The 115,343-nt window shown below is 45.2% G+C and carries 98 protein-coding genes and 2 tRNA genes (2 of these 100 running past the window's edge); 54 read left to right on the forward strand and 46 right to left on the reverse strand.

All coding sequences use genetic code 11. The features are described 5' to 3' along the window. A protein-coding gene (gene rarD, locus MD588_RS07175) for an EamA family transporter RarD (protein WP_265696360.1) crosses the window boundary here: on the reverse strand, positions 1-753 show its 5' portion. Its footprint begins 159 nt before the window's first position; the window shows 753 of its 912 coding nt (coding positions 1-753); it begins with the start codon at positions 751-753; the stop codon falls past the left edge of the window. 178 nt (positions 754-931) lie between these two features. Further along, positions 932-1,528, reverse strand: coding sequence for a class I SAM-dependent methyltransferase (locus MD588_RS07180; RefSeq protein ID WP_265696361.1), 597 nt, complete (start codon positions 1,526-1,528; stop codon positions 932-934). Positions 1,529-1,764: 236 nt separating this feature from the next. Between MD588_RS07180 and MD588_RS07185 the strand changes: the two genes are divergently transcribed. The 4 genes from MD588_RS07185 (at position 1,765) to MD588_RS07200 (ending at position 4,538) form a co-directional block, all read left to right on the forward strand. Then, positions 1,765-2,118, forward strand: coding sequence for a DUF2750 domain-containing protein (locus MD588_RS07185; RefSeq protein ID WP_265696363.1), 354 nt, complete (start codon positions 1,765-1,767; stop codon positions 2,116-2,118). Positions 2,119-2,464: 346 nt separating this feature from the next. Next, positions 2,465-2,713: a hypothetical protein gene (locus MD588_RS07190; RefSeq protein ID WP_265696366.1), complete on the forward strand. Its 249-nt coding sequence runs from the start codon at positions 2,465-2,467 to the stop codon at positions 2,711-2,713. Between the two features lie 130 nt (positions 2,714-2,843). Beyond that, a complete protein-coding gene (locus MD588_RS07195) occupies positions 2,844-3,434 on the forward strand; it encodes a TetR/AcrR family transcriptional regulator (protein ID WP_265696368.1) in 591 nt (196 codons plus the stop codon). Between the two features lie 255 nt (positions 3,435-3,689). Then, positions 3,690-4,538 carry an alpha/beta hydrolase gene (locus MD588_RS07200; RefSeq protein WP_265696370.1) on the forward strand — a complete coding sequence of 283 codons (849 nt, stop codon included), beginning with the start codon at positions 3,690-3,692 and terminating at the stop codon, positions 4,536-4,538. 63 nt (positions 4,539-4,601) lie between these two features. On the opposite strand, the gene MD588_RS07205 is transcribed toward MD588_RS07200, so the two are convergent. Next, positions 4,602-5,357 carry a 1-acylglycerol-3-phosphate O-acyltransferase gene (locus MD588_RS07205; protein WP_265696372.1) on the reverse strand — a complete coding sequence of 252 codons (756 nt, stop codon included), beginning with the start codon at positions 5,355-5,357 and terminating at the stop codon, positions 4,602-4,604. 572 nt (positions 5,358-5,929) lie between these two features. Then, positions 5,930-6,418 (reverse strand): GNAT family N-acetyltransferase, encoded by a 489-nt coding sequence (locus MD588_RS07210; protein WP_265696373.1) that lies wholly within the window; start codon positions 6,416-6,418, stop codon positions 5,930-5,932. 250 nt (positions 6,419-6,668) lie between these two features. On the opposite strand from MD588_RS07210, the gene MD588_RS07215 reads away from it, so the two are divergent. Together MD588_RS07215 and MD588_RS07220 are read left to right on the forward strand one after the other, a co-directional pair. Continuing rightward, positions 6,669-7,196 (forward strand): NlpC/P60 family protein, encoded by a 528-nt coding sequence (locus tag MD588_RS07215; protein ID WP_407676554.1) that lies wholly within the window; start codon positions 6,669-6,671, stop codon positions 7,194-7,196. A 105-nt stretch (positions 7,197-7,301) separates the two neighbouring features. Then, on the forward strand, positions 7,302-7,823 hold the full coding sequence (locus tag MD588_RS07220; RefSeq protein ID WP_265696375.1) for an aminoacyl-tRNA deacylase: 522 nt from the start codon (positions 7,302-7,304) through the stop codon (positions 7,821-7,823). Positions 7,824-7,919: 96 nt separating this feature from the next. Here the strand turns inward: MD588_RS07220 and MD588_RS07225 are convergent, their stop codons facing one another. From MD588_RS07225 to maoP, 6 genes are all read right to left on the reverse strand, one after another. Further along, on the reverse strand, positions 7,920-8,468 hold the full coding sequence (locus MD588_RS07225) for a protein disulfide oxidoreductase (RefSeq protein WP_265696376.1): 549 nt from the start codon (positions 8,466-8,468) through the stop codon (positions 7,920-7,922). 3 nt (positions 8,469-8,471) lie between these two features. Then, on the reverse strand, positions 8,472-10,574 hold the full coding sequence (locus MD588_RS07230; RefSeq protein WP_265696377.1) for a protein-disulfide reductase DsbD family protein: 2,103 nt from the start codon (positions 10,572-10,574) through the stop codon (positions 8,472-8,474). Between the two features lie 69 nt (positions 10,575-10,643). After that, complete coding sequence (locus MD588_RS07235; protein ID WP_265696380.1) at positions 10,644-11,030, reverse strand: hypothetical protein; 387 nt, start codon at positions 11,028-11,030, stop codon at positions 10,644-10,646. Between the two features lie 172 nt (positions 11,031-11,202). Beyond that, positions 11,203-13,185 (reverse strand): flavohemoglobin expression-modulating QEGLA motif protein, encoded by a 1,983-nt coding sequence (locus MD588_RS07240; protein WP_265696381.1) that lies wholly within the window; start codon positions 13,183-13,185, stop codon positions 11,203-11,205. Then, entirely contained in the window at positions 13,169-14,197 is a 1,029-nt protein-coding gene (gene gshB / locus MD588_RS07245; RefSeq protein WP_265696383.1) for a glutathione synthase, read from the reverse strand. The genes MD588_RS07240 and gshB overlap by 17 nt, the downstream gene beginning before the upstream one ends. A 125-nt stretch (positions 14,198-14,322) precedes the next feature. Next, entirely contained in the window at positions 14,323-14,673 is a 351-nt protein-coding gene (gene maoP / locus MD588_RS07250) for a DUF413 domain-containing protein (protein WP_265696384.1), read from the reverse strand. Between the two features lie 161 nt (positions 14,674-14,834). On the opposite strand from maoP, the gene hdfR reads away from it, so the two are divergent. The 3 genes from hdfR to MD588_RS07265 all read left to right on the forward strand — a co-directional run bounded on the left by hdfR (position 14,835) and on the right by MD588_RS07265 (position 16,656). Beyond that, entirely contained in the window at positions 14,835-15,695 is an 861-nt protein-coding gene (gene hdfR, locus MD588_RS07255; protein ID WP_265696386.1) for an HTH-type transcriptional regulator HdfR, read from the forward strand. Between the two features lie 299 nt (positions 15,696-15,994). Further along, positions 15,995-16,156: a hypothetical protein gene (locus MD588_RS07260; protein ID WP_265696388.1), complete on the forward strand. Its 162-nt coding sequence runs from the start codon at positions 15,995-15,997 to the stop codon at positions 16,154-16,156. A gap of 317 nt (positions 16,157-16,473) precedes the next feature. Continuing rightward, positions 16,474-16,656 carry a restriction endonuclease subunit S domain-containing protein gene (locus tag MD588_RS07265; protein ID WP_265696389.1) on the forward strand — a complete coding sequence of 61 codons (183 nt, stop codon included), beginning with the start codon at positions 16,474-16,476 and terminating at the stop codon, positions 16,654-16,656. 615 nt (positions 16,657-17,271) lie between these two features. Here MD588_RS07265 and brnQ read toward each other — a convergent pair. Together brnQ and yjjG are read right to left on the reverse strand one after the other, a co-directional pair. Further along, positions 17,272-18,570 carry a branched-chain amino acid transport system II carrier protein gene (brnQ, locus tag MD588_RS07270; RefSeq protein ID WP_265696390.1) on the reverse strand — a complete coding sequence of 433 codons (1,299 nt, stop codon included), beginning with the start codon at positions 18,568-18,570 and terminating at the stop codon, positions 17,272-17,274. 423 nt (positions 18,571-18,993) lie between these two features. Then, positions 18,994-19,674 carry a pyrimidine 5'-nucleotidase gene (gene yjjG / locus MD588_RS07275; RefSeq protein WP_265696391.1) on the reverse strand — a complete coding sequence of 227 codons (681 nt, stop codon included), beginning with the start codon at positions 19,672-19,674 and terminating at the stop codon, positions 18,994-18,996. A gap of 291 nt (positions 19,675-19,965) precedes the next feature. On the opposite strand from yjjG, the gene ribA reads away from it, so the two are divergent. Then, positions 19,966-21,018 (forward strand): GTP cyclohydrolase II, encoded by a 1,053-nt coding sequence (ribA, locus tag MD588_RS07280; protein WP_265696393.1) that lies wholly within the window; start codon positions 19,966-19,968, stop codon positions 21,016-21,018. 64 nt (positions 21,019-21,082) lie between these two features. Here ribA and MD588_RS07285 read toward each other — a convergent pair whose 3' ends face one another. Then, positions 21,083-21,841 (reverse strand): substrate-binding periplasmic protein, encoded by a 759-nt coding sequence (locus tag MD588_RS07285; protein ID WP_265696394.1) that lies wholly within the window; start codon positions 21,839-21,841, stop codon positions 21,083-21,085. 79 nt (positions 21,842-21,920) lie between these two features. Between MD588_RS07285 and MD588_RS07290 the strand changes: the two genes are divergently transcribed. Then, positions 21,921-24,344 (forward strand): response regulator, encoded by a 2,424-nt coding sequence (locus tag MD588_RS07290; RefSeq protein ID WP_265696395.1) that lies wholly within the window; start codon positions 21,921-21,923, stop codon positions 24,342-24,344. A 60-nt stretch (positions 24,345-24,404) separates the two neighbouring features. Here MD588_RS07290 and MD588_RS07295 read toward each other — a convergent pair whose 3' ends face one another. The 3 genes from MD588_RS07295 to MD588_RS07305 are packed head-to-tail and all read right to left on the reverse strand — an operon-like array spanning position 24,405 to position 26,839. Continuing rightward, positions 24,405-24,818 (reverse strand): hypothetical protein, encoded by a 414-nt coding sequence (locus MD588_RS07295; protein WP_265696396.1) that lies wholly within the window; start codon positions 24,816-24,818, stop codon positions 24,405-24,407. Next, a complete protein-coding gene (locus MD588_RS07300; RefSeq protein ID WP_265696397.1) occupies positions 24,802-26,283 on the reverse strand; it encodes an FMN-binding glutamate synthase family protein in 1,482 nt (493 codons plus the stop codon). Before MD588_RS07300 ends, MD588_RS07295 begins: the two co-directional genes overlap by 17 nt. 19 nt (positions 26,284-26,302) lie before the next feature. Beyond that, positions 26,303-26,839 (reverse strand): Spy/CpxP family protein refolding chaperone, encoded by a 537-nt coding sequence (locus tag MD588_RS07305; RefSeq protein ID WP_265696398.1) that lies wholly within the window; start codon positions 26,837-26,839, stop codon positions 26,303-26,305. A gap of 290 nt (positions 26,840-27,129) precedes the next feature. Between MD588_RS07305 and MD588_RS07310 the strand changes: the two genes are divergently transcribed. Together MD588_RS07310 and MD588_RS07315 are read left to right on the forward strand one after the other, a co-directional pair. Then, positions 27,130-28,635: a thymidine phosphorylase family protein gene (locus tag MD588_RS07310; RefSeq protein WP_265696399.1), complete on the forward strand. Its 1,506-nt coding sequence runs from the start codon at positions 27,130-27,132 to the stop codon at positions 28,633-28,635. Between the two features lie 2 nt (positions 28,636-28,637). Further along, positions 28,638-29,576, forward strand: a complete 939-nt coding sequence (locus tag MD588_RS07315; RefSeq protein ID WP_265696400.1) for a ribose-phosphate diphosphokinase — start codon at positions 28,638-28,640, stop codon at positions 29,574-29,576. 147 nt (positions 29,577-29,723) lie between these two features. Here MD588_RS07315 and MD588_RS07320 read toward each other — a convergent pair whose 3' ends face one another. Continuing rightward, positions 29,724-30,623 carry a chemotaxis protein gene (locus tag MD588_RS07320; protein ID WP_265696401.1) on the reverse strand — a complete coding sequence of 300 codons (900 nt, stop codon included), beginning with the start codon at positions 30,621-30,623 and terminating at the stop codon, positions 29,724-29,726. Between the two features lie 565 nt (positions 30,624-31,188). Here MD588_RS07320 and MD588_RS07325 point away from each other — a divergent pair. The 4 genes from MD588_RS07325 (at position 31,189) to MD588_RS07340 (ending at position 34,886) form a co-directional block, all read left to right on the forward strand. Beyond that, complete coding sequence (locus MD588_RS07325; protein ID WP_265696402.1) at positions 31,189-33,537, forward strand: glycosyl hydrolase family 18 protein; 2,349 nt, start codon at positions 31,189-31,191, stop codon at positions 33,535-33,537. A 219-nt stretch (positions 33,538-33,756) separates the two neighbouring features. Then, a complete protein-coding gene (locus tag MD588_RS07330; RefSeq protein WP_265696403.1) occupies positions 33,757-33,948 on the forward strand; it encodes a hypothetical protein in 192 nt (63 codons plus the stop codon). Positions 33,949-34,172: 224 nt separating this feature from the next. After that, positions 34,173-34,247: transfer RNA gene (locus MD588_RS07335), tRNA-Gly, on the forward strand. A gap of 189 nt (positions 34,248-34,436) precedes the next feature. Further along, positions 34,437-34,886, forward strand: coding sequence for a dCMP deaminase family protein (locus MD588_RS07340; RefSeq protein ID WP_265696404.1), 450 nt, complete (start codon positions 34,437-34,439; stop codon positions 34,884-34,886). Positions 34,887-34,947: 61 nt separating this feature from the next. Here MD588_RS07340 and MD588_RS07345 read toward each other — a convergent pair whose 3' ends face one another. The 4 genes from MD588_RS07345 to MD588_RS07360 form a co-directional block, all read right to left on the reverse strand. Then, the gene (locus MD588_RS07345) at positions 34,948-35,661 is read right to left on the reverse strand and encodes a DUF2076 domain-containing protein (RefSeq protein ID WP_265696405.1); all 714 of its coding nucleotides are present in this window, start codon (positions 35,659-35,661) and stop codon (positions 34,948-34,950) included. Positions 35,662-35,854: 193 nt separating this feature from the next. Next, complete coding sequence (locus tag MD588_RS07350; protein ID WP_265696406.1) at positions 35,855-36,424, reverse strand: YceI family protein; 570 nt, start codon at positions 36,422-36,424, stop codon at positions 35,855-35,857. Positions 36,425-36,426: 2 nt separating this feature from the next. Continuing rightward, complete coding sequence (locus MD588_RS07355) at positions 36,427-36,963, reverse strand: cytochrome b (RefSeq protein ID WP_265696407.1); 537 nt, start codon at positions 36,961-36,963, stop codon at positions 36,427-36,429. Between the two features lie 301 nt (positions 36,964-37,264). Further along, a complete protein-coding gene (locus MD588_RS07360) occupies positions 37,265-37,903 on the reverse strand; it encodes an HAD-IA family hydrolase (protein WP_265696408.1) in 639 nt (212 codons plus the stop codon). Positions 37,904-38,039: 136 nt separating this feature from the next. On the opposite strand from MD588_RS07360, the gene MD588_RS07365 reads away from it, so the two are divergent. Further along, the gene (locus tag MD588_RS07365) at positions 38,040-38,795 is read left to right on the forward strand and encodes a DeoR/GlpR family DNA-binding transcription regulator (protein WP_265696409.1); all 756 of its coding nucleotides are present in this window, start codon (positions 38,040-38,042) and stop codon (positions 38,793-38,795) included. A gap of 130 nt (positions 38,796-38,925) precedes the next feature. On the opposite strand, the gene MD588_RS07370 is transcribed toward MD588_RS07365, so the two are convergent. Further along, a complete protein-coding gene (locus MD588_RS07370) occupies positions 38,926-39,630 on the reverse strand; it encodes an HAD family hydrolase (RefSeq protein WP_265696410.1) in 705 nt (234 codons plus the stop codon). 516 nt (positions 39,631-40,146) lie between these two features. Between MD588_RS07370 and MD588_RS07375 the strand changes: the two genes are divergently transcribed. Then, positions 40,147-40,854, forward strand: coding sequence for an EAL domain-containing protein (locus MD588_RS07375; protein WP_265696411.1), 708 nt, complete (start codon positions 40,147-40,149; stop codon positions 40,852-40,854). Between the two features lie 104 nt (positions 40,855-40,958). Here the strand turns inward: MD588_RS07375 and MD588_RS07380 are convergent, their stop codons facing one another. Both MD588_RS07380 and MD588_RS07385 read right to left on the reverse strand, forming a co-directional pair. After that, positions 40,959-42,344, reverse strand: coding sequence for a class II fumarate hydratase (locus tag MD588_RS07380; protein ID WP_265696412.1), 1,386 nt, complete (start codon positions 42,342-42,344; stop codon positions 40,959-40,961). Between the two features lie 11 nt (positions 42,345-42,355). Further along, positions 42,356-42,739 carry a hypothetical protein gene (locus MD588_RS07385; protein WP_265696413.1) on the reverse strand — a complete coding sequence of 128 codons (384 nt, stop codon included), beginning with the start codon at positions 42,737-42,739 and terminating at the stop codon, positions 42,356-42,358. A 385-nt stretch (positions 42,740-43,124) separates the two neighbouring features. Between MD588_RS07385 and MD588_RS07390 the strand changes: the two genes are divergently transcribed. Then, positions 43,125-43,406 carry a PepSY domain-containing protein gene (locus MD588_RS07390; RefSeq protein WP_265696414.1) on the forward strand — a complete coding sequence of 94 codons (282 nt, stop codon included), beginning with the start codon at positions 43,125-43,127 and terminating at the stop codon, positions 43,404-43,406. Positions 43,407-43,503: 97 nt separating this feature from the next. Here MD588_RS07390 and MD588_RS07395 read toward each other — a convergent pair whose 3' ends face one another. Further along, positions 43,504-44,910 (reverse strand): alpha-amylase family glycosyl hydrolase, encoded by a 1,407-nt coding sequence (locus MD588_RS07395; protein ID WP_265696416.1) that lies wholly within the window; start codon positions 44,908-44,910, stop codon positions 43,504-43,506. Positions 44,911-45,277: 367 nt separating this feature from the next. On the opposite strand from MD588_RS07395, the gene glgC reads away from it, so the two are divergent. From glgC to MD588_RS07410, 3 genes are all read left to right on the forward strand, one after another. Continuing rightward, on the forward strand, positions 45,278-46,495 hold the full coding sequence (gene glgC, locus MD588_RS07400) for a glucose-1-phosphate adenylyltransferase (protein ID WP_265696417.1): 1,218 nt from the start codon (positions 45,278-45,280) through the stop codon (positions 46,493-46,495). Beyond that, positions 46,440-48,011 (forward strand): glycogen synthase GlgA, encoded by a 1,572-nt coding sequence (gene glgA / locus MD588_RS07405; protein WP_407676555.1) that lies wholly within the window; start codon positions 46,440-46,442, stop codon positions 48,009-48,011. Before glgC ends, glgA begins: the two co-directional genes overlap by 56 nt. A 323-nt stretch (positions 48,012-48,334) precedes the next feature. After that, on the forward strand, positions 48,335-50,221 hold the full coding sequence (locus tag MD588_RS07410; protein WP_265696419.1) for a methyl-accepting chemotaxis protein: 1,887 nt from the start codon (positions 48,335-48,337) through the stop codon (positions 50,219-50,221). A 117-nt stretch (positions 50,222-50,338) separates the two neighbouring features. Here MD588_RS07410 and MD588_RS07415 read toward each other — a convergent pair whose 3' ends face one another. Next, positions 50,339-51,292, reverse strand: a complete 954-nt coding sequence (locus tag MD588_RS07415) for a LysR family transcriptional regulator (RefSeq protein WP_265696420.1) — start codon at positions 51,290-51,292, stop codon at positions 50,339-50,341. A 197-nt stretch (positions 51,293-51,489) separates the two neighbouring features. On the opposite strand from MD588_RS07415, the gene MD588_RS07420 reads away from it, so the two are divergent. Beyond that, positions 51,490-53,121 carry a glycoside hydrolase family 13 protein gene (locus tag MD588_RS07420; RefSeq protein WP_265696551.1) on the forward strand — a complete coding sequence of 544 codons (1,632 nt, stop codon included), beginning with the start codon at positions 51,490-51,492 and terminating at the stop codon, positions 53,119-53,121. 104 nt (positions 53,122-53,225) lie between these two features. Continuing rightward, the gene (locus MD588_RS07425; RefSeq protein WP_265696421.1) at positions 53,226-54,323 is read left to right on the forward strand and encodes a tyrosine-protein phosphatase; all 1,098 of its coding nucleotides are present in this window, start codon (positions 53,226-53,228) and stop codon (positions 54,321-54,323) included. A gap of 57 nt (positions 54,324-54,380) precedes the next feature. On the opposite strand, the gene glgX is transcribed toward MD588_RS07425, so the two are convergent. Further along, a complete protein-coding gene (gene glgX, locus MD588_RS07430) occupies positions 54,381-56,330 on the reverse strand; it encodes a glycogen debranching protein GlgX (RefSeq protein ID WP_265696423.1) in 1,950 nt (649 codons plus the stop codon). 369 nt (positions 56,331-56,699) lie between these two features. Between glgX and MD588_RS07435 the strand changes: the two genes are divergently transcribed. The 3 genes from MD588_RS07435 (at position 56,700) to MD588_RS07445 (ending at position 60,955) form a co-directional block, all read left to right on the forward strand. Further along, positions 56,700-57,992, forward strand: coding sequence for a carbohydrate porin (locus MD588_RS07435; RefSeq protein ID WP_265696424.1), 1,293 nt, complete (start codon positions 56,700-56,702; stop codon positions 57,990-57,992). 129 nt (positions 57,993-58,121) lie between these two features. Beyond that, the gene (locus MD588_RS07440) at positions 58,122-59,024 is read left to right on the forward strand and encodes a MalM family protein (RefSeq protein ID WP_265696425.1); all 903 of its coding nucleotides are present in this window, start codon (positions 58,122-58,124) and stop codon (positions 59,022-59,024) included. 131 nt (positions 59,025-59,155) lie between these two features. After that, complete coding sequence (locus MD588_RS07445; RefSeq protein ID WP_265696426.1) at positions 59,156-60,955, forward strand: alpha-amylase family protein; 1,800 nt, start codon at positions 59,156-59,158, stop codon at positions 60,953-60,955. A gap of 118 nt (positions 60,956-61,073) precedes the next feature. On the opposite strand, the gene MD588_RS07450 is transcribed toward MD588_RS07445, so the two are convergent. Beyond that, entirely contained in the window at positions 61,074-61,220 is a 147-nt protein-coding gene (locus MD588_RS07450) for a hypothetical protein (RefSeq protein ID WP_265696427.1), read from the reverse strand. 472 nt (positions 61,221-61,692) lie between these two features. Here MD588_RS07450 and MD588_RS07455 point away from each other — a divergent pair, with 472 nt between their 5' ends. The 3 genes from MD588_RS07455 to MD588_RS07465 all read left to right on the forward strand — a co-directional run bounded on the left by MD588_RS07455 (position 61,693) and on the right by MD588_RS07465 (position 67,201). Next, a complete protein-coding gene (locus MD588_RS07455) occupies positions 61,693-62,883 on the forward strand; it encodes a potassium/proton antiporter (protein WP_265696428.1) in 1,191 nt (396 codons plus the stop codon). Positions 62,884-63,090: 207 nt separating this feature from the next. After that, positions 63,091-64,275, forward strand: a complete 1,185-nt coding sequence (gene malE / locus MD588_RS07460) for a maltose/maltodextrin ABC transporter substrate-binding protein MalE (RefSeq protein WP_265696429.1) — start codon at positions 63,091-63,093, stop codon at positions 64,273-64,275. 130 nt (positions 64,276-64,405) lie between these two features. Then, the gene (locus MD588_RS07465; RefSeq protein ID WP_265696430.1) at positions 64,406-67,201 is read left to right on the forward strand and encodes an amylo-alpha-1,6-glucosidase; all 2,796 of its coding nucleotides are present in this window, start codon (positions 64,406-64,408) and stop codon (positions 67,199-67,201) included. A 150-nt stretch (positions 67,202-67,351) separates the two neighbouring features. On the opposite strand, the gene MD588_RS07470 is transcribed toward MD588_RS07465, so the two are convergent. The 3 genes from MD588_RS07470 to malK form a co-directional block, all read right to left on the reverse strand. Then, complete coding sequence (locus tag MD588_RS07470; RefSeq protein WP_265696432.1) at positions 67,352-67,531, reverse strand: hypothetical protein; 180 nt, start codon at positions 67,529-67,531, stop codon at positions 67,352-67,354. A 287-nt stretch (positions 67,532-67,818) separates the two neighbouring features. Then, positions 67,819-68,688, reverse strand: coding sequence for an alpha/beta hydrolase (locus MD588_RS07475; RefSeq protein ID WP_265696433.1), 870 nt, complete (start codon positions 68,686-68,688; stop codon positions 67,819-67,821). A gap of 107 nt (positions 68,689-68,795) precedes the next feature. Beyond that, positions 68,796-69,905, reverse strand: coding sequence for a maltose/maltodextrin ABC transporter ATP-binding protein MalK (gene malK / locus MD588_RS07480; protein ID WP_265696434.1), 1,110 nt, complete (start codon positions 69,903-69,905; stop codon positions 68,796-68,798). A 630-nt stretch (positions 69,906-70,535) separates the two neighbouring features. Here malK and malE (MD588_RS07485) point away from each other — a divergent pair. The 3 genes from malE (MD588_RS07485) to malG all read left to right on the forward strand — a co-directional run bounded on the left by malE (MD588_RS07485) (position 70,536) and on the right by malG (position 74,266). Then, the gene (gene malE / locus MD588_RS07485) at positions 70,536-71,717 is read left to right on the forward strand and encodes a maltose/maltodextrin ABC transporter substrate-binding protein MalE (protein WP_265696435.1); all 1,182 of its coding nucleotides are present in this window, start codon (positions 70,536-70,538) and stop codon (positions 71,715-71,717) included. Between the two features lie 66 nt (positions 71,718-71,783). Next, complete coding sequence (gene malF, locus MD588_RS07490) at positions 71,784-73,364, forward strand: maltose ABC transporter permease MalF (RefSeq protein ID WP_265696436.1); 1,581 nt, start codon at positions 71,784-71,786, stop codon at positions 73,362-73,364. Positions 73,365-73,375: 11 nt separating this feature from the next. Continuing rightward, positions 73,376-74,266: a maltose ABC transporter permease MalG gene (gene malG, locus MD588_RS07495; RefSeq protein ID WP_265696437.1), complete on the forward strand. Its 891-nt coding sequence runs from the start codon at positions 73,376-73,378 to the stop codon at positions 74,264-74,266. Between the two features lie 659 nt (positions 74,267-74,925). On the opposite strand, the gene MD588_RS07500 is transcribed toward malG, so the two are convergent. From MD588_RS07500 to MD588_RS07510, 3 genes are all read right to left on the reverse strand, one after another. Further along, entirely contained in the window at positions 74,926-76,167 is a 1,242-nt protein-coding gene (locus MD588_RS07500; protein WP_265696438.1) for a GGDEF domain-containing protein, read from the reverse strand. A gap of 166 nt (positions 76,168-76,333) precedes the next feature. After that, positions 76,334-76,891, reverse strand: a complete 558-nt coding sequence (locus MD588_RS07505) for a DUF1415 domain-containing protein (RefSeq protein WP_265696439.1) — start codon at positions 76,889-76,891, stop codon at positions 76,334-76,336. A 252-nt stretch (positions 76,892-77,143) separates the two neighbouring features. Continuing rightward, positions 77,144-79,168 (reverse strand): exoribonuclease II, encoded by a 2,025-nt coding sequence (locus tag MD588_RS07510; protein WP_265696440.1) that lies wholly within the window; start codon positions 79,166-79,168, stop codon positions 77,144-77,146. A gap of 430 nt (positions 79,169-79,598) precedes the next feature. Between MD588_RS07510 and MD588_RS07515 the strand changes: the two genes are divergently transcribed. The 3 genes from MD588_RS07515 to MD588_RS07525 all read left to right on the forward strand — a co-directional run bounded on the left by MD588_RS07515 (position 79,599) and on the right by MD588_RS07525 (position 85,730). Further along, complete coding sequence (locus MD588_RS07515; RefSeq protein ID WP_265696441.1) at positions 79,599-81,278, forward strand: sensor domain-containing diguanylate cyclase; 1,680 nt, start codon at positions 79,599-79,601, stop codon at positions 81,276-81,278. A gap of 230 nt (positions 81,279-81,508) precedes the next feature. Then, positions 81,509-83,404: a DEAD/DEAH box helicase gene (locus MD588_RS07520; protein ID WP_265696442.1), complete on the forward strand. Its 1,896-nt coding sequence runs from the start codon at positions 81,509-81,511 to the stop codon at positions 83,402-83,404. A 697-nt stretch (positions 83,405-84,101) separates the two neighbouring features. Beyond that, positions 84,102-85,730: a methyl-accepting chemotaxis protein gene (locus MD588_RS07525; protein ID WP_265696443.1), complete on the forward strand. Its 1,629-nt coding sequence runs from the start codon at positions 84,102-84,104 to the stop codon at positions 85,728-85,730. Positions 85,731-85,822: 92 nt separating this feature from the next. On the opposite strand, the gene MD588_RS07530 is transcribed toward MD588_RS07525, so the two are convergent. Both MD588_RS07530 and MD588_RS07535 read right to left on the reverse strand, forming a co-directional pair. Then, a complete protein-coding gene (locus MD588_RS07530) occupies positions 85,823-86,761 on the reverse strand; it encodes an alpha/beta hydrolase (protein ID WP_265696444.1) in 939 nt (312 codons plus the stop codon). Continuing rightward, positions 86,715-87,683 carry a LysR family transcriptional regulator gene (locus MD588_RS07535; protein WP_265696445.1) on the reverse strand — a complete coding sequence of 323 codons (969 nt, stop codon included), beginning with the start codon at positions 87,681-87,683 and terminating at the stop codon, positions 86,715-86,717. Before MD588_RS07535 ends, MD588_RS07530 begins: the two co-directional genes overlap by 47 nt. Positions 87,684-87,949: 266 nt before the next feature. On the opposite strand from MD588_RS07535, the gene MD588_RS07540 reads away from it, so the two are divergent. The 3 genes from MD588_RS07540 (at position 87,950) to cspE (ending at position 90,424) form a co-directional block, all read left to right on the forward strand. Beyond that, the gene (locus MD588_RS07540; protein WP_265696446.1) at positions 87,950-88,684 is read left to right on the forward strand and encodes a beta-ketoacyl-ACP reductase; all 735 of its coding nucleotides are present in this window, start codon (positions 87,950-87,952) and stop codon (positions 88,682-88,684) included. Positions 88,685-89,403: 719 nt separating this feature from the next. Continuing rightward, complete coding sequence (locus MD588_RS07545) at positions 89,404-89,874, forward strand: GNAT family N-acetyltransferase (protein WP_265696447.1); 471 nt, start codon at positions 89,404-89,406, stop codon at positions 89,872-89,874. A 340-nt stretch (positions 89,875-90,214) separates the two neighbouring features. Next, the gene (cspE, locus tag MD588_RS07550) at positions 90,215-90,424 is read left to right on the forward strand and encodes a transcription antiterminator/RNA stability regulator CspE (protein WP_265696448.1); all 210 of its coding nucleotides are present in this window, start codon (positions 90,215-90,217) and stop codon (positions 90,422-90,424) included. Between the two features lie 483 nt (positions 90,425-90,907). On the opposite strand, the gene MD588_RS07555 is transcribed toward cspE, so the two are convergent. From MD588_RS07555 to rbsD, 6 genes are all read right to left on the reverse strand, one after another. After that, on the reverse strand, positions 90,908-91,912 hold the full coding sequence (locus tag MD588_RS07555) for a substrate-binding domain-containing protein (RefSeq protein WP_265696450.1): 1,005 nt from the start codon (positions 91,910-91,912) through the stop codon (positions 90,908-90,910). Positions 91,913-92,015: 103 nt separating this feature from the next. Beyond that, on the reverse strand, positions 92,016-92,936 hold the full coding sequence (gene rbsK / locus MD588_RS07560) for a ribokinase (protein WP_265696452.1): 921 nt from the start codon (positions 92,934-92,936) through the stop codon (positions 92,016-92,018). A gap of 156 nt (positions 92,937-93,092) precedes the next feature. Beyond that, positions 93,093-93,971 (reverse strand): ribose ABC transporter substrate-binding protein RbsB, encoded by an 879-nt coding sequence (gene rbsB / locus MD588_RS07565; RefSeq protein WP_265696454.1) that lies wholly within the window; start codon positions 93,969-93,971, stop codon positions 93,093-93,095. An 84-nt stretch (positions 93,972-94,055) separates the two neighbouring features. Continuing rightward, positions 94,056-95,039, reverse strand: a complete 984-nt coding sequence (gene rbsC / locus MD588_RS07570) for a ribose ABC transporter permease (protein WP_265696455.1) — start codon at positions 95,037-95,039, stop codon at positions 94,056-94,058. Next, complete coding sequence (gene rbsA, locus MD588_RS07575) at positions 95,036-96,541, reverse strand: ribose ABC transporter ATP-binding protein RbsA (protein ID WP_265696456.1); 1,506 nt, start codon at positions 96,539-96,541, stop codon at positions 95,036-95,038. The genes rbsC and rbsA overlap by 4 nt, the downstream gene beginning before the upstream one ends. A 36-nt stretch (positions 96,542-96,577) precedes the next feature. Then, positions 96,578-96,997: a D-ribose pyranase gene (gene rbsD, locus MD588_RS07580; RefSeq protein WP_265696457.1), complete on the reverse strand. Its 420-nt coding sequence runs from the start codon at positions 96,995-96,997 to the stop codon at positions 96,578-96,580. 402 nt (positions 96,998-97,399) lie between these two features. Here rbsD and MD588_RS07585 point away from each other — a divergent pair, with 402 nt between their 5' ends. Beyond that, positions 97,400-97,648: a hypothetical protein gene (locus tag MD588_RS07585; protein ID WP_265696458.1), complete on the forward strand. Its 249-nt coding sequence runs from the start codon at positions 97,400-97,402 to the stop codon at positions 97,646-97,648. A gap of 9 nt (positions 97,649-97,657) precedes the next feature. Here the strand turns inward: MD588_RS07585 and MD588_RS07590 are convergent, their stop codons facing one another. Beyond that, on the reverse strand, positions 97,658-98,446 hold the full coding sequence (locus tag MD588_RS07590) for a TOBE domain-containing protein (protein WP_265696459.1): 789 nt from the start codon (positions 98,444-98,446) through the stop codon (positions 97,658-97,660). 172 nt (positions 98,447-98,618) lie between these two features. On the opposite strand from MD588_RS07590, the gene MD588_RS07595 reads away from it, so the two are divergent. Continuing rightward, positions 98,619-98,990 (forward strand): DsrE/DsrF/TusD sulfur relay family protein, encoded by a 372-nt coding sequence (locus MD588_RS07595; RefSeq protein ID WP_265696460.1) that lies wholly within the window; start codon positions 98,619-98,621, stop codon positions 98,988-98,990. A gap of 75 nt (positions 98,991-99,065) precedes the next feature. Here MD588_RS07595 and MD588_RS07600 read toward each other — a convergent pair whose 3' ends face one another. After that, positions 99,066-100,538, reverse strand: a complete 1,473-nt coding sequence (locus tag MD588_RS07600) for an oligopeptide:H+ symporter (RefSeq protein ID WP_265696461.1) — start codon at positions 100,536-100,538, stop codon at positions 99,066-99,068. Positions 100,539-100,565: 27 nt separating this feature from the next. Further along, complete coding sequence (locus MD588_RS07605; RefSeq protein ID WP_265696462.1) at positions 100,566-101,963, reverse strand: aminopeptidase; 1,398 nt, start codon at positions 101,961-101,963, stop codon at positions 100,566-100,568. Positions 101,964-102,921: 958 nt separating this feature from the next. On the opposite strand from MD588_RS07605, the gene trxB reads away from it, so the two are divergent. From trxB to grdB, 9 genes are all read left to right on the forward strand, one after another. Further along, positions 102,922-104,133, forward strand: coding sequence for a thioredoxin-disulfide reductase (gene trxB, locus MD588_RS07610; protein WP_265696463.1), 1,212 nt, complete (start codon positions 102,922-102,924; stop codon positions 104,131-104,133). 10 nt (positions 104,134-104,143) lie between these two features. Then, positions 104,144-104,470, forward strand: a complete 327-nt coding sequence (gene trxA, locus MD588_RS07615) for a thioredoxin TrxA (protein WP_265696465.1) — start codon at positions 104,144-104,146, stop codon at positions 104,468-104,470. Positions 104,471-104,627: 157 nt separating this feature from the next. Further along, the gene (gene grdA, locus MD588_RS07620) at positions 104,628-105,095 is read left to right on the forward strand and encodes a glycine/sarcosine/betaine reductase complex selenoprotein A (protein ID WP_083651932.1); all 468 of its coding nucleotides are present in this window, start codon (positions 104,628-104,630) and stop codon (positions 105,093-105,095) included. Between the two features lie 14 nt (positions 105,096-105,109). Then, positions 105,110-105,574: a glycine/sarcosine/betaine reductase complex selenoprotein A gene (gene grdA, locus MD588_RS07625; protein ID WP_265696466.1), complete on the forward strand. Its 465-nt coding sequence runs from the start codon at positions 105,110-105,112 to the stop codon at positions 105,572-105,574. A gap of 79 nt (positions 105,575-105,653) precedes the next feature. After that, positions 105,654-107,186 carry a glycine/sarcosine/betaine reductase complex component C subunit beta gene (gene grdC, locus MD588_RS07630; RefSeq protein ID WP_265696468.1) on the forward strand — a complete coding sequence of 511 codons (1,533 nt, stop codon included), beginning with the start codon at positions 105,654-105,656 and terminating at the stop codon, positions 107,184-107,186. A gap of 12 nt (positions 107,187-107,198) precedes the next feature. Next, positions 107,199-108,362, forward strand: coding sequence for a glycine/sarcosine/betaine reductase complex component C subunit alpha (gene grdD / locus MD588_RS07635; protein ID WP_265696469.1), 1,164 nt, complete (start codon positions 107,199-107,201; stop codon positions 108,360-108,362). Between the two features lie 180 nt (positions 108,363-108,542). Further along, on the forward strand, positions 108,543-109,589 hold the full coding sequence (selD, locus tag MD588_RS07640; protein WP_265696470.1) for a selenide, water dikinase SelD: 1,047 nt from the start codon (positions 108,543-108,545) through the stop codon (positions 109,587-109,589). Positions 109,590-109,670: 81 nt separating this feature from the next. Then, positions 109,671-110,963 carry a glycine/sarcosine/betaine reductase component B subunit gene (locus MD588_RS07645; protein ID WP_265696471.1) on the forward strand — a complete coding sequence of 431 codons (1,293 nt, stop codon included), beginning with the start codon at positions 109,671-109,673 and terminating at the stop codon, positions 110,961-110,963. 14 nt (positions 110,964-110,977) lie between these two features. Next, the gene (grdB, locus tag MD588_RS07650; RefSeq protein WP_265696472.1) at positions 110,978-112,276 is read left to right on the forward strand and encodes a glycine reductase complex selenoprotein B; all 1,299 of its coding nucleotides are present in this window, start codon (positions 110,978-110,980) and stop codon (positions 112,274-112,276) included. A 435-nt stretch (positions 112,277-112,711) separates the two neighbouring features. On the opposite strand, the gene MD588_RS07655 is transcribed toward grdB, so the two are convergent. After that, positions 112,712-113,137: a GrdX family protein gene (locus MD588_RS07655; RefSeq protein WP_265696473.1), complete on the reverse strand. Its 426-nt coding sequence runs from the start codon at positions 113,135-113,137 to the stop codon at positions 112,712-112,714. Between the two features lie 380 nt (positions 113,138-113,517). Between MD588_RS07655 and MD588_RS07660 the strand changes: the two genes are divergently transcribed. From MD588_RS07660 to selB, 3 genes are all read left to right on the forward strand, one after another. Further along, a tRNA-Sec gene (locus tag MD588_RS07660) sits at positions 113,518-113,609 on the forward strand. Positions 113,610-113,894: 285 nt separating this feature from the next. Next, a complete protein-coding gene (gene selA / locus MD588_RS07665) occupies positions 113,895-115,262 on the forward strand; it encodes an L-seryl-tRNA(Sec) selenium transferase (RefSeq protein ID WP_265696474.1) in 1,368 nt (455 codons plus the stop codon). Beyond that, positions 115,259-115,343, forward strand: the 5' end (the start) of a protein-coding gene (selB, locus tag MD588_RS07670) for a selenocysteine-specific translation elongation factor (RefSeq protein WP_265696475.1). 1,721 nt of this gene lie beyond the right edge of the window; 85 of the gene's 1,806 nt are visible here — the first part of the coding sequence; its start codon is at positions 115,259-115,261; its stop codon lies off the right edge, out of view. The genes selA and selB overlap by 4 nt, the downstream gene beginning before the upstream one ends.

Here is a 115,343-nt window from a genome sequence, read left to right on the forward strand (position 1 = left end):
CAGCGTGGGTTCAATATACTGCATTAACCCGACCATTGTCAGGCTTGTACGACTGATAGCTAGGGCAAAGAATATTAACGGAGCCAGTGTAACAGGGGCTGAACCGATATATAGCAGCAGGGTAGTGAGATCTGATGATAGAGCTACGCTGTTTCCTGATAACCCTTGAACGGCGATGAAGGCTATCGCTACAGGGGCCAGAATAGCAGCCTCAAGCGTAACAGAAGTCAGGGCGTCATAACGAATAAATTTTTTGCATAGGCCATAAATGGCGAAAAAACTACCCATAATCAGCGAGATCCATGGTAGCTCACCATAGTGCCATACTTGGTAGCCGATACCGGCAATGGCAAGTACTACCGCAATAGATTGAGCTCGTGACAGCCGCTCTTTGAGGAAAATAACACCCAGCGCGATAGCAAATAAAGGATTGATGAAAAAACCAAGGCTTGCCGCTAACACTTGATCATGGGTGATCGCCCAAGTAAATGCATACCACGAGACGCACATGATCAATCCCGCGAGAGCCGTGAACATCAGTGAGCGTTTATCTGCCCATATAGCCCTTATTGAAGGGAAAGGCCGACGCAAAGCCCATATTGCAATGAGCATAAATGGAACCGAGAAAATAATCCGTGACGCCAAAAGCTCATTGATATCGGCCTGAGGCAGAAATTGGTAATACAGTGGCAAAATGCCCCAGAGTACGAATGAAAAAGCAGCCAAAGCATTTCCGGCACGATGAGATTGCATACGGGTGATCCAAGCTATAACGGTGGAAGAAAAGTGTATATACCCAAGCTTGAGGTGTTGCTGGATATAAAGGTATTTTGTCACTTTAAAGCGGCTGGATAAAGATATTTATATGACAAATAGGTAGGCTAAATATAATAAAGGATTTTGAGTGGTTGGAGTGATACGCAACAGTTTTTTATTTTTTCATCGCAATAATAGTGTGTACCATCCATGCCTTTTTTTGGCCTGTTATCTGTGCCGAAAGTTCCTGTTTCTCTTTCCATGACACAATGTAGTACGATGAAAAAAGTTGTTCGAGTTCACTTTTCGAGTGTGTTAACACCGGGAGGGGTTCATTATCGGCTATGTCGATTCGGCCGATGAAATGACCGCAGAAGATCCCTCCGCTGAACAAGCTTTGTTCTATTCCTGCCCAGAGTTGACGAAATTCATCATGCTCACAGAAGAACAAACAGGCACTGGCGTTGATGAGGTTGGCACGAGGAAAGCAATAGTCAGCAAAACTGCTAACCTGTACATCCAGATTGGGGTTGGAAGCGGCAAGAGGGTGTCCAGCTAGCATTTCAAGGCTCTTAATATCAATATCAAACGCATAGACTTGATACTCTTTTTCAAGAAGGTAAAGAGTATCTCGGCCTGCACCACAGCCACAGTCAACCGCTATACGACCTTTGGTCATGTTGCCCAAAAATTGATGTGCTTCGATGATATGAGCGCGTGGAAGTAATTGCTTAGGGTTACTCAGGTAATTCAGCCAATCAACAATTGCCATGTCGGTGTCCTCTTTACCTCTGATTGCGCTTAGTATAACGATAGTGAAGTGTCATAATTAATCAATTATTAAGTGTTTTGGCTTTAGCGCCCTGTATGTGCGGTCTGGATAAGATTTAAATCACGATTGAAGCCAGAAGTTTGGTATTATTAATTAACATCAGGTGGTTAACCTTTTGATAGGTTATGCACTTGTTGCGACTGAAAGCCGTTAGGCAAATGATAAGAGAGAATAGAATGACTAAGCTAACTGCAGATATTCAAGCGAACTGTGACCTGTTTGTTACCGAAACAAAAGAAACCCAAGTTGTATGGGGGCTATGTAACGAAGAGGGAGACTGGCTATCTGTTGCATCTAGTGAGTTTGAAGACTCTGAAGTAATGCCTTTTTGGTCGAACGAGCAGGATGCAAAACTTCAATGTGCTGATGAGTGGGAAGAGTTTACAGCAGTAATGATCCCGCTGGACGTATTTGTTGAAGACTGGATGATCACGCTGGCAGAAGATGGTGTTCTGGTTGGCCTTAACTGGAATGCAGAGCTTGAAGGGGCTGAACTAGAGCCTGCTAATGTAGCGAAACTATACCTGTAATACCTATCAGCATAAGTATCTTTTATTGTGTAGCAACAGCCTGCTCATAATGAAAATTGACAAGCCGTATCTAATTGATACGGCTTTGTTGTATATGGGGACCTTATACCAATCTAAATCAATATCGGATCATTTTTTATGGCTGAAATTACCAACTACAGTGTTGGCCATTTTGTAATTAGAACTACTGGTTACAGCAATTTCAGCCTTGTATTTGGCTATTTTTTCTCATGAAAAAGTAGATTATCTACTTATCCAGATTGGTAATGTTCAGTTTGGTATTAATGTATATGGAGGGATTTATCGACTATATTTACAGAGAGTCATCAAACATGAGGGAATGGTCATGGTACTTTCTGAATGTCGCCAGATGATGGCAGAGCATACGTTGGTAGAAGCTCGGGTTGTGCATGATTTTTTGAGTGCAGGATGGAGTATTAACTTTCGAGATGCAGATGGGAATGATTACCCGGTAACTGATACTTACGGCATTCCATGCAGCTTTGATTCGTTGAAACAAGCAGAAGATATGGTTCATCAGATTGGTGATTGTCCAATTACAATCGACAGCCTATTCCGCTTTGCTGAACGCTAAGGCTAGGCAGTAAACATAGGGGAGCGATTTTGACCGTATTGGCCGTACGTTGTAGTTGATAAATAAAAAGATTGCCTTTAAAAGTACGATCGTGCTAAAAATGCGTAGGTATTATCAATTGAGATGAAGAATGAGTAAGGGACGCATCACCCGCGAACATATTTTAAAAACTGCTTTTGATTTAGCCAGTAAAGATGGCTTAGACAGTTTGACAATCGGCCAGTTGGCCAAGGCGTCGGGGATGTCGAAAAGTGGCCTGTTTGCTCATTTTAATTCAAAGGAAAACCTGCAGATTGCGGTATTGGAATATACGGGTGAGTATTTTGCACATCGGGTGATCCAACCAGCACGTCTTTCTGAACCGGAGAACATCGAGAAGAAATTACGACTTTTGTTACAGAATTGGCTGGATTGGAATCAGTCTTTTCAGGGGAGTTGTATGTTTCTGGATGCTTGGAAGGATGGATGTGAGAGCAATGATCCAGTGCAGCAGGCATTGGTGAAGATGACACGTCGCTGGTTGGATTATTTATGCCGTCAGGTTGAAAAAGCGAAGCAAAATGGTGAGTTAAAACGGGATCTTGATAACTGGCAGTTCGTATATCGATTATATGGCGTTTATCTGAGCAGTCATCTGTTTCGTTCATTGTCGTTGGAAACGGCAGAGCACCAGCGCTTTTGGCTTGGCATTGATGAGTTACTGCATGAGTGGCGGGTGTAAGGCCTTGCCCTCTGTAGTTTAACGACTAGTTAGTTTCACACGATCAGTTATACCAATCTAAATAAATATCTGATTATTTTTCATGGTTAAAATTACCAACTACAGTGTTGGTAATTTTGTAATTAGAGCCTCTAGTTACTGCAATTTCCGCCTTGTATTTGGAAATTTTTCCTCATGAAAAGTAGACCATCTACTTATCCAGATTGGTATTATTATTTACAATAAAAAAGCACGACCGTACTTTTTGAGGTGGTTATGAGTAGTAAAATTTATTTTAAGCAGGGTAAGCGCTTTAACATACGTCGGGGGATGATTAACCTGACAACACGTTTACACCATACAGTCGCCCCCAACCACGCCCGGAAAGTAGCTCGAGATCTGCTATTGACGCCGGAGCGGGAGCAGCGTGCCGTTATTGAGCCGGAAGGGCTGATTCGACGTCATATTGAGACGGCTGAAGGGAAAATGATGACTTATCAACTAGGTACCGGGCCTACCTGGATCCTTGGTCATGGTTGGTCCGGTTCATCAAGCCAGTTCTACTCATTGATGGAACATATTGCCGCATGTGGCTATACCGCACTGGCGTTTGATAATCCGGCACACGGTGAGAGTGAGGGACAGCATGGTCATTTACCGGGTTTTGTAAAAGCGTTTGATGGGATACTTGATCAGCAGTCCAGCATTGCTGGTGTGGTTGCGCACAGCATGGGAGGCGCGATGGTACTAGAGAGTCGCCACCCTCTACTGCAGGATAAACCTATTTTGCTGGTGGCCCCGGTATTGAACTATACCGAGAATCTGGTTAATACCGTAAAACGTTCTGGTTACTCAATGAAATTGTTTGACGAAGTTGTCGGAGAAATTGCTGATACCTACCAGTATTCATTGGATTCGATTGATCCGCTCTCAAGATTAAAAGAACATCCTGCTGCGACTGTCATTGTACATGACAAGAATGACCGCTTTGCTTCATTTGAGTATTCTGAACAGGCCAGTGAATGTGAACATGTTCGTTTAGTTGCTACTGAAGGATTAGGACATGGGCGGATACTAAAGAGTGCACCGCTCCGTGATGCCTTTGATCTGCTGATCAACAGATAGAAAAAAGAGCATCAATTGATGCTCTTTCTGATTCGGCTAGTGAGTAGCAGGAAAAGCTCGATATTAGCTTGATCTTGCCTGCACTTGGGTTCGTTCTAATTCCAAGCGCTCGACTTCGGCATCTAATTCCGCAATCTTGTTTGCCATCAGCGTATGACAGTAATCTGCCAGTTGACGCGCATCGTTCATATCATATTGTGAAACATCGATAGGCTCGAGCATTTCAGTAATTACGATACCATTATCGCGGCGGTTGAGCGAAATCTTATTGTGGGTCGAACTAACACACATAGGCACGATCGGAACGCCAGCCTCAATAGCCATTCGGAATGCTCCAGTCTTGAATGGTAGCAGGCCGCGGCCTTTGCTTCGCGTACCTTCTGGGTACATCCATACCGACAGGTTACGCTTATGGATGGCTTCTGCCACCTGCTGTATGGTATTTCTCGCTTTTGATTTGTTCTCGCGATCAATCAAAATATTACCAGTGATCCAGTAAAGCTGCCCGAAGAAAGGGATCCACAGTAGGCTTTTTTTGCCGATTGAAACGGTTCGAGGCTCAAGCATGCCAGGCGATGTTACAAAATCGAAGACGTTTTGATGGTTCGAGATATACACACTGTTGCCAGTGTTAGTAACGTTATCTTGGCCCCGCTTAATGAGTTCAACGCCAACCAGTTTATGCAGCTGGTTAAACCAGCGACAGAAAAAGTGTACGTGTTTGGGATCTCGCGGGCTGAATAGACAGTAAACCAAGGCAAACAGCGTGGTAAACATAATAAATATCGCCGCTAATATCAGGCGGATAAAAGAAAGCACAGTCACTCCTTTGTATTACTCATACTCTATCTGAAGTCAACAGGTATACCTTCCTTAAGAGGTCAGATGAGCTGTAGGGCTATTTCACAAAAATACAACAAATCGCCCTAAAGATAAATAGAACCTAGAAAGCAATCAGAATACTGATACCAGGCTGAACAATTAACGGATCCAGTCAGGTATGAATACTAATCATCGCAGTAATCTATTCAGTTAGATCACTATGCTGATTGGTATTTCTTCATTATGAAATGATTTCACAATTAAGGCTAGTTGATGATGTTTTTTTGTCTGATTAATTTGTTGGTTCTGGTTGTTAATTGAGCTAACGCAAATCAAAGTTTGGATATAGCTACGCTTATGCCCCAAAAAGTCATATTTTGCATGTAAGCATGTGGTTTCATTGTGAAGTAAATCGCATGAGTTACTTTCAAACAAGAAAAATCTGGAAAACCTTTATAATTAAAGAGATAAAGAAGCATGAACTTAACACTGCAAGTGTGTTAAGTATCATCCCTTCTGTTGTGTGGAGTTTTAGAGGCGAGTGGATGCTCTGCCTCTTTTTTTAATCTTTATTTCTGCGGTTGAAGTACTTTCACCATGTTATAGCGTTCAAAAGGAATATTATTCCTGACGGAAACCTCCTCTTCGATTAACTCGAATCCCAGTTGCTCGAATAGGCTTTTCGATACTTTGCTTGCCGTTACGCTTATGGTGCTTTGGCTGTTGGCGATAGCAATGGCTTCGAGTGTCAAATAGATTTTCTTACCCAGACCTTGGCGAGAGTATTCAGGCAGCACATACAGTAAGGTTAGGTGGTTGCTTGGGTGGAGCTGACCAAAAGCAATTGGCTGATTGTTATTGTTAACAGCGACTAATGTATGGCTTTGATTGACTAAAGTTTCAAACTCGTCAGGGTACGAACGAGGGTAGTCGGCCCAGGTGGTGATTTGCTCTGGTGAGTAGAAATCTTTCCCTAATGTCGTTGCTGCACGGTGGTAGATATCGGCGACAGCATCGATGTCATCACTTATAAATGCCCGAAGTGGATATATATTCATTGATGTAAACCTTCCATGATTTGAGTTGGTGGTTTTTATAGCAAGTAATGTCAGGATTCGATAGAGCCGCTGTTCAAACCTGTGGATTGCTATACCCAAGTGACCTCAAGTAGCTTGAATCCTGCAACTTGAGGCCACTTGGGTATATACTCTTTAGTTAATACCAAAAAAGAGCTGAACCGTGTTGCCCCAAAGAGCTTTTTTCCTCTTACTTCACGGGTATTGGTCGATAACTAAGAATATTTGCGTGATGAATAACAATTCGTTTTTCTTGATTGTGGGCGTGTTAACCTTTGCACTTATGGGCTGCTCGACGGCACCTGGTAATGATGAGGTCTCAAAGTTAAATAATCCGGTGGTCGAGAGCAATCGGCGGCACAGTTCAATGGCAAAGCCGCTGCGGCAAAGCCCTGTTCCCTCTTTCAACTTGGTTTACAGCTCGTGGAAAGGTACACCTTACCGATTAGGCGGCAGCAGCAAGCGTGGTATCGACTGCTCGGCATTCGTGCAGGTGGGTTACTCGAGTGTCTTTAACCAGCGGCTCCCCAGGACAACTGGTGAACAGGCTAGGCTTGGAGAGTGGATTCCATTGGCGCAGGCTACGGAGGGGGATTTGGTTTTCTTTAAGACTGGGCGGACGATGAGACATGTTGGGATTTATCTTGGCAATTCTGAATTTCTTCATGCTTCAACGTCGCAAGGGGTAGTGATTTCAAGGCTGGATAATCCATACTGGCGACGAACATTCTGGCAAGCGCGCAGACTACACACCCAGTAGCCGTTGGTGTGTTCTCTTTACACATAGAAATCACTTTATAACCTCGCAAAAATGGCAAACCCCTCCCATACTTTTGCTGTAGGAATAATTATTCTGGAGGTGAACATGGCCATGGCACTAAAAGTAGGGCAATTCCTTAATAGTCACAACGTGGATTTTAGCCTTACTCAACACCGTCATACCGACACATCTTTCAGTTCAGCTATCTCTGCGCATGTTCCGACTTCGCAGGTAGCAAAAGCCGTCATGCTTAAGGATCAGAGTGGTGAATACCTTATGGCCGTGGTGCCGTCAAACCGACGGGTAATGATTGATAAAATCGGCCGGATGATGGGGAAACAGTACTTTTTGATCGGCGAACATGAATTACCGCAGATATTTCAGGATTGTGACCCTGGGGCGGTACCTTCTTTAGGGCAAGCTTATAAGATCAATATGCTGGTGGATGATCTGTTGCTTGATCAGGATGAGCTTTATATTGAATCAGGGGATCATGAAAATCTGATTCATTTAGATAATAAGCAGTTCCATAAAGTAATGCATGATATTCCGCATGAAAATATTAGCGGCTACCGCATGATGTTTTCACAAGAGCACGAAAATCGAAGAGGCTGGGACTGGGAGTAAAGTTTAGCCGGATTGAAAGAACACGTTATACGCTGTAGATAAGAAAACACCCGCGGGATTAACTATTCTCACGGGTGTTTGGTTTTTGGCGAATGGCTAGCTCATTAGCATCCTCAGCCATAAACCAGGCGGAGTGCTCACTCCTGTTGTAATTGAGCTGATAGTTCCATCTTTGATGATCACGATACTCGGTGTCGCCGTGATACCCCACTCGCGTCCCAATCGACCATTGTTATCGTTGATAACTCTAAACGAATAGTCTTGACTGTCCATATAGGCATTGAGGCGCCTATTGTCCCCGGATGTCATCGCTATTGTGACGACTTCGAAATGATCGCTCATCCAGTCAACAGTCGGGCTGACAAACTTGCAGGCTGGACACCATGTCGCCCAGAAGTAGAGCATCACTGGCTTTTTATGGCTCAGAGCGACCAAATCGATGTCTTCACCTTGAATTGTCTGGGATACCAGTGCAGGAACATTACCAGTCGGCATTTCTTGGCTGCGCCAATAGTCCATTGCTGTGCTAAAGAGTGTGAATAGGACAATGATCATCAGCCCTTCTCTGAGCCAGGATTTAGCTCCCCAGCGTTTTTTACCTGGGCTTCCAGCGTCTTGTTTTGGCTTTGATCTCGGTTCCTTCATCACTTACTCCTGCTTGCCAGCTGATTCGATGGCTTGAATAACCTCACTGCTAGTTAGAATAACCGGAAGTGGAATCCCTTGCGGTGCACTTGGTCCATAGACCATATTAAATGGTACGCCAAAACGTCCATTTGATTGGAGGTAACCGGTGACATAGTCAGATGGTTTGGTCCAGTCTCCTCGCATCAGAACAATATTTTCTTGCCCGAGCTTGGAATAGACGGGATCTTGCAGTAAGACACCAATCTTGTTGGCCTTGCAGGTAATACACCAGTCGGCAGTGACATCAACAAAGACTGTTTTTCCTTGTTCGACTGCAATTTGGATTTCATCCGTTTGCAGAGACTGCCACTGATGATCCTGAGGTAACGGTTTTGCCCATTGCTCAGCGGTAACGCTACCGACGATAAGCCCTCCCGCTGTACCTAATACCAAAAATGCACTGGTTAAGATTACAGGTTTTCGGCCTTTGACTTTTCCTAATCGCCACAACAGCGCGATGATTAATACCAGCCCTGTCGCGAAAACCAGTCCGGTGCTGAAAAAGCTCGTCATCAGGCTGAGTAGCCAGAGGCTGGTTGCCAGCATCATAAAACCGAAGAGGTTTTTAAGTTTGTTCATCCACAGCCCAGGCTTTGGCATTAGCCCGGCAAGTGCAGGGAAAGCAGCAATAAGCAACCAAGGGGCAGCCATACCGACAGCAAGCGCGGTAAAGATTGCGATAAGGGTGACGGTGTCTGCGCCTAGCGCAAATGCGACCGCTGTTCCGAGGAAAGGTGCGCTGCAAGGTGTCGCCAGTAAAGTAGCAAACATGCCCTGAACAAAGTGACCAACATGTGAGTTATCACCACGAGTCGCCAGCCAGGTGTTACTGTTGCTGGATAGACGAATTTCGAACAGACCAAACATATTGGCCGCAAACAGGCCGGTGATGATCACCATCGCACCGATGAAATAAGGACTCTGGAATTGAACTCCCCAGCCAAGTGCCTGGCCGGATAACTTAAGAACGATCAGGAATCCTGCCAGTAACCAAAACGAACATAGAATACCCGTTGCCGAGGCAAGGAACTGGGTGCGGATCTGGCGCCTTTGCAATCCTTCTGCGCTAATTACACTACTAAGCTTCATTCCCAGTACAGGCAGGACACAGGGCATCACGTTCAGGATAAGCCCGCCCAGCAAGGCGATGGCAATGATTTCGAGTAGACTAGAGCTCGTATCTACCGCAAGGGGGAGATCAGAAACGATTCCTGGCATTTCAACGGCCATATCGTTGTCGCTGAAAGTGATATTTAGCGTCTGATTAACTAAATCCGGAGTGCCAAACCAACTACTGACTTTCATCTGCGCCACAAGTTGATTGCCGTTTACATGAATGTCAGGTGTTAGAAAAGAGGAATCTTTAGCCTGCTGGGAGTTGCCGTCAACAAAGACATCGGGTTGCTGCCAACCAAGTTGGTTGGTTGCTACAACGGAGAGGGTTCGGTTGTTTTCATCCCAAGACAGTTGATCTACTGTTATGGCTGGTGACTGTTTGGGTACATTCGTCATCCCTTGATTGTAAAGATGCATGGCCTCCTGAGAGGGGAGCAGAGCCGATGGTTTGAAATCAAGGGAAAGTTCATAGTCGGTTAGTACGCAGATGTTCGTACATGAAGACATGGTTAATTTGCCAGAGAGAAAGACCGGCTTGCTCATGTCCTCAATATGCAGGCTCATTGGAAATACAATGTGCTTTTTATATCCTAGGGTTTCAACCCCCAGAAATTCGTAGCGTTTCGGCATAGGCCAGTGCCAGTCAACGTTGGCCAGGTTGTTTGATAGACTCCAATCGATACTCGGTGCGACACCCCCTTCACCCGGACTACGCCAGTAGGTTTTCCAACCGGTATCAAGCTTGACCTCTAGAAGGGCTTCAGCTGTTTTGGCATTAATGTCTTGCTGCCCGGTCAGCATGAATCTGACTTCGATAGGCGGGTGTTGCGGGTTTGTTATCCAACCCGTATGGTATTCAATGGCCTGAACCGAAAACGGTAATAAAGCGGTGGCCAGGGTGGTAAGCAAAGTGAAACACGCTAGCAAAGAGTTAAATCGTTTTTTCAAGGTATGTACTCCGTTAAATCTGTAACAAATCAAAGGCTGGTCTTATCCAGCAAGTTGAGTTGGTATGTCTTATTCTCGGAATACACATAGAGTCAGGTGGCGTCGCCGAGTCGGAGGGATCGGTTCCGTCAATACTGGTACTCGGTATGGATGACCGGTAAAGAGGGTGATTAACAGGAACAGAATACTGATACTGATGAGGGCGAGCTCGAAAGAGAGCTGGTGAAGTTGCAGCAGGTGATCTGTCAACTCACATTGCTTGTCGGCATCGGCGCTGTCAGTATCTCTTATCGTCTTAGATGATGAATCATTTGCAGATAGCTCAACGGTGCTGTGCGTATTTAGTGGGCACGACGGTACGATGCCGGTATTTTGTCCTGAGCAGACAAAAATGACCAGCATGACAAGTCCGAGGGACCATCTGGCAATATGGTGACGATTCACCTTTCGATTCATACTTGCATCCAAAATTATATAGAAAGGTATGACCGTGCTACACGATAATAGTTTCCACTTAGCGGCATTTTCTTTGTTTTGTAAGCTGTCTGCAAGTCGGAACAATATTTATGGTTAAGAAAGGGGGGCGGCAGTTTGGCTAACAAAGCGTGGCTGCCGCAATAGTAGGTACTTACTTGATACTTTGAAGCATAAAGTTGATGATTGGGTCGTTAGCGTCCTTGAGCATTAAAGCCTCTGGTAGGAAAGCCGGTTTATGCAATATGTCACGGGTGATCAACTCATCCAGCAAAGGCTTGAACTCGAAGCCGGTCTTCCCGACAAACAACGAGGTCAGGTCTTCACTCTGATAGCAATGAAGCGCATCTCTTAGCCCCTTTAGATAGAGATAATCTTTGGTAAAACCGCCACCTCGGTATGCACGAGCTGTTACGGTAAATGCGTCTTCATTGGTCAGGTTGTGTTCGTGTTTCAGTGAGTTGAATGTGTCACTAAAGCTGCGGCCACGAACCATGCTATCGACGGCAATTACGCGCAGTGCCAGTGTCTTCAGACGATGCAGCGGAAAGCTTCCCGCTAAGTGCTCGCATAAAATAGCCAGTCCTTCTTGGGTATGGGTATTCCCCGGCAACCCCAGCTTCAACACCTTCAGCGGTTGCTTATCCGCATTGACTGTGGTTACCACATGGACACCCAGCTCATGGTGGATAAGGGCGTTCAAGTCCCGAGGTAAAAACTGGCAGCCAAGGTTAACCTTGATATTGCGCCCGCTTACCATAGCCCTGGCAATCAACTTGTTCGTGCCTGACACTTTGCAAGCAATACCGTAGCGCTTGGCGGCATCCTTGAAGGCCTGAATTGCCTGTGAAGGTGTCAGTGTTTCTTCTTCTACCTCACGGTATTCACGGGCATGCAAAATGAAGTTGGCATTCGCAATATCTTGTTGTCCTGGCTGGCCATAATAGCGCAACGAGTTATACAAGAACTCGTCGTGCCCTATGCTAGTCAACAGGTCAATACGAACGGCGAGCTGATCAATTACTTTGCGGTACATCTTCTGAATATCGGCATCCCGAATGTCCTCGACGGAAAGGCGATATAAATTTTCTCGAAACTTGTAAGGATCGATATCCAGCTGCCGATAGGTAAACTTTGGCTGGTAATCATGCGGTCTGTGGAGAAATCGTCGCTTTTCCTGTTTCAAGTTTGTCGGGTTGATATAGCTCAGCGTATTCACACCACGTGCCAGCGAATATAGCTGGCGATCGAGCCTTAGCACTTCTCGCGGCAGCTTTGATGCAAGTACATGACTGCCCGTTAGCCGTTTTACCTTGGTACGACGCTGAATAGTTTCAGCCGCATGTTCCGTGATAACCGTCTTCATTGCCTCCTTTAGTTTCTCGATAACTAAAGGAAAGCTTTCACCTCTCATTTCATCCATATAGATTTTCTTCACCTCGATCGGCAAGATCAGGGTATTAGGAAAATGCTGGCGGATGAATGTTGCTTGATAGCCCATGCCTTTAAAAACATCGTTGATCTTTGCATCAACACGGATGTTTGGCAGCTCTATACCTTCCAATAGTTCAATTAGCCGTTTAGTCTCCTTGTGCCACTTACGTGTATTGATCTGTCCGGTACCAAGATTAAAAACAGGCGTGTCTCTTTCAATCCGCAGGTAGTTATAGGAGTGAATATCATATAACAAGCAAAGACCAAATTGGCTCTCTAGAGTGTCAATCAAACACCCTAGAATTCGGTAATAACAGGCATGCTTTTCACTAGATATTGCACGCTCAGCCTCGCTTAGTGGTTCTGACCAGACCGATTTACCCCATGCATCATCATAGATGCAGTTGTCGGGAGCTCGATTGAGGTCATATTCGTAGCGCGAGTCCTCCCCTTGAAGAACGATTGGCAATGATGAGATAAAGTCTCCCGTGAAGGGGTCTTCTTCAAAATAGCGTTCGTCTTCACCCAAGCTGCATTTGGGCATAAGCTCACCGCGCAGGCGGCGGCCGTTATGTATTGCCGTTGCAACATAGGGCTGATATTCGCTGATACGAATTGTCAGGCTCCCATCATTGAGTTGTGCTTCAAACGGGATAGAGTGCCGGATTTTATTCAGCACTTCAGCTTCAGTAAGTTGCAGCATCAGCGATCACCTGACGGTATTCGTTCTTGCGCGCGATACCCACTTCTTTTGCCACAACAACGCTTTCAACAAAATCAATTACATCACGCTGTAATTTGGTGCGGTTTAAGCGATTGATCCGGGTGATCCCGCCAGGGCTCAGTACGTTGACTTCAACCAGTTTTCCATTAATTACATCAAGGCCGACAAAATACAGCCCGTCCCGAACCAGCTTCGGGCCAATATGCTTGCACAGGCGAAGCTCTTGTTTGGTCAGGGTGTGTTTCACTTCCTTGCCGCCAGCATGAATATTCGAGCGTACGTCTCCAGATGCGGGTACCCGGCGCATCGCCCCGATTGGCTCGCCGTTGAGCATCATTATCCGTACATCACCGTCTTCGGCACCGTCGATATAGTCTTGCAAGATGACGTAGTTCTTATCATCGCCAATATAGAAATCCAGCAGTGACTTAGCGCTCGATTTGGCACTTTTCTCAACCAGGATCACCCCTTTGCCGCCATAGCCATTGAGCGGCTTCATGATCATCCGCTCGTTAGTGCTCTCTTCCAGTACCCGCTCTAGATATTCACGGTTTTTCGATACATGAGTCACCGGGATAAACTCGTTATTCGGATCGGGTAGCGAGGTGGTATACAGTTTATTGTTGGCTACGCGCAATCCATCAATGTCATTCAGGATGAAGGTGTCATCACGGACTGAGTCGAGGAAGTTGAGCGCCATCGTATCTAGTGGCGGGTTAGCGCGCATAAAGATAACGTCGAACCCCGCCAAAGGCAGTTGTGCCTTGCGGAATTCAGCCTTGCGGTAAAAGCTTGGAATATTGTTTGATACATCACCCCGTTTTAATACCTTACAAAACGCAATGGCGGTGCTGTGGCGCATTGTCAGATTGTTGGGCGTTGTAATTGCCACCGTGTGCTCGCGACTTGCCGCTTCGTGGATCAGGCGGAGAGTTGAATCTGTTTCGGCTTCAACTTTGTCCCACGGATACATAACAAAACAAATTTTCATACAAGTATTACCAAATAAACTGTCTTTTTTGACAGGCAATAAAGAACTAAGCCATCGCACTGTTGCGGATGGCTTCATCGGTATAATTTAATAAAACGGGCAATCGTTATGGGTTGCCCATAGCGTCAGTAATCTAGGTCGTTGTCACAGCCGCTTTCGTGATCATCTTCTTCGTAGGTATTAACCTGTCTGCGTTGTGATACACAAAGGGTATAGCTACGCACCTTGTTGGTGGTTTTATCTTTATACTTGAGCCAGCATTTAGCGAAATCGGACTGTACATCTAGCTGCCCGCAAACTTCGGCGAGAAATTGGTGTTCAGATTCACTGGTAGGTTCAAGTGTTCCATCTTGCAAGCCACGCATTATGCGGCCATATTTTTCTAACAACATGGCTTCACTGATCGTGAATACACCGGTTCGGTTGAAGCCGCGTGGGAAATTTTTATCGTCGTAAAATTTGCCTTCACTTCTCATTTAAAAGAGCTTCCTGATGAGATTTTCGCTGATATTCGTTCAGGAGGATGGTGTTGTAAAATGAATGTTTTTCGTCGTGACGATGAAAACTTTTTATTAATGAATCGTGGCGGTTCGGTTTATTATCGCCGTTTAGTTTCTTTGACTATTTGAGAGTGCTTGTGGATACCGAATTACTCAGAACGTTTCTTGAGGTAACCAAAACCCGCCATTTTGGACGGGCGGCTGATAACCTGTTTTTAACTCAGTCAGCCGTTAGTTTTCGTGTTAGACAATTGGAATCGCAATTGGGCAATGCGTTGTTTTCAAGGCAGCGGGGCAATGTACATCTCACCGCCGCCGGGGAGCGTTTGCAGCCCTATGCAGAGGCGATTTTACAGACTTGGGGGCGGGCAAGGCAGGACGTCGCATTGTCTGAGTCTTTGAGTAAGCAGGTGACTATCGGTGCCTCACCGATGTTTTGGGAGTTCGATGGTATTTCAGATTGGATAAACCGTATCTATAGTACGCTCGACGGGCTAGCTCTTCGTCTCGAGTCTGTTCCGCGACAGAGTATGGCCAAGCGTCTTCTTGACAAAAGTATCGATGTTTCGATAACCAGTGAGCCCCCTCGGATCGAGAACCTACAGGTATCAAAAGTTCGTGATTATCAATTGCAGATGGTGACACGGGAAAAGAGCTGTTCAGTTGAAAATATTAAAAGTTATCCGCTGGTTTATCTTGATTGGAGTACCCGTTTTTCTGTCGAGCATAGCCGGATTAGTGAATTGCAGAAAACACCGGTGATGCACACTCACTCAAGCCGGATGGCTCTGGAATACCTGTTAAATAATGGGGGGGTGGGTTACTTGCCTTCCCCTGTTATCGCCCAGAGTGTTGAGGAAGGTGATTTGCATGTTGTCCCTGATGCGCCGGTAATGGAGCAGTCTCTTTACTTGGTATGGCGTGAAGATAATGAGAAAGAGGCACTGCTAGAAGCAATGCTATCCGTTCCTTTTAACCACGTGACGGAGAGTGTCTGATATAAAAAATTGCTCGTTACAAGCGAAATAACTTGTTGTACATAGCAGGGCGCTTTTTTGTAACCTCTTTTACCATGAAGATAGGTATACAAGCCGATGTGTATTTCAAGCTTATTATTGATTGTGTTGGCGGGAACGTTTTTTTTCGCCGGACCGGTCTGCTTTAGCACTTTTGTCATAATCGACTATTATTATTCGATTAAAGTTGGTAGCGATGTACTGCTAATCAGCAGTATGGTTGCAAGTGTTCAATTAGTCAGTAGCAGTTATTTACTCTGGAAATATTTCAGGAAGCAAGCATGGCAAAGTTAGATCAAAAATTTAGTAAAGGGTCTAAGTCTAAACAAAAACTTGATTTTGAAGATGAACTTCAGGATTTCAACCAGCATTCAAGGAAGAAGAAACGACGTATTGCGCGGCATCGGGATGAATTTCCAGAGTATATTGATAGCTCTTACTAGACCTGTAATATTATTGAAACCGGAGTCAATTGGCGCCGGTTTTTTTATGAACACCCCAATGCGCATCCGGTTGCATTAAGTCGTGGTAGATAGTTCGAGGCGCGTTGCGTGTCCGTTAGGCTATACCCAAATAACTTCTAGATGTAGGGTCACTCTTGCTGAAACGAGCTCCTTTCAGTTGTTTGGATATAAGTGGTTTGTTTGATTTTCAATCGTTTAAGCTGATATGTGCTAGTCAGTATTCAGGATCAATATTTCTTGACGTGTTTGTTGTATACTGGGGCTAGTTTGTTTTTGAATAATGCAAGAGTTGTAACATGCTAGATAACTTAACTATACCTGAAGATATTGAAAAAGAGCCGGAACTAGCGATTCCGTCAATTGATGAGCAAAAGCGTATTGTTGCAGAGCTAAAGCGCTTGGAGGAAGCTGGAGAGCTGACGCCGGAAATTCTGGAAGAGTTTATGACTGGCAAGCGTAATCTGGAACAGAACGGCTAGTATATCCCGCTAAAAGAGTATGGTTATTGAGGCGGCATCTTTGCGAAAAGATGCCGCTTTTATTTTTTAGCGTTTTATTCGAGAACATACGTTTTATTACGGTGATTTAAAAAACATAGTGTAGATGTTAATGTTATCAACTGAGATGTTGGCTTTCAATATAACTCCATATATATCAATGTATTAAGTGAGGCTGGTTGAGTTGGTTCTTGTTTGTGTCAATGAGTTTAATATCATTTAAAATGATATGTGTGCCCAAAAATCACTTACCTTATAAATAAAAAGAATTCAGTTTGGTTATCCTACATGCCATTAATTTGACGATGTTGAGTGTTACTAATTGACAGTTAATTAGTAACGCTTATGTAGGAGCTTATATATGAAAGTATTAATAGATGTAAAAGGGATAAATAACCGATTTAAAGTCGTGAAAAAAAACGAATGTTATTATTTATACTCTAGAAGGTTTTATATTTTCTGGGTAAGTGACGGTAAAGTATATGAATCAAAACAAGATGCAATCTATTCTATGCCCTACTGAATATAAGCTGGAAATCGATACAAGGTGGCTCCCCACGTTACACTGTGGTGGGGAGCGCGAATTTTGACATTGAATTAAGCTTTGCTTACAACACGCAGTTGAATCTTAGTTTTTCCAGCTGATAGCAGCAGTAAAGCCAGGATCATGCAACAAGGGACTAACCAGCTCAGATGGTGGCTATAGAGGGGAAGCCACTGTAGGAGTGTTTGCTCAAGGTAACTATTGGTTAAACCCAATACTGAGAAGGTATCAATTCCGCCGAAGATAAATACGGCAAGAACGAGGTATTTTAGTTTGTTGCTACCTGTGAGTGATAGTGCCGCGGCCAACACAAGCGCAATCGCTATCGGGCATAAGACCAGGATCAGCGGTAAGCTAAATGTTATCAATTGCTCAAGTCCGATATTTGCGACAATCGCAGTGAGAATTGTTGTGATAGTGGCAGCTCGTGCGAAAGGGATCTGATAGGTTTTCTCAAAATACTCGGCATTAGCATTAGTCAGGCCAATAACGGTTGTCAGGCAAGCCGTAAGGGTAATGGCAGCCAGCAGGCTCTGGCCAATAGGACCTAAGATTGCAGCGGCGTATAACGTTAAGATCGTACCGCCATTGCTTGCATCTGCCGCAATCGCCGATGAGGTTGCGCCTAGGTACCCCATCGCCAGGTAACAAGTCGACATCAAAAGGATATAAATTCCAGCAACGATGTAGCTGTAGTAGCGGATGCCTGACTGCTTTGTTACTCCTTTAGCTTTGATTGCCTGGATGATGACCCAACCAAAAGCTACAGCAGCTATGGCATCCAGGGTCATGTATCCTTCCAGCAGGCCACTTACTAGCGGAGCCTGTTGATAGGCCTCGGTTGTCGGGGTGGGAGTACCCTGTGGGTTGAACATTGCCGTAATAACCAGCGCCGCAAGCATCACTATTAAAGCCGGTGTCATGAACTTGCCGATGATATCAACCAGTTTTCCGGGTCTAATTGCCAGCAGCAAACTAAGCGCGCAAAAGGCGGCAGAGAAAGGCAATAAATAATCATCTAAAGTGAAGGGCTTGATACCCATCTCATAGGCGACGGTGACAGCTCTAGGCAGGACAAAAGCGGGCCCTAATGTTGTGAATACCAGTAGCCAAAATGTTTTTTCCAACCAAGAAGGTAGTGAGCTGGTAAGTTTATTCACCGTGGATAGGCGACCTAGCACGATAATGGTAAGTGCGGGTAACCCTACAGCTGAAATTAAAAAACCTGCCATAGCGGTTAGCCAGTTATCGCCGGCCTGCTGAGCCATCATTGGCGGGAAAATAAGGTTACCAGCACCTAAGAATAGGGCAAAGGTCGTAAAGCCAATGGCTGTTATGTCTAGTTTTTTCAATGGTTCCACCTTTATCTAAGGTGTCAGCCGGTTGGATAGAAAAGAGAGGGGAGAGGCTCTGTTTTCGCCAGCCATGCTGACGAAAAACAAAGCCGTCAGCGTCAGGAAATGGCGACGACGACAGAGACAAGTGCGCAAAATGCGGTAGAAGCTAAAGCTTGCAGGCTTTCTGACAGATTTTCAGTTGCTCTATAATGCATACTTCACACACTGGGAATTAATTTAGTTGTCATTAACATAATGTGAGCAAGATTTACTGTAAAGCATTATTTTCCCCTGGATTTAAATAAAATCCCAAAATAACAATTCGTGACCATATTACGTTGGTAGTTAAGTACTTGATTATCAAGTTGAAGATGAACGCGCAGCAGAAGGACGGCAGCATTGTGTACTCTGCTGCCCCTCGTGTTAATTGGGCGCAAATTAATCAGCCGGTAATAACAGTTCGTTCAATTCACTGAGTGTTGCGACTTGGTAGTTAGGCTCGATTCCCTCAGGCACTTGCTGTCCGTAAGCATTTAACCAACACGTGTGGATCCCGGCATTCATTCCTCCAAGAATATCAGAATGGGGATTGTCTCCGACCATTAGGACTTCACGTCTATCTGGATGGCCCATTTGCGAGAAGGCGAAATCGAAAATCCCCCGATCTGGTTTGGCAACACCGACTTGCTCTGAAATGATCAGTGTCGAGAAATAATCCTGTAAACCCGTACGTTCGAGTCGAATTTGCTGAAGTTCAGTGAAACCATTAGTGATAATGCCGAGTTGGGCTCGATCTTTTAAATTGTGCAACAACTCTTTTGCACCCGGTAGTACTGCACAAATGTCGGCCATCGCGGTAAGGAATGCACTGTTTATTGCTTGTGTTGTCGTGTTCAGTTGCTCAGCCCAAGGTTGAAAGCGAATGGTCTGTAATTGTTCAGCACTGATCACGCCGTCCTGGTAGTCGACCCAGAGTGGCTTGTTTACTTTTTGGTATTCAGCAAAGTCTTGCTCGGTAAAAGTAATCCCAAACCGAGAAAACATTAAGTTAAGACCTTCGTATGCATCAAAGTGAAACAGCGTTTCGTCCGCATCAAACAGTATCCATTTATATTTCATTCATCATCATCCGGTGTTTAGAGAACACGCATTTTATCCTTGCTAATTAAGTAATTACCAGCTGAATTGTTACGGTCAATAGCACCGATGAGGGCTTCCGAAAGTAAGTGCACCGGAAAATTCACCCTGAGAGTCAGTATATCTACCCCCTTGGAAGTAAATATGCTCACCATGCATATAAATGTTGCTATTTTGTTAACTTAACTATACTTAATAGTATGAGGATATAGGCAAAGGCAACCCATTTAATCTGTAGTAGTTCCTATTCGTTGATGTCAAGGAGTGAGTTGAATGATTGATGAAATACAATTTTACGAACCAAATGAAAGCCACGGATTTTTATCAAACTTTGCATCCAGCCCTATTATCTTGAGTAATACTGTTTGGCCTACCAGCGAACATTATTATCAAGCCCAAAAGTTTACTGATCCCGATATACAGCAACAAATCTTAATGGCAAATACACCAGATGAAGCATTTAATTTAAGTCGCCAATATGCTGATAAGGTCAAAGAAGACTGGATGGATGTTCGTAGTGCGGTCATGCGTTTTATTGTGTTTGAGAAGTTTCGTCAAAACCCTCGATTAACGCACTTACTTGTTAGTACCGGTGATACTGTTCTCAAGGAGCATTCCCATAAGGACAACTTTTGGGGGGATGGGGGAGATGGTAGCGGTCGCAATGAGCTTGGCAAAATTTTGATGGAGGTGCGTGATTACTTTGCTGACAAGGAGCCATTTAACCTGGTGCACTTTGTTGATAGTGCAAAACTGCCAACTCAATGGGGGACATTTCAGATGTACGGCTTCATTGAGCAGGCAACAGGCAAGGAGCACTTGGCCTTGGTATACGGAGATCTTGACCCTGATTCTCCCCCTTTGATCCGTTTACATTCGGAATGTCTGACTGGCGATGCATTATTTAGTGCCCGCTGTGATTGCGGTTTTCAATTGTCTAGGGCGATGGAAAATATTGTTAACGCTGGAAGTGGTGTGCTGTTTTATTTGCGTCAGGAAGGACGGGGTATAGGCCTTATTAATAAAATTCGCGCTTACCATTTACAAGATGATGGTGCCGATACTGTTGAGGCGAATGAGCGCCTGGGATTTGCAGCAGATATGCGGGATTACTCCTTCTGCAGGGGGATGTTAAGTTTCTTGAATATCAAGTCTGTGAAACTAATGACAAATAATCCCAGAAAAGTAAAAGCTTTAACCAACGCAGGAATTAATATAGATCAAAGAGTGGCCTTGCAGGAAGGTAATAACCCACACAATGAAAATTATTTGAAAACCAAAGCGGCAAAGCTTGGGCATATGTTTGATTCAGAATTTATCAAATAGAATCAATTTGCAAATAATAAAAACGCAGCGTGATGCTGCGTTTTTATTCTAATGTTTGTTTAGTTTAAAAGTATTTTTTAACGATATGGTCGATTTGACCAGATGTTTTTAGTTCTTTAAGTCTGGAGTTTATAAATGCTTGCACATTTTTATCCATACTAGGATCAAAAGCAAGATAAATTGGATAGTCAGGAATAACCGAGTTAAAAGGCTGAATATTATAATTTGCTATGTCTTGATTCTGCTTTGATAAATTATATTTTACTCGAGATTCCATTTCTACAAAGGCGGTATCACCCGGTAGTTTTTTAATTACTCGAAATGCTGCACTATAATCTTTCACCCGTAATTCTTCCACATTACCTGTTTGAAAGAATGGGAGCAGTTGCGGATAGTCAAAGCCATGCAGAAGTACGACAACTCTGTCTGACATATCGTCCATTGAATTGAAGTCAAAGGCGTTTTTTTTGCTGCTCACCAGCACGTGCTTTACGTTGTAAATCGGCGTGTCAGATAAGTTTTCTGCCTGTACACTGCCCCAGCCAGGGCTACCATAAGTTATCCAATTGGGTTTTCCTCCGGCCTCTAGTAATGAGATCATTCTGTTGAAAGGATAGGTATGATAATCAATATCGTATTGGCTATCTTTGAAAATGGCTTTGACGATATCTGTTACAATACCGCTATGCTGATCTGCGCCATTTTCAATTTGAAAAGGTGATGCCTGTTTAGCAATCACATAATAGTTTATCGTCTCAGAATTTGCTGCAAAGCTTGAGCAAGCTAACGTTAATGTGGTCGAAATAGCTAATATTTTATTCATTTTGTGTCCTTACCTTACCTATCCTGATGAAGATACTACTATTATGTTAGTAGAAGAAGGATAAGATGCGAGTTTAAGGATGAATAAAACGTATCAGGAAATCAGACCAAATAGGAAAATGGGTATAGCAAAGCAACTAGTAATATCAATATTGTTAGTAAGCTCGCTATTTACCCTTTTTTCTACCTGCTTGAATTTATATCTCGACTACAAAGCCGATTTGGCAAGTATTGACGAGCGCTTTGTTCAGATTGAGGAAAGCTACTTATCAAGTTTAATTTCGAGTTTATGGGTTGAAGACAGAGAACAGTTGGCTGTTCAGGCTGAAGGAATTATGCACTTGCCTGGTGTTCATTATCTATCGATTAGTGATAATGAAGGAACTATCATAAGAATTGGTTCTGAACTCTCTAAACATGTCTATGAGAAGTCTTGGGACATGGAATATAAGCTTGGTGATAAAGAGTTCCATTTGGCGACTCTTACTGTTCAGTCAGACTTGTACCTTGTCTACCAGGGGTTAATAGACAAATTTATCATTCTGCTGATGACTCAGGCTGTCCAGACATTCCTTATTGCCATTTTCATTATACTCATTACTTATCGATTGGTTGTTCACCCTCTTACACAAATGTCGAAGCGTGTGACGGAGTTTGATTCTGAAAAGGTGCCGCTACCTATCCACCTTGAGAAGCGCTGGTGCGAGGATGAAATATCCATACTTACTTATCGCTATAACCATTCTGTGGGACAAATACGTGAACATTACTGTCAATTGGAAGAAGCAAGAGAGTATGCGGAAGAGGCCAATCGTAAGAAAAGTGAGTTTTTGGCTAATATGAGCCATGAAATTCGAACACCTATGAATGGTATTATCGGCCTGTCTTCACTTATGAAAGAGATGGAGATGTCAGAAGAGCAGAAAGAGTATGTGAATATGCTCAATACCTCTTCACTTTCGCTTCTTGATCTTATTAACGATATTTTGGACTTTTCAAAAATCGAAGCGGGTCGTCTTGAACTTGAGCATAACCTTTTGAACGTGTTCGAGCTGAACAAAGAAGTTGAATCTGTTTTTTTAGTCAGAGCAGCAGAGAAAAAATTACAGTTTCAGTGCATTATTGATCGAAGTATCAGCCCAATGCTGTTGGGAGATGCGACTAAAATACGTCAAGTACTTAATAACCTTGTCAGTAATGCCATTAAATTTACGAATAGCGGATATGTTCATCTCCATATTCAACGTGAAGCAGAGGATCACCGTTCAGTCACGCTGCGATTTGAGGTTACAGACAGTGGTATTGGTGTACCGCGCGAAATGCATGGCGCGATTTTTGATAAATTTCAGCAAGCAGACGGCAGTACAACGAGAAAATATGGTGGGACGGGTCTTGGTTTAGCGATATGTCGAGAAATTGTTGGCCTGATGGGCGGGGAGTTGCAGCTTGAAAGTGAACCAGGGAAGGGCAGCTCTTTCTTTTTTAGTATTTCTTTGAAAAAAAATATTCTTCCGATGGCCACAGGAGAAGATAAAAAGCTGCTATCTGACCTTTCTGTGCTACTAGTTGATGACAGTGTGCTTAATATGAGGATCACTTCGGCGCAGTTAAGTAATTTTGGTGCAAAATCTGTCTGTTGTGAAAATGCATCTAATGCCGCGGATTTTGTGTTGCAGGCGATTAGTAATAAAAAGCCGTTTGATCTTGTCGTTCTAGATAAGATTATGCCGGAGATAAATGGATTTGAATTGGCAAGGCAACTCAAAATACAGTTCGCAGAGCGCTGCCCTAAGATGATGATGATCTCTGCCGGGCCTGAAGCCGGAGATGAAGAAAGAGCCAAGCAGACTGGTATTCGGTCATATTTGGCAAGGCCTTATAAAGAAAGTAATTTGAAGTGGGCTGTTCAGCAGGTTATGCAAACAAGTGACCTTGATGTTGCTGGGAGAGTTGATGAGCCAGCTTCCACGACGACATTTGAAAACAATCAAATTTTGCCGAAACAGACAAAGCCTGAGGATTATTTTCAGTCGATAAAACAAACACCGTTTAAATCTCAATCATCGTTTGAATCGTGCGCTGTAGAAGAGCAGCAGAATGCTATTACTAAGGCCAGGATCCTGGTGGTTGAAGATACGCTTGTAAATCAGAAAGTCGCTCAAATGATGCTGGAGAAACTGGGGGCAACTGTTGCGATTGCAGAAAATGGCCAGATTGCAGTCTCCAAGTTTCAAGAGAGTCACTTTGACCTGATTTTCATGGATTGCCAAATGCCAGTTCTTGATGGCTTTGCTGCCACAGAGGCTATTCGAGATTTAGAGTCTGAAGGGCAGAGAACGCCAATCATTGCGCTAACAGCGAATGCTGTGAAAGATGAACAAGAGAAGTGCTATGCCTCAGGTATGGATGAGTTTGTTTCGAAACCTGTTAGCCAAAAAGTGTTGGCGAAAATAGTGGAGAAATACTTGTCGACATCTAACCGTTCAGTTACGAAGAACGTATAGGCTTGTACCCAAGCACCTTGAGGTCGCTTGGGTATTATGTACTGGCTCTACATGTGACTCTTACGCAGGGGCTTGCTCTAGAATAAAGCTTGGTCTTTGGTTATACAGATTAATGACGACAGTGAGGGTATCTGCGCGAGTATCTTCTGAAATATCCTGAATGACATAAAAATCATTGTTTTTGTTTTTCAGTGAACTATCAACGAGGCGCAGTAAACTGTCGTTAATATCACCATTGATTTCGACCGTCTCAATGAGCTCAAACTGCCCATACTGTATTTCAGATGGAGATATTAGCTCAGGTGATGCCATAGCGGACATTGAAGTGCCAAGGAGGAGAAGAATAGAGATAGCGCGCTTAATCATTGGAAGTCTATAAATATTATTGTCATGTCGTGATGTTACTTTGCCATGACATAATATTGTTTTGTCAGAGTACCGTAAAATTGCATCCACATTATCTATGATTTTCATAGAGTTTTTCTAATGCGATGGATAAACCGTTTTCAGTAACGATCCTGATGTGCGATTTGTTCAATTGCCTGACGTTGCTGAGGCCGCAGGAATGGGCAATAAGGCCGATACCATAATGTATGTATTTGTTATAGTTCGCAACTCGTTGCGTTTTGTCTTTTACGTTCAGTCCTTGTTGTAGCCGTTTATTGTGAGTGGTGATTCCTGTCGGGCAGGTGTCTTTATTGCATTGTAGTGCCTGGATGCATCCAAGTGCGAACATATGTCCTCTAGCAGATACCACAAAGTCTGCACCAAGGGCGATGGCCCAGGCCACTTTTGAAGGAGTAATAAGCTTCCCTGAAGCGATAATTTTGATGCGTTCTTTCAGCTGCCTTTCTTCCAGTAATCCGACTACTAGTGGCAAGCTTTCTTTGAGTGGTAACCCGACATAGTCCATAAGGGGTTGTGGAGCCGCACCTGTACCGCCATCGGCACTGTCGATAGTGATAAAGTCAGGCGCACTTTCTATGCCTCGACGTTCAATTTCGTTTAGCAGTTGCTGAAACCAGTTCAAGGAGCCAAATACAGCCTTGAACCCGACAGGTTTTCCTGTGATTTTGCGAATAAAGGCAATTTTGTCAAGGAGGGCACCAACAGTTCGAATGTCTTTGTGACCGTTTGGACTGATGGAATCCTGCCCTTGAGGTATACCTCGTATTTTAGCGATTTCGGCAGTGACTTTTTTACCCGGTAACATGCCTCCCTTGCCCGGCTTCGCGCCCTGGCTGATTTTAATTTCAAACATTTTTACTTCAGGGTAGGCAGCAATCTCTTTTAGTTTTTCTGCACTTAGTTCTCCATGTTCATCGCGAACCCCATATTTAGCCGTTCCAATTTGAAAAACCAGATCAGCTTTTCCCTCAAGGTGGTAGGGACTTAAACCGCCTTCACCGGTATTCAACCAGCAGCCGGCAAGGCGTGCTCCGTTTGAAAGTGCTCTGACTGCAGGTTTAGATATGGCGCCGAAACTCATCCCGGAAATATTGAAAATTGAGCTGGTGGTATAGGGATAGCGACAGTTTTCGCCGATAGTAACAGCCGCGGGAGTGACCGCATCTTCCTCTAACGTAGGGAAAGCACAATTCATAAACATAATTGTACCAGTCGGATCTAAGCTACGGGTTGAGCCAAACGCAATGGTACGATCCACATTTTTGGCGGCCTTATATACCCAGCTACGTTCGGCTCGGTTGAAAGGCATCTCCTCTCTGTCCATAGCAAAGAAGTACTGCCTGAAAAACTCCCCTTGTTTTTCAAGGATATAGCGAAACCTACCGATCACTGGGTAATTATGACGAATGGCTTGCTTGTGCTGTCTGATATCTACGATGTACATGTAGATGATTATTAGCACCCCGAGTCCGAGGATAAAGATGAATAACGCAGATAAAAAATCAAGAGTCAGTAGAATATAGTCACCCATGAGAGGCTTCCTTTGATGATTAAAAACATCCCATGAACATGCTCTGATCTAATATCTTGCGCTGATGTGGTTTCAGGCTCTGATAAAGCTTTAAAAGCGCCGTTGTATAACCTGTCATACTTGCGTATCGCTCTCCCATCATCTTCGTATGATGTTCAAGCCGAGCAGGAAGCGTTAGCGATTGGTTATTCTGAAAATATGTAAACATCTGCTGGTGGTGTTCAAGCATTGCCGTTGCATTATTTTCGACGACCGTTACAAACTTGTCCCATTGCGTTTGCTGTTGTTTATTGAGTTGTAGTTGGCTCTCTAGTGTTTGTAATTGCGTTTGCATTCCACTGATATTCCAGCCTCCTCCCGCCGCTCCACGACCATGCATCATGCCATGGTGCCTCTGACTCGGGGTTGTACCCATCATACAGCCGCCATACATCATCCCTGGGCCACCCATCATTCCCATGATGCCACCCTGCCAGTCGGTCTCAGCATATGCAAGTGTTGCTAAAAGAGCTAATGGCAATGTCATCGTTGTAGTTAACTTTTTCCTGCTTTTCATGTTGTCCCTTTTCTAAGTAGTTGTGATACGGAGAAAATGAAATCGACCATACAAATATAGTTCAGAACACATCATATTTATTGCTGATAGAGCCAGTTATGGAGACGAAGAGAGGGTAAAACAATATAGGGAAATTCGATCTTCGCCCACATTGCTTGTATTTGAGCTGATACTATTGATAGTAGTTGTTGGGGCGAGTTGGTGATGTATTTGAGGAGAAAGATAGCCCTTATTTCTGTATTGATGACGTACTGTTGATTACGATAAATAAATAACCCAAGGGATGAGTTATGGGAAAAAAACATCAACTAATTGCCATGGATATGGGCATCGATACCCATCAGGAGCCTGTCGTATACATGCGCAGCGACTGTCATATTTGTCGTGCCGAAGGTTTTACTGCAAATTCCCGCGTGACTGTTGAATTTGGTGGCCGGCAACTGATAGCAACGTTGAATGTCGTTGAGCAATATGTATTACCTCAGCATCATATCGGTTTTTCGTTTGTGGCATTTAAACGCCTAGGGGTTGCTACCGGCGATAGAGTGCGGATTAAGCATGTCCCCCTGATCTCATCAGTGAGTGCGGTACGGAAAAAGATTTACGGCCATGAACTTAGCGATGTTGAAATCAGATCCGTTATTGCTGATATCAATACCCACCGTTACAGCGATATCGAAATTGCCAGTTTTTTAAGTGTCTGCGTTGGGGATAGGCTGAGTTGCGATGAGGTTATTTCACTTACGAGGGCAATGGTTGATTGCGGCAAGCGCCTTAGCTGGCCGGGACATGAGCGGATTTTTGACAAGCATTGTATCGGAGGCTTGCCCGGTAACCGCACCACACCATTGGTGGTTGCGATTGTGAGTGCTGCTGGGCTGGTTATCCCCAAAACGTCTTCTCGTGCTATCACTTCGCCGGCAGGTACCGCCGATGTGATGGAAACACTCACCAATATTGATTTAAATCTGGATGAAATCCAAACGGTTGTTGCGAAAACCGGTGCCTGTCTGGCATGGGGAGGAGCCGTGAATCTCAGCCCTGTCGATGAGGTCTTGATCCGTGTCGAGCGAGCATTAGAGCTCGATGGTGAGGGACAGCTGATTGCCTCGGTGCTATCGAAAAAGATTGCTGCCGGATCAACCCATGTACTGATTGATATTCCGGTAGGAGATACCGCCAAAGTACGAACTCAGCAGGATGCAGAGCGTATTGCTGCTCTGTTCAACCGGGTTGGATGTGCGCTGGACATTGAGGTGCGCTGTATTATCAGCGATGGCAGCCGCCCTGTTGGTAGGGGGATTGGGCCCGTCGAGGAAATACGGGATGTATTGGCTGTTCTTAATTCACATGACGATGCCCCTAAAGATCTTCGCCAGCGGGCGTTGAATCTAGCTGCTCAGCTGTTGGACTTTGCCGGTGATCAAGGTATCAAAGAAGCGATGAGTACTGCGATTTACTTGCTTGATAGCGGAAAGGCCTGGCAGCAGTTCCAGCGCATTGTTGCCGAGCAAGGCGGATTCAAGCCTCTGCCAGTTGCCAAGCATCGTAGTATCCAATACGCCCAGCATAGCGGAACAATATGTAATATTGATAACCGACGATTGGCACGTTTGGCTAAGTTAGCAGGAGCACCGGGAGAGGCCTGTGCTGGACTTCGTTTACACGTTAATGTCGGTGACACAGTCAAACAGGCGGCACCTTTGTTTACGCTATATACCGAGAGCTTAGGTGAGCGCGATTACGCACTGTCTTATTACCGTGACAACGCCAATATGTTTGAGATCGGAGAGTGATCATGCACACTACCTTAGTAAGTACAGTTTTGTTTTCCCTCGAACCTCACCCACTTCACAACACTTTGTGTGAGAAACTGCCAGCAATACCCGGGCATCACAGCTATCGCCACTTTCCTGATGGCGAGTCCTATTTACGTATTGAGACCGACGTTCAGGGGCGCCACTGTATGGTGTTAGCCGATCTTTCGTACCCGGATAAAAAAATATTACCACTGCTTTTTCTGGTTGATACCTTGCGTGAGTTGGGGGCGGCTTCTGTTGGGCTCGTGGCTCCCTACTTGAGCTATATGCGTCAGGATAAGCGTTTTGCCGCTGGAGAAGCGGTGACTTCGAAGACATTTGCCTGTCTATTGTCGCAGTATGTCGACTGGCTAGTGACCGTTGATCCGCATCTCCATCGCTATCATGCTTTGAGTGAGATATATTCCATTCCATATAGGGTGATTCACGGGGCACCATTATTAGCCCAATGGCTGGAAGACCAATCGGAAATATTATTGGTTGGCCCTGATGCGGAAAGTCAACAGTGGGTGTCTCAAGTGGCAGAGCAAAGTGGGCACCCTTATGTTGTGGGAGAGAAACTGCGCCGAGGTGATCGTGATGTTGTGGTCTCTTTACCAGACTTGGCTGCGTGGAAAGCACGGACGGCAGTTATTGTTGATGATGTGATTTCTAGCGGACAAACGGTAATGAAATGTATCGACTCGCTTCAAAAGCAAGGTATCGAACAGATTTTGTGCGCTGCGATCCACGGAATCTTTGTTGAAGATGCTGAACAGCAACTTATGAAAAAAGGTATCTCTCAATTAATAACAGCGAACTCAATTCCTCACCCTTCAAATGGACTCGATCTGAGTGAACTATTACTTGCGCCGATCCTAGAGTGCCTAGAGACGGTCGATGACTTGAAGCGCTTTAATACCGACTGCCAAGAATGATCAAACACTTATGCTAATTGGTATAAGCCCACATAACTGTGGGCTTACAGGGGACTCTCTGGGGGGACTCGGGCTGATTGTCTGCCCAAATAAGGTTCTGCCTACGGTGTAGCTCTGTCAATCACACTCTCAATAGATATGATGAAATCAAGAGACTGTACTGATCTGTTCAGCACCTCGTAACATTGCATGGATCAATTCGTTAGCTTCAAACTTTGTTAGTGCCTCGTGCGCCCCAACCTGGTGAGCCTGGGAGACACTGATTTCACTTGAGAGTGAAGTGTGAAGAATGATATAGGCATGATTCATATTGCTGCTATTTTGGACTTCGAACGCCAATTCATAGCCATCGAGCCCCGGCATTTCAATATCACTGACCAGAATATCGAATGGAGAGCCAACGTCAGCAGCATGCTGGAGCATATTTAACGCATCATGGCCATTCGTCGCAATGAAATAGGGAATACTGATACTGTCGAGAGCCTGCGATAACTGGCGGCGGGCAACGGCGGAATCGTCGACCAGCAAAATTTTTAGCGGTCGAAGAATTTCACGTTGAACGTCTGTTAGCACGGGGTGCAGGCTATCCGGAGTATCCGGAAACACTTTTGATAGTAATAGTTCAACATCAAGTAATTGAACAAGTTTGTCTTCAACGGTCATGACTCCGGTGACAAAAACATTACTTCCCAGAGCGCTCGGTGGCGCATCAATGTTATGCCAGTTACATTCCGTAATTTTATTGATCCCACGGACTAAGAAACCGACAAGCTTACGTCTGCAATCGGTAATAATGATGTAGCAGTCTTTTAGCTCATCTTTGGTTAGTGGTGGGTAGCCAACCGCTTTCGCCATATCAATGATAGGTAACGTATCACCTCGGAGACTGGCTGCTCCTAACACTGTTGGGTGTGAATGCGGGATAGCTGTCAAAGGAGTATAAGGAACAATTTCTTTGACCTTCAGAGTACCAATTGCGAATGACTGAAGTGCTGTCAGTTGAAAAAGCAGCATGCCCTGAGATTGATTAGTTGCAGTTTTGATCATTATTCAATCCCTGTTTGCGCGTAATAAAAGACGTTAAGTACATATCCAATATAGTAACTTTTTGCCAGTTTAATAGGAATTGATGTTATTGACTTTATGATTATTTATTGATCTTGGTATAGGAAAATAACAACTTATCAGGTGAATCCTAATTTGTATGGGATTGATGTCTGTATACAGCCCGAATCTGGCGACTGAACACAACCTTCTGACTTATTTTCCCTATTGAATATTCTATGCTTTAATTCCTTCCAGGTTGTCTTTTTGACTGGTGAATTGGAATCAATCTTGGTTGTTTTTGCCGCTATTTACAAGTTTGTTACATGTTTTATTGAGATGTTTTTGAAGTTTTCCAAATATTTTCGCGAAACAAAAAAACATCACTAACACTTACCTCATACACATTGCGAAGGTATTTTTCAGGACTTAAATCTGTTGAATTTTATGTTAAGCGTTTGATGATTCATCAGGCCTTGAAAAACGCCGAAAACAATCGTGCTCTGGTGGTAACCACATAAATAAGTCGGTACCTCATTATTTCAAGAACCATGACGTGGAGTAAAACATGAAAAAGGGATTGAACCTTACCAAAATAGCTGGCGCTGTTGCTGCAATGCTAATGACAGGGATGGTAAGTACCGTCTATGCGGCCCCGACGCATGACAAAAATGTGATTGGCTATATCACTCAATGGGAAGCATGGAAAGGCTCGAATGCAGGCTTTAGCGTGAAAGGGGAAGCCACCCACCTTAACGTGAATATGGATATCTATTCTATTTTAAACTTCTCCTTTTTCGGGGTTGCCAAAGATGGAACGCTGCATAGTGGGGATTTGAGAAATAAGAGTATTTACCAACCGAATGCCGTTCAAGAGCCAGGCCCGCTGCTTCATCCGGATGTTTACTCAAGTTGGGATTTCCATATTTTATGGGGTGAGCTGGAATATATTCATCAGTTCCCTGGTACTGAACCTTGGGAAGCGGAAGCGCGTCGTAAAGTAGAAGAGCAAGGCTTTGCCAAATCAGGCAATGGCTGGGTTCATACCCCGACGGGTATTGAAGGACAGTTTCCTATTCCACTGAAAAAGGCAGGAGGCGCACCTGGTTTGATTGACTTGGCACACCAGAAGGGGGTGCAGGTCATGGCTTCTTTAGGTGGTTGGAGTATGTCTAAGCACTTCCCTGAAATGGCTGCAGATCCGGTTAAAAAGGCCCGATTCTTGGAAGATGTAGACAAGCTGATGGCATTGGGTTTTGACGGCATTGATATTGACTGGGAATACCCAGGGACTGGAGGCATGAACTTCCAGGGCAATCCAGAAGATTACGGCAATTTCGAGCAGTTGATGGAAGATATCCGTGAGCGTATTGGTCCGAACAAACTATTGACTGCAGCGTTCTCAGCATCGACAGCTAAGCTGGAAGGCTACAACTGGCCTCGTTTGGTAGCCTCAATGGATTACTTTAACATGATGACTTATGACCTGAATGGTGGTTGGTCGAATGTAGCAGGACATAATGCGCCGCTTTACCCATACCCAGAAGAAGAGTTTGCAGGCCTGAACCTTGACCATTTGAAGAGCTGGATGGCTGCGAAAGGTATTCCTTCCGATAAGATTAACTTTGGTGCGGCATTTTATGGCCGTGGTGTTCAAACGACCGAAGCGACTGCTTATGTTGGTGCTCCGACCGACAAGCGAACCGTAAACTTTAGTGTAGACGGTCCGACAGAGTCATCGGTTGATTTGGATAATTGGAAAGAATTTGAAGGCCAGCCAAACTATAACTACATCATGCAAACTCCGGGCTGGCAGCATATGTGGGATGCCAGTGCCGAGGCGCCTTACGCTGTGAAAGGCAAGTATTTCCTTAGCTATGATGACGTTCCTGCAATCGAGAAGAAAGCCCAGTACATCGTTGATAACCAACTTGGTGGTGTGATCGTTTGGCAGGTACACGGTGATATTAAGTGTGAGGGAACGTTCGTTAGTTACGGCAGTAAGCTTAAGCAATGTACTAAGTTGAGCTCACCTTTGGCTGAGGCGATTGATCGAGTATTCAGTGCCGATGTTGTACCGAATAATCCACCAGCACTGGCTGTTCCTTCTTCGCAGACCGCCGATGCCGGTCAAGTAATTAGCTTTGTGGTTTCCGCGACAGATCCTGATACAGATCCGCTATCGTTTAGTGTAACCAATGCGACAGTCGTCGATAACGGCGATGGTAGTGCGACAGTAACGTATCAGGCTCCAAATACAGCAACCGATCTGCAGGACGTTGTGACGGTAATGGTGAGTGATGGACGTAAGAGCGTAGCCAAAGATGTTGTTGTGAATGTAAAAGGTAGTGGCGTAGTGGACAATACGGCCCCAGAGCTAACTGCACCAACTACTGTCACCGTCGACAGCGGCCAGCCAGTTGTGATTGTGGTTTCTGCTGATGATGTTGATGGCGATACGCTATCGTATACAGCTTCTACTGGTAGCGTTGTGAATACACCGACAGGAGCTGATATCACGTTTACCGCCCCAACGGTTACCGTTGATACCGTAGTTGATGTTGTCGTGACAGTGTCAGATGGCCAGGCCACAGATTCGGCGACTGTAGTTGTAACGGTAAAAGCTGATACCGGCACGGGTGAAACGACCTGGGATCCAAATAAAGTTTATAACACTGGTGATTCAGTGACTTACAACGGTGTGAAGTATACTGCGAAGTGGTGGACTAAGGGCGAACAGCCTGGAAGTAGCTCTGTGTGGGCCGAGTTTGATGACGGCAGCGTCAAAGATTGGCGTGCAGAAAAAGTCTATAACGGCGGTGATCAGGCGACGCACAATGGGAATACTTACCGTGCGAAGTGGTGGAGCAAAGGTGACGAACCTGGCAAAGCGGGTGGTCATTGGGAACTAATCTAGTTTGAGGATGGTGGCCTACCAAGCTACCGCAATTTATAAGGTGTTCTGCTTGTAAATATCAGTGATGGCACAACATAATTGAGGGATACTCCCTAAGTAAACAGCCCTGTAATTTACAGGGCTGTTTTGATGTTAGGTAATTGCAAGACAAATATAAAAGCCAGCACTATATTTAAGGTGTCACTTGGATGTTTGGACATTTGATAGAGGTGGGCGGATATGGAATTACGTAATAAATCAGGAGAGATAGCCAAACTTGCTGATAACCTGACAATAAAAGAAATTGTTGATATGGGGTTTTCGCTAGACATTTGTGATGAGAGCTATGACCCGAATGAGCATTGGACAGTGAGTAATAAGGCGAAAAAGGGTGGTAAAGAGGGAGAGTACCCTACGGATAAGTCGAAATAAGTCTCGTTATTTAAACCAAAGCTGGCACTTAGCCAGCTTTGGTTTTTTAGCGCTTACCTCAAGTGAAATACATAGCTATGTGGTTGTTTGTTAAGCACCTATTGTACCTTTTTGTGAGGTGAGTCAGGTTTTGAAAATCAGTACTTTATTTCGGAAGTAAATCTGACATTATGAATACAGTTCGATGCAAGATGATTTGGTATCACTACCAGCCACCTCATTAAGCGGGCATCGTATAATGGCTATTACCTCAGCCTTCCAAGCTGATGATGCGGGTTCGATTCCCGCTGCCCGCTCCAAGCTTCCTCTCTTTATAATTCCCATTATCAGACAGCAAATGAAGCGCGTTTTGCTATTTGTTGCTTTTGTTAATAGTCCACCAATCTAAGCAAAGAAACATCAACTTCACCTTTATCCCCTCATAATCGCTTGAGAAGAGATGTTAAGTTTTGCAAAATAGCGAATATCGATAAAAAAAGGTAAAGAGCATGATTTCTAAGTGGGCTACGCGCTTTTTTCAAATGGCTGAGTTGGTAGGCTCCTGGAGTAAAGACCCATCAACACAAGTGGGTGCTGTGATCACGGAAGGTAATCGTATTGTTTCGGTTGGTTTTAATGGTTATCCGCACGGTATTTCCGACAGTGCTGATACCGATGATCGTGAGATGAAGCTGCTAAAAACCCTCCATGCTGAAGAGAATGCAATTTTATTCGCCAAACGTGACTTGGCGGGTTGTGATATCTGGGTAACACACTTCCCTTGCCCTAACTGCGCTGCGAAGATCATCCAAACGGGTATTTCGACAGTACATTGCCCTGAGCAAACAGAAGATTTTCTTTCTCGCTGGGGTGATAAGATTAAGGTTAGTCAGGACATGTTTATTCAGGCGGGTGTAACTGTTGATTGGTTGCCGCTTGATGAGTTATCTAAACAATAGATGCAGCTAATAATAAGGCCACTTAAAAGTGGCCTTGAACTTATCTTACTGAATTTGATGATTAGGCGTCGTCGCCGAAACCGAAATCATCGCCACCACCGAAGAAGCTGTCATCTCCACCAAAGCCTGTATCATCTGATGGAGCATTAGCAAAGCTGTCGTCGAAGCCACCGTCACCAAAACCAGCATCACCGAAACCGGAGTCGCCGAACCCGGCATCGCCAAAACCACCAGTGCTTTCGGTGTAATCAGAAGCAAAGCTTGATGAATCATCAAGGAAACCTCCAGCGCTTTCTTCAGCCGACGCTAAGCCTTCGTCGATAGCTGCATCTGGAGCTGTGTCAGCTGCAGCCATCGCATCAGCAGCAGGATCATCGTTGTTGAAAAGGGCATTACTGATCATGTTACCCGCAACCATACCGACGGCAACGCTAGCCGCAGTTTGCATAAAGCTACCAAATGCACTTGGCTGGTGGCTTGGTTGAGGCGGCTGGGGAGCCGGGCGGCTACCTCCCATCATTTTGCTCAAAGCACCGCGGTTGGCTTCTGATTTGTGGTGCTCTGCACACTTTTCGAGATATTCATTTTTTTGCTTCATCTCTTTAAGCGCCATTTCCTGTACCAGTACCGCCTGGGTCAGTTTATAAATAGCATCTTGTTGTGAACCGATCTCTTGACTGATCAGGTGTTCAGCATCCGTATCTTTCGCCTTGTTTGGGCTTTGTTTCAGTTTATCGGCGACGTTTTGGATCAGCTCTTTTTCTTGTGGTGTCATTCTTCTTTACCTTCTCAATAACGTAATTACCAGACTGTAATCACGCTCGTTATTATGACTGCCATCCTAGCGCATGGTTCATATTTCAATCTGTTAATATGCGTAACGAACTGTCGTGGTTGCCGTGATAATAATCAAAACTAAAAAATCCGGCATAAAGCCGGATCTTCAAGATCGTTTTTGGGGGGCGTGCTTACTGACGAATACCTTCTACATGAATCTCCAGATCAGCATAGCTCGCAGGACCCATAACTTGAATGCCGAAGTCTTTCAGTTCGATGCGCGTTGTACCGGTGAAACCTGCACGGTAGCCACCCCAAGGATCTTCTCCTTCGCCAATGAATTGGGCATCAATCGTAATCGGTTTTGTCTGGCCGTGAAGTGTCAGGTCGCCATTGATAGCCATTTCACCGTTGCCTTTTGGCGTAACTTTGGTGCTGGTAAATGTTGCCGTCGCGTATTTCTTCACATCAAGAAAATCTTCGCTGCGTACGTGTTTGTCACGCTCAGCATGGTTGGTATCGAAACTGCTGGTGTCGACGTTTACGTTTACTTTTGAGCTCGATAGGTTCATTGGATCATAGCTGAAGGAGCCCTCAAACGTATTGAAGCGTCCTTTGATCCAGCTATATCCCAGGTGGTTGATTTTCAGGTTGATAGAAGCGTGGGCTCCCTTAGTATCAATGGCATAGTCTGCTGCTGTAGCAATAGACGGTGCTGAAATTGCAGTTAACAGACCTAGAGCTAATAGATGTTTTTTCATGTTTACTTTACTCCCAACATTTTTTTTAACGTGTTGTCTTTATTTATAAAGTGATGTTTTAAAGCAGCAAGTGCGTGTAGAGCAGCCAGCCCGATAAGGCCGAATGCAAGGTAATAGTGAATTTCGCCGGCAATATCAGCTTGATTCGGGAAAATTTCCCCCAAAGCTGGTACCGAGAACCAGTTGAAGACTTCAATTGCACGTCCGTCGGCGGTTGAAATCAGATAGCCTGAAAAGAATAGCCCAAATAGCATGAGGTAAATCACTCCGTGAGCCAGTTTGGCGCTCATGACTTCCCAACGTGCACCTTCAATTGGTGGGTGGCCTTTTAAATGTTTCCAAAGCAGACGGAAAAGGGTTGCGAGGGCTAAACAAAGACCGACAGATTTATGCCAGTGTGGAACAGGCTTATACCACTGTGAGTAATAGTTCAGATCAACCATCCATAAGCCAATGGCAAATAAACCTACGACTACAACCGCAGACAGCCAGTGAAGCGTAATAGATAGCCAATCATAATTTTGGGGTGTATTTTTCATCGCTGATGTTCAATCTGTTTGAATTCTGAATAGCTTTCATTTTAGGTTTAATTTCACTAAACATAAGTCGCGGGAGTTGAACAACAACATCAAATTATTTGAATGAACTATTCAGTTTGGTATTCGTTGGTTGAAAAGCGGAGACTTACCTAAGTAGATATAAGATTAGTTCGAGTGTGGCCATAGTAGAAGTTCATGAAACAGTCTTACTTGAATCACAAATAGTAGGAAGAGCAGCTCTGGCAAGAGGGAAGTTGCATGAGAGCCGCTCTGTGGTATTAGTTATCGAGGTGTCTGGAAATTAGAGAACTATTTTCAATTGTTGATTAACAGCTTGTACCGAGACTGAGCTCATGTCTTGAACATAGGCTGTGATCTGAGGCTGAATATTGGTATGACCTGAGAACATGACTTGTACAACCTCCATGCCTGCCGCTTTGGCACTTTCGATTCCAGACTTTGCATCTTCAAATACTAGACATTGCGAAGGTTCAACTTCCAGTTTTTCCGCGCCAAGGAGGTAGGATTCAGGGTGTGGCTTTCCATTAATAACATCATCGGCAGTAATTAGAATATTTGGAATTGGCAAGCCGGTTTCTGCAAGTTTGGCTAGCGCTAATTCTTTGGAACTCATGGTAACAATTCCCCACGGCAAGCCATCTAAAGAATTTATCAGATCTTTAACTCCGGGAATAACCGAGACACTGCCAGCATGCATAATTTCCTGCTGTAATAACCGTTCATTTTCTGCATGAACATTTAGTTCAGGTTTAAATCTTGGGATAATTTCCATCCCTCTGCAGCCATGTACTTCGGATAGCAGTCTGTCCTTATCCACATTGTGTTTCTTCGCCCACGCGGTCCAGACTGCTTCGACACAAGGTGTTGAATCGATCAGGGTTCCATCGAGGTCGAATAAGATTGCTTGAATATCTAGCATAAAAACTCCAAAACCAGCAAAAAGCAGCATCCGCGAACTTGATTCATGCATGGTAGCGCACTATCGCGCACGTTTACAACTGGAAATTATGCGTAATTCCAGTAAAATCACGTAAAAACATGCAGAGAGCGGCAATATGTTACTGGAAGAACGGCAAAGTAGAATACTAGAGATGCTGCGAGCACAAGGACGAGTGTATGCAGCCGATTTGAGTCAGCAGCTTGAGGTGTCAGAAGATACGGTTAGGCGCGATTTGAATAGCCTGGCACAGCAGGGAAGGCTTCGCCGGGTGCATGGGGGAGCATTGCCGTGCCAGCATGACTTAATCGATTATCGGGATCGAAAAGATGAAGTAGAGCCAACAAAGCAAGCGATAGCCAACAAGGCGCTTTCATTTATCAAGCCGGGGCAAACGGTGTTGATTGATTCTGGCTCTACCTGCTTGCACATAGCGCAAAATTTGCCGAGTCATTTTCCGTTTACGGTAGTAACACCTAGTCCTCTGATTGCGACTCAGCTGATCTCACACGAAAATATTGAGCTTATTTTAGTGGGGGGGCGTGTCTTTAAGCCTGCGATTATGTCAGTCGGGGCGGCAACAAATGCGATGCTGCAGGAAATTAATTTTGACCTCTGCTTCCTTGGAATCTTTGCCTTACATACCAGTGGCGGTTTGATGATTAATAACCTAGAGGAAGCGCAAACACTCAAAGTGATGATTGCCCAGTCGGAAAAAGTCGTCGGCTTAGCGGATGCCAGCAAACTGGATAAGGTTGGTACTCATTTTATTGCATCTTGCGACAAATTATCGGCTTTGGTAACCAGTGAGGACGCCAACGAAGCGATTCTTGCCGAGCTTATGGAGCAGGGTGTAGAAATCGTTAAGGCATAAGGGATTAGTAACCAGCAAGCCTATTTTAGTGTTAAACCACCTAGAAAGGGGAGGCCTTTCTAGTGAATGGGGCTTGCTGATATCACTCAAAAGCCCATATTTTTGAGTCGATTGAGTATAGGCTTACTGGCTAGCGCAGAATATTATTTTCGTGACGCCAGTCCATGATAGTCCATTCCTGCATCTGAGCATGAAGCGCCAGAGCGGGATCCGGGTTGACGGCAAACGGGCGGTCTACTGCGTCGAGCATAGGCAGATCATTGATGGAGTCGCTGTAACCGTAACTGCCTTTAAACTGGGTATTTTGTTCTTCTAGCCATGCTTTCATTCTAACCACCTTTCCTTGTTGATAGCTGAGTGTGCCTGTTGTGTTTCCAGTGAATATGCCGTTGATCTGCTCTAAATTAATTGCAATGGCATCATCTGCACCAAGCATATTGGCAATAGGCTTTACCAAGTGCTCGCCCGTTGCTGAAATAATTAGAATTGTATCGCCACGTTGCTTGTGCCATTGGATTCTCGCTAGAGCGTCTGCGTAAAAGGCAGGCTTGATCTTTAGCTCTATGAATTCTTCAACTAGTTGGGAAAGCGTAATGCTATCCATGCCGGCGATAGGTTTGAGCGTTGCTTGCATATAAGCATTCATGTCCAGAGTGCCTTTCACATAGGCTTTCATCAGCTCCTGCTCTTCAGCCAGCAGCGAGTTGGAAGCAAGGCCTTTTTCGACAATGAATGCGCTCCATAGGCTTGCGGAGTCTGCCGCAATAAGGGTTTCGTCGAGATCGAAAATGGCGAGGTATGGAATATTGCTCATTGCCTGATTGTTATGTGCCAAACTACTTTTCCTTTAGTCATTTCTTTGATTATGCGGAGACAGCTTAGATAAGGTTTATGACGTTTTTTTTTCATTCTAGTGTACTTTTAGAGGCAGTTGATGCGGGCTGACATGCTGTATTGCTGCTTTTTAACGTACAGCTACTATGTCCTCAAATCAGCACCTTGCCTACGCGGCCCGATCTGCCCACCCAGTCATTATCGCTAAAACGAGCACCTTGAGGTAGTTTGGGTATAAATGTGGAGGAGATAAAATCAATATATTGTCTCAACCATGACACGCAGCGAAGTATGGTATTGCTGTATAGTGCGAAATGAATTTGTGAGCTGCTTTCTAACTTCTTAAATAGTGGCTGTGAAAGTGTTTGTGATTATTTATGTTTAACAATACCTCTTGTTAAACCTCAGTGAATATGGATAGTCAGTGGGAAAGATATTAAGGACAAGGAGCGAACTTGAACATCACCTAATTCCCTTAGGTGATGGAAGCTTTAATGCGACATACAACGGCTATATTATGAAAAGCGCATTTCAACCGATTGTTTGTTCATCGGGACAGCGATTTGGATATGAGGCGCTACTGCGTGTTTTTGATAAAAGAGGCACTCAGATAAGAACTGAGCCTTTTCTTACTTCCTGTATCATGAGTGACAGTGACCGAATTAATCTGGATCGTCTGGCGAGGGTGATTCATCTACGTAATTTTGCTCGGTTCCTGTCTGTAGGTTCACTATTCCTGAATATGGCCCCCATCGCTGCCCTAGATGCACATAGCCAGGTATTAACCCAGCATTCGTTGATTCCAAGAGTTAACGAGCTAGGGCTATCGATAGATCAGGTTTATTTTGAAATTCTTGAGCATCACTGCTCCAGTGATCAAATGCTCATTAATTCGCTGCAGAATATGCAATATCATGGGATCAGAATTGCTATTGATGACTATGGTATTGATGGCTCTTCGGAAACTCGGGCTCGCCAAGTAAATCCCGATATTATAAAAGTCGACAGAAGTTTGTTGGTTGAGTATATAGATGGGAAGCCTGATAGCTTGCATGATGCGATAAAATTAGCGCGAGAGTTAAATGCCAAAATATTGGTTGAAGGCGTAGAAGATGAGCGCTGCTATCAAGCGGCGAAGCGACTGGATGTCGACTATATGCAGGGCTATTATATCGGTCACCCGGAATTGGTTCATGACTTAACTTATCAACAGGAGCCGGCTTAGCTTCAAGTTCTTGCCTGTCGGATTTCAATTCTCACTCTCCGCTTGTGTAGTAAACAGAGAATGAGAAAAAGCAATCGAGTTCGTAGATTCGCCTCGGTATCTATTTAGTGGGCTACGCCTCCCTGGGTTAATTTTTCTGGGTTAAGCAACTTTTCCAACTCTGTACGGCTAAGTTCCGTTTCTTCTTCAGCGACATCGATAATAGGCCGTTGCTCTTTGTAGGCTTTTTTGGCTATTTCCGCGGCTTTTAAGTAACCGATAACCGGATTTAGTGCCGTGACTAGAATAGGGTTCTTGGCCAGTGCTAGCTGTAAGTTGTCTTCGCGTACCGTGAAGCTGGCAATAGCTTTGTCAGCCAGAAGTGATGATGAACTTGCCAGCAGTTCAATACTCTGGATGAGATTAAGGGCGATCACCGGCAGCATGACATTGAGCTGGAAGTTACCCGATTGGCCTCCGATAGTGATTGTCGTATCGTTGCCAATAACCTGAGCCGCAACCATGGCGGCGGCCTCGGGGATGACTGGGTTGACTTTCCCTGGCATGATGGATGAACCAGGCTGCAGAGCTTCCAGTTCAATTTCACCTAGTCCCGCGAGAGGCCCTGCATTCATCCAACGCAAATCATTCGCGATTTTCATGGTCGCGACAGCGGCGGTTTTTAGCTGGCCGGACAAGGCGACAATGGCATCTTGGCTGCTTAGGTTATAGAAAAAATTATCACTGGAGGAGAAACTGATTTCTGTTGATACAGAAATGTTATTGGCAAATATGGCGGCAAACTCCGGCTCAGCATTGATCCCTGTTCCAACGGCTGTCCCTCCTTGTGCCAGTGCTGTTACATTCTCCAGCGCATGAGTAATACCAAGCTGTGCCATTTCTAGCTGCATTTTCCAGCCCTGTAGCTCCTGGCCGAGTGTTACGGGCATTGCATCCATCAAATGGGTTCTACCTGTTTTCACGATGTGACCGACTTGCTCTGTCTTCTTATCAATCGTCTCTATTAGGTGGTTTAGCGCCGGAAATAACTTGAAGTGGCAGGCAAGGGCGGCGCTGACCTGAATGGTTGTCGGAATAACATCGTTACTACTTTGGCCCATATTGACATGATCATTTGGGCTGACGCTTTTACCGCATTTCGTTGAAGCTAAGGTCGCAATCACTTCATTGGCATTCATGTTCGAGCTGGTACCGGACCCCGTTTGGAATACATCAATCGGAAATTGCGCCAGATGCTGACCGTCAATGATTTCCTGGCAGCTGTCGATGATGGCGTGGGCTACATCATGATCGAGTAATTGCAGCTCTAAATTGCTACGTGCCGCAGCTTGTTTGACAAAAGCGAGCGCAATGATGAACTGAGTAGGCATGGTGATGCCGCTGACCGGGAAGTTGTCAACTGCGCGCTGAGTTTGTGCCTGATATAGAGCGTCTTCCGGGACGTGAACATCGCCCATGCTGTCTTTTTCAATGCGATAACGGGAGGTCATGGTTTTTATCCTCAGAGTCCAGAGCTGTAGTGAAGTTGCAAGAGGTTACGTTGTAATGACTGTAGCTGCTTGTCACCATGTGCGAAGTGGCTGTAATACTTTTTCAAGGCCAGCAACGGGTAGTGAATATGATCAATGCAGATTCGGCGGAAAATGCGCGAATGCCCTTTATGATTAATGGCGTCAACAAGATGAAAGAAAACGCGACGTAAAAAGAGTTCTTGTAAGATAGGGTTATAATTCGGTGAATGACGACAGTAGAAAGAAGCCAGGTTAAGCCCAGACTGAATAAAATCGATGATAATATCAGGCTCAAAACCGGGCACGACAGGATGGTTAAGATATCTATCTTCTGCTTTGAAATACGTATTGTAGAGCAGTGCTTGTTTTTCCATGGAGCTGTCCCTAACCCAAGGTGGCGTTAATGATAATTATTATCACTCGAGTGGGCGGAGTGCAAGTTCAGTTGGTCTAATTACTAAAGTTTATACTAACTTTTATCCTCTTCTCTTTATCGAGCTAGCTCATATGCTTAAATGGCTATCAGGGCTTAGCTGTTGTGGGATAGCGTCCAAAGTTGAGCGGTAGTTTCACTATAGGGAACATGCACTTGGTTTACTCATTTGTCGAGCCATTCTCGCTATGCTGTTTATTAGAAGCTTTATTGTACTTAGAAGCATATTACGTGATCGGATTCACAATCATCGCCGGAGCTAGGTGATAGATATGCTGGTTGCTCTGGTATGATGACGTATCAAGCATTTTGGGGTAGGAAGTTGTATGAAATTATTAATAGCTAATTCGCCTTGGTTTTTTCTGGTGAGTATATTGGCTGTAGCCCCGGCACAGGCAGATCCGGTTGAAGCAACGAGTTCAAATGCGTTGACGGTACCCAAGGCAATGAGAATGTTACAAAACCAGGGTTACCACGATTTTAGAAAGATCAAAATCGAACGGGATGAAAATGAACTAGAAGTTGAAGCCAGAGATAAAAGTGGTCACCAGGTCGAACTGGAAATTGATCTCTATACCGGCAAAATTCTTGATATTGAAACGGATTAGGTTGATAGCTGTTCACTATCAACCTAGTCGTATTCAATGAACTAGGGGGTGACTCTCAATTATGCTACATGGGGTCATCGCCCCTGCTATTTTCACCCTAGTCTTTGATTAACATGGCGCAGGATTTAGCAGGAAGCGAGAGCTGGTATGGACTAGCTGCTGGTTTGCCTTCACCACCGTTGTCTGCCACCAGAGTCACTTTTACTCCTTCCATTTCGAGTAGGTCGGAATATCTTCCCTCGGGCAATTGTATGCTTGTTTCTACTGATCCATTGTTGATAACAACAATGCCTTTATCGCCGCGACTGAACATCAAGTAGTCTTCACTGTGTTCAATACAATGCATCGGTTGGCCATGCATAAGGTTATGGAACTGGATCATTTTCACCAGTACTCGGTCTTGCCAGCTATCAAACCACCGTGGCTTGCCATTTTTATTGGTAATACCGCTGGTATCTAAATCGGAATAAACAAGGGGTACACCGCCATCCCGTCCGAACAGGTAACAATAGGCCAGCCTTTCATTCTCTTCTGACATCACTTGATCAAGAAATACATCATTGTTCGGAATATCATGAGTGGTGGCAAATGTGATTGCTCGATCAAAAGCGAGCGCTTGGCCAACAGAATAAGGGTTGACCAGCCCTTCCATGGAACTATTGTTTTCAAATACATCAAAGAGAGAATGAAATAGCGGGAAGTCATAGGCTCCGAGCTGAGTACCTTTTAGATAGGGCTTGAGAAAAACCTCGTATTCTTCCTTTGTTGCTCCGCCATCTGTGATGATTTCGCCAAATATATGTGTACCTTCGTTGATGCTCTTGGTCCATACCAGCTGAATATGTTCGAGAGTCATATGTTTTGCTGCATCAATCCGGAACCCCGTTATGCCTAAACGCTTTAGTGCAACGAGATATGCCTGTTGTTTTTTTACTACACTATCGGTGTATTTTAGTGTCGGTAAGCCAGCATCTTCACTGCTTCCACCGATACGACCATGCTGTACCTGCCATGGATCCGTCCAGTCTTTGATTGGAAATGCTTTAACAAAATCATGCTCGGTAAATAGCGGCTGTGATAATTCACCAAATAATTTTAATGAATCAAAATATTGTTCGTTCTCTTGGTAACTTTGAAGGATGGCAGAGTTGGGGTAGTTGAGATCGCTACGTAGGTCAGACTCATTGGCCATATGGTTGAATACGATATCGGCATAAGCATGTAATTCATGCGATTTTAATGCATCTGTCATCCGTTTGAAGTCTGCAGTATTGCCTAATTGATTATCAATCACCCGGTAATCTTGAGGCTGGTATCTCTGCCACCAAGGTGTACCGTTAGCTGTTTTATGTGACTTCATCGGAGGGGAAACCAATACCGCTTTGAAGCCAGCCTTGGCAATGGCTTCGGCGTTTTCAGTGATACGGCTGTAAGGCCAGTCAAAAGCATGAAGTATTACATTCGTTGCTTTTGGGGAATCATGAGTTGAAAAGCTCGTCGTCATCTTTTTTACATCCATAAATGAAACTATGGAAAGTCTACGGGTTAGCTGTGAAAAAGTATTCAGCTATTTCAGGGAAAAGGCGGTAGGAGGACAGGGGGAGTAGGCGCGGTTAGCTAGTAAATACGGGCGGTTGGGGGAACATGACAATTATATAAAATTTCGATTAATGCAATTTGTAGTACAAAGGAACGTTAAGTAAAGGCTGTATTGCTGTTGATAAAGTAATAAATGTAACGGAAAAACCTCTTTTTGTAATAAAGCTATATTTCTGAAAATTATTAATCATGATTCAGTGCAAAGGCATTCTCATTGGGTATGATTTCGTGTTATATATGTGTTTGATTGCTTACTAACAAGGAGGTACACCATGGCTGGTGTTTTAGGAATGATTTTGGCAGGTGGAGAAGGGTCTCGTTTACGCCCTCTAACAGATACACGTACTAAGCCTGCTGTGCCATTTGGTGGTAGTTACCGCCTGATTGATTTTGCATTGAATAACTTTCTTAATGCGGATCTAATGAAAATTTATGTGTTGACGCAGTTTAAGTCTCAGTCTCTTTACGTCCACATGAAAAAGGGCTGGAACGTATCGGGTATTACTGGGCGTTTCATTGATCCAATTCCAGCACAAATGCGAATGGGTAAGCGTTGGTATGATGGTACCGCTGATGCTATTTATCAGAACCTACGTTTTGTTGAATTAGAAGAGCCGGATCAGGTTTGTATTTTTGGTAGTGACCACATCTACAAAATGGATGTTAAGCAAATGCTTGATTTCCACTTGGAGAAGAAAGCCGATCTGACTGTCTCAGCGCTACGTATGCCGCTAAGCGAAGCCAGTGCATTTGGTGTTATCGAGGTCGATGAGAATGGTTGTATGGTCGGGTTTGAAGAAAAACCAGCCAACCCGAAATCGATCCCGGGCGATCCTGAGCACGCTCTTGTGTCTATGGGTAACTATATCTTTGAAACCAGCGTATTGTGTAAAGAGCTGGAAGAAGATGCGGTAAATGATCAGTCGAGCCATGACTTTGGCAAGGACGTCATCCCCAAACTGTTCCCTCAGGGCAAAGTCTTTGTCTATGACTTTACGACCAATATTATCCCTGGCGAGAAAACCACAGGTTACTGGCGTGATGTAGGTACGATTGAGTCTTACTGGCAGGCACATATGGATTTGTTGTCTGAAGATGCCCCTTTCTCGTTGTATAACCGCCAGTGGCAGCTACATACCTATTATCCACCATTACCGCCAGCGACATTGTTGGATAGCGATGACTGCAAAGTCGATACCAATAACTGTATGATTTCTGCGGGAAGCTACATTCGTGGTGCGAAAGTGTATAAATCAGTATTGGGCTTCCGTACGAATGTTGATCACTGTACAACAATCAGCGAGTCTATCATTTTGGGGGATGTAAAGATCGGTGCAAATTGCTCAATTCGCCGTGCTATCATCGATAAAAATGTTCAGATAGCACCTGGTACTGTCATTGGTGAAAACCTTGAAGAAGACAAGAAAAAGTACCATGTGTCAGACGAAGGAATTGTCGTTATCCCGAAAGGAGCAAAAATTGGTTACTAGTAAAAAATCTACATCAGGAAAGAAACTTAAAATATTGTTTGTTTCCTCTGAGGTAGAAGGGTTAGTCAAAACTGGGGGGTTGGCAGATGTCGCCAAATCGCTCCCCTCGGCACTGAAGGAAATGGGTCATGATGTCCGTATCGTGATGCCGTTTTATCAGAAAGTGGCATCTCAGCACCAGGTACCGTCGCTGATTGAAACAGAGCTTTTCGTTGAGTCACAACCGGCACCTGTTCGCTATAGTCTTAAACAACTTGAATCGGACAGTGTTCCTGTTTATGCGGTTGATGCTCCAGAATATTTTGACCGTCCTGAACTGTACGCTGAAAATAATCAGGCCTACGCCGATAATGGTGAACGATTTGCTTTCTTCAGTGCGGCGACGTTAGATCTTTGTGAAAAGGTTGGATTCCAACCGGATATTGTTCACTGTAATGACTGGCACACAGGTTTAGTACCGTTTCTTCTGCGTACCCGTTATGCCGAAAAAGCGTTTTTTGCCAACACCAAGAGTGTCATTACGATCCACAATGCCGTGTTTAAGGGCGTGTTCAACTACGATCAGTACAGCCTGATCCCTGAGTTGATCCAGCGTCGTTATCTCAATGCTGAAGTTGATCCTTCACACATCAGTATGCTGAAAGCGGGTGTCGCCTACGCTGATAAAGTAAGTGCAGTAAGTCCTAACTATGCCTCTGAGCTATTAACATATTTAGGTTCGCATGGGATGGATGCTGATTTTCAGAACCGTGCCAGCGATCTTTACGGCATTGTGAATGGCTGCGATTATAATGATTGGAATCCGGAAACAGATCAGTTTATCAAACAGAACTTTAAGGCCAATAAAGTTAGCCTGGTTCGCGGTAAAAAAGCTTGTAAGCGTGATTTACAGCAGCAGGTAGATTTACCGGTTGAGGATGTGCCTCTTTATGGGATGGTATGTCGTCTGACGGAGCAGAAAGGTATTCATTACCTGATCCCTGTACTGAAAGATTTTCTGGCTAATGAAGTTCAGGTTGTTGTTGTTGGAACCGGTGACCCGAAATTAGCCGCAGCATTACGTGAAATCAGTGAAGCCTATCCGGATAAGTTCGCATTTGTTGAAGCTTATAGTAATCCGCTGGCGCACTGTGTTGAGGCTGGTGCCGATTTCTTTATGATGCCATCGGAATTTGAACCATGTGGTTTGAATCAGATGTATAGCCTTGCTTATGGCACATTACCGATTGTCCGTGGGGTAGGTGGTCTGAAAGATACAGTGATTGACTACGATCAGACGCCGCAAGTCGCAACAGGTTTCATCTTTGATGCCCCGACTCCTGAAGCCTTGCTGATTAAGTTGCAGCGCAGCTTATTGCTTTACTGCCAAAAGCCACAAGAGTTTAAACGCCTGCAGCAGAATGCGATGGCGTGCAAGTTTGAGTGGAAAGAGTCTGCCGAGCTGTATGTCAGCATGTATTTGGGGCAGGAGCAGGGATTGGTTGTTCCGGCGACGCCTTCTGCATTATCGGCTTAAACTCGACGGCCTACAGCGATAATGCTGTGTGAGTACAACGTTTTTCTGCAATACCCTTTCTAAGCCCTCCTCTGAGGGCTTTATTAATCTTGCTGCATATTAAAGTTACTAATTTGTCCACATACGTCAAAAAAAGCACTTTTTTTATACGAATAATTCAACGAAAAAGTGTAATAATTCGAGCCTTGAAATAAAACACGTTAACGACTTTCGGAAATATTCACACTTTGAATGCCGAAACCTTGAATGCCAACATCTTGGTTATGGGTATTAGTGCTATAGCGTGTTTTGTTATCGCAACTCAAAAAATAAAAAGGTTACCCATGTTTAATCTGACACTCAGGCAGAAGCTGGCTTTCTCGGCCAGTATTGCCATTATTATTGGCGGTATGCTGGTTACAGCACTTTCTTTTATGTCTTCGCTCGGCCGTATGGATGAGGAGCTGAATGATCGACTACGAGGTGTCGCATCAGCATATAATAACTATGTTTCTGACTGGGTGGATGCAAAAGGCTCTTCGCTTTCGGCATTGCCGACCAATGTTACTGCGGAATCATTGCCAGAGCACTTGAAGCAGGTACGAGATTCAGCTGGGTTCGACAATGTTTTCCTTGCTTTTTCTGATGGTTCACAGGTCAATGCTAACAATGTTCAGCTGCCGCCAGGGAACGACGATCCTCGGCAGTGGGGCTGGTATAAAAATGCCATGCGTTTGAATGGAAAAGTGACAGTGGAAAACCCTACGGTTGCGGCGGCTACTGGCGCTAGTGTGGTCTCTATGGGTAAGGCCGTCACTATTTTCGGTCAGCAGGCTGTGTTGGGTGCAGATGTCGAAATCGTCAATATCATCAAGCAGCTTGAAGATGTTGTATTGCCGGGCCAAGGCTACATGTTTATTGCCAATGCCGAAGGGAATATTTTCGCCGATGCTGATACCTCGTTGCTGAATAAACCAGTTAGCGCAAAAGATCAAGACTTGACCGACAGCTTGCTTAAGCGTCTGGCGCGTGAAGGGCATATCGAAAAAGAAGTGATCAACGGCCGTGATAGTTTTGTCTTTGTTGCGCCGATTACCGGTAAGAGCCTGAACACCGTGATTGTGATTGACTATGAGTCGGTGGTGGCTCCACTTTATAGCACGCTATACGAGCAAATGATGACGACCTTGCTGGTGGTTGTTATCTGTGTCTTCCTGTTTAATCTGCTTTGTGTTTACTTGTTTAAACCGCTTCAGCAAGTATCTAACGCATTGGCTGTGATTGCCCAAGGGGGCGGTGACTTGACTCAGCGTATCGAGCTTGACAGCAACGACGAAGTCGGTGAACTAGCTCGTAACTTCAACCAGTTTGTCGCAAGTTTGCAGGTTCTCATCGGTCACATTCGTACTCAGGGTGTCGAGTTGAGCCAAGCCTCGAGTGAAAGCGAAGTTCGTGCGGATAAATCGGCTCGGGACCTGCAGCGTCAGCAAGATGAAATTGCTATGGTAGCAACCGCTGTGACGGAAATGGCTTCTGCCACCCAGGAAATTGCGTCACATGCTGAACAGACTGCACGAGCGGCTCAGGATTCGACATCGCATACCAACAATGGTCGCGAATTAGTTGTTCAGAGCAAAGCTTCGATCAATAACCTCGCGACAGAAGTGAACGAAGCGACAGGCGTGATCAGTGAGCTGAATGATCATGCGCAGGGAATTAACAGTATTCTCTCGACTATTCAGGGTATAGCTGAACAGACGAATTTGCTGGCTCTGAATGCAGCCATTGAGGCTGCACGTGCAGGTGAACAGGGGCGTGGTTTTGCCGTTGTCGCTGATGAAGTGCGGGTGCTGTCTCAGCGTACTCATACTTCGACGGAGGAGATCCAGAGTATGATTGCCACGCTACAACAGACAACAACCAAAGCGGTTGATCTGATGGGAACAAGCTCGCAGCTGGCCCAATGCTCTGTTGAAGATGCTGATCAGGCGACGATGGCGCTGGAACAGATTAATGACTCGGTTACCTTGATCAGTGATATGGCCACCCAAATTGCCACTGCGGCAGAGGAACAGACTCACGTAACCGACGAAATTACCCAAAACACAACGACGATTAAAGATGTGACCGATCAGCTGGCCGAGGATGCAAGAGGAGCCCGTCAACAGGCGGAAAGCCTCAGTACTCAGGCAGCTAGCCTAAATGAAAAAGTGGCCACATTTGTAGTGTAAAATTTAGCCTCTGCAATTTGGCGATAACAAAGGCCCATGTCTTCTATATTCAAAAAGGCATGGGCTTTTTGTTGCTATTGAGCTCTTATCTCTTTATCGCTCTTCTTATTACTCTATTTAAGTTATTTGACCGCTTAGCACTAGTTGCTGTTTGATATCGAGGACATGTTCTGCCAGAACCTCGTTCAAGTGGTAGATCCCGACGGTACCTGCCTGGCCCGCTTGATCGAGCGGCAGTGCAACAATATCTGATTTTGAAAAATAATCTGCCATGCTCATAGGGTAGGGCATGACTGCTGTAGTTGAAGTCAGGAGATCTACGCTGGCAGTCAGTGAGTTAATTTCGTAAACAATTCGTTCTGATACTTTTTTTCGTTCTCTTTCCAGCTGCTTAGGTTGTGGGTTTTCGATGAGGTGTTGGTATGCTTCTGAGTCAGGGGTCACTTGGAGCAAGGGGTAAAGCTCAGTATCAGAATCTTGCCGCTTGTTGACCAGCAGCGGATGTGATTGGTGAACAAACATGGCCTCTTTATCCTGCAACAGGGGAATGAAGCTGACATTGCATCGCCGTGATAGGCCAACTATCTCATGGCCGACAAACAAATCAATTTGGCCATGAACCAGCATATCCATTAATTTAAGGTGATTGCCAAACTCGAGCTGGATTGATATCGAAGGGTGTTCGCAACTGTATTGTTGCAGCGCCTGTTTGACGAAGACTTCCCACCAGGCATCGCCGGTCCCCATTCTGATTTTTTCCGTTCTCCTCTCTTTGAGATCGGCCATTTTATGCAGAAGTGAGTCGTGCCGACGTTGAAGTTCTAAGGCTTGCTCTTGCAAAAGCTTCCCGTACTCGGTGAGCTCCACCCCTTTGGATTTACGGATGAAGAGAGGGACACCAAAGTTTCCTTCCAACTTTTTCATATTGTTGGTGAGGGTGGGTTGGCTCAGCCCTAAATGGTGGGCAGCAAGGCTGATATTTCCCAGCTCGGCGACAACAAGAAACTGTTTGTAGTTTTTATCCATAAAACGACGGTGATCAGACAGAAAGAGATTGGCGACAAGTCTCACATTTATTGAAATTCCTGGAAATCCCAATTGGCTAAAAATTGTGATCTGGCTCTCTTAAAATGATGGTGATATAGGAAAAACCTATATCATTTGCGGGAGATGTTATTTTTAAACGGTAAAACAGAGGAATATGATATCGGTATTAAAGATATCACTGTTTACCTGAAGCTTGTTAAAGGGAGCCTCTGTCCATGAAAATGACACCCAAGTGGTGGCACGATGCTGTTGTCTACCAGATCTATCCTCGCAGTTTTTGTGATTCCAATAATGATGGCATGGGTGATCTGCAAGGTATTATCGGTAAGTTAGACTACCTCAAAACTCTAGGGGTTAATGTTGTCTGGTTATCACCGGTGTACCGCTCGCCGATGGATGACAATGGCTATGATATCTCTGATTATCAAGATATTGCTGCGGAATTCGGCACGATGGAAGACATGCAGCAATTACTTGCTGAGGCCAAGCAGCGTGATATCCGTATCATCATGGATCTTGTCGTCAACCATACGTCTGATGAGCACCCTTGGTTTGTTGAAGCGCGTAAGTCGAAAGATAATCCATATCGTGACTACTATATTTGGCGTCAGCCGAAAGAGGATGGTTCAGTACCTGATGATCAAGGCTCAGTGTTTGGAGGCGGAGCCTGGGAATTTGATGACACCACGGGTGAATATTATTACCACATTTTCTCTAAGAGACAGCCAGATTTGAATTGGGAGAACCCAAAAGTTCAAGAAGAAGTTCATAAGATGATGAACTGGTGGATCGATCAGGGTATTGGTGGATTCCGTCTTGATGTGATTGACCTGATTGGTAAAGAAATCGATAAGAAAATTACCGGCAATGGACCTCGTCTCCATAAGTTACTGCAAGAAATGAACAGGGCGACATTCGGTGATAAAGATCTGCTAACCGTAGGGGAAACATGGGATGCAACTCCTGAAATAGCAAAACTATATAGTAACCCTGCACGAGAAGAGTTCTCGATGGTGTTCCAGTTTGAACATATTTCACTGACTTGGAAGTACGGTGACAAATGGAACCCGATCGAGCTTGATCTGCCTAAATTCAAGCGTGCGTTAACTAAGTGGCAGGTTGAACTGGCTGAAGAAGGCTGGAATTCACTGTTTTGGAATAATCACGACTTGCCGCGTGTTGTATCCAAATATGGTGATGTAGGTAAATACCGTATTGAATCTGCCAAGATGCTGGCAACGACGCTGCACATGATGAAGGGCACACCGTATATTTACCAAGGTGAAGAAATCGGTATGACCAACGTTGCGTTTGATAGTATTGATGATTACCGCGATATTGAAACATTGAATTTCTATAAGGAACGTACCGAAAATGGTGTTGCTCCTGAAACAATGTTAGCAGCCATTCATGAAAATAGCCGTGACAATGCCCGTACACCAATGCATTGGAACAACAAGGAAAATGCCGGCTTCTCGCAGGCGCAACCATGGTTGAAGGTCAACCCTAACTTTCCTGAAATTAATGTTGAAGCGGCGCTGGAAGACCACGATTCGATTTTCTATCACTACCAAAAGCTGATTCAGTTACGTAAGTCCCTGCCGGTGATTGTATACGGTGCTTTTGAACCAGTATTTGAAGACCATGAACAGGTATTTGGCTATATTCGCTCTGATGAACAGCATCGTCTGTTTGTTCTGAGCAATTTTACCGGTGAAGAAGTTACTATCTCCATTCCTGAAGCATTACAGACCGATCAAGCTGAATGTATTATTTCTAACTATGAGTCACATCAAGCGTTGAGTAATACATTGATATTGAAGCCGTATGAGTCGTTCGCTGTACTGCTTTGAACATAAGTAAATATTAACTGTTATATAAAGTTAACTCTCTTCACTGTTTTGGCTCTGTTCAATAGTTGTTTGGACAGAGCCTTTTTTATGGCTAAAGAAGAATGATGCATTACAGGTATGAAAAAAATGATGTTGTCTTTGATGTACCGCTCTCGGGAAGTCAAATTTACCTAGTCGGAACATTTACCAACTGGAAAAAAAAGGATGAGTATAAATTCACGGTATCAGGTGAGAGGCTGCAATTACGGTTAACTCGTCAGGCAGTCAATAAAATTGGTAATTCTGGTTATATAGAATATTATTTTTGGGATGAAGAGCGCCAGCAGCCTATTCTATTCAATCCTGCTCATCCTGCGGGCTATTGTTTTAATAATCAATATAATGGTAGCTACAATTATTTACTGCTTCCAGATGATATCAGTGATGTCGAACTGAATAATATTATTCGGCAGAGTGAGAGCTCGTTTAGAATAAAAACAACTTCATCTGAATTTCACTCTGATTCGGAGCTTGCTAACTTCCGAGAAGTGCAGGGGGGCCAGTTGGCGAAACAAACGCTGTTTCGGTCTTATCACCCGGTTATTTCTTCAAGAAGTCACCATCCACAACTCAAAGATATTGAAACCGAGCGTCATTACGCAGCGATGCAGCTGCTTGAAGCTAACAAAGTTTGTACCGTAATTAACCTCTCAGAGACGAGCGAGGAACTCGCTGCTTACCTTGAAAGCGCTTCGCCAAGCTATTACAAGACTTTGTGGCAGGAAGAGCAGGTTGTGAATGTTCCCGTTGCTTATGAAACGGTGTATTTTATGTCAGATCGAGATGAAAGTTTCAATCCTGATGAGCAGGGTTTCCAAACTGGAATCAAAACGGTAATAGAGCATATTGCTAATAAACCCTCGCCCTATCATGTGCATTGTCGATTAGGCTCGGACCGAACGGGAGTGATCATCGCATTTCTGCAGTTGTTTATGGGAGCAGATAAAGCTCAGATTGAGAGCAATTATTTACAAACTAATAAACTGGCAATCGGAGAGTACCGAAGCTTTCGCTTGCTTGAGCATGCGCTAACCCAGGCGTTGGGGAAGGGATGCTTTGATAATAGTCATCAGGTTGTCACAGCGTATCTACTTTCATTAGGCTTAACGCGAGAAGTTATTGAAAGGGCATACCAACATTTGGCTGGTAGTGAAAGGCGGTAAAAATAAGCCCGGCGATGTGCTTGCCGGGCTTATTTGCTCTGAGAAGGCCGTTTCAGATTATTCTCGGCAGAGAATGGTAATAGATTTAGCACTCTGCATATATGTCGTCTGGGTTTGTCGGTTACTGACGTCTGACTCTGAGGTGTCGCAGACTACTGTCCATTTGCTGCCTGCTGGTAAGCGGTAGCGAGTTGGGATATCTGAACTGTTGATCAGGAACATCAGTTCTTTGCCGTTTTTGTATAGCCCAAGATATAGCGCAAAAGCTTCAAGCCCCTGCCAGTCTTCAGCAGTCATTATCTGGCCGTTGGAATGCAGCCAGTGGATACGGTGGTGACCACGTTCATGGCCACTAAAAGCACGAATAAACGGACTCATGATACGCTTTCTGGCCTCAACCATATCGGCTAACCAGTTTTTAAAATGGATGTCATCATGAGATAGATCCCAGTTAGCCCAACTGATTTCACTATCTTGGCAGTAGGCATTGTTATTACCGCCCTGGGTATGTGACAAGAGGTCAACAGCAAGCACGTGGGGAATACCGAAGCTGAACAGCAGGGTGGTCATCAAGTTGCGTTTTTGCCGTTCACGCTTATACAGTACAGATAGATTATCCGTTTCGCCTTCAACACCATGGTTATATGAGCGGTTATCGCCATGACCATCATGGTTGTTTTCACCATTAGCATGGTTATGTTTATGGTTGTAAGACACCAGATCACGCAAGGTAAAACCATCATGGTAGGAAACGAAATTGACTGGAAGCTTGTCTGGCCAACCACCGGCACTGAACAAGTCCCGCGAGCCCATCAGGCGGGTCGCAAATTCTTTGACGTTGTTTTTGTTACACAGCCAGTAGCTTTTGACGGTATCGCGGAATTTATCATTGCACTCGTTCCATCCGCGCGGGAAACATCCAAGTTGGTAACCATTAGGGCCGACATCCCAGGGCTCTGCGATTAGCTTCACTTTCTGCAAAACAGGATCCTGGGCGATCGCCTTGAAGAAGGCACTCTGGCGATCAAACTGATACCCATTACGCCCCAGAGTAGCGGCCAAATCAAAGCGGAAGCCATCTATTTGATATTGGGTTACCCAGTGTCGAAGCGTATCTAATACAAGATTCAGGCTTGGTTGGTAGGTAAGGTCGACGGTATTGCCACAACCCGTGTAGTTAAGGTAGTTCTTATTGGTATCGAGAAGGTAGTATTTTTTATCTAGGCATTTTAAATGGAATTTTGGACCGCCTTCTCCCCCTTCGGCTGTATGGTTAAACACGATATCCATAATGACTTCAATGCCGTGTTTATGTAGCTCCCTTACCATGGTTTTCATTTCGCTAACGGCATCGCTTGCCGCATAACGTGGTTCTGGGGCCATAAAGCATAGGCTGTTGTAGCCCCAGAAATTGACTTTATCCATCTTGAGCAAGTGCGGTTCAGACATGCAAGATGTGACAGGGAGCAGCTGTAGAGTGGTTATGCCTTGCTCTTTATAGAATTCAATCGCTTTGGGATGGCAGAGGCCGAGGTAGGTTCCCTGATATTGCTCTTCTATAGCAGGGTGAAGCTTAGTGAAACCCTTTACGTGAGTTTCGCACAAGATAGTTTCTTCATAAGGAACTTGCGGAGCTGCCGTATTTTGCCAGTCAAACTGATGGTCAATAACGACGGATTTGGCAAACTCCCAGCTTTTTTCTGCACTGAATGGTTCTATGTAGAAAGGCGTTTTACTGAGTGCCTGAGCATATGGGTCGAGAACTAATCGTTCTTCGCCTTTGTCATTTATTTGGTAGCCATATTCTTGGCCAGCTTTGATACCGGGAACAAACGTGTAATGTCGCCCCATGTATTGCTGGTCTAAGTCAATGATTGTTTTCTTATTGTCATCATTGAACAGGACTAATTTAATTTCTTTGTTCTCTGGGCAGTAAATAGAAAAATTACAACCTTGATCACATAATGTAGCCCCTAAAGGAAAAGGTTGAGCTAATTTAGCGAACATTTTCTATATCTCTTTGCTTATTTTACGTGTTTATACCTGCTATTAAATCGGGAAAAATTCACCAGTCAAGAAATGTTTTTTTTTGATTTTTTTTTAAATTTAATTCAGTAACTGAATATTTCATTATTATTTAAAATAAGTGACTGGCCTCTTGTTTTTTATTTACCTCCTGTACTTTTCTTACAGTTTTACGCCTAATCTTCGTGAGGCGTATCACGAAACACATCTCCACCCTAATTACTACGCCCCTCTACTCCTCCCTACTCCCCCTGGTATTAGGAGGATGTGTAGAACTGTACGAAAGCTGAATATAAGTCCCGAAAAGGTTGCTTGATGACAACCAGCACAATAATTAAAAGGGACATTCCTATGAAACACAAGTTAGTACCTGTAGCAGCGGCTTTACTAACCGCTCTTGCTTCTGCCAACGTAGCAGCTGAATCTGGAACAGACGTAATTACCGACGGCTGGGAAGTACATGGTTATGGCTCTATGAACTACCGTATGGTAGAAGGCGAAACAGTTGATACAGAATACGGTAAGCCTGACTACAAAACTGCTGGTACGCACGGTAAGAGCACTAACCAGGTTGAGTTTGTAGTTAAGAAGCACACAGAGCATCAAAACGGTGTATGGTCTGACTTTGTAGTACGTTCTGAATTCGGTAACGGTAACTCTTACGCTTATTCTTCACCTGGTAGCCAGAAAGACAATACTCAAGCACAGTTTGAAGTGAAAGAGACTTTTGTCGAGATTGGTGGTATTTCTTTCTTGGGTGAAGATACATCTATCTGGGGTGGTCAGCGTTACTTTAACCGTGCTGCAGGCCTATTATCAGGTGAATTTTGGAAGCAGTCTTCAGGTGTTGGTGCGGGTATCCAGACCAAGCTAGCGGGCAATACTGCAGGTATCGCTGTTGTTTCTGCTGATGCTGATAAGTTCCCAAGTGGTATCGATCTATTACCGGAAGGTGAGCGTAAGACACTTACTTCAATTGATTTATACTACTATGGCGTAAAAGCTCTAGGTGGAAGCTTTGATTTTGACCTGAAAGTTATGTCTCAGGCAAATCAAGACTCAAGCTCAGATAGTGGCTTTGGCGCGGCAATCACTTATAACCGCGATTACTATGGTCTAGACGGCTGGACACAAACAGCGATTGCATACGGTGAAGGTGTTGCTCAGAACCGTGGCGTAAACTTTGGTAGCTGGTCTGGTGGTAATGACGATGCGCAGTCTATCTTCTTGACATCATACGGTGTACTAAATATTTCTGATAACTGGCAAATGGGCTCTGAATTGACATATATCGGAGCTCTGGATCAACTATTTGGTGCTGAAGATCTTAAGCGCTACATCGTTGCTGTTCGCCCATCTTACAAGGTGAACGATAATCTACGCCTAGAAATGACTGCATCTTACGGTCATGAAGAAGGTAAAGATGGCTACTGGGGCCGCACTGGTGATGCGGTTGAAAGCGACATCTACAACATCGAGCTAGCATCTGCATTCACTGTTAATGCTGACTACTTTGGCCGTCCACAAATCAAACCTTACGTAAGCTACATTAAAGCTGATGATGAAGCGAGTGCTGAAATCATTGGTATCCGTAGCGGCGACGACGAAGTAGTTGTTGGTGTACACACTGAAATCTGGTTCTAAGCCAATTAGTGTTAAAGGCAGCCCAAGGGCTGCCTTTTTGAGTATATATCTATTGGTTTCTGCTGTAGATTTAACCGGAAGGTAATAGATATATACCCAATAAAGTCATAGGGGTATGGGAGATCAAAAATGAAAATAATTAAAACCACACTGGCTGCACTATTGGCGGCAAGTTTGATTGGCTGCGCGGCAACCCCATCGACAGAGGTCGTAAAAGACGTATCGGTAACGACTCCGGTTTGTTGTAACACATACAGTGAATTCTCCTGGATCCCGATGCAAGGGGATGAGATTGACTTTGCCATTGATGATTACTCTCAAGTCGGTCAGTTTCCTGAAGGTAAAAGCTATTTTGCTGCATTTGTTTTGCCTAGGAATGTTGAGCGAATGCGCGTTGAGCTTAATAGCTGGATGAGGTCATCCGGGGTATTTGCGCCAAAGGTTGTTCTGCTGGATCCACAGTTTCAACCAGTGAAAACTATCGCGCTCGATGAGTTTGAGGTTATGCCATCTAATATATTCAGCCTGTCGAGTTATAAGCACCGTTTTGTGATGGAGCAGAGTAAGACGCCATACATGGTGGTTTACTCACCATTAGAGTACCGTGAAGGAAAAATTCAGATCCCGCACCCTGAGCGTATTAGAGCAGAGGAGCTTGGTCTGGCCCGCCCGATGGTGACAGATCCGGTGATCCATCATCAGAAATTTGGCTCGCTAGAACTAGATCTGAAACCACTAAACCTTCGTTCATACCGTGCAGATGAGGTTGTTGCCACTGCACCCGTTTCTCCAGCAGCAACGGCTGTTGTTGCTCCAGTCCCTGTGGCGGCAGCAACGTCGACACAAGCGGCAGCGACGAAGGGCACAAATAGTGCGAAAATGCTACCGGAATCCGAGGCTTTCTATAATGCCCAAATCAAAGCTGCCGTTGAGAAGAATGACATGCACAAAGCGCTTCAGCTACTAGAAGAGGCTAAGCGTGCAGGCTCAACGTCTGCTGAAGCGACATTTGTTCAACTAATCAAAAAGTAAACACTATACCCGGTGATTCCAAGGTGCTGAACTGGCACCTTCAGTAAGCTGGGAATATACGGGCAGGTACTCATCTGCCCGTTCTTATCTCTTTCTATTTCCTGTTATAACGCCTTCTGAGTTCATTATTTATGACTGAATTATCGAAAACAAATGCACCTGAAAAGCATGTTGTCTATCAGGTCTTTACCCGCTTGTTTGGTAACACGAATGCAACCAATAAGCCTTGGGGTACATTGGAAGAAAATGGTATCGGCAAGTTTAACGATTTTACTGATAAGGCATTAAGTGAAATTAAACAGCTGGGTGTAAGCCATATTTGGTATACCGGTGTGCCGCATCATGCATTAGTCAGGGACTATAGTGAGTTCGGGATCGCTTCGGATCATCCTAGTGTGGTGAAGGGGCGAGCCGGATCGCCTTACGCAGTGAAAGATTACTATAACGTCAATCCTGATCTGGCCGTTGATCCTGCTAACCGATTGGAGGAGTTTAAAGCCCTTATCGAGCGGAGTCATCGCAATGGCTTGAGGGTTATTATTGATATTGTACCGAACCACGTTGCTCGCCGTTATCAGGGACTGACTAATCCAGAAGGCGTAGAGGATTTCGGTGCTTCTGATGATGTCTCTATCGAGTACCATCGTGATAATAACTTCTACTATATTCCAGACGAGGCATTCAAAGTGCCAGAGGCTGAGAATGGGTATCTGCCTCTTGGTGGAGAAGCTCACCCTAATCTTGAAAGTCCTTATGAAGAGTTTCCGGCAAAATGGACGGGCAATGGTTCGCGTTTGGCACAGCCGCAGTTTGATGACTGGTATGAAACGGTCAAGGTGAACTACGGTGTAAGGCCTGACGGCAGCAAAGATTTTGATGAACTTCCAGCAGGATTTGAGCGGAGAGATCACACGGCGCACTTTGAGTTCTGGCAAGGTAAATCGGTACCTGACTCTTGGGTGAAGTTTCGTGATATAGCCCTTTACTGGCTTGAGTTAGGTGTTGACGGCTTCCGCTATGATATGGCCGAGATGGTGCCTGTCGAGTTCTGGAGCTATATGAACTCATCCATCAAACAGGTAAATCCTGATGCATTCTTGATGGCAGAAGTCTATCAGCCAGACTTATATCGCGATTATATCCATTTGGGAAAAATGGATTATCTGTACGATAAAGTTGACCTGTACGATACGTTGAAACTGGTTATGCAGGGGAGCGGCTCGACTGATGCCATCGTGGCAGTCCAACAGCAGTTGATGGACATTGAACATCATATGCTGCACTTTCTTGATAACCATGACGAACAACGGCTGGCTAGCCCTGAGTTTGCAGGAAATGCCAACAAAGGCAAACCTGCGATGCTGGTATCAACGACGCTTAGTAGCTCACCAACGATGGTTTACTTTGGTCAGGAAGTCGGCGAGGCTGGCAAAGATGATGCAGGGTTTGGCCTGAACTCTCGAACCACTATCTTTGATTATTTCGGGGTGCCAAGCCACCAACGCTGGATGAATGGCGGTGAGTTTGATGGCGGCCTGCTGGCAGACCCGGAACGAGATCTTCGCGATTTTTACCAGCGATTACTGACCTTCTCATTGAACAGCCCTGCTATGTTGGGGGAATACCAAGAAATCCATGGCTATAACCGTGAGCACAGTGATAGCTACAATGATCAGCTGTTCTGCTTTAGCCGTTTTGATGAACAACAAAAGCTGCTGATAGTGGCAAATTTTGCCGATAAAGATCAGGGTAGGGTTCAGGTTAAGTTACCTGCTACGTTAGTTGATCACTGGCAGTTGACTGATGGTGAGTATTTGCTTACTGAGCAATTATATGGACAAGAAACCATAAAGCTTTCGGTTTCAAATGGGGAAGGGGAAATACACCTGATGCTTCTGCCATTAGCCGCCATGATTTTTCTGCTGGATTAAAGCTGCCGGGCAGATAAAGATACCTCCAAACCACTTGTTACAGCGAGAGTGGTTGGGTAAAGAATAAAGCCGCTTATTAAGCGGCTTTATTGCATCCTCAGACTGCTCAGTACTGAGATTACTTTTTGGATGGATAAGGATCACTAGTCGGAAAATATGGCGTACACCATCCTCGGTCTTCAATGTACCAAGTGCAGTGCCCCGAAGCCATCGCAACGTTGGCAAAGAATAAGCTGACGGCAATAAGTAGAGCTTTCAACTTCATCATTCTTCTCCTGGTCAAAGTGAACTTTGCATACATATAGAACACATTCTTTTGTGATTTATTGCACAAAAGTCTTCCGATTGGATTTAATTTTAGTCGTAAAATATTTTTTCTGATGGCGTATTTCTGATTTTCTATAAACTGTAAAGGTCTTTGTTGATAAAACGCCTCTGCCTTACCCCATATGACATCCTAGGTTTTTTGGTGATTTTGTTAGCTTTCCGATTCAATTTGATTTTTATTTACAAATTGTTTCCATAAGCCTTGTTCTGTTTGACTGTGTTGGTGGCAAAATATTACAGTTTGATGGTATATAAAGGTTTAATGATTGGATTTTATTGTTGTTTTTGCCGAGCTTGCCTTCCAGTTGGTTTAAGTTCGGTTTTTATTGCAGTTAGTTCTGTTTTTTACTTATCTATTCACCCGCTCAAGTTTTGTAACTGAGCACAACGTGAAAACTAGGGGTTGTGTATTGAATAGTGAATTAATCATGCTAGGTATGGCCGTCTTGGTTGCGGTAGGTATTTTGCTTCACCAGCCGTCGAAGACACTAGGGTTGCCTTCGTTGTTAATATTCATGGGTGTCGGTTTGATGTTCGGTAATGGTGAGTTTGATTTTGTTTATGACGATCTCGAACTGACATCATTTATTGGCTCGATGGCATTGAATGTTATTGTCTTTGTTGGCGGTTTAAATACGTCAAGGTCTAGCATTGCCATCGCGTATAAAGAGGGAGGGATGTTATCGACTTTTGGTGTATTACTAACAACGGGTATTTTAGGGGGAATTTTATACTTCCTTCTCGATTTTGACCTTCTAACCTGTATGTTATTTGCCGCGGTCGTGTCGTCAACAGATGCCGCTGCTGTCTTTTCAATATTAGAATCTAAAAAGCTTAAGTTAAAAGAAAGTACAGATACCGTTCTTGAGTTTGAATCGGCGACTAACGATCCCGTGGCATTGCTGCTGGTGGTGATCATTACCGGAATGCTGGTGAGTAGCGCAGAGCCAATGGGGGCCGCTGAGATTGGACTAGAACTGGTACAACAAATTGCCGTAGGGCTGTTGTTTGGTTATTTAGTGGGTATTAGTGGCGTTACGCTGTTGAATCGTATCAAGCTCGAAGAATATGGCTTGATCCCCGTGTTTATTCTGGCCTGCTTCATGATTGCCGCTTATGGCAGTGACTTATTAGGCGGTAATATCCTGATTGCCTCTTACGTATCGGGTGTTGTGATTGGCAATGGGCTACTGCGTGGAAAGGAAGTAAGTAAACACTTTTTCAATAGTTTATCGTGGTTAGCGCAGGCTGTGATGTTTATTATTCTTGGCCTGCAGTTCTTTCCCAAGGCGTTGCTTGATGATGCGTGGATTGCGATTATTCCTGCTCTGGTGCTGATTTTTGTTGCCCGGCCGTTGGCAGTCTTTATCACCTACCTGCCATTTAGAGGGGTGAGTACCAAGAAGAAGCTATTCATTTCGGCGATTGGTTTGAAAGGCGCGACACCGATTGTCTTTGCATTGATCCCGGCTGCGGCTGGTGTGCCTGGTGCGCAGTTGATGATGCATATGGTTTTTTTCATCGTATTAATTTCTGTGATAGCCCAAGGCTGGGCGATTGAACCACTATCAAATAAATTGGGTTTGAACCAGAAAGATTAGCTTTCAATGTAAACAAACTTGAAACGCCAATATGGCTAAGAACGGCGAAGGTTTTTCCTTCGCCGTTTTTGTTTTTGGCCAACATAATGTGTTCAGTTTCACATAGTTGAGCAAAACAGGCTGGGGGCGTAGGGAGGGGGATGATGCTCATCATACTCAGGGGGAGGAGAATGCACCCGTTCATAAAAATAACAACGGAAATCGACTATGAAACGTGTTCTGAAAACTCTGACCCTTTGTTCTCTGACAACTGCGCTTGCATTCCCGATGGCGGCCTCTGCGATGCAGGAAGGTGAAATTCTGATTTGGATTAACGGCGATAAAGGCTATGAAGGCCTTGCGGAAGTCGGTCGTCAGTTTGAAGAAGAAACAGGCGTTAAGGTAAATGTTCAGTACCCTGAATCTTTGGAAGCGAAATTCCAGCAAGTTGCAGCAACCGGTGGCGGTCCTGATATTATTTTCTGGGCACATGACCGATTTGGTGGTTACGCAAAAGCTGGCCTGCTGACCGAAGTGAATCCTTCTGAAGAGTTCAAGCAAAAACTGGTTGATTTCAGTTGGGATGCCGTTACTTATGAGGGTAAGTTAGTCGGTTACCCTGTTGCGGTTGAATCGCCATCGCTGATCTATAACAAGGATCTATTGCCAGAAGCGCCTAAAACATGGGAAGAGCTGTATGCCATCGAGAAGCAAATGAAGGCAAAAGGCAAGAAGGCTATCATGTGGGATGTGAAGAATGCTTACTTCACATGGCCAATGATCTCGGCGAACGGTGGTTATGCATTTAAGAAAACAGAAACAGGTTTCGATGCCAAACAAATTGGCGTTAACAGCGAAGCAGGCATTGCGGGCTTGAGCTTCCTGGTTGATCTGGCGAAGAAAGATGTGATCAACCCAGATATGGACTATGCCGTGTCTGAGTCTGAGTTTAACAAAGGCAATGTTGCGATGACCATTAACGGTCCATGGTCATGGGGCAACCTGGAAAAATCAAACATTAACTACGGTGTAGCGGTACTGCCGACATTAAACGGTGGTGCATCAAACCCATTTGTTGGTGTTCTAAGTGCAGGTATTAACTCTGCAAGCCCGAATCAAGATCTTGCTGTTGAGTTCCTTGAGAACTACCTAATCACCAATGAAGGCCTGAAGATGGTCAACGACGATAAGCCGTTGGGTGCAGTTACTCTAAAATCATTCCAGAATATCTTGGCTAAAGACAGCCGAATTGCGGCAACCATGACCAACGCTGAGAATGGTGAAATCATGCCGAATATTCCTCAGATGACCGCCTACTGGTTTGCTGAGGGCGCAGCGATTGAAAATGCACTGCTAGGTCGTCAAACAGTTAAAGAAGCGCTTGATACAGCGGCTTCTCAAATTAACAAATAAGTAAGCCATACATTTGCTGGCTATAAAAATCAATGCGCAGGCCTGGTCTGCGCATTGTGCTTTCTGAATGACCTATTTTGGCGTTGAATATAACGCAGATTGCTATATCTCTTACTGATAAGGAACACAAGTGAACGGGTTAGCGCAGGCTCCATATAATGAGCAGTTGTACGTTAAAGGTACTTTTAATGGATGGGGAGATGACACCCCAATGGCTTATCTGGGTAAAGGGGAATATCAGGCAGTTGTTTGCCTCTCTGCCGACCAGCATAGCTTTAAGATCTCTGATCAGCAGGGTAGCGAACATCTGACATTTTCTGCAGACAAGTACAAAGCGGTATCGTGCGCGGTGGGTCAGGCTCTGCCTCTGATGACTGCAAAAGGGATTGGTAATGATCTGACCTTCTTGGCTCCGGAAACTGGGTTGTATACGATTTCATTGACTGTTGTTGACGCTGTACCATCGTTAATGATCGCCCTTGGAGGAGAGAACTCTGAGTCTGAGCCTAGTCGAGAGCTTGTTCAGGCTGAATTTGATATCCAGCCGGTAGCTTGTCAGCTTCGCGCAAAACCAGAGCCCGTACTTGCACCGAAGGCTTTATTTGAGCAACTTGCGATCAACGTTATCGAGAGTGCCCCGTTTGTATTTGGCGATAACGTCGATGGCTACTATGAAGGTGTCACGCACGGCTATGTTGCTGCCGGCAAATATCGCCATAAGCAGGGCTGGTACCTCGGAACATTTGCTTCGTTTGTCGACGGAGAGATCAATAACAGAAATAATGCGCCCGACGCAGATATTCTGCCATATGGCGTAACACACAATTATGCCAGCCGCTCGACAGATACATTGATGCTATTTTCTCAGCAGCGTGCGGCGGCATTATCCGTGACATCGGAACAGGCTGAAGTACTGGCGATTGCGCCTCAGCTTAACCTGGCAATCAACGCTTCGACGCTAACGACCTTTGACAGAGGCGTGGTATATGCGCTTGACCCGTCATTGCGACAGGATAATACGCCGTCATTCATTGCCCTTTGTGCCAATAAGCCATTCCGTATCAAGGAAACAACTTTTGCTGAGCAACCGGCACTGAAAGATGTCGTGCATCTTAGCGGTAACCACGTTAAACCGGTGATCGAAACCCTTCATTCGGAATCCAACTTCACAGTGTATCTGGCTTTTGCCGAGACTGAAGCCGAAGCCATCGAGCAAGCAAAACAACTGCTGGATACTGACGGCTTTACACAGCATCAGCAGCAAACCTACGATATGCTGACTCAGTCCTATCTTTGGACGTCTGATTTGGAGTATAACCGGGCGCTGATGTGGGCAAAGGTGTCGGGCAAGGTATTTGTTTCCAATGAATTCGGCAAGGGGATTTGGGCTGGGCTGCCTTGGTTCAAAGACTGCTGGGGGCGTGATTCATTTATTGCATTGCCGGGGATTACGCTGGTTAATGGTGACTTCGCGGATGCCAAAACCATCATTGACAACTTTGCATCAATGCAGTTGACAGACAAGCAGAGCATTAATTATGGCCGCATCCCGAATCGGGTCACCAGCCTGACTAATATCATCTATAACACCACCGATGGTACACCTTGGATGGTGAGAGAAGTGTGGGACTATCTGCGATATAGCGGTGATCTTGAATACGCAAAATCCATTTATCCAGTAGTACAGACATACATTGACGGTATCGAGAAAAACTATTTGGATCAGTATGGGCTGATGACTCACCGCGATCCCGATACCTGGATGGATGCCAAACTTGAAGGGAAACTACCGTGGTCTGCCCGGGGCAACCGCGCCAATGATATTCAGGCATTATGGTACACAAGTTTGAAAGTGGCGGTTGAGCTGGCTCGGCTTAATGGTGACGAGAATGGCGAACAACACTATCAGTCTCTGGCCGATAACGTTCAGTCGAGTTTTCAGTCGTTATTTTGGGATGAGCAGCAAGAGCTGTTGGCTGATCGCCTACATCAAGATAACAGCCGGGACTTACAAGTACGCCCCAACCAGCTGATGACACTGACCGTTCCTTTTGACAACGGATTGGTTGAGGCCGAAATTGGCGCCAAAGTGGTACAGAAAGCCGTCAGCGAGTTGTTGTTCCCATGGGGGATCACATCCCTATCGCAATATGATCCGGATTTTCATCCTTATCATGCCAACCGGGAGGAGTACCACAAGGATGCGGCTTACCATAACGGTACTATCTGGGGCTGGAATGCAGGCTTTACCGTGTCCAGTTTGATCCAATATGGCTACGCCGATTTTGCCTACAAGCTGACCAAGAACTTGTCGGAGCAAATCTTATCTATCGGCCACCGCGGTGCAATGAGTGAAAACCTTGATGCGTTCCTCAATACCGATGGCAAACTGACAACTACGGGCACCTACGCACAGGCATGGTCAGTGTCTGAGTTTACCCGTAACGGCTATCAGGATTATCTCGGTTTCGCGCCTAATCTTCTGGCCGGAAAAGTGACGCTTGCCCCTTGTTTGCCCGCGCAGTGGCAGTCATTCCATGCGGTACTGCGTTTTGGTCAAACCAATGCACTCAATGTGTCTTTTGAAGGTCATCTCGATGGACATGAGGTTTACCACTTAGCATATCAGCAACCAGCTGAGGAAACCCTTGAACTGGTTCTGACTGCTAACGACAAAGCCAAGTACTTGGTTGAGATTGAAGCGGGAATGTTGTCTGCAGTAGTGAAATTTAACCCATTGTGCGCCGAGGCAGAAATAAATGGCAAGAGTGTTGCCTTGGCCTGTATTCAGCGCAGCTATCAGCCTCAGATTGGCCATCTGGCGTTTGCCATGCCCGATACTGATATCGATTTTCCGGTATTGCAGGCAAACCATGTGCTGCAGCAGCAAGTCGAGGCGAGTGATTTAGCCAAGGCTGTGGATTAAACTGAGCTATAAAAACCTTAGAGATATAATAAAACGCTGCTCGATGAGCAGCGTTTTTGGATCTTGATAAGCAATTATTATGTATATGCGAGGTCTATAGCAGACCTTTGCTGTTAGCTTTGAACGCCAAATGGTGTATCGGCTTACTGTTTATTCATCGGTGAAAATTTTACCTTCTATCGAGTAGGGCTCGTTGTCGTCATAGAGATGGCTTTCTTTTTTGAGCTTTTGAACTTTAGCTTCAAGCTCTTTGGCCTCTTGATAGTTACCTTCTTGATAAGCCAAGTAGATTTGTTGTTCAATATCTTCGATTCTGTCGTAGCTGCTCATGTCATGATCCTCCATCAAAGATACGCTTATACTCAAAACTACCTCAAGATGCTCGTTTCAGAGAGAATGACGTTGATATGGAGCCACCATTCCTGCCGTCATTTTCCTTGAACTAGACATGCTGATATCACTCTGAATTCTGCATCTTGAGGTAGCTTGGGTATAGAACTCTTACCGGGTGATTATCTGATTTAACTACGCCATTGACGGTGTCAATCATCCCCTGCCTGTTTAAGTTTAGGTGGGATGATGGTGTGCCTCCACATTATTACGCTGTAACTGCGCCATTATGACGCATTGGCCCCGTAAAACTGCAAGACCATTTCTGGATAACGCCTTGCCCAGGCACTTTCACTATGCACGGCTTTATTATCAATCAACAAGCTGCAGTTAATTTGAGTACTTTTACTTTGTAGCTGGCGGTGCAAACGCTTGGCACCTTCAAGGTAGAGGGATGGAAAGCTTGTGATTGACTGATCACTGGTTTCAGCGGTACCGATATCCATGTAGATGTTAAGTGGGTACGAAATTGCAGTCTGGTTAAGGAAGTCACACATTCGGGCTTCGGCGAACCAGAAGGCAGGGGAGAATACTCCGGCATTACCAAATATTGCCTGATAGCGCAGGGCTATATACAAGCTTATTAGGCCGCCCATTGAACTGCCGGCAACAGTGGTATATTCGCGCTCGGGGCGAGTTCGATAATGCTGATCGATAAACGGCTTTAGCGTATCTGCAATAAATGCACTGTAGGCTTCCCCTTCACCGCCCATGCTCTGTTTTATGTCACTCCAGCCACTTAGCTCGGGGATTGGGTTATAGTGCCATGGTGAGTACTCATTCATCCGTCCTAGGCCGTTATGTAATGGGCTATTATCTACCGTGACGAGAATAATGCCGCCAGTTTGGCCCTGCGTCTGAATCTGGTCGAGATGTTCGCCAGCTTGCCAGCTCATCCCCGAAATACAGAGTGCAGGTTCGAAAACATTCTGGCCGTCGTGCATATAAATAACCGGGTAATGTTTGTTGCTGGAGTGGTAGTCAATGGGAAGGTAGATCCTAATCAGGCGCTGGCGATTTAATTGGGGGATTTCAAAATCCGGTATCAGGATCATTCGGTCCGGATCATAGTTCTTAATGCGGGCATCCAGTGTCATATTGGGCTCCAGGGCGGGTCTCAGGGATAGGGCAAATTCAAAGATAAAAAAAGCGCTGCCAGGTAAATGAGCAGCGCTTTGTTATAGGGGGAGAGTAGGAGACCGGCTTATACACCAGGCTCTTTATACAGGCGGCGGCAAGCACGGCCGTCGCTGTGGAACAGGTGACAACGGTGAGCAGGAAGGCCAACTTTAAAGCTATCACCCGCTTCAATATCTAGCGTATCAGGGCGACGATAGATGAAGTCTGCGTCCATGTGTTCTAGGTGAAGGTATGCCTGAGTCTCGTAGCCTAGCTTCTCGATAACCTGGACCTTACCTTCAACACATGCATCCCCTTCTTCGCAAGGCACTAGGTGCTCTGGGCGGATACCCAGTGACATGCGATCGCCTTTTGTCACGGTGCTGCCGTCAACAGGGATCCAGAATGCATTACCGTCAGCCATTTGTACCATTACGCGCTCATCTTCAACTTGCTCGATGAATACGCTCATGAAGTTCATTTTCGGCGAGCCGATAAAGCCAGCAACAAAACGGTTTTGAGGGTAGTGATATAGCTCTAGAGGCTTACCAACCTGAGAAACATAACCGCCATCTAGGACAACAATTTTCTCAGCCATTGTCATTGCTTCTACCTGATCATGCGTTACGTAGATCATGGTACAGCCAAGTTGCTTGTGCAGTTTAGCAATCTCGATACGCATCTGAACACGAAGTGCAGCATCTAGGTTAGACAGCGGTTCATCAAGCAGGAATACGTCTGGCTGCGATACCAGCGTACGACCGATAGCAACACGCTGACGCTGACCACCAGAAAGTGCTTTTGGCTGGCGATCTAGTAGGTGACCAAGCTGAAGGATATCGGCGGCGTGATCAACACGCTTTTTGATTTCGTTCTTGTCAGCTTTCGCCAGTTTCATGCCGAAAGACATGTTGTCGAACAGATTTAGGTGCGGGTAAAGAGCATAAGACTGGAACACCATACCGACACCACGCTGAGAAGGTGGAACGTCGTTCATACGGTCTTCGCCGATGTACAGGTCGCCTGATGTGATATCTTCCAAACCAGCGATACAACGAAGAAGGGTCGATTTACCACAGCCTGATGGCCCTACAAATACAACGAATTCGCCTTCAGCAATATCGAGATCAACGTTCTTGGAAATCAGGTTATCTCCATATGCTTTACATACATTTCGTAAAGTGACACTCGCCATCGAGCCTATTCCTCTAAGTTTGTTGTTGCCTGCAAGGCTAAAACTACAGGCATCATATTCGTGCCTAGCCTCACGGGTAAAGAATTTTTAGGTGTAGAGAAGAAAAAAATGGGTAGCGTGAGTTTCACTCAGGCAGTGGAATGAATGGCTACCCTGACCAAATCCACATTACTTACTTCCCCAAGAAGTAACGTGGTGCTGTCGTTTCCAATAAAAGTGGTTACTGCGAAATCCAAACCTGCATTGTGCAGAACAGTAAAAGCATCTTCATCTACCCCATTGGGTATGTTGCTTATCTTACGCCGCTGTCACCGCAAAACATCCTCCTTGAAGATAATTTAAAAGGGGGATGAGGGGGGGAGGAGTGTTTGGATCACACTTTGCTATTCCTGTTGCTGATGTGGGTATTTAATCGCAGTACTATGTGCGTTGTATCACAATCAGGTGTCGTTTTTAGATCTGCATCACTAACTGAAACGACGGAGATCACGCTTTTAAATCTTAGGGCTAGGGGGCGTAGGTCTCAGGATGATGCCGAGTGCTCATTCCTGATGGATGATACAGACTGCAAATTGTGCTGCAGAGGAATTTCTGTAGCACGACATATAACAATCATGAAGGATGTTAAAAATGAAGAAAGTCCTCAGCACTGTAGCTTTTTGTACCCTTGCCGCTCTTGGCTCAGTAAACGCACACGCCGCGATTGAAGAAGGTCAACTTACTATCTGGATCAACGGCGATAAGGGCTATAACGGCCTGGCTGAAGTAGGTAAGCAGTTTGAAGAAGATACAGGTGTTAAAGTTACCGTTGCTTTCCCTGATGGCCTGTCTGAGAAGTTCCCTCAGGTAGCAGCAGCTGGTGATGGTCCGGACATCGTATTCTGGGCTCACGACCGTTTTGGTGGCTACGCTAAATCAGGTTTGTTGGCTGAAGTTAAGCCATCTAAAGAGCTTAAAGACAAAATCATCGACTTTACCTGGGATGCGGTGCAGTACGACGGCAAGTACATCGGTTACCCGGTTGCAGTTGAAGCACTTTCTCTGATTTATAACAAGGATCTTGTTCCAAACCCACCTAAGAACTGGGAAGACGTTGAAGCTCTGGACAAGAAGCTTCAGAAAGATGGCAAGAAAGCGATCATGTGGAACCTGAAAGAACCGTACTTCACATGGCCACTGCTTTCTGCTGACGGTGGTTACGCGTTCAAGTTCACTGCTGAAGGCTACGATGTGAAAGATGTTGGTGTGAACAGCGCTGGTGCTAAGCGCGGCATGAACTTCATCAAGACACTGGTTGACAAGAAAGTAATTTCTGCCGATATGGACTACAGCATCTCTGAAGCTGAGTTCAACAAAGGTAACGTAGCAATGACAATCAACGGTCCATGGTCTTGGGGCAACGTTGAGAAGTCTGGCATTAACTACGGCGTTACTGTTCTGCCTAAACTGAACGGTAGCCCATCTAAGCCATTCGTTGGTATTTTGACTGCAGGTATAAGCTCTGCTTCACCAAACCAGGATCTAGCGGTTGAGTTCATCGAAAACTACCTACTGACTGACGAAGGTCTGGGCAAAGTTAATGCTGATAAGCCACTAGGCGCAGTAGCTCTGAAATCATTCCAGAAGAAGCTAGATAAAGATTCACGCATTGCGGCCACTATGGATAACGCAATGAACGGTGAAATCATGCCAAACGTTCCACAGATGGCAGCATTCTGGTATGCACAGGGTAATGCAATCAAGAACGTTGTTGATGGCCGCCAGGATATCGATGGTGCGCTAGATGAAGCCGCTGGTCACATGCTTAAGTAATTGTTTTTGCGGGGAGGGGTAACTCTCCCCATTTTATTGTCATTTTTTTGCTAGCAAGGAGCTGAGATGCAGTCAGTTCAAGGTGCAGGACTTTTGGAACCACAACAGGAAAGTCCTAAATTAAATTATCGCAAGTGGCTGAAATGGTCACTACTTGGCATGATCGGCGTTGTTAATGGTTATGCTACCGTATTGATGTATGCACAGGGTGAAATACCTTTTGCGCTTCTTACCGTTGTTCTAACAGCTCTTGCTCTTTATATTTTCGGAAGCAACAGAACATATGCTCATCGCTACATCTTCCCAGGTGTCGCGGGGATGCTCATTTTCATTATTTTCCCATTGGTATATACCGTAGGGTTGGCGTTTACCAACTACAGTGCGTCTAACCAATTATCTCTTGATAGAACGCAGTCTGTCTTACAGCAGCGCAGTTTCCAGTCTGGCGAAAGTTACCGTTTTGACCTTTATAAAGTTGAGAACGGGCACCAGCTGATCATCAACGCGAATGGTGACTTGCTGGCTTCAGACGTCTTTGATATTGCCAACACCACATCGGATGCGATGAGCCTTCGTAAAGTTGACAGTGTCCAGGGTGAAAAAGAGAAGATCAAAACCATCGTTCAGAATCGTTCTAATTTGACAAAAGTTGAGTTGGTGATGCCTGGTGGCCACGAGATTCGAATGAGCGGCCTGCGCAAGTTTGCCGCCGATACTCCTCTGTTTACGCTTCAGGAAGATGGCCTGGGCATGCTGAATAACCAGACTCAGCAACTGTATATGCCGAATATGGAAATCGGTTTCTACCAGCCTGTTGACGCAGACGGTAACTTTATCGATAAGCCTATCTCTCCAGGGTTTGTTGTTACCGTTGGTGGTGCGAACTTTGAACGTGTTATGACTGATGATGGTATCAAAGAACCGTTTATTGGCATTTTTGTTTGGACAGTTGTCTTTGCCTTCTTGGCGGTAGCACTAACGCTTGCCCTAGGTATGATATTGGCATGTGTTGTTCAGTGGGAGCCTCTGCAATTCAGCGGCATCTACCGAGTACTATTAATTTTGCCTTACGCGGTACCATCGTTTATCTCAATTCTGATTTTCAAGGGTTTGTTTAACCAGAGCTTTGGTGAAATCAACATGCTGTTGGACGCCATTTTCGGTATCAAGCCATCATGGTTCTCAGATCCAATCATGGCGCGAGTGATGGTTGTTTTGGTGAACACCTGGCTTGGCTTCCCATACATGATGATTCTGTGCATGGGCCTGTTGAAGTCGATTCCTGAAGATTTATATGAAGCCTCTGCAATTGATGGTGCGGGACCAATCCAGAATTTCTTCACGATTACAATTCCAATGCTAATTAAGCCGTTAACGCCACTACTTATTGCTAGTTTTGCATTCAACTTCAATAACTTTGTGATGATTCAGCTATTGACAGCTGGTGGTCCTAACATGGTGGGCACGTCAGAGCCTGCGGGTTACACCGACTTGTTGGTAAGTTATACCTACCGTATCGCCTTCGAGGGTGGCGGTGGCCAGGACTTCGGTTTGGCTGGTGCAATTGCAACAATTATCTTCCTCTTGGTTGGTGGTCTGGCACTACTTAACTTGAAATTCACTAAGACGACCCTAGAGCAGGATTAAGGAGAAACGTCATGCCAATGGTACAACCGAAATCATTGAAATACCGGGTATGGGCGACACACATTGGACTGTGCCTGTTCCTAGCTGCAACTATTTTCCCGCTGCTGATGATTATTGCAATCTCGCTACGTGAAGGTAACTTCGCAGGCGGTGAGTTGATTCCAAGCAACCCGACACTTGATCACTGGCGTTTGGCTTTAGGCTTCTCGGTAACGAACAGTGACGGTACGGTAACACCACCACCTTTCCCTGTTCTGCTATGGCTGTGGAACACAGTTAAAGTGGCTGGTATTACGTCGATTATCATCGTTGCTCTTTCTACAACCAGTGCCTACGCATTTGCCCGTATGCGTTTCAGAGGCAAGAGCACAATCCTGAAAGGGATGATGATTTTCCAGATGTTCCCAGCGGTGCTGGCTCTGGTTGCTCTTTACGCATTGTTTGACCGTCTGGGACAGTACATTCCGTTCCTGGGTCTGAATACTCACGGTGGTTTGATTTTCTCTTACCTTGGTGGTATTGCACTGCACGTCTGGACAATCAAAGGTTACTTCGAAACCATCGATGGTTCACTGGAAGAAGCGGCTGCACTTGATGGTGCAACACCTTGGCAGGCATTCCGCTTGGTATTGCTACCACTGTCAGTGCCTATTCTGGCGGTCGTGTTCATCCTGTCATTCATCGGGGTGGTTACAGAGGTACCGGTTGCATCGCTACTATTGACTGATGTGAACAACTACACGCTAGCGGTTGGTATGCAGCAGTATCTATACCCTCAAAACTACCTATGGGGCGACTTCGCAGCGGCTGCGGTACTGTCAGCAATCCCTATTACCACTGTATTCCTGCTTGCACAGAAATTCCTGGTCGGTGGTTTGACAGCTGGTGGTGTGAAAGGTTAAAGATCACGCCTAGTGAATTGAGAGGCTTGCCGTTAAGGCAAGCCTTTTTTTTATCTCTAAACAGTTTGTTCTCGCCCTTCGGGAGGGACACCCCCTAGCTAGTTTCTGTCAAATGTCGTAAGGAAGGGCACCACTATTCCTGTCGTCATTTTCCTCTTTGAACCCTGCATTTTGTAGTAGTTTGGGGATATATAATTGGTTTATGGTTTTGCTGGTCGGGCAATGTCTGACCAATATTCTCTGCGGTTGTGAAGAGTATAAAATATTCTTCTATCAATAGTTTTTTTAGGTTTTAATGCGACGCTATGACTGCTAGTATGATTCTTATAGGGTATTAGTTTTACAACGATATGTTTTTTAGTGTCAGTCAAGAGTACTCTTGGTGACTTGAATCTAGCAAGAAATGGGGTGATCAGGCTCTGTTTATTGCTCACAGACACAATAATAACAAAGGCTTGTTTTCACTTATGATAAGCCGCCTCCGAGTACAGACCTTAACGCTGGTTTGGCCGCCGATCTGTTAGGGCACCTGTGCTTACCCTTATATTGGCGTTGCTGCATAGCTGGGCTTATTTTTTGCTAAGATAGCGAAGATAAGTTTTATTGGTAACCAAAACCCGATGATTTCATCGGGTTTTTTGTATCAATTTCTGTTGGCATTAGTGGCTTAATCGATTTCGGCCTGCCTTTTTGGCTTTGTACAGAGCTTCATCCGCCGCTTTTAGGACATTGGTTGGGTTATGATCGGGGAAGCTATCTGCAATACCGATGCTGACCGTGATTTTTACTGCTTTTTCATGAGGTATGTCCTTACGCATTTCCGCACCGATAAGGTTACTCTTGGGGCGTTGCTCATGCTCGCGGATCACCATCTCGTAATTTGCAATTCCTTTCCTTAGTTGCTCTAGGTGCTCGATACACTGATTACTTTCCTTGCCCTTAAACAAGATAGTGAATTCTTCACCACCATAGCGGAAGACTTCGGCACCACCTCTTACTTGCTGCATAAATTGCGCAACCAATTTTAAAACGTCATCGCCCGTTTTATGCCCGTACTTATCGTTAAATTTTTTGAAATGATCAATATCTAGCATTGCCAAGGTGTAGGTTCTGCCAAGGTATTTTAGCTCAGTCTCTAGGGCTCGTCGTCCCGGGATACCGGTTAACTGATCGACATAAGCTAACTCATGGCTGCACGTAATCAGGTTGAGTAACAGTAGTACGGCAGCAATTGAAAATGCGGCGCTGGAAATAAAAATATGGTGAAAAGCAGAGAAGGTTACACCAGCAAAAAGCAGGCAGATAAATACGGCCTGATCATAACCTTGGTTACGTTTTAGAATAGCGGATGCACTTGCCAATCCGATCGACAGATAGAGCAAAATCAGCACGACGGGTAAGGGGGAAAAGGCCGGAATTGTATAGAGGTAGGTGTCCCAAATGTGATCAAGGTTCTTGCCTGCAAAGTGGTTGACGACCAAGATCCCCCAAGCAAGCTGAGACAGGACAAACACTAAATATCCCGTTCCGAAACGGGAGAACAGTCGTCGTTCCGGGAGAAGATGAATTTGTAACAGGTTTAGTGGCAGCAATGTGGCCAGTAAGACATATGTTATTCGGGTATTATTATCAGAAAGCGGCGATTGGAGATGACTCTGGATAATGTAGAAAGCGATGATCATCAGCAAAGCGGTAAGTGCCGTCTTTCCCTGGTTGAACGGCTGGCTGAGCATTATAACAGTAGTTAACAAGACGTAAGGTAATACCAGAAAGAGCCCTTGGTAAGGTGCCAAAGTCGGCAAAGCTGACTCCAATGACAGCATCATCAGAACAGCGAATAACAGTGGTAATCCGAAGCGAACTCCTGCGCTTCTGAATATTGCAAATGAAATTAGTGGCATTACAACTTGTTTCTCTACTTGCGGCGCATCACTATGAATTTAGTACATCTACCAGCGTTTTGGCTAGACCATCCTTGTCTATGGATCACATTAAGGTACAAATACTCTTTAACTCAAGGGAATTGCTATCTATTTCCTTGAATATATTTATCGTTACTTAGGCGGATTACTTGATAAGAAATGGAAATAATTTCTTAACTTGCTCCGGTGACAAATTTTCGACGCAGTCGATATTTCTTTCCGGAATACCCTCAGGATCAGGGTAGTGTTTTAATACCTTTTCCATACTTGCTTCACGGATCAGGTGAAAGATCGGAAAAGGTGAGCGGTTAGTGAGGTTCTCTGCATCATCAGGGTCTGTGCCGTAGAAGCAGTAATCAGGGTGGAAGCTTGCAACTTGGTATGTCCCTTCCTTGCCGGTTTGAATGATAAGGCCATCGACAAGATCAAGAAACTGATTGTAGTCATCAAACTCACTAAACAGATATGGGGCTACAACCAGCGTTGTTTCCAGCTCCTCAGCTGGCGTCTCATCCAATAGCTGTATTTCCCGGTAGATCTCTTCCAACAGTTGTTCTTCGGCTGTTGATTCGCATACGTGGATTTTAATCTGCTTGTTACGGTTTGGCTTGGCAGCGAACGGGCATAGGTTAAGCCCGATAACGACATCTTCCAACCATTGTTGAACTTGTTGAATAGCGTCTGGTTTACTCACTTTTGACATTGCTGACTCGTTGTATTGCTTGAAATAATTATGGCACTAAGGGTAACAATATTGAGCAACTTACCCAAGCAGCTTGGGTATATATCTAAATAGCAAACTGTATTTTTCAGATTAACAGACGTTCTTGAATCGCGGTAATGGCGGGAATTGTAGCGGTACGGTGATTTCGATAGGTTAGCCAGAGGCGAATAAAAAAAAGGGCCAGAAGAATCTGGCCCTTTGTCTTTGCTATCTTGTCACGTCAGTACCCAGTTACGCTTTTTCTTCGCTAGGCAGGATTTCAGCTGCTTCACTACCTGCTTTCTCTTCAGATACAGGGGCCGGAAACTCTCTCACCGGCTTAGCTACGAGTTGGCGCGTGGCAGAACGAATTTCCGCAAGCTTCACCTCAAATGAATCGCCAAGCTGATACTCTTTGACTTTATCAATATTAACGATGCCTAGATCACCGTTACATTCGATGCGCTGTTTATTATCCAGGATCAATGGGCCCGGAATAAAGGCCGCAGCCCCGTTTTCCAACAGGCGTACACGCATTCCTGCACGGTTGATGTCGAAGATTTCTGCGGTAAAGATGGTTTCATCTTTGACGGCATCTTTCAGTAAGCGAACGTATAGCCAATCAGAAACATCGCGCTCTGCCATACGGTGGTGGCGGCGGTGGTTGGCGATTTCTTCACCGACCGTGTCATCTGGAGTCTGTGTTGGCTCATTACCAGAAATAAGCGCTTTCAGTAGGCGGTGGTTAATCATGTCACCGTATTTACGGATTGGTGATGTCCATGTCGCGTAAACGTCAAGGCCCATCGCGTAATGCGGTGCAGGCGTATTGCCGACTTCACTGTATGCTTGGAACTTGCGCAGGCGATTATCAAGGTAAGTACTATCTTGAGCGTTCAACCAACGTCGTAAAGAACTGAACCCTTCCAGAGATGCTAGCTGTTCTTTTTCGAACGGTGCTTCTGCATTGGTTAGGAACTCCATTGCGGTATCCAGTTTTTCAGGATTGAAGCCGTTGTGGTAGTTGAATACACCCATGCCAAACTTGTTCTGCAGGACGCGGCCAGCACAGATATTCGCTGTGATCATTGCTTCTTCGATCATACGGTTCGCGGTACGGCGAGGATCAGTATGAATAGCAAGAACGTCGTTATCTTCGCTAAGCTCGAAGCGGTAGTCAGGACGATCTGGGAACACAACCGCATTGTTGGCACGCCAGTCGCTGCGTGCGTTGGCAAAACCTAGCAGTGCTTGAATTTGTTCAGCGATGATATCGTTTGGTGCCCAACCTTCGCATTGGCCATGTTCAAGGAGATCTGAAACATTATCATATGCCAAGCGAGCTTGTGATTTGATCCAAGCGGCAAAGAAATTGATGTCATCTTGAATAACACCTTCTGCATCAACGGTTACGCGGCAGCAGATCGCTGGGCGCTTCTCGTTCTCGATAAGTGAACAGAGCTCGTCGCTCAGCTCTCGAGGGAGCATAGGGATATTGCGACCTGGAAGGTAGATGGTAAAGCCGCGCTGACGTGCTTCATCATCCATTTGGTCGCCAACAGCAATATATGATGTCGGATCGGCGATAGCGATAGTGATCTCAAAACTGCCGTCGTCTTTTTTGACGGTATAGATGGCATCATCCATATCTTTGGTTGATTCACCATCGATAGTAATGAAAGGCAGATCAGTAAGATCCTGGCGCTCAAGCCCTTCGTCCAGCATGGTCCAACTATCTTGTGGGGCCGGCTCAGCATTCGGAAGTTCATGACGGGCTAATGTCACCCACCATGGTGCAATTTTGTCATTACTGTCTGTGATTTTTTCTTTGATTTCGCAGAAGAATGTTTTGTTGTCACCAACTAATGGGTGACGAGTCATGTTCGCAACAACCCAATCACCTTCTTTCAGGTGCTCTGGGTTAAGGCCTTTAATGGCGCGAGCTTTAATCGCATCTTTAAGTTGCGGGTGATCCGGAACGACATGCAGACGATCACGGATCAGTTTTACACGACCAATGAAGCGATTAACGAACTGTTCAACCAGTTCCTGAGGCTCAGCAACTTCACGCTCTTTCTCTGTACGAATAACCGCAATAACACGGTCACCGTGCATTACTTTTTTCATATAGCTAGGCGGAATGAAGAAGCTTTCTTTGTTGTCGGTTTCCAGAAAACCAAAGCCACGGTCTGTCGCTTTAATATTGCCTTCCTTCTTTGGAAGGGTTTCCTGAATTTGTTTTTTAAGCTGTGCTAATAATGGATTGTCTTGAAACATTATGCCCGGTCTCAGATTGTGAACCGACACACTATAAGGCCTTCATGACTTAAAACCAAGCATAGAACAGCAACACCCCCGCAAAGATTAATGTATTACTGCATGTATATTTACGCGTGCCCTTGCCACAAGGGGACTGACGCCGTGAAATGGATTAACGCAAAGAAAAGTGCGATGAAGCTAACAAGTTGAATTTTGAGACAAAGTTGACAGCTTTGCAGTGAGCATCTTGCAAAAATGCTGAACCTTAAAAGGTTCGTCATGTTTTAGGCAGAAAGCGGTCACACTATTGGAAATAGCGGTTACTTAAGCGCTATGTTTCTGGTAAATAAGGTAAACATATGAATTAAAAGGGTATATTTGCAGTCAATAAGATGTGCTCAAGCATACATTGCAATGATAAACAGATGGGCTGATTGGTTGGTTAGGGATGGATATGGTGGATAGCCTGAAAAATGGATTTAATGAGCTGGTGGATTTGTTGGCACGCCAAGCCAATATGGAGCGGTGGTGTCACTGTTTATTATCGACTTTAAGAAAAGAGTTAAAACTCAGTTATATCACTTTGATGGTTGAACAAAACCACGAGAGCAGGGTGCTATCAAGCTGGGTGGATAATGATTTTAAGTATTATAGTACGCCACTAACACTTGATGACTATAACGGCGTGCCAACGGGGTTGTTTCAGCAAGCTAAAAACAGTGGCCAGTATGTTAGGGCATATGTCGATAAGCCGTATAAGGCCATTTGGAACGAAGATGTAAATGCTTGGTGTCAGTTACTACTGCCAATAAAAATGCACTCATGTAATGTTGGCTTTATTTATGCCGAAACAAAAGATCCTGCTGTATTTGAATCATGTATTGATTCAGTTGAAAATCTGCTGCTGTTAGTCGCTTCAGATATTAGTGCGCGAGTATTAAGACAGGAAGTTATCGATCATCATCTTACTCGACGAAGTGTTGAGGCTGAACTGGAAATCCGTAACCACTCGATAAACGAGTACCTTTCGTTACTGAGAAACCTCCACGAAGTCACCCTCAGTTTGTCAAAAGCGACAGAGCTTGACCAACTATACCGTAACGCCGTCTATCTTGGGCGAACACACCTCGGGATTGATCGGATGGCTATCTTCCTAACCGATTTTAGTAAAAATGAAATGCAGGGGACTTACGGAACGGACCCTGAAGGAAACTTAGTGCCACGTTCACACTTTACCAGCCCAATACCTGACCATCCGCTGGTTCATGAAGCGCTAAGCCGGAAAGATCATGTCGTGGTTAAAGAAAATGCCCCGCTATATTACGGTACAAGTCAGGTTGGTACCGGATGGAATGCGATGATTGCGATGTGGAACGGCAATGACTGTATTGGCTGGTTGGCTGCTGACAACTTGATCAACCAACGTATGCTGACTGAACATCAAAAGGAAATCCTTAAATTGTTTGGTGCTGCGCTAGGGCAACAAATTGTGATCAAGCGTAATCATGAGCAACTGAGTCAACTAAACGCGGAGCTTGAAGAACGTGTGCAGCAACGCACTCAGGAACTCCAGGCAACAAATCGTGCACTTGGGGAAGCTAATCAGCGCTTGGAGCTATGGTCAATGCAGGATGGTTTGACTGGTGTCGCTAACCGGCGCTTTTTTGATCAGACATTGCAGCGCTACTGGTATAAGGCACAAAAGAGGCAGGTTCCACTCAGCCTTATTATGATCGATGTGGATTACTTTAAAGCATTCAATGACACGTATGGTCATCTGGAAGGCGATAATTGCCTAAAAAAAGTTGCCACAACACTGGCAAAAATTACCCGGTTATACAAAAAGTCTATTTTTACCCGTTACGGCGGGGAGGAGTTCGCTTGCCTTCTACCAAAAGTAGATGCCCAAGATACGGCGATTATTGCTAATGAAATGTTAGCTGCGGTATTGGAGCTAGAGCTCGCCCATAAGGCTACTGATATTGGTAGGCTAACGATAAGTGTTGGATGCTATACGATGATACCCAATGAGGGAATAAGGTTAGAAAAGTTAATAGATGGAGCAGATCGCGCACTTTACGCAGCGAAGCAACATGGAAGAAATCAATACTTTCAATGGGATGATTAAATTCACGGGGTAAAAAATGTGTAACATGTTTAACGGGCAAGCTTATTGTTCAATAAATAGGTATTTGAAAGTTAATTTGTGACAACGCTCAATTTTTTCTGGCATTTTATCGAGTAATAGCGCACAATGCGCGCCTCAAATCGTCGAGGCCCATGCTTGTGGTTGCTGTTGCAGAACCGTTTAAAGCCAAAGGGGCCCCGTTTTACGTTAGATTATATATTGGGATCCCAATGCAAGAATCTGTTACAGAATTTCGTCAGTTAGAACTGGCCGACACACTACTATCCGCACTTGACTCAATGGGCTTCGTTGCGCCGACTCCTATTCAGGCGGCGTCAATTCCTCTTCTTCTAACTGGTACTGATGCGCTAGGTAAAGCACAGACAGGTACTGGTAAAACAGCAGCGTTCTCTCTACCGCTACTGAACAAGCTTGACCTTGGTCAGCATAAGCCACAAGCAATCGTTATGGCTCCTACTCGCGAGCTGGCGATCCAGGTTGCAGCAGAAATTAAAACTCTAGGTCAGAACATCAAGGGCCTAAAAGTACTAGAGATCTACGGTGGTGCTTCTATCGTTGATCAAATGCGTGCACTAAAAAATGGTGCTCACATCGTTGTTGGTACTCCTGGTCGTGTAAAAGACCTTATCACTCGTGACCGTCTACACCTTGATGAAGTACATACATTTGTACTTGATGAAGCTGATGAAATGCTAAAAATGGGTTTCGTTGACGACGTTACTTGGATCATGGAGCAAGCTCCAGAGTCTGCACAGCGCGTTCTGTTCTCTGCAACTATGCCTCCAATGGTTAAAGAGATCGTTGACCGTTTCCTACGTGATCCTGCGCGCATCGACGTTGCTGGCGAAAACCGTACTGTTTCTCAGGTAGAGCAGCAGTTCTGGGTAGTGAAGGGTGTAGAGAAAGACGAAGCGATGATGCGTCTTCTTGAAACTGAAGACACTGATGCGTCAATCGTATTCGTACGTACTCGTCAAGATACTGAGCGCCTAGCTGACTGGCTATCTGCACGCGGCTTTAAAGCAGCTGCACTGCACGGTGATATTCCTCAGTCTCTACGTGAGCGTACTGTTGATCACATCAAAAAAGGTGTTATCGATATTCTAGTTGCTACTGACGTTGTTGCTCGTGGTCTTGACGTGCCACGTATCACGCACGTATTCAACTACGATATCCCGTTCGATGTAGAATCATACATCCACCGTATCGGTCGTACAGGTCGTGCTGGTCGTGCAGGTAAAGCGATTCTTCTAGTTCGCACTAACCAAATCCGTATGCTTCGTACGATTGAGCGCGTAACTAAGTCTCGCATGGAAGAAATCCAACTTCCTCTACGTGATCTAGTTGCTGCTGCTCGTCTGAACCGTCTAGGTCAAGAGCTAGCAACTCAGAAAGAGCAGGTAAATGTTGAAGCGTTCGTAGAACTTGTAGAAAAACTGCAAGAAACTATCGAAGTCGATGCTGCAACACTAGCGGCAATGCTTCTTCAGCGCCAGCAGGGTAACCGTCCTCTGTTCTACAAAGGTCCGGACCCGATGATTGCTGCGATCGAGCGTGACAAGCAGCGTCGTGAGCGTCGTCGTGATGATCGCGGCGGTGAGCGTGGCGAGCGTCGTGAGCGTCGTTCATACAACAATGCTGACTGGGATACTTACCAGCTTCAGGTTGGCCGTGAGCAAGGTGTTCAGGTTAAAGATATCGTTGGCGCAATTGCAAACGAACTAGGCCTAAGCAAAGAGTTCATCGGTGCAATTAAACTAGCTCCTGAGCACACTTATGTTCAGCTTCCTAAGAAGATGACTGCGGAAGTATCTGCTCAGCTTAAGAAGCTACGCATCCGTCAGAACGAAGTGAAAGCTGTTGTTGTTGAAGGTGAGGTACTTCGTGAGCACCGTCGTGGTGGTCGTGATGGAAACCGCGATGGTAACCGTGGCGGTTACCGTGGAAACCGCGATGGTAACCGTGAAGGTGGTCGTGGCCGTCGTGATGGCGAGCGTCGTTTTGACCGCAACCGTGGTGGCGACAATCGTGGCAGCTACCGTGGCGAACGTAACCATGGTTCAGACCGTCCACGTCGTGACCGTAAGCCTCGTCAAGAAGCTTAATCAAACGATTTAAAAAAGCCGGGCATTAGCCCGGCTTTTTTGTATCCAAATTATGGATATAAGCACTGTTGATACTCTTCTCGCCAATATTAAAGTGCTGTTTGTTTTGTCTAGTGATATGAATCACCATAGATAATGTTAATTTCTGGAAATTATTTTTTATCGGAAGTAGCGATAACGACATAGTGGCAAAACGGATACTAATATTAGTAGCACGCAAAACATACAACTTCATCTCAAAGTGAATATATACCTATATGCACTAACGTTCGACGAAATATTACAATATTACTTCTTTTCTCGCTGAAAATTCGCCATAAAAATGACACTATCTTGTAGCCGAATAATGCAAACGCATTGAAAATAGGAAGGCTATTACATCTAGCCTATTATCTTAATCTGTTGTTTTATCATATATATTAAGAGCAAAGTTGTTGGTATATATTTGTATTATATTTCAGTTCGATATGATAGTCGTTGATTATTAGTCTCTTTGTTTCAAATTAAAAAATGTTTATAGCTTTCAGCGTTGCAATTCAAGGCATATATACAGATATGATAAACAATAAATAATAATGAAATATCATTGAAACCTATTTAGTTAATTGCTATTAATGTCGCCTATAACTCTTATGAGGTAATTCGCTCATATTTTCCTAATTATAACAATTCAAACACGACATGGAGTTTGGTCTAAATGTCATTCCTAAATAATATTTCCATTCGGTTTCAGGTTACGATTCCGGTTGTTCTGGCATCTATGCTTTTATTGGTTGCGCTCTTTTTCAGCCGGATTGGGCTAGAAGGCGCCATGTTTGAGATGAATACGACGACACAGCAGGCGATAAGATCAAAAGACAATATCGCGACACTTATTAATAGCACCTACGCGATGCGTGTTAGCGCTATTTACGCACTGTATGACGAAACTCAACTGTCTCGCTTGGAGAATAGCCTAAAGAAAACTCAGCAAGAGAATACAGTTGTGATTTCTCAGTTGCAGTCTGTTTCTGGTGTTGAGGCCGAACTCCGTGCATTTACTCAGGCAATGGATGATTATATTAACTACAGTCAAAATACTATGTTGCCGGTATTGGCTAAGCACCATCAAGATCAAATCAGCGATCAGGAGTACGACGGCTATATTGTTCGTTACCGAACGCTGGGTGATGATATGACTACGTCAATTGATGCGCTGTCTAAGAAGCTTAACAATGTTGCCGGAGAGCTTGTTGATACTCAGGTTCAGGCGCATAATTCAACACTGAACAGTGCTTCTCTATTGACGCTGATGGCGCTACTTGCTGCGTTGGGATGCGGTTGGCTTCTGTCTGGTTATATTGTTCGTCCAATTCGTGTGCTACAGCAGACAATGCAGCGGATCTCTAAAGGTGAACTGAGTATTGACGTAAATACGAACGGCAAGAACGAAGTTAGTCAACTGGCGATGGACATTGCTCAGATGGTGGGCCAGTTACGGCGTACTGTTAACGATCTGATGGAAATCAGTAATAGCGTCGCGTCTTCTTCGACCGAACTGGCATCAGTAATGAAAGAGTCTGAAGAGAATGCCAGTCAGCAGAGTACTGAGATTGAGCAAGTAGCAACCGCTGTCGAAGAATTATCGTCAGCTGCTGATAATGTTAATCAAACCGCTATTAATGCTGACAAGAATGCACGAAGTGCAAGCGGCTTGGCTTCTGAGGGGGCGAGTATTTTCGAGGAAAGCACGCAAGCAAGTCAGGAAATGTCGCGTCGCTTGAATGAAACTGCCGAAGTCGTGAGTCAGTTACAGCAGCAGTCTGTTCAGATCAGCCAGGTTATAGAGGTTATTCAGGGGATCTCTGAGCAAACGAATTTACTTGCATTGAACGCGGCGATTGAAGCAGCTCGGGCCGGTGAAAGTGGTCGCGGTTTTGCTGTTGTTGCCGATGAAGTTCGTCAGTTAGCTGCACGTACCCAGGATTCGACCAAGCAAATTCAGTCGATCATTGAACAGCTGCAATCTCAGTCGGCGAATGCGAACGATAGTATGCAATCAGCACGTACTATGTTGGAAAATAATCAACTACTTGCACAGAAAGCCAATGATGCTTTGGTAGGTATTAATGATGCGGTACAAATGATCAGTGATATGAATACTCAAGTATCAACTGCTGCTGAAGAGCAGTCTCAGGTGACAGGTAATATAAATACCAATATTACCAATATTCACCAGATTGTAAGCTTAAATGCCGCAGGAGTTAGCCAGTGTGCTGCCGCGAGCTCTGAACTTTCGCTATTAGCAGAGAAACAGAAGCTTCACCTGTCGTATTTCAAGGTGTAGTCTTTAGAAATACACGCAAAAAGGGATAAGGGTCCGTTGGGTCCTTATCCCTTTTTTTATTCTCGTTATTAGCGGAGCTCTTTTAATCTGGATTATAGAGGGGGCGGATTATTAATAAACTGAGAGATAGCGATGTAAGTATGGTGGCACTCATGCTTTGCTAAATCTTCGAGGTTCAGGTATGCGTGAAGCATATTTTCCATGTGTAGATGCAAGCAGGATATATGCTCTGATTCAAGGCGTTGTTGATAGCGAATACCATCATCTTTTATAGGGCAGTACCCTGCTGTAATGATTAAGGTTTCGGGGTGGGTTTCCGGTATCGTACCAAATAGCGGGGAAACCTGCGCTCTGTCTTCCTGGTGCTGTAAGTACTGATTGAAGTACCACTCTATTTTTTTTGTTTCCAGTAAGTAACCTTTGCCGTTATCAATGAGTGAGTCTGCAGAAAAAGTGTAATCGAGGCTAGGGTAGATAAGAACCAGCTTGTCTATTTTGGGCTGACGAGGCGAGCGAGTCTGAATAATCGTTGTGGCCAGTGCAGCGCCTGCTGAATCGCCAACTAAGGTAATATTTTTTTTATGGCAAACTCCGAGTTTATCTAGTGTCTGGTACAGGTTATCAAGGCTGTTGCTAGCATCTTGGATACCGGCGGGGTAAGGATGTTCAGGGGCAAGGCGGTAATCAATGCTGACGACAATACATCGGCAGTTAGCGGCTAGCTTTTTGCTTATTGGATCATAAACGTCAATATTTCCACACATATGCCCCCCTCCGTGAATGAATAAGATGACGGGGAGCGGAGTATTGCTATCAGGGTGATAGATACGGCAAGGAATCGTTGTATGACAGATCTCGGCATCTATCACATGGTTTATTGGCGGTATATCGGTTACACACTGTTCTGTGATGTTGGCCAGTCCCATGCGAGCCAGCTCTGGGGTTGGTTGTATTCCGTCGCGCTCGGACTGGGCCAGTATGTGGTTAAATTGGGTTAGCCATAATTGAAGTTTGGGAGGTAGCACCGGCATTATTGTTTCCTTGTCGTTTGAACGCTTCAATCTCGGAGACTCGTTTGATGAGGTAATCCTTAAAGTTGGCGCAACGGGCAGGCATATACTTACGAGGCTTGAAGTATAGATTTAGTTCGAACTCGCTACTGACATAATTTTTTAAGACGGGAACTAGCTTTCCTTTGCCAATTTCTGAACCTATCAGGCTATAAGGCAGATAGGCAACCCCACCGCCTGCGAGCGCAATATTTTTGAGGATCTCACTGTCGTCAGCTTCAACTGTCTGCGCTATTTCCACTGAATTATATTCACCGTTAAGCTCAAATATCCACTTGTTACCGCCGACGAGCGTGGTGGCGTAGAGGCAGAGGTGCTGCTTGAGATCATCGGGAATGATTGGCTCTCCATAGCGTTCGATGTAGTCAGGTGAGCAGCAAACAGTAAGAGGTTCTCGAAGCAAGGAGCGCTTGACGAGTAAACTGTCCTTATCTTGAAAACCTCGATAGGTTGCATTGGCTCTGATGGCAAAATCGACGTCATGCACATGATCAACTTCAAACGCAGTTTCAATGACAACAAAATTAATTGATGAGTGCTCTTTAAGGTATTCTCCGATGATCTGGCTTAGGTAGTGTTTGGCAAATAAAGGGGTACTGGCAATTTTAATTGTGCCCCGATCTTCGCTGCTCATGTTCTGAACTTCATTGAACACATCATCGATTTCTGTATGAATACGGCTGAAACGGTCGTAAAGCCGTTGTCCGGCCTGGGTTGGGCTAATTTTCCTCGTGGTCCGTTTTAGTAAGCTCACGCCCATGCTTTCTTCCAGCTCGTTGAGCCAGCGGCTAGCTGCAGAGGCTGATATACCATTCTGCTTGGCAGCTTCACTGATTGAGCCTGAGCGTACAACACGAAGAAAAAAGACAACCTTGTCTAACATTTTTTTCCCTGAACAATTAATAGCCACTTCCAATTTATAGCAAACAACATCCTTATAAACCAATGAAATAGCGTTACTCATGGCATAGAAGCTTTCTTCTTAATTCGCAAATGTGATTTGCAACAATGTGGGTAATTTTTTTGTGTAGTTCATCTAAGATATGAAGACATAAAGCGAGCTAGTGAAGATTTGTGTTCCCGGCTCACTACTCGTGGTTCGCTTTTTGGTATTTATACCGTTAATTGGTATTAATAATGGGGAATATGATGTTAAAAAATCAAATATGCATAGTAACTGGTGGCGCTCAGGGAATAGGGCGCTGTATTGTTGAAACTTTTGCAACTAATGAAGCCAAAATAGTGTTTGCCTGCGATTTGAATGCAGGGGGAATGAGTGAGCTGGAATCCCAGTTCAGTAATGTACGTGCCGTTGAGCTTAATGTTTGTGACCGCTTAGCGGTTGCCAATCTTATTGAGCAGATTAAAGCGGAATTCGGTCAGGTTGATGTATTGGTTAACAATGCAGGTATTACGCGTGATAACCTGATCGAAAAGATGACCGAAGACGAATGGGACATGGTGTCTGACGTTAACCTTAAAGGGGTGTTTAACATGACCCAGGCAGTTGCGCCGATAATGATGGAAAGTGGTACGGGATCCATTATAAGCATGTCTTCTGTGGTCGGTACCGACGGCAATATCGGGCAAAGCAATTACGCTGCCACAAAGGGGGGAGTTATTGCTATGACCAAAGGGTGGTCTAAGGAATTTTCTCGCAAGGGGGCCAAAGTCCGTGTCAACTGTATTGCTCCTGGCTTTATCGAAACTCCGATGACCAAAGACTTGCCAGAAAAGGTACTCGACTATATGAAGAACAAAACTCCATTGCAGCGTATGGGTAAACCTCAAGACATTGCCCAAGGTGCCTTATTCCTTGCAAGTGAGCAATCGTCATTTATCACCGGACAGACACTGAAAATAGACGGTGGTTTGGTCATTTAACAGCGAAATACGACGTTTATTGCCTTGAAGAGCCATCAGCCGAACTGTCTGGTGGCTTTATTACATGATGATCGAAATCACCATTTCATAATCGGGGCAGGATGAAATGGGTCTTTTTTTATCTGTTGCCATGTGAGTTTGAGCAAACGCTTGTGAAAACCGGCATTGGGCAATGCATCTTTGGCTTCCATAATGAATGATTTTGGGACGCCCTTTCGAATAAAACCGAGAGAAAAGTCGACTAAATCGGCACACCGGAAATACTCCACCAACGGATATTGGTGGTTTTTTCACCTGCCGGACTTTGTGGTGTTCGCTAATAATAAGCTCTATCTCTTCGGCCCAACTTTCTAGTCCATTATTACTGAGATACTTTCGAGCTTGTAGTATAGAGGGCGGCAGGTAATCGACCGTATTGTCGCTCCAAATTCCAATATCGTGAAAAGCTGCGTTGATAATGAGTTTTTGACGTTCTTCCTGGCTTGGGATTGCTAATAAAAAGCAAAATTGAGCATTCGGGTTACATGGTTCTTATACCCCACGAAGTCATCGCCGATGATATCCTCCCAAGGTTCTAATATCTCATCGAGCAAAGGGATGTGTATTTCGACTGACATAAGGCTGCTTTTAATTTTAAGTCTGTTGGTATTGAAGTGCTTATTATTGGTTATAGTATGGACTATCTTAGAAAGTCGCTGAAAGTTTGCTGAGGAAATAAGGTGATAAGGATAGCAAAGAGAACGGACTACGCTGAGCTAGTTTCCCTATTTATTGAAGAGAATATACACAACCATAAGATTGCTCCTGACAGGGTAGCACAGACAAGCGATGTACTGTCGCTGAAGGAGCTGGATGAAATCCTTAGTGATCCGTCTTCGTATCTTGGCGTCTGTGAATATGAAGGTAAGGTTGTCGGTTTGGTATTGGGGACATTTCATTTGAAACGGCCTAATCGGTGGAATCCAGGTCGAAATTTTGCTTATTTGGAAGAACTGATCGTTACAGAAAGTATGCGTGGAAAGAGTATTGCCTTTGGGCTTGTTTCTGCTTTTAAGGTATGGGCTAAAGCACAAGGTGCGAGTTGTATTGATTTGAACGTGTGGCACAGTAATGAAGTTGCGATAGCGTTTTATAGGCAGGTAGGTTTTACCGATAAACAGCGGCTCATGTCTTTGCCAGTTGATGGTTGATAAAGCAAAAAAATACTTATAGAGATGAGTAAGATGGATGCTAGGTGTCTATGGTTTGTGCAGTATAGAGGGTTAGCTTTTTTCGCCTTTTGGCAATTTGAAATAAATGATAAAAAGACTATACAAACCAGTAAATACTGGTAGTATTGTCCTCGGCCTGTAATCAGACCTATTTATATGAAATACAATATTATGCTATTAGAACGCTTCGCTACATCTGCTTTACCAGTTAGTGTCAATGAAGTTTTTCCATTCATAATTATTCCTCACATAAGTAATTCTTTTCCCGGCTACACAACGCATTATGCGAATTATTTGTAAAAAAAATTAGGATATAATCATGTCTAAATCAACTGGTATCGTTAAGTGGTTCAACGAAGAGAAAGGTTTCGGTTTCATCACTCAAGACAACGGCGGTGCTGACGTATTCGTTCACTTCCGTGCTATCGCTTCTGAAGGTTTCAAGACTCTTGCAGAAGGTCAAAAAGTTTCTTTCGAAACTGAGCAAGGCCAGAAAGGTCTTCAGGCTGCAAACGTTGTAGCTCTATAATTTAAAGATTTAATCTTTGAATTAGAAAAATGCTGGCCAAGGCCAGCATTTTTTGTATCTATAGTATGCCTCTAGGCTCACCTATTTTATCTCCAATACTGTATTCAGCCATTCAGTGATTTCATCCCATGAAGTGGACCTGCCATCCATTAGGCGCCTTAGCATTCCTCCTTGCAATAAATGATAAACCTGCTTGCCTTACCTACATAACAAGCGATGAGCTCTAATTCATCCGCAATCGTTGCTCGATTAATCGTATGGCGAAATTAGATCCTGATAACAAGTTTTATAGACAGATTGATTGTGATGGGAAAAGACATGGTAGCTCCTCAATATGGCCGACATACTCTGAAAGAACACTTCAGCACCTTGAAAGGTAAATATTTATAATGCTGAACAGTCTTAATCACTAATGAATGGTGTGGGGGGAGAGCAAAATTCCGGACTGAAGCCCGGAATTTGTTTTCGATGTATAACCAATGTTTATCGTAGCGATTTTACGCTGTCACGCTCGACCAGTGTTGGCTCAAGCTGAATAACATGGTTGGTCTCACGTTTGCTTTGAATCTTGTCTAGCAGTGTATCAACGGCTTGCTGGCCGAGACGGTGTTTTGATTGATGTATCGTTGTTAGCGATGGCGTAATGTACTTGGCCAGTTTAATGTCATCATAGCCAACAATTGATAGATCATCGGGAACAGAGATCCCTTTCTTGTGAGCTGTATTGATAACTCCCATTGCCATCATGTCGTTACAGACAAAAAGGGCGGTAGGCAATTCGCCTCGTTCATATACTTCATTAAAGGCAATTTCACCGCCTTCACATTCAAAGTTGCCGGATGCTATCCACTGCTTATTGATTTCCAGCCCAGCTTCTTCCATTGCCTGTACAAAGCCAGAAAGACGTTGCTGTGCCGGCAGTTTGTCCAGTGGTCCTGTCAGGCAGCCGATTTTGGTATGCCCCTGTGCTATCAAGTGACGGGTTGCTAGGTAGCCGCCGTGATGGGAGTTATCTTGAATTTTATCACTTGGGAAATCAATCGGTCCCCAGTCCATGACGACTGTTGGAACAGGCTGGTGGCGGGTGAATAAGTCGAACTCTTTATCTTCTACTTCACTGCACATAAGCAGTAGGCCATCTACGCGTTTTTGCAGCAAGGTATCAAGATTCGAGTGCATACGTTCAACATCGCCTTCGGTATTGCACAAGATCAGGTTATAACCCTGTTCGTAGCATCGACGCTCGACTCCTTTAACCACCTCACCAAAGAAAGGGTTTGTCGATGTGGTTACCAACATACCAAAAGTACGGGTGTGATTGACCTTAAGGCTGCGGGCAAGGGCTGATGGAGCGTAGTTAAGCTCTTCAACAGCTGCCATTACCCGAACTGAAATATCTTCACTCACAAAGCGTGTTTTATTCAGTACGTGGCTGACCGTGGAGGTTGATACCCCGGCATGTTTTGCAACATCTTTAATTGTCGCCATTGAGTTCTCCCTGACACATACCAGGTAGCCGGTATACGCCTATAATGCTTCTCGCGATATAGGCGATGCATACCAACCTGGTTAGAATCGAGTTTGGCCTATATTAATTGTGCTCCATTAGAAAGCGTTCCACCTCTCTACGATGTGGAATAGAGGTCTGAGCACCCATACGTGTAACTGAAATGGCAGCGGCGGCGTGGGCAAAACGGATTGCGTCATCGATGGCACGGCCTTCCTGCAAGCTGGTTAACAAGGCCCCGTTAAACGTATCGCCCGCAGCCGTGGTATCCTTGGCATCAACACGGAAACCGGGAACTTGTTGGCCCTTGCCGTTCTCGCTGATCCAGACGCCTTGGCTACCAAGGGTGATCATTACCTGCTTGATGCCTTTGGCGTGCAGAACGTCTGCCGCTTTTTGCGCCGACGTTACATCGTCAACCTTCACACCCGTCAGAAGCTCCGCCTCTGTCTCATTGGGTGTAATCATATCAACAAGTTGCAATAAGTCATCTGATAATGTTTGTGCTGGAGCTGGATTGAGTACAACACGTGTACCAGACTGTTTCGCAACTTTCGCAGCGGCCTCTATTGTTTCGATCGGGGTTTCCAGTTGCATCAGCAGTGTATCGGCAGCCTCAATCAGGTGGTAATGAGGCTTGATACGTGCGGCAGTCAGGCAGCCATTGGCTTCTGCTGAAATACAGATGCTGTTTTCACCCGTTGCTGCAACCTGGATCATTGCGATGCCTGTTGGCATGTTTTCTTCAATCATTACCGCTTCAGTGTTCATACCTTCTTGGGCGAATGCATCGCGCATTTCGTGGCCGAAGCTGTCATCACCCACACTGGCAATAAAGGCGATGTCGGCCCCAAGCCGTGCAGCTGCTACAGCCTGATTTGCCCCTTTACCACCTGGAATAACGCAATAGCTGTGGCCATGTAACGTTTCCCCTGGACGCGGGAAAGAGGCTACTTGCAAGACATGGTCAGCATTGACGCTACCAAGAACAACTAATTTATTCATATCGGGACCTTATTATGTTATCTGGCCAAAATGTATGGGTTAGCATTGCCGGTTGGTGGTGGTGCTAAACGATGCATTTTGAATAAGAAGACTAGCGCCTAGAATCTAGTTCCTAGAGGTTGGTTTCTAGGAACTAGATACAGGTACTCGGAGCGATTACTTAGTAATAACTTTTAGTGGCACTGGAATGCTTGCTTCAACTTTTTCGCCTTTCAGCATTTTGTCTGCGGTTTCAACACCTAGCGCACCAATCAGGTCAGGCTGTTGGGCGATAGTTGCGCCTAGTTTACCGCGCTTAACCGCTGCGATACCATCGTCTGTACCATCAAAACCTACGATTAGTACATCTTTACCGGAAGCCTGAACTGCGCGAAGGGCACCAAGTGCCATTTCATCATTCTGGGCAAACACCGCTTGTACATCTGGGTTGGCAGCAAGCATGTTTTCCATTACGTTCAGACCTTTGGTGCGATCGAAGTCAGCAGGCTGACTAGCCAGTAGATCCATGTCGTTAGCTTTAACAGCGTTCATGAAGCCCTTACCACGCTCACGTGCTGCCGATGTACCAGCGATACCTTCAAGTTGGATAACGCGAGCTTTCTCACCAACTTTCTCCATGATGTATTTACCCGCCATTTCACCACCGGCAACGTTGTCTGATGCAATGTGGCTGACGACTTCACCACGGCTTGCACCACGGTCAAGAGTTAGGACTGGAATATTAGAGCGGTTAGCCATGCGGATAGCATTAGATACTGCATCAGAATCAGTAGGGTTGATTAGAATCGCCTTTACGCCACGAACCGTCAGATCTTCAATGTTAGAAAGCTCTTTGCTAGGGTCGTTCTGTGAATCAAGAACAATTAACTTATAGCCTAGCTCTTGTGCTTTTGCCTCTGCACCTTCCTTCATGGTGACGAAAAATGGGTTATTTAGCGTAGATACAACCATTGCCATGGTGTCTTGCGCGGCAGCCGTAGTGCTGAAAGAAGCGGACAGTACAGCGGCAGAGATTAGGGTTGCTAGCTTTTTCATTCTGTTTTCCTTTCTACATATGTCGGGTTGGTTGCGGGTAGGGGGAACTACCCGCGTTGCTAGTATTTCTCTAGCTACAGAGGGTTACTTATTTTTGTTATCTACTAAGACTGCAAGCAAGATTACCACTGCTTTTGCAATCATTTGGTAGTAGGAAGATACATCTAACAGGTTTAGAGCGTTGTTTAGGAAGCCGATAATCAGCGCACCAATCAAGGTACCCATGATTCGACCCTTACCACCGGCCAGGCTGGTGCCGCCAAGTACGACCGCGGCAATCGCATCCAACTCGTATCCCATACCAGCAGTAGGCTGAGCCGAAGAAAGACGAGAGGTGACGATAATACCTGCCAGTGCTGCTAACAGGCCGCAGATTGCGTAGACGCCAATCTTGACGCGATCCACGTTGATGCCCGAAAGACGAGTTGCTGATTCGTTACCGCCTAGTGCATAGATATAGCGACCGAAGCGAGTATGGTTCAGTAAGTACCAGATTGCCGCGAAAACGATAACCATCAGCCAGATAGGAACCGGAATACCCATTGCGTAGCCAGTACCAAACCAGGCAAAGCTGTCTGCTACGTCAGTAAAACCGGTAGAAATTGGGCGACCATCGGTGTAAACCATGGTGACACCGCGAAGCAGGGTCATGGTAACTAAGGTCGCAATAAAGGCCTGAACTTTACCTTTGGCGATAATTACCCCGCTGATAGCACCCAGCGCGGCACCTGCCAGCAATGCTGTCGGGACAGCTACGAGTACAGGGATTTCCATGCCAATCATAGTGGCTGCAAAGGCACCGCACAGAGCAAGTACCGAGCCGACACTTAGGTCAATACCGGCTGTCAGGATAACCAGTGTCATCCCTACTGCGATAATGGCATTTACCGAGGTCTGACGGAGGATGTTCAAGATGTTATCGACGGTAAAGAAGTTAGGGTTAAGGAAAGACACCACCACGATCAGGAAGACCAGCGCGATCAGTGACTTCTGTTCAATTAACCATTCTTTGCTAAATAGCTTGTTGCTACCGGATTCTAGTGTTTTGGTCATTGCGTTGCTGCTCATGCTGCTACCTCGTTAATTTGTTTACCCACAGCGCAGGCTAGTAATTTTTCTTGATCGGCTTCAGCTGCCATAAATTCGCCGCTGATTTGTCCTTCATGCATGACCATAATACGGTCACTCATGCCAAGTACTTCAGGCATCTCCGAAGAGACAAGGATGATACTCATGCCCTCGGCTTTGAATTGGTTGATAAGTTGATAGATTTCTTTCTTTGCACCGACATCGACACCCCGGGTTGGTTCATCGAGGATTAGTACTTTCGGCTTGGTCATCAGGCCTTTGGCAATGGCGACTTTTTGCTGATTACCGCCTGATAGGTTACCGATAATCTGGTTGCGGCTTGGGGTTTTGATGTTGAACAGGCGAATAAAGTCTTCGACAGCAGTAACTTCATCATAGTGATTGAGCTGAACGCCTTTGGACAGTTGGTCAAGCGAACAGATAGACATGTTCTCTTTCACTGACAGTCCCAGGATCAGGCCGTCACCTTTACGGTCTTCAGAAATATAGGCAATGCCGTTAGCCAGTCCGTCCTGAGGGCTGATTGGGTTGATGGTTTTACCGTCAAGAATCACATCACCAGAATCTCGGGTAAGGGCGCCATATATCACTTTCATTAGCTCGGTACGCCCAGCTCCCATCAGGCCGGAGACACCGAGGATTTCACCGCGATCCAGGGTGAAGCTCACGTTGTTGACACCGGAGCCAGAGAGATTCTTAACTTCTAGACAGGTTGTGCCGTGCTTAACATCAATACGCGGGTACTGCTCGTCAAGGCGGCGGCCAACCATCATCTCAATCATGGTGTCTTCATCGATGTCGGCAACCTGGCGCTCGCCGATGAACTTACCATCGCGAAGTACGGTAATGTCATCGCAGATCTCGAAGATTTCTTTTAGGCGGTGTGAGATATAAACAATGCCACAGCCTTCATCGCGTAGTTCATTGATGACCTTGAACAGGGATTCTGTTTCGGTGTCGGTCAGGGCATCTGTCGGTTCATCCATAATGATGACCTGAGATTTAAACGACAGGGCTTTGGCGATTTCAACCATCTGTTGTTCGCCAAGGCTCAACTCGCCAAGCAGTTGGCGGGAGCTGTGTTTAACATTAAGGCGTTTAAGTAGCGCATCGGCTTCACGGTACATTTCAGACCATTTGATGCCGCCGAAGGGATTGGTCTTCTCACGACCGAGGAAGATATTCTCGGCAATTGTCAGCTCAGGGATCAGATTGAGCTCTTGGTGGATGATACTGATGCCGGCTTCTTGTGAATGGCGAGGACCGTTAAAGTTAACTTGGTTGCCCTGGTAGCGGATTTGACCAGCATCCATGGCATAGATACCAGTAAGTGCCTTCATCAACGTCGACTTGCCCGCACCATTCTCCCCCATTAAAGCCATTACTTTGCCGGGATAGACATTCAGGCAAGCATTGTCGAGGGCTTTTACGCCCGGGAATGCTTTCTCAATGCCTTTTAATTCTAAAATTGGCTGTTTCATGTCAGTTCCTTGCAAATAAGCAGATGAGTAGGGTGGTTAGAACACAACGCCTGCCTGGAAAATAACATTGGCGTAAGGCGTACATTCACCTGTACGTACAACCGCCTTGCTGTTTTGAGTATGAACTTTGAATGCTTCGTGGCTGATATAGGAAATGTTGATAGATTTGTCACACAACACTTCTTCGTTTCGGATTAGCTCAATCAGTGCTTGATGATGCTCAGGGCTGACTTGCTTAAACTCTTCAGCCATTACAATCCCTTCTATTTGCATCTCACCAAGGACGGCTTTAACAGTATCGATAAAAGTTGGAACGCCAGGGATCAGTGCAAGATCGATACGTTGCGTTTCGTCAGGTATTGGAAGTCCCGCATCACAGATAGTGACTTCATCGGTATGACCTAAGGTCGCGACGATGTATGACAATTCAGCATTGATGAGTGCGCTTTTTTTCATGGATTGCACCTTATTAATTCATGGTGGTGATGCGTTGTTCTAGCCAGCCTTGGCTTATCTTTCCTTGCTGTTTTTTTATTCATCGAAACGTTTACGCAAACGTTTCGATGGCTGTAAATGTAGAGCGAAACGTTTCGATGTGCATTACTCAAGCTTACAAAATGTGACATACGTCAGAACAAATATGCTTTTTATGAATAAATAGAGCGAAAGATCACATTGAAGAAGCGAATGAATATTGGTGGGCTTTATAGCACTGGCTAATCATTTTGCTGGGAATAAGAAACTTATGTCATTTTTGTGTAAGTTAATGCAAATTGTGCCTGAACGCTTTGAATTCAGAGCAGAAAAAGGCTTATCATTTAGTTCTGCTTACTATTCTTACTGGGAATAAAATTGAGTATGGCTGTTTCAGCTATCAGCTTCTTGCCGCTTTCACTTATCATTGCACCCATTTCGATGATTGTTCTGATGATTGCGCTGAAGAAGAAAAAGGTATGGCTAACGCGCTTGTGCCTGTTCGGTATGGGGGTGGCGGTTTTATTGTTGATAGTCTTTCAATATATGGACTACAAGCATTTCGAAGACTGCCTGATGCAGGGAGTGGGAGATTACAAGCCCTTTCGTGGTGCATGTATTACTTTCAAATAGTACAGGGTACTAACTTAGCGTAGCAATTATGACCTGAGATGAAGAGAAGCAAGCTAGGGCTGATTTTCCCTGACCCAAGTTTTCTGATTCACTCTCTTGTTTGTTAATAAGCGCGCAGATTTCATCACGCTCATCAAGCTTTAGAGAGACTTCAGCTGAACTCTCATCATATTGAATATCTTGTATTTTTCCTTGCAACTGATTATCTATCGACGGATCTGCGGGTGGAATCGTGCAGATCTGGATTGCTGGCCCCTTAACTAAGGCGACAACATCTTTGCCTACCGCTAGCTGCAAGCGTAAAGTACTGCCGTGCGTAATGGTAGCGATGACATGTTGCCCACCTTGTAGCTCGATGAAAACACGATCATGAAGGGTATGGTTCTCAATGTTACTGATAGTTCCGAAGAACTGATTGCGGGCGCTGGTTTGCAACGAAAACTTTGCCATAACACCGAGTAAGCTATGGAGTGGGGCATCTTCATCGTTTAGCGCTTTGAGACCCATATTCTGAATGGTATCGAGTAGCTCATACATCTGGACAATCCGCTCACCGAAGTGGGTCAGAGAGGCGCCACCACCACCCTTTCCCCCTTTTTCACTGGCAATCAGCGGTGATTCCGATCGGTTGTTCATGTCCTTGATTGCATCATAGGCTGCTTTGTAGCTTATACCCGCCTGCTTGGCTCCCTGGCTGATGGAGCCTGTTTGCTGGATCGCTTTGAGTAACGCCACACGGCGAGGGTTGGCAAATACCTTTCCGTTTTCGGAAAGGGTGAGCAGTGCGTCAAAATCCATAACTGAATAGCCTATGAGGTTTAAAACTAGAGCTAAATCATAAGAGTAGCCGCTTGGTTGGCGTAGAGTATAACGGATTATTCAATCAGGTATATAGCCAAACTACTCCGAATCCAGCGGTTTGAAGTCGTTTGGATATAGCGATGCCTGAGCATTCTTTAGGGTAAATACAATGCAAGAAAAAGCGAAACAAACACTCCTATTCATTCTTAACGACGCCCCTTATGGCTCTGAACGCTCATTTAATGCCTTGCGTCTAGCTATTAATCTTAATGAGCAAGATTGTGCAGAGACTTCTATCAAGATCTTCTTAATGTCCGATGCGGTTAGCTGTGCGCTACCAAGGCAAATACCGGGTGAAGGCTATAATGTCCAGCAGATGCTGGAAATCTTATTGTCGCAAGGTGCAGAAATAAAACTGTGCAAGACCTGTTGTAACGCCCGAGGTTTGGTCGATATGCCGTTAATCGATGGAGCGAAGATTGGCACACTGGATGATCTTTCGATGTGGACGCTGGAGGCAGATAAGGTGGTTAGCTTTTAACGTTTCGCTTCGAGAGGTGTGAAAAAAGCGAGAGTCATGGACTCTCGCTTGTTTGTTTCACACATATTATTGTGATTAAGCCGTTTGCAGTTCTTCTTTCTTCTCTTCCACGTCGGTTTCGATCAGCTTGTTTAGGCGAGGAGCCAGAATCACACACACAACACCGACAACCGTCGAAGCGATGGCCAAAGCGTAGAAGTAGTTACCGTAGGAAACTAAGCTTTCTACTGGCGTCATTTCGACTTCGCCAGAAGAAGATAGGCCTGCCACCCAAGCACCCGCTACAGAGGCTAATGCCAGGGTCATATTCCATGCACCGTAAATGAAACCACGAATGCGACTCGGGAACAGTTTGGCGATGGCAGACAAGCCCAGAGCTGAAATCAACAGTTCACCGATAGCAAACAAGAAGTGCGGCGCGGCAATCCAGAATGGATTGAGCATTCCGTTCTCGTCGCCGAAGTACTGGGAGAAACCAGCACAGGCAAAGGCTGCCGCACAGATCAGCATACCAAGTGCGAACTTACCCGGCATCGACAGATCTTTTCCCTTCTCGCCCAGCGTTGTATAGATATGTGCAAGTACCGGGCTTAGGAAGATAATCCATAGCGGGTTAAACGACTGGTAAGAGACTGGATTAATGGCAATGCCAAATATCTCAGCTTCTACGTTATTAATCGCAAAGAAGTTCAGTGAGGTTGGCATCTGGTTATACAGAATAAAGAACGCCAGGGCCTGACCCATCAATACCAAACCGACGATCATACGTTTGCGGCTGGTTGGGTTTTCCTTCTTCATTTCCTTGGTAATTAAGAACAGGATTGTCAGGGCTGCTAGTGCCAGTACAAACTGTGCCAATGGCAGGTTGGTCAGTAAGTAGCTTGCCGCCGCGACAGCAATCAGCGCACCAGACAAGAACAGGCTGTTGGTCTTGAACGGTATTGCGTGTTTGTCGGCTTCTGTTGCCTTGGTGATTTTCTTGTTCAGCATCAAATAGGTGATGACGTTCACGGCCATACCAACACCCGACAAGATAAACGCCGACGTCCAGCCAAGGCTATAAGCCATAATAGGTGCGCCAAGTTGGGCAACGAAAGCACCAATGTTATTCACCATGTAGAACAAGGTGTAGGCACCATCCAGACGAGGATCGTTTTTATCGTAGGCTGAGGCAATGATAGTCGGAGGTGCCACACTACCAATACCACGACCCACGGCCACGGTACCCAAGCCGATAAACACAAAGTGCGGCTGTGCGGTTATCGCCGAGTAGGCAATAATGAAATAGCCGAGCCCCTGGAAGAAGAAACCCCATGCGAGGGTGCGCTTGGCCCCGAGGATCTTATCGGCCAACCAGCCGCCGACAAACAGCATAGCGGCACCGAGTGCAGCAAAAGCCCCGAAGGTTGCAAAAGAGGTTTTCTGATCGATGCCCAGCTCATCGCCGAGGAACACCGGTAAGATGGCCCAAAGGCTATAGAAAGACAGCGCCCACCAGAACTGGCACGAGCAAAGAATGTAAAAGGTCAACGGGTGACGTTTTTTCATGATTTATTCTCCATCAGTGCTGGGACATTACAGCGCCTGGGTATAGAAAGTTTTGTATGCGCGATACAGCTCATAAATGTCAAACTTGGAAGAAAGCTCGAACGGTGAGTGCATAGACAGCAGTGCTGCGCCCGCATCAATGGTGTTGATGCCATAGTGAGCAAGATATTTAGCAACGGTACCGCCGCCCCCTTCATCGACTTTGCCTAGCAGGCCTGTTTGCCAGGTGATTTCATGGTCGTCGAAGATACGGCGCAGCGATGCAACGTATTCAGCATCGGCGTCGTTTGAGCCAGCTTTGCCGCCATGACCGGTATATTTAGTTAGTACTAAGCCATAACCAAGTTTCGACGCGTTTTGCGCGTCATGAACAGATTCAAATAGTGGATTCAGACCGGCATTGACATCTGAAGACAGGGCGTAAGAGTTCCACAAGCAACGACGCAACATTTGGTCGTTGTATTTCTCTCCAGCCTGACGGACTAACAATTCACCCGTGAAGTATTCTAAGTAGCGAGATTCAAGGCCTGTAGCACCTGAAGAACCAATCTCTTCTTTATCAACCAGGAAGCAGACGGCTGTTTGTTCTGGTGTCGGAATATCGAAAATAGCTTCTAATGAGGTATAGGCACAAATGCGGTCGTCCTGGCCGTAGGCGCCAACTAACCCCTGATCGATGCCGACATCACGTGCGTCGCCTGCAGGAACCAGCATTAACTCGGCAGAGATAAAGTCAGGTTCAGAGATTTCATATTTTTCGTGGAGCTTGGTTAGAATATGGTGCTTGACCTTGTCTTTGATTTTCTCGTCTTCAAACGCCATTGGAACCGAGCCAACAATGATTTGTAGCTCTTCGCCTTTTAGCACTTCGGCAGCATTACGCTCACGCTGAACTTTCTTATCCAGGTGTGGCAGTAAATCAGGAATGGTGAACACAGGATCTTGCGGGTCTTCACCGATAACAATATCTACGGTACGACCTGACTTAGTTACAACAACGCCGTGTAAAGCTAACGGACGGGATGCCCACTGGTATTTCTTGATGCCGCCGTAGTAATGAGTGCGCATTAGCGCTAGCTCATTCTTTTCGTACATCGGGTTAGGTTTTAAATCCAATCGTGGTGAGTCGATATGAGAAACGACAAAGCGAATGCCCTCACTGATAGGACGCTTGCCGACAATCGTTAGCACCACATTTTTATTGCGGTTGATAAAATAGACTTTATCACCCGCTGATAATTGCTCAAATTCGGCTATCGGGCGGAATCCATGTTGTTCGGCTTCCTTGATTGATGCTTTTACACATTGGCGTTCGGTTTTACCAATATTTAGAAAGTGCTTGTAGTCTTCACAAAAATGATTGATTTCATTAATACGGTCGTTTTCGATATTGAGCCAACCATTAGTGTATTGCAGCGTATCCATTGCTTCACTCCAAATGTCTATGTGAACTTTCGCTGCGGAGGTTAACACTCTATATATGAAGGCTTTTGTGAGCATTATCTTCTTATTGATTAATGCAAATTGAACTATTGTTCGGTTTTTTTGTTGATACTTAGGTTGATAAATTTATTGGTGGTGATTTTGAGTGTTATTGATGAATTACTATCTGAAGTGACTATTTAGCCTATTGTAAAGGTGAGAGGTGGCGTATTTACTATGACTTTAATTATTGTTGTGAGCTTTAATTTTATCTGTCTAGCAGGAAAGTAATAAACAAAACTAGATATTTTAACCACGAAAATAATATGTTCAGGCTTGTCTAGTTTCATATTCAACTGGTGCAATATATTTTCTTTTTCTTGCCATTACTTTTTCTAATGGCTGGTGGTTTTTAGCAACAAAGTGTGTGTTTTATGAAATAGGGTTATACGTTACAGCGTGCTACATATTTATGTGAATAAATGTCACTATAAGAGTTAACTATTTCCTATATGAGTCTAATTATTCCTTTTTTATTTCTTTTGGTTATTAGAGTGGTGCTTTATATTTCGTAATGTGTTGATTTTTATGATCTAGGTATCATAAGTGTAGCTAATTTAGCGATTTGTGCTGTTATTTGGTCTTGCTCACAAAATTTCAAACATTACTAATTATAATCGGCTTCAAGTTGTTAAGAACAAGAAGCTATCTCTGCCTAAATGGCAAAACCCAATACAATTAACTGCCAGTGTAGAGATGAATAGCCTTTGGGCTATCACACTATTCATCAGCAATATTGTTGACGAACAGTGTAATCAAACCGCAGGGCTCAATAGGTCTGCGTTGAAAACTGATTTATTTTGATGTGCCAGAAATACAGTGTGCTTTTTTAAATATTGAGTTGAAAAGTTTACACGGAATAAATGGCACGTGGTCGTGAAAATAGAAATCGGTGAAAAGTATGTCAGAACTATACGATGTCATCATTATTGGTGGCGGCTCGGGCGGTATGTCAGCAGGTGTTTATGCGGCTCGCGGTAAAATGAAAACGCTGATTCTTGAAGATAAGCGTAATACCGGTGGCCAGGCGGCAACAACCAGCGAAATGGAAAACTATCCGGGAATCCTTGAAGCAACTGGTCCGCAGCTCATGGATATGTTCCGTGATCACTGTAGCAAGTTCGGTGTCGAGTTTGCCCGTGGTTTGGTCACTGATATCAGCATTGCTGAAGATGGTTTTATCAAAACACTGAAAACCAATAAAGGTGAAGAATACCAGACCAAGAGCATCATTATCGCAACTGGAGCGACACCTCGCATTCTTGGTATCAAGGGTGAAGCAGAGTTCCGTGGTAAAGGTGTTTCTTACTGTGCAACCTGCGATGCAGACTTTTATGAAGAGCTGGATGTAGTGGTTGTAGGTTCAGGTAACACGGCGGTTGAAGAATCCGTCTTCCTAACCAAGTTCGTGAATAAAGTGACCATGATTGTATTGCATGATCAGGGCATTCTGGACGCGGACCGTACGGCGCAGGAACAGGCTTTCGCCAACGATAAGATCGAGTTCGTGTGGAACTCTGTGGTGGAAGAAATCTGCGGTGACGAACTGGTTAACGGTGTGAAACTGAAGAACCTGAAAACGGGTGAGATCACTGAAATGTCGACAGACGGTGTGTTTATGTTTGTCGGTACCGTGCCGAAGACTGATTTCGTCAAGGAACTGATTGAGCTGACTCCGCAGGGCTACGTGATCACTAACGAGAAGCAGGAGACGAGCGTTCCGGGTATTTTCGCAGCAGGCGACGTAACCGACAAGTTCTTGCGTCAGGTAGTCACAGCGGCAGGGGATGGGGCAGTAGCAGCAGTAGCAGCTGACCGCTACATCGAAGAGGAAGAGAGCTGGCGTAAGTCTGTCGCTGAGTTTGACGGCACTGCAATGGTGGCATTCTGGAATCCGCTGAGCAAAGAGAGCCTGGATGTCATCAACGAACTTGAAGTGCACTGTAAAGATCAGCCGGATCAGCGTGTCGTGACTATCGATACCTACAAGAGCCAGAACATTGCCAACCGCTTCAATGTGAAAGAAGTGCCCGTAGTAATCCGATTTGACGCTGGGCAGGAAGCCAAGCGAGTAAATGTGAAGGATATCGCTGAGTTAGAAACTCTGTATTAAGGGAAAAGCAATGATCGAACTGAACAAAGAAAATTTCGATTCTGAAGTTAACGTTGACGGTGTTGTTCTAGTTGATTTCTGGAGCGAAAACTGCGGCCGATGCATTGAGCTAATGCCTGATGTCATCAAACTTGCTGAGCAATACGGCGAAGAGATCAAATTCTGCAAGCTAAACATCCAGGGCAACCGTCGTTTGGCAATGGCGCAGAAAGTGATGGGCCTCCCTTCAATTGTGTTCTACAAGAACGGTGAAAAAGTGAAGCACCTGTCTGGTGAAGAGCTTGAAATTGAAGAAATCGCACAAGAAGTCGAAAGCTTCATCGCTGAAAAAGCATAAGGCTGACTGAAAAGAATTTGTATTGAATAGGTTATCTAACCTGTTGAACAAATAGAAAAACAACGTTTCGTCTTGAAACTGCGTTTTTAAGAAAACATGTTGTACTGGGTAACTGGTAACAACATAACCTTAGTAATCTGTACCCTTGGAGTGAACAATGCTCAAAGATAAGAAAGTTATTATCTTGGGAGACAGAGACGGTGTACCAGGACAGGCTATCGAAGCTTGTATCAAAACTGCTGGCGCACATGTTCTTTTCTCTACAACTGAGTGTTTCGTCTGAACCAGCGCAGGTGCTATGGATCTGGAAAACCAAAAGAGGATTAAAGGTTTTGCTGACGAGTTTGGCCCAGAGAATCTGGTAGTCGTACTTGGCGGTGCTGAAGCGGAAGCTTCGGGCCTAGCATGTGAAACCGTGACAAACGGCGATCCTACTTTTGCCGGACCATTAGCCGGAGTCCAGTTAGGACTCTCTTGTTATCATGTGGTTGAGCCGGAAATTAAAGACAATGTGGATTCTGACGTCTATGACGAGCAGATAAGCATGATGGAAATGGTACTTGATGTCGATGCCATCGTTGCAGAGGTCAAAGAGTATCGTGAGCAATTTGGAAAGTATGTTTAATCGGGAGAAAGATTGTGTTCGCTAATAAAACAGTGATCATTCTTGGAGACCGCGATGGCGTACCTGGTCAGGCAATCGAAGCTTGCATGAAGACCACAGGTGCTCACGTTGCTTTCTCTACAACAGAATGTTTCGTCTGAACAAGCGCAGGCGCAATGGATCTTGAGAACCAAAAGCGGATTAAAACACTAGCCGAGGAGAAAGGCGCAGAGAATCTAGTTGTGATTCTTGGCGGCGCGGAAGCAGAAGCTTCTGGCCTGGCATGTGAAACCGTCACCACCGGTGATCCGACTTTTGCAGGACCATTGGCGGGAGTCCAGTTAGGACTTTCTTGTTATCACGTGGTTGAAGACGAAGTAAAAGAAGCCGTCGATCCGGCCGTCTATGACGAGCAGGTCGGAATGATGGAAATGGTACTTGATGTCGATGCGATTAAAGCGGAAATGCAACAATACCGCAGCGAAACTGCATTAGCATAAGTATATCTCAATGCTGGTTCGGATCTGTCTTTGACAGGCAGGTTCGAGCCTACTATCCGGCTCGGATGCAGGAGTAACAATGGGATACGCAGTAATTAAAGGCGTGAGCTATGTGCTCGCCCATACCCCAGATGTTTTGATTCAACATGGTTCGGTGCAGGTACAGTCTCGGGCAAAAGACCCCGCAGACAGCTACTTGCAGCAATTAAATGATCACCTTCGCCCGTTTGAAGATGTGGTTTCTTACCCAGCCAACCAATGTTATATCGGTAACCTGACCCCACAACAATTGGCAGATATTCCCCAGCCATGGTTTGAGAACAAAGAACATACTTCTCAACAAGGTAAGTTCGGCGAAATCTATAGCCAAGCCCAGTTTTATGCCATGTTGAATCACGTAGACGTGTTCAACCTGGTTCATCTTACTCAAGAATTTATCGACACCTATCAACCAACAGTTGGTCAGCATGCCCTATACGGCGATGTTGACTTGCTAGCAGGCCATCAGATCATCACCAAAGATGAAATCTTGGCATTGGCTGAACATCATCAGGCGGAAGTGCTGATGATGAATGGTGAATTGGTCGGCTGTGTGAAAGCCGCCCACGATGAAGATGAAAACCTATCAGCCCATATCATGCTTGAAAACTTGTGTACCAAAGCATCGGGTGTGATGGCGGCAATGCACCTGAAACAGCAGGGCATTGAGCTAGACAAGGTTGATTATCTTATCGAGTGTTCCGAAGAAGCGTGCGGTGATATTAACCAGCGCGGTGGTGGTAACTTTGCCAAGGCGATTGGCGAGGTTATCGGCTGTAATAGCGCAACAGGTTCGGATGTGCGTGGCTTCTGTGCCGCTCCAGCCCATGCCATGACGCTGGCTGCTGCCTTGGTGAAATCAGGCGTATTTAAAAACGTGATGGTTGTCGCCGGTGGTGCAGTTGCGAAGCTGGGTATGAACGGCCGTGATCATGTTAAAAACAACATGCCGGTACTGGAAGATTGTCTGGCTGGCTTTGCCTGTATGGTGACAGAAAACGACGGTATTAGCCCTGAAATTAATACTGATATCGTTGGTCGCCATCAGATCGGTACCGGCTCCTCTCCACAGGCTGTGATGACAGCACTGATTGCCACCCCGCTGAAAAATGCCGGGATGGCGATGACAGACATCGACAAGTACTCTGTCGAAATGCAAAACCCTGAAATCACCAAGCCTGCGGGCGCGGGTAACGTGCCTGAGTCAAACTACAAAATGATTGCTGCATTGGCGGTCAAAGAAGGCCAGCTAGAGCGTACCCAGCTACCTAAGTTTGTTGCTGAGCATGGCATGACAGGTTTTGCGCCGACTCAGGGCCATATCCCGTCAGGCGTTCCTTTCCTGGGCTTCGGCCGTGAAATGATTGTCAACGGCGATATCAACAACTTCATGATGGTCGGCAAGGGCAGCTTGTTCCTTGGCCGTATGACCAACCTGTTTGATGGTCTGAGCTTTGTGGTTCAGAAAAACAGCGGCAAGCAGGAAGAAGTGTTTGATGAAGCTCAGGTCAAGCAGGTTGTTGCCCAGGCAATGCGTGATGTGGCTGAGAATCTGCTAAATCGCGAACAGTAATCGGAGGTTGCTATGAGTAACATCAATCAACAACTGTCCGATACCTTCAATGCCATGGCTGATGGCCTGCTTAGCGGCCAGTTTGGCAAGAAGACCCGCATCGCCCTGACATTGGCTGGCAGCGAGCATGGTTCTCAGGAGCTACTTCGTGGCGCTCAGTTGGTGGCTCGCCAGTATAGCGATATCGAACCGGTTCTGATTGGCTGCGACGATCCTGAATGTGGTTTCGAATGCTATTCGGCAGCGGATCTGCACGAATGCCACCAGGTGATGGAAGGGTTGTTTGCCGACAAGAAAATCGATGGCTGTGTCACACTGCATTATGCTTTCCCACTAGGGGTGAGCACGATGGGGAAAGTGGTGACACCAGGTATCGGCCGCGAAATGATTATTGCCTCGACAACGGGTACTACGGATACCAACCGACAGGCGGCGCTGCTGAAAAATACGATTTACGGTATTGCGCTGGCTAAGGCGAGCGGTATTGAAAAGCCGACAGTCGGTGTTTTGAATATCGACGGAGCGGCACTGTGCGAGCGTAGCTTGCGCGAGCTTGCCGATGGCGGCTATGACATCCACTTCGCTGAGTCTGGTCGTGCCGATGGCGGTATCGCTATGCGAGGCAATGATCTGCTGCAAGGCACACCGGATGTCATGGTGACAGATAGCCTGACCGGTAACCTACTTATGAAGATGTTCTCTTCGTTCACGACTGGCGGCAGCTACGAAGCATCAGGCTTCGGCTATGGTCCGGGACTGGGTGAAGGCGCTTCCGACAAGCTGATAAATATCATTTCAAGAGCCTCAGGCGCCCCAGTTGTAGCTGGTGCGATGAGACTGTGTGCAGATGCTGCAAAAGGGAGTGTTATGAAGCGTGTCGATGAAGAGTGGGAAGCGGCTTCACTGGCTGGTCTAAATAGCGTGCTGTCTAAATATCGACAGCCGAAACAACCAGTGGAAGCAAAGGATGAGGTGGCCGCGCCACCGGAGAAAGTCACCGACGCTGAGATTGGCGGTATCGACATCCTAGAGATTGAAGATGCCTGCCAGGCGCTGTGGAAAGCTAACATTTTTGCCCGTACCGGGATGGGCTGTACAGGCCCGATAGTGTTGGTCGCAAGAGATGATTTGGAGCAGGCTCGAGCCAAGTTAGTCGAAACGAAATTTATCGGTTAACGGTGGTTTGAGGCGATAGATAATCCAGTCAATCCATATCGGTTTACTGAAAGCGGCGTGTTAAACAACACCGCAGACACAAAATCGGTAGCAATGAAAGTAGTTAAGTGTACCGGCCTGAATTGGGTCACACGGCTTGGTTCAGGTTGGTATATACCGTCCGTTATTAAGGATATAGAGATGACCGAAACAGTAGTGCGTCTTACACAGATGACCAAGAAAGCTGGGTGAGCGGCGAAAATCGGCCCTAAGGCCATGGCGCAGGTTCTGCAGTCCATTTCACCCCTATTTCCCGAACAAGCGTATCCCGATCTGATGGTTGGGTTGACGGTAAGTGACGACGCTGCCGTCTACAAAATCACTGATGATGTTGCCGTTATTCAGACATTGGACTTTTTTACCCCAATTGTGGATGACCCGTATGACTTTGGTGCCATTGCTGCTGCGAATGCACTCAGCGATGTGTACGCCATGGGCGGACAGGTAACATTGGCAATGAACATTTTTTGTGTTCCGAGTGATCTTCCCCAAGAGATTGTCGGCCAAATTCTCAAAGGTGGCGCGGAGAAAGTCCGTGAAGCCGGAGCGGTCTTGGTTGGCGGTCACACCGTCGAAGATGATGAGCCGAAATTTGGTTTATCCGTTATGGGTACGATCCATCCTTCAAAAGTGCAAACCAAAGCCGCTGTTGATAGTGGCGATGTATTGGTACTTACCAAGCCAATTGGTACCGGCTTGATTTCTACTGCAGCAAAACGGAATAAGGCGAGTCAGCAGGCAATTAAAGCCTCAACCGACAGCATGAAGAAGCTTAACCGTAAAGCGGCAGAAATTTTTGCTCGATATCCAATCAAGGCCTGTACCGATGTCACAGGTTACTCATTGCTTGGCCATGCATTGGAAATGGCAGAAAAAAGCGATGTTTGCATGCACTTTAAAGCCACTCAGGTGCCGTTCTTAATCGAAGCACAAGACTATGCCGCACAGGGGCTGTTCCCCGGAGGTGCCAAGCGTAATCTGGATGCCTATCGAGACGAGATCGAATTTGCTCCTGAACTGGAGGAAAGCTGGCAGCGCAAGCTGTGTTGTCCGGAAACCTCCGGCGGCTTGCTGGCAGCGGTACCCAAAGATTGTCTGGACGCTTTATTAACTGAATTTAGCAATAGTGAAGAACCATGTTGGGTTGTCGGGTACGCCGAGGAAGGAGCCGGCATAAAAGTCAGCTAGTTAACGCCAGTCTCTTTTGAGGTGAACGTTAGACTTTTTAAAGGATTACCCATCCCAATTGACGCTTGTTTGGAGATATAAATGAAACTCGAACTAGGCAATATTCATGTTCGTGATTTGGCTTTCGGGCCAGTGAGCGAAGTAAAAGAAAATACTGTGGTGATTGAACAGCAAGCACTTTTGAACCATCTGTGCGAACTGGATCACCGTATCCGCTCGATTGAGCTATCAATCGCAAAACCAGGCGATAGCATCCGTATCATGCCGGTCAAAGATGCTATTGAACCTCGAGTGAAAGTTAACGGTGGTGGAGACATCTTCCCGGGACGTCACTTAGGTGAAGAGGCAATGGTTGGTGAAGGTCGTACGCACGTGCTGAAAGGCATGGCGGTGATCACTACCGGTGAGGTTGTTGGTTTCCAAGAAGGTATCCTGGATATGAGCGGTCCAGGTGCAGAATACACACCATTCTCTTCAACCATGAACCTGGTTATTCAGTGTGAAGTGGATGATTCATGCAACCAGTACGATCACGAAGGTGTACTTCGCCTTGTTGGACTGGAAGCGGGTCGCTGGATTGGTAAGTTGGCTGCTGATGTTGAGCCAGACGAAATCCAGACTTACGAGACAAAACCGCTATTAGAGCAGGCGGCTGAGTATCCTAACCTACCAAAAGTTGGTTATGTTTACATGCTGCAAAGCCAAGGCCTACTGCACGATAGCTACTATTACGGCGTTGATGTGAAAGGCATGCTTCCTACATTGATGTACCCAACAGAAGTGATGGACGGTGCAATTATCAGTGGTAACTGTGTCTCTGCCTGTGACAAGAACACCAGCTATGTTCACCAGAACAGCCCGGTTATCTACGATCTTTACCGCCACCATGGTTCGAAGTACAACTTCATGGGCGTTATCGTCACTAACGAAAACGTCACTCTGCGTGACAAAGAACGCTCATCTAACTTTGTTGTGAAGCTTGCTAAGCAAATGGGCTGGGACGCAGCGATTGTCAGTGAAGAAGGCTTTGGTAACCCAGATGCCGACCTGATGATGAACTGTGCCAAGCTAGAAGCTGCCGGTATTCAGACTGTCTTGCTGACCGATGAATATGCAGGTCAAAACGGCGAAAGCCAGTCGCTTGCAGATTCCCATGAAAGTGCGAATGCAGTAGTGACTAACGGTAACGCCAACCAGCTAGTGACACTACCAGCGATGGACAAAGTGATCGGTCACGACCGTTATGCTGATATGGTTGCTGGTGGTTTCCAGGGCAGCTTGCATGAAGATGGCTCTATCACGGTTGAAATTCAAGCGATTCTTAGCGCAACCAGTGAACTTGGCTATCATCACCTCACCACTAAAGCAAGCTAAGCGAGGATACTCACATGACATTGAAAGTAGTTTATTACTTGAACCAGTTCTTCGCCCAGAAAGGTGGTGAAGAGATGGCCCACACTCCAATGGAGGTGGTTGAAGGTACAGTTGGTGTTGGTTCACAAGTGAACACAATGCTACAGGACAAGGCTGAAATCACACATACGATTATTTGTGGTGACTCCTACTTCAACGAAAATGAAAGCCTGTGCTGTCACGGATTGCAGGAAATCCTAACTCAGCTGAAACCGGATCTCATCATTGCGGGTCCTGCTTTCAACGCCGGTCGTTACGGTATGGCTTGTGGTACGGTTGCCAAAGTTGCTCACGAAATGGGCATCACCACAATTTCGGGTATGTATCCTGAAAACCCTGGTTATGAACTGTTCCGTCAGTATGCTTACATGGTTGAAACTGGCAACAGTGCAGCGAGCATGCGCAAAGCGGTTCCTGCAATGGTTAAGCTGATTAACCGCTATGTTGAAACTGATGGCGAAGTTGGCTCTCCTGAAGAAGCGGGTTATATGCCTCGTGGTATCCGCGTGAACTTCTTCGCAGATAAGCGTGGTTCTGAGCGTGCCGTTGACTTGCTGATTTCCAAAATTGGTGGTCAGGAGTTCACAACTGAATACCCAATGCCAGTGTTTGACCGCGTTGAGCCTCAGCCTCCGGTTGAAATGATGAGCACAGCTAAGATTGCGCTTGTTACTTCAGGTGGTGTGGTACCTAAGGGCAACCCAGACCATATCGAATCTTCAAGTGCATCTAAGTATGGCGAATACAGTATTCGTGGTTTGGAAACCTTGACGGAAGAGACTCATGAAACAGCGCACGGCGGATATGACCCAGTTGCTTGCAACCAGGACCCTAACCGAGTTCTTCCAGTCGACGTGTTGCGAGACATGGAACGAGAAGGTGTTATCGGAAGCCTGCATGACATGTTCTACACCACGGTCGGTAACGGTACGGCGGTCGCGAAGGCGAAAGAATACGGCGCAGAGATTGCGATGAAGCTACAGAAGGCAGGGGTGACAGCTGCTATATTCACCTCCACTTGAGGCACTTGTACTCGTTGCGGCGCAACGATGCTCAAAGAAATCGAAAGAGTAATGCCTGTAGTTCACGTTCTAACTGTCGTGCCTATTTCTAAAACGGTTGGTGCAAACCGTATCGTTCCTGCCATTGCGATCCCTCATCCACTGGGTGATCCAACAATGCAGCCGAAAGAAGAGAAATACGCTCGTCGTCAACTAGTCGAAAAAGCACTAAGTGCACTTCAGACTAAGATTGATGAGCAGACAGTGTTCTAAGCATTCTTAGATATTGGAACAAGAAGCACTAGAGCCAGCCGGATTCCGGCTGGCTTTTTTAGTTTTTGTGTTCCGAACTAAAACTCTTGGGTAATTTGTTAAGTATGAGAGTCGTTTGCACCGAGTTTTCCCCCCCCCTCCGGCTCCTCCTTCTGGAAGCAGTTACTGCCAAGTCTTTACTTTGCTCAAGGGAGGGAGAGCTTTCTTTGTTGTTGTCAGTCCATCAACAAGAGTTATTTGGAATTGCTATGTGTGTATCAATGGTTCAACTGCAAAGAAGGTTCTTCCCCTTGTACGATTAAGTAAAGGAATTGAGATGGCTGATAGAAGGGGAAGCTAGATGGGGTTGGTGATTCGGTATGAATTTTTTTGGATAGCTTTTTTCGGCAATCCCCGCTTAGGCGGGGATGATGACTTGCTGAATGGGGGGCAAGGTTAGCTTAAGCCTTTGAAGCCAAGTGAATCGAGACAGGATTTGATCAGCTGCAGATCAATAAAGCGAAAATCGGTTTTTTGTTTTTCGGGGAACCGGGCATCAATGTCTTCATCGGTAAGAGTCAGGTGTGTTGGGTTAGCTTTGCATAGTACCTGGTAACGTTCGATGGCCTGCTCTATAAGGTTTAATGCATCCATATCCAGCTCATCATGGTTATTAAGTACGATGATGCTGCGATAGGGCGTCTCATGAGGCTTTACACTTCCCGCGAGAGGATGGGAGATAAGCTTGCCGCCGAGGTGTATTTTATCTCTCGTTAGCATCAAAACATCATTAATGCTATTTAGCTGAGTAAATTTAACTGATGTATTTAAATCCGCGATGCTGGGATTATTGCTGATAATTTCTAGCTTGTCGTATCTCACGTTTATATCCCTAAAAAATAACGCTAAAACAATCTTTTTGCGGTTATAAAATGTTCATTTGGTAATTGTCATTATAATAAAAGTAAAGGTGTTAATTTCGGGTTGATATCTTATTTTTACTATCTTTTGAGCAAGATTAGAAAAACTAATTATGTTAATTAGTTTTATCTTTATCAATGTAATGAAGTTGTAATTTGGTGGTTTTATTTTTGAAATATTAGAGATGTTACTAGCGTCTTGTGCTGATAAAAAATGTTAGCTAGATAACTTATTAAGAAATGAGTTGTATATGTGTGTAAGTTTGCTGAAAAGGTCACAGAATGCCAGTTAAGCACTTTTAAATCATAATGTTATTGGGTACATTAAAGCCATCGAAACGCGGAAGTGGATGGGGTCTGGTGGCCCTCCCGGTCTTCAAAACCGACGTGAGCTGAATAGGCTTTGGCAGGTTCGATTCCTGCTCCTTCCGCCAACTCTTTTTTTATACAAGTTAAATCGTGTATTAAGTACTTATAAAAAATAGATTTTAAAACATGGTAATAATGAAATGTTATGCATGTTTTATTCAGGGTGTGAAGAATGACGGTGGCAATGTTAATTACCACTAATTTATAAATTAGTTTTCATCTTGTTCTTGTCCCTGAACTCTTCCTTAAAGCCCTCACTTCAAATTTCCTGAATAGACTATCAACGTTTAAATATATATGACGATTTATGATTCTCTATTTTAAATTTTTAAAATTATTGGGGCTTTATCATGGCAATAAGCACCTTATCATCTATCCCACAGATCGAAAAAATTCTTCAGCAAGCTTTTCTCTCGCCTTTTATTGAGCGGCTTAGTCGTCCAGTAGTGACAGATATTGTCCGAGAACAAGTACAAGCTTACAAAAAGAAGCACTTGAAAGATCCTGAGGGCACTCCGTTTTCACTGGAGCAGCTTTACCATTTTATTGAGCAAGGTTGCTGGTTAATGAACCAACAGCGGTTGCAGCGGGTCGTTAATGGTACTGGGGTGATCGTTCATACTAACCTTGGCCGTTCACCAATTGATAGCGAGTTGTGGCAAAGCGTCAGTGAAGTGAATACCCATTACAATAACCTTGAAATCGATCTTCATACCGGTAAGCGCGGTAAACGCAAAGGCATGTTGCAGCAGTTAATGCAGTACTTGGTTAAAGGCGAAGACACCTTAGTCGTCAATAACAATGCATCTTCTATCTATCTAATGTTGCATGAATTGGCTAAGGGCAAGGAAGTTATTGTATCTCGTGGTGAGCAAATCCAAATTGGTGGTGGCTTCAGAATCCCTGACATCCTGGCGCTATCCGGTGCCAAATTGGTGGAAGTTGGCACTACTAATATCACTACGGCTCAAGACTACCTTGATGCTGTGACTGAAAATACTGCCATGGTGCTGATTGTCCATACATCAAATTTCAAGATCCGCGGTTTTACCGAGTCAGCTGATATTAAAGAGCTGGCACGAGATCTACCAGAGCATGTGATACTGGCCGTCGATCAGGGATCCGGTACAACCACAGAAGACATGCCTGATGAACCTACCGTGGCTAGTTATATTCAGGCGGGGGCGGATATTGTTTGCTTCTCAGGCGATAAGATACTGGGCGGCCCTCAGGCTGGTTTGGTGACTGGCAAGCAGGCACTGATCAAGCAGCTTGAGAAGAATCCGATGATGCGAGCATTCAGACCAAGCAGGATCGTGTATTCATTGCTTGAGGAGCTGGTGGTTCGCAAGCTTAACCAGCTTCAAAGTGGTCGTGGGGTGGCTGAAAGTAAGAGTTCACTATCGGAACATGAGCTTGAAGACAGGGCCAATCAGCTAGCGGCAGGGTTTGGCGAACAAGTGCAGGTTGTGCGTTCAGAAATGACAGTAGGCGGAGGTTCACTGCCGGATCAAAATGATCCCTCATGGTCTGTTGAGATCGTGCCGGAGAATGGTCGATACAAGCGGTCAGCAGAAAAGTTATTGCAAGTGATGCGTAATTGGCCGCTGCCTGTCATTGGTGTGATCAAGCACGACAAAGTGCAGCTTAATCTGGCCACGATTAACGAATCAGAAATAAGTTATCTACGCAGCCAACTGGCGGAGGTATTGCAATGAGTTATGTTGTTGGTACGGCAGGCCATGTCGATCATGGTAAATCGGCGTTGATCAAAGCGCTGACTGGTATTGATACCGCGC

Source organism: Photobacterium obscurum (assembly GCF_026191635.1).
Taxonomy (GTDB): domain Bacteria; phylum Pseudomonadota; class Gammaproteobacteria; order Enterobacterales; family Vibrionaceae; genus Photobacterium; species Photobacterium obscurum.

Coding starts and splice junctions, on each gene's coding strand:
- MD588_RS07180 (WP_265696361.1), bottom strand. CDS start 1,528: ATGGCAATTGTTGATTGGCTGAATTACCTGAGTAACCCTAAGCAATTA.
- MD588_RS07185 (WP_265696363.1), top strand. CDS start 1,765: ATGACTAAGCTAACTGCAGATATTCAAGCGAACTGTGACCTGTTTGTT.
- MD588_RS07190 (WP_265696366.1), top strand. CDS start 2,465: ATGGTACTTTCTGAATGTCGCCAGATGATGGCAGAGCATACGTTGGTA.
- MD588_RS07195 (WP_265696368.1), top strand. CDS start 2,844: ATGAGTAAGGGACGCATCACCCGCGAACATATTTTAAAAACTGCTTTT.
- MD588_RS07200 (WP_265696370.1), top strand. CDS start 3,690: ATGAGTAGTAAAATTTATTTTAAGCAGGGTAAGCGCTTTAACATACGT.
- MD588_RS07210 (WP_265696373.1), bottom strand. CDS start 6,418: ATGAATATATATCCACTTCGGGCATTTATAAGTGATGACATCGATGCT.
- MD588_RS07215 (WP_407676554.1), top strand. CDS start 6,669: ATGAATAACAATTCGTTTTTCTTGATTGTGGGCGTGTTAACCTTTGCA.
- MD588_RS07220 (WP_265696375.1), top strand. CDS start 7,302: ATGGCCATGGCACTAAAAGTAGGGCAATTCCTTAATAGTCACAACGTG.
- MD588_RS07225 (WP_265696376.1), bottom strand. CDS start 8,468: ATGAAGGAACCGAGATCAAAGCCAAAACAAGACGCTGGAAGCCCAGGT.
- MD588_RS07235 (WP_265696380.1), bottom strand. CDS start 11,030: ATGAATCGAAAGGTGAATCGTCACCATATTGCCAGATGGTCCCTCGGA.
- MD588_RS07240 (WP_265696381.1), bottom strand. CDS start 13,185: ATGCTGCAACTTACTGAAGCTGAAGTGCTGAATAAAATCCGGCACTCT.
- gshB (WP_265696383.1), bottom strand. CDS start 14,197: ATGAAAATTTGTTTTGTTATGTATCCGTGGGACAAAGTTGAAGCCGAA.
- maoP (WP_265696384.1), bottom strand. CDS start 14,673: ATGAGAAGTGAAGGCAAATTTTACGACGATAAAAATTTCCCACGCGGC.
- MD588_RS07260 (WP_265696388.1), top strand. CDS start 15,995: ATGGCAAAGTTAGATCAAAAATTTAGTAAAGGGTCTAAGTCTAAACAA.
- MD588_RS07265 (WP_265696389.1), top strand. CDS start 16,474: ATGCTAGATAACTTAACTATACCTGAAGATATTGAAAAAGAGCCGGAA.
- yjjG (WP_265696391.1), bottom strand. CDS start 19,674: ATGAAATATAAATGGATACTGTTTGATGCGGACGAAACGCTGTTTCAC.
- ribA (WP_265696393.1), top strand. CDS start 19,966: ATGATTGATGAAATACAATTTTACGAACCAAATGAAAGCCACGGATTT.
- MD588_RS07285 (WP_265696394.1), bottom strand. CDS start 21,841: ATGAATAAAATATTAGCTATTTCGACCACATTAACGTTAGCTTGCTCA.
- MD588_RS07290 (WP_265696395.1), top strand. CDS start 21,921: ATGAATAAAACGTATCAGGAAATCAGACCAAATAGGAAAATGGGTATA.
- MD588_RS07295 (WP_265696396.1), bottom strand. CDS start 24,818: ATGAAAATCATAGATAATGTGGATGCAATTTTACGGTACTCTGACAAA.
- MD588_RS07300 (WP_265696397.1), bottom strand. CDS start 26,283: ATGGGTGACTATATTCTACTGACTCTTGATTTTTTATCTGCGTTATTC.
- MD588_RS07305 (WP_265696398.1), bottom strand. CDS start 26,839: ATGAAAAGCAGGAAAAAGTTAACTACAACGATGACATTGCCATTAGCT.
- MD588_RS07310 (WP_265696399.1), top strand. CDS start 27,130: ATGGGAAAAAAACATCAACTAATTGCCATGGATATGGGCATCGATACC.
- MD588_RS07315 (WP_265696400.1), top strand. CDS start 28,638: ATGCACACTACCTTAGTAAGTACAGTTTTGTTTTCCCTCGAACCTCAC.
- MD588_RS07320 (WP_265696401.1), bottom strand. CDS start 30,623: ATGATCAAAACTGCAACTAATCAATCTCAGGGCATGCTGCTTTTTCAA.
- MD588_RS07325 (WP_265696402.1), top strand. CDS start 31,189: ATGAAAAAGGGATTGAACCTTACCAAAATAGCTGGCGCTGTTGCTGCA.
- MD588_RS07330 (WP_265696403.1), top strand. CDS start 33,757: ATGGAATTACGTAATAAATCAGGAGAGATAGCCAAACTTGCTGATAAC.
- MD588_RS07340 (WP_265696404.1), top strand. CDS start 34,437: ATGATTTCTAAGTGGGCTACGCGCTTTTTTCAAATGGCTGAGTTGGTA.
- MD588_RS07345 (WP_265696405.1), bottom strand. CDS start 35,661: ATGACACCACAAGAAAAAGAGCTGATCCAAAACGTCGCCGATAAACTG.
- MD588_RS07350 (WP_265696406.1), bottom strand. CDS start 36,424: ATGAAAAAACATCTATTAGCTCTAGGTCTGTTAACTGCAATTTCAGCA.
- MD588_RS07355 (WP_265696407.1), bottom strand. CDS start 36,963: ATGAAAAATACACCCCAAAATTATGATTGGCTATCTATTACGCTTCAC.
- MD588_RS07360 (WP_265696408.1), bottom strand. CDS start 37,903: ATGCTAGATATTCAAGCAATCTTATTCGACCTCGATGGAACCCTGATC.
- MD588_RS07365 (WP_265696409.1), top strand. CDS start 38,040: ATGTTACTGGAAGAACGGCAAAGTAGAATACTAGAGATGCTGCGAGCA.
- MD588_RS07375 (WP_265696411.1), top strand. CDS start 40,147: ATGAAAAGCGCATTTCAACCGATTGTTTGTTCATCGGGACAGCGATTT.
- MD588_RS07380 (WP_265696412.1), bottom strand. CDS start 42,344: ATGACCTCCCGTTATCGCATTGAAAAAGACAGCATGGGCGATGTTCAC.
- MD588_RS07385 (WP_265696413.1), bottom strand. CDS start 42,739: ATGGAAAAACAAGCACTGCTCTACAATACGTATTTCAAAGCAGAAGAT.
- MD588_RS07390 (WP_265696414.1), top strand. CDS start 43,125: ATGAAATTATTAATAGCTAATTCGCCTTGGTTTTTTCTGGTGAGTATA.
- MD588_RS07395 (WP_265696416.1), bottom strand. CDS start 44,910: ATGACGACGAGCTTTTCAACTCATGATTCCCCAAAAGCAACGAATGTA.
- glgC (WP_265696417.1), top strand. CDS start 45,278: ATGGCTGGTGTTTTAGGAATGATTTTGGCAGGTGGAGAAGGGTCTCGT.
- glgA (WP_407676555.1), top strand. CDS start 46,440: ATGTGTCAGACGAAGGAATTGTCGTTATCCCGAAAGGAGCAAAAATTG.
- MD588_RS07410 (WP_265696419.1), top strand. CDS start 48,335: ATGTTTAATCTGACACTCAGGCAGAAGCTGGCTTTCTCGGCCAGTATT.
- MD588_RS07420 (WP_265696551.1), top strand. CDS start 51,490: ATGACACCCAAGTGGTGGCACGATGCTGTTGTCTACCAGATCTATCCT.
- MD588_RS07425 (WP_265696421.1), top strand. CDS start 53,226: ATGCATTACAGGTATGAAAAAAATGATGTTGTCTTTGATGTACCGCTC.
- glgX (WP_265696423.1), bottom strand. CDS start 56,330: ATGTTCGCTAAATTAGCTCAACCTTTTCCTTTAGGGGCTACATTATGT.
- MD588_RS07435 (WP_265696424.1), top strand. CDS start 56,700: ATGAAACACAAGTTAGTACCTGTAGCAGCGGCTTTACTAACCGCTCTT.
- MD588_RS07440 (WP_265696425.1), top strand. CDS start 58,122: ATGAAAATAATTAAAACCACACTGGCTGCACTATTGGCGGCAAGTTTG.
- MD588_RS07445 (WP_265696426.1), top strand. CDS start 59,156: ATGACTGAATTATCGAAAACAAATGCACCTGAAAAGCATGTTGTCTAT.
- MD588_RS07450 (WP_265696427.1), bottom strand. CDS start 61,220: ATGAAGTTGAAAGCTCTACTTATTGCCGTCAGCTTATTCTTTGCCAAC.
- malE (WP_265696429.1), top strand. CDS start 63,091: ATGAAACGTGTTCTGAAAACTCTGACCCTTTGTTCTCTGACAACTGCG.
- MD588_RS07470 (WP_265696432.1), bottom strand. CDS start 67,531: ATGAGCAGCTACGACAGAATCGAAGATATTGAACAACAAATCTACTTG.
- MD588_RS07475 (WP_265696433.1), bottom strand. CDS start 68,688: ATGACACTGGATGCCCGCATTAAGAACTATGATCCGGACCGAATGATC.
- malK (WP_265696434.1), bottom strand. CDS start 69,905: ATGGCGAGTGTCACTTTACGAAATGTATGTAAAGCATATGGAGATAAC.
- malE (WP_265696435.1), top strand. CDS start 70,536: ATGAAGAAAGTCCTCAGCACTGTAGCTTTTTGTACCCTTGCCGCTCTT.
- malF (WP_265696436.1), top strand. CDS start 71,784: ATGCAGTCAGTTCAAGGTGCAGGACTTTTGGAACCACAACAGGAAAGT.
- malG (WP_265696437.1), top strand. CDS start 73,376: ATGCCAATGGTACAACCGAAATCATTGAAATACCGGGTATGGGCGACA.
- MD588_RS07500 (WP_265696438.1), bottom strand. CDS start 76,167: ATGCCACTAATTTCATTTGCAATATTCAGAAGCGCAGGAGTTCGCTTC.
- MD588_RS07505 (WP_265696439.1), bottom strand. CDS start 76,891: ATGTCAAAAGTGAGTAAACCAGACGCTATTCAACAAGTTCAACAATGG.
- MD588_RS07510 (WP_265696440.1), bottom strand. CDS start 79,168: ATGTTTCAAGACAATCCATTATTAGCACAGCTTAAAAAACAAATTCAG.
- MD588_RS07515 (WP_265696441.1), top strand. CDS start 79,599: ATGGATATGGTGGATAGCCTGAAAAATGGATTTAATGAGCTGGTGGAT.
- MD588_RS07520 (WP_265696442.1), top strand. CDS start 81,509: ATGCAAGAATCTGTTACAGAATTTCGTCAGTTAGAACTGGCCGACACA.
- MD588_RS07525 (WP_265696443.1), top strand. CDS start 84,102: ATGTCATTCCTAAATAATATTTCCATTCGGTTTCAGGTTACGATTCCG.
- MD588_RS07530 (WP_265696444.1), bottom strand. CDS start 86,761: ATGCCGGTGCTACCTCCCAAACTTCAATTATGGCTAACCCAATTTAAC.
- MD588_RS07535 (WP_265696445.1), bottom strand. CDS start 87,683: ATGTTAGACAAGGTTGTCTTTTTTCTTCGTGTTGTACGCTCAGGCTCA.
- MD588_RS07540 (WP_265696446.1), top strand. CDS start 87,950: ATGTTAAAAAATCAAATATGCATAGTAACTGGTGGCGCTCAGGGAATA.
- cspE (WP_265696448.1), top strand. CDS start 90,215: ATGTCTAAATCAACTGGTATCGTTAAGTGGTTCAACGAAGAGAAAGGT.
- MD588_RS07555 (WP_265696450.1), bottom strand. CDS start 91,912: ATGGCGACAATTAAAGATGTTGCAAAACATGCCGGGGTATCAACCTCC.
- rbsK (WP_265696452.1), bottom strand. CDS start 92,936: ATGAATAAATTAGTTGTTCTTGGTAGCGTCAATGCTGACCATGTCTTG.
- rbsB (WP_265696454.1), bottom strand. CDS start 93,971: ATGAAAAAGCTAGCAACCCTAATCTCTGCCGCTGTACTGTCCGCTTCT.
- rbsC (WP_265696455.1), bottom strand. CDS start 95,039: ATGAGCAGCAACGCAATGACCAAAACACTAGAATCCGGTAGCAACAAG.
- rbsA (WP_265696456.1), bottom strand. CDS start 96,541: ATGAAACAGCCAATTTTAGAATTAAAAGGCATTGAGAAAGCATTCCCG.
- rbsD (WP_265696457.1), bottom strand. CDS start 96,997: ATGAAAAAAAGCGCACTCATCAATGCTGAATTGTCATACATCGTCGCG.
- MD588_RS07585 (WP_265696458.1), top strand. CDS start 97,400: ATGGCTGTTTCAGCTATCAGCTTCTTGCCGCTTTCACTTATCATTGCA.
- MD588_RS07590 (WP_265696459.1), bottom strand. CDS start 98,446: ATGGATTTTGACGCACTGCTCACCCTTTCCGAAAACGGAAAGGTATTT.
- MD588_RS07595 (WP_265696460.1), top strand. CDS start 98,619: ATGCAAGAAAAAGCGAAACAAACACTCCTATTCATTCTTAACGACGCC.
- MD588_RS07600 (WP_265696461.1), bottom strand. CDS start 100,538: ATGAAAAAACGTCACCCGTTGACCTTTTACATTCTTTGCTCGTGCCAG.
- MD588_RS07605 (WP_265696462.1), bottom strand. CDS start 101,963: ATGGATACGCTGCAATACACTAATGGTTGGCTCAATATCGAAAACGAC.
- trxB (WP_265696463.1), top strand. CDS start 102,922: ATGTCAGAACTATACGATGTCATCATTATTGGTGGCGGCTCGGGCGGT.
- trxA (WP_265696465.1), top strand. CDS start 104,144: ATGATCGAACTGAACAAAGAAAATTTCGATTCTGAAGTTAACGTTGAC.
- grdC (WP_265696468.1), top strand. CDS start 105,654: ATGGGATACGCAGTAATTAAAGGCGTGAGCTATGTGCTCGCCCATACC.
- grdD (WP_265696469.1), top strand. CDS start 107,199: ATGAGTAACATCAATCAACAACTGTCCGATACCTTCAATGCCATGGCT.
- MD588_RS07645 (WP_265696471.1), top strand. CDS start 109,671: ATGAAACTCGAACTAGGCAATATTCATGTTCGTGATTTGGCTTTCGGG.
- selA (WP_265696474.1), top strand. CDS start 113,895: ATGGCAATAAGCACCTTATCATCTATCCCACAGATCGAAAAAATTCTT.